Consider the following 102,667-nt stretch of genomic DNA (forward strand, 5'->3'; position numbering starts at 1 on the left):
CGGAGCCACTTCCTCCAGGGATCGAGCGCGTCCCGGCCTGCCTGGAGCCGATCCCCATCTTGGTCGGCCGCCGGCACAGGCTCGCCAGGCGTAGGCGCGTGCCGATGGAAGAACTGTCGGGCCTGACGGCGTGGATGCCAGGCAACGCCCGCGACAGCGAGTGGGCAGATTACTACCGCTTCCTCAGCGCCGAGTTCGGCGTCCAGATCGACAGTTCCGGCCCGTTCTTCGGCCGTGACCACATCACGGAGAGAATCGCAGCCTCACCGGACCTCATCACGTTCGGCAACAAGAGGCAGTACCCGATACCCCCGGACCTGGTCGAGATCTCGGTCACCGACCCCACGCCGGTGTACCCCTGGTCCCTCATGTGGCACGAGGCGAACCGCCACCCGTCGCTGCCGCTGCTCATCGCCCACGTGAAGGACCGCTACCGCCCCTTCGCCACCCGGAGCCAGTGGCTGCCCGCCCCTGACCGCCCCCTCTTCCCAGCAGGTCCCGAACCAGCCCTCTAGGTTCTGTGGCCAGGCCATCGCTCCTTTCCGGGGCCGGATCAGACGTTCAGCACCAGCGTGGGGTCCAGTGTCAGGGTGGCCACAGCCAGTCCGAGGAACACGATGGCCAGGAAGAACTGGGGCGCGAAGTCGTAGACCCGTAGGTGGGTGTAGAGGGCGCAGACGAAGTAGAGGACGAGGCCGGCCGCGGCAGCCGTACCGATCAAGGGCACGCCGAGGAGGCCGAGCGTCAGCCCGAGCGCGCCTGCGGCCTTGAGCGCCCCGATGGGAAAGACCAGCCACGTTTCTGGCACTCCGGCCCTTTGCAGCGCGGGGCCGAGGGTCCGCATGATCGGCTTGAGACGGGTCATGGCGGCGAAGCCGGAGAAGGTGTTCGCGGCGATCGTCAGGAGGGCGGTCACGACGTAAACGGTAGACACGGGAACTCCAAGGAACGTCTGGTGACGGCGCGAGTTGCCGGCACCTGGTCACCCTGAGAGGACCTCCGCAGCGAAAAGTGTGACATGTGCTGGTTTGTCGCCGGCGAGATCCGCCAGGCGTATGAGCATCTGGTCAGCGATGGGCCCACCTTCGCTCCTGGGCGGCAGCAGCCCACGCTGCGCAACGGCGACCTGGCGCTCACCTCGGTGCGCCTGCCTGACGGCGGTGTCACCGTCGAGGTGGCTCGCCGCCAGGACGACGGCACGTGGTTGTGGGTGATCGACCAGCCCAGCCTTCTGGGATAGGTCAGCGCCCTCCGTTGATGACTGCCAGGTGAACGGTCTGCGAGCCGGCGGTCATCGAGCGCGTGGCGGGGTTCTGGCGCCGCTGCGCTACCACGGCCGCCAGTCGCTATGCACCTGGAGATACCCGAAGGAGGCCACGAAATCCACGCCTCCTGGTTGTACGCTCGCCTGCGAACCTGAGCATTCGACCCGAGAGCAGGCCCGGTTGTCCAACAATCGACACACCGATTCACCACATTCAACGGTTGTGGAAGGGGTCGCGGCGGATCTTGACCTTGGCGCGGTTCGCGCCTTCGTCGCCGTCACCGAGGACCTGTACTTCAGCGAGGCCGCGGCCCGGCTGGGAATCAGCCAGCAGGCCGTCTCCAAGCGGATCGCGAAGCTGGAGTCCGACCTTGGCGTCAGGTTGTTCTTCCGATCCCGCAACGGGGCCGACCTCACCGAGGACGGCAGAGTATTCCTGCCGCACGCGCGCGCCCTCGTCGGCATCGCCGACCAGGCACTCGAAGTGCTGCGCGGGCGGCGCCGCTCACTCCGGGTCGATGTGCTCGACACCCGGCTGTCGTCCGTCGATCTGATCCGGGCGTTCCACCAGACCGTCGAGGACGTGGACATCGACGTCACCACTTCGAACGGGCTCAGATCCGCGCGCCGCGCGCTCGTCCACGGGTCCCTCGACGCCGCCTTCGCCCGGGTCAGCGGGACGCTGGAGGAGGAGCTCAGGCACGTGCCGGCGCACCTTGAACCGCTGCATCTCCTGGTCAGCCGCGACCACTCCCTCGCCGGCCGACGGGAGGTGGAGATGGAACAGTTGTCCGGATCGACCGTGTGGATGCCCGGCAACGTCCCGGACAGTGAGTGGGCCGAGTTCTACCGCCTCCTGAGCGAAGCGTTCGACGTCCGGATCGACACTTCGGGGCCGGACTTCGGCTGGGAGTACTACGTGGAGGAGATCGGCGCCGGCGGACGCATCGGGTTCGTGGGGGAGCGGATGCGGGTGCCCTGGCATCCGCGCACCGTCCAGATCCCGGTCGTCGACCCCGCGCCGGCCTACCCGTGCTCGCTGCTCTGCCACCGGCAGAACCATCACCCGGTGCTGGCCCTGCTCATCAGCTTCATCGTGACCAACTTCCAGCCGTTCGACCCGCGCAGCCAGTGGCTGCCGGACCCCGACCGTGCCGCCTTCACCATGGGCCCCAGGCTCCATTAGGAACTGCCTGCGCCGATTGCCAACAGTTCTTCGCGAAGAACTCTTTGCGAAGAACTGTTGGCGGTCTACGCTTCGAGACATGGCGGATTCTCATGAGAGCGCGGTCGTCCTCGACGCCAAGGGCTTGCGGGCGCTGGCCCATCCGGTACGCGTGCAACTGGTGGACCTGCTGCGCAAGCACGGCCCGTCCACCGCCACCCGGCTGGCCGAGCGGCTGGGGGTGAACTCGGGCACGGCCAGCTATCACCTGCGCAGGCTCGGCGCGGCAGGTTTCGTCGAGGAGGACACCGAGCGCGGCAACGCCCGCGAGCGCTGGTGGCGCTCGATCCACCGGATCACCCGGCTCACCGACGACGAGCTGTCCGGACACGAGCCGGAGGCGGTGCTGGCCTACATGCAGTCCGTGGCAGCCCTGTACAACATGCGCACCCAGCAGGCGCTGAACGAACTGCAGACCATGCCGAAAGAGTGGCGGCGCGTACTCGACCTCAGCTCCATCGCGCTGCGCCTTACCCCAGAGGAGGGGCAGCGGCTGCGCGAGGAACTGGAAGAGGTCATCTCCCGCTACCGCCGCGACATGCCCGGCGAGGTGGCGCCTGAGGGCGCGGTACGGGTCTCGCTGATCACGCAGCTCCTGCCCGAGCTGCCGGAGGGGTCGTGACGGGGGCGCGCGGGTCGTTACGCCCGATGGCCGGGGTGCTCGCGGCCATGGCGGTGGCACTGACCGGGACGCGGGTGTCGGCCATCGCGCTGCCCTGGTTCGTGCTGACGAGCACCGGGAGCGCGGCGCAGACCGGGGTGGTGGCGTTCGCGGAGATGGCCCCGTACGTGCTGGTCAAGGCGCTGACCGGGCCGCTGGTCGACCGGGTCGGGCCGCGCCGGATCTCGTGGGTGGCCGACGTGGCCAGCGCTGCGGCGGCCGGGGCCGTGGTCGCGCTGCACGCGCTGGACCTGCTTCCGCTGGGCGCGCTGATCGCCCTGGTCGCGGTGGTCGGTGCAGCCCGCGGGCCCGGTGACCTGGCCAAGGAGATCATGGTTCCTGAGGCGGCCCAGCGCGGGGGCGTGCCGCTGGAGCGCGCGACCGGGCTGATGGGCGTGACCGAGCGGCTGGCCCAGACGGTGGGGCCCGCGGTGGGCGGCGCGATGGTGGTCCTGCTCGGGCCGCTGGCGAGCCTGGGCATCAGCGCCACCTGCTTCGCGCTCGGCTCGGTGGTCGTGGCGTGGGCGCTGCCACGCGACATGGGACACCGCGCTCCCGTTCAGGACGAGGATGAGCGGTACTGGCAGCGGTTCGGCCAGGGCCTGGCATTCCTGCGCGGCGAGCCGCTGCTGCTCGCCGTGGTCGTCATGATCGGTGTCACGAACCTGCTGGATGCGGCCTTCAGCCAGGTGCTCGCGCCGGTATGGGCCAAGGAGTCCGGCCACGGTCCCGCCGTGCTCGGGCTCAACAGCAGCGTGATGGGGCTGACCGCGGTCGGCGGCAGCCTGGTTGCGGCGATGGTGGCGCACCGGATGCGGCGCCGACCGCTGTTCTTCGTGGCCTTCCTGCTGGCCGGGCCGCCGCGGTTCCTCATCCTGGCGGTGGACGCGCCGGTGTGGGCGATAGTGGCGGTGTTCGCGGTGAGCGGGTTCAGCGGCGGGTTCCTCAACCCGATCCTGGGAGCGGTCTCGTTCGAGCGCATCCCACAGCGCCTCCTTGGCCGGGTCAACGCTCTGAAGGACGCGCTGGCCTGGGCCGGGATCCCGCTGGGCGGGCTGCTGGGCGGAGTAGCGGTGGCAGCAGCCGGAGTGGCGCCGGTGCTGCTGGCCTGCGGGGCCGCCTACGCCCTCACCACGAACCTGACCGGGCTGCGGCCGGAGTGGCGGGAGATGGACAGGCTGCGCGGTCGGAGCGCTCCCGTCAGCACCCACAAGCGCTGACACGACGGAACGCGGGCAGCCGCGGCACTGAGGGAGGCGGGGGCTGCGAGCCCCGCGCCAGTGGTAAGGCGCACACGTGGCATGCGTTTTCGCGCGGATTCTCCTGCCTGACGCGACAACATAAGTCAATCCTTTAATTTCGCATGTTTTCGTCCCTATGCTGGGGCCGCCGCCTTGACCTGCGCTCGTGGAGGCGTGCCCCATGCGTAAACGGGCGCTCGTCGTAGCTCCCGTTTACGCCGACCACGCATTCGACAAGAAACAATGAAAGGAGAACTCGGCATGGGTCAGAACATCAGCGAGAAGGCGATTCAGTGCCTGCGGCATCTGGAAGCGTATGACTTCGCCGGCATGCGGTCGATGTGCACCGACACGGCCACCGTGTGGCACAACGACGGTAAGGGGGAGCAGACGATCGACGAGAAACTGGAGCAACTCAAGCCTCTTGTCGCTGCCGTCGATTCGCTGCGGTACGACGTCACCCGCCAGTTCCAGAGTTCGAACGAGGTACTTCAGCAGCAGGTACTTCACCTGGCCATGACCGACGGGTCCCGCGGCGAGGTCCACGCGGCGATGTACTTCCGGTTCAGGGACGGGCTCGTCGACCGGATCGAGGAGTACGCCTACGCCGTGCCAGTCGACGACGACACCACCGGCGACGGCGTCCAGGCGTAGACCGGGCGCCGGCACCACCGCTGAGCCGCCTCTCACCAACTGGTGGCGCCCAATTGCCGGACGAACTCAGCATAAATCGAAGGTAGCGCTGCGGAGTCTTTCCGCCGTGCTGATTCACTTTCCATTCTCGACAGAACAGAACGGCCTGGAGACGGCCGTTCGATATGAGGTCAGCTGATGACGGATTCGCGGATCGACGTGATCGAAGGCGAGATATCGGTGCCGGGAGGCAAGGTCTGGTACCGCAGGATGGGCAACGGCGGCGTGCCGCTTCTGCTTGTTCACGGCGGACCGGGCTATCCGAGTGATGTGTTGTTCGAGGCGTTCGAGCCGCTCGCCCGCGAACGTGAAGTCATCTGGTACGACCAGCTCGGGGTGGGGCGTTCGGATGCGATCGAAGACACCTCTCTGCTGACGGTGGGTCGCTTCCTCGACGAACTCGGTGCGGTAATCGAAGGCCTCGGCCTGGAACGACCGCACGTCTACGGCCACTCCTGGGGAGCCATGCTCGGCCTTCAGTACGCCGCGGAGCGAGCACCCGAGTGGACGAGTCTGATCTGCGCCAACGGGTTGGCAAGCGTACCCCGGTTCGAGGAGGAGGTACGAGCTCTGCTGGCGAAGCTCCCGGGCAATGTACTGGACCGCACCTACGGTCGCGAGCTGCGCGGAGAGACGGATGACCCTGACTACCGGGTCGCCCAAGGGGAGTACATGCGCGCGTGCGTTGTGCGTACCTCGTCGGTGAGCCTCGACCCGGATCTCATGAGCTTGATCACGTTCAGGACGATGATCGGCCAGGCGGACTACCACGTCACGGGAACCCTCAAGGATTGGGACATCTTCGACAAACTCGAACGGATTCGGGTTCCTACGTTGGTCCTCGGCGGCGAGTTCGACGAATGCGTCCCCTCGCACCTCGCGGACATCGCCGGCCGCGTCCCGGACTCCGAGCATGTCACGCAGCCCGGCACCGCCCACATGGGCTATCTCGAGGAGGAGCCGCTTCGTCGCGAATACATCTCCATCATCCAGGACTACATGGTGCGGATCGAAACGCGCTCGCAGCTGTGATCCGCCGTCCAGCCAGGTGATCGTCGGCCGATCGAACAGCGCGGCGGTGAAGCCTCTATTTAGCCATTTAGCTAATGTGCTAACATCCGAAGCATGGTGGATGCCTACGACGAGGCCGGTGTTTTCCGCGCGCTCGCCGATCCCACAAGACGTCAGATCCTCGAAGACCTGCGTGACGGCGAGCTTTCGGCAGGACAGATCGCGAGCCGGTTCTCCATCAGCGCGCCGTCCATCTCCCGTCACCTCGGCGTCCTCAAGGGTGCGGGCCTGGTCACCGAGCGCCGCGACGGCAACCGCATTCTTTACACCCTGGCCGAGGAGCGGCTGGCCACCTGCGTCGGCCGTTTCCTCAGCGCCGTCTGTCCCGAGCAGATCGTCCTGCGCCACACCAAGTGGCGTCGCCTTCCGGAAGGTGAGGGAGCATGAGGCAACCCCGGCTGTCCAGCGTCGTCGAGCGGCGCCTCCTGGTGAATTACCGGCTGACGCCGGAGGTCGCCGCCAGCCTGCTGCCCGACGGGCTCCGCCCGCAGCTCGTGCGCGGCCATGCCGTCGCGGGCATCTGCCTGCTGCGCCTCGGGGACGTACGGCCGAGTTGGGCGCCGAAGGCCGTGGGCTTGCGCAGCGAGAACGCCGCCCACCGCATCGCCGTCGAGTGGGACGGTCCCGGCGGAGTCGAAACCGGCGTCTACATCCCGCGCCGCGACACCGCCTCGCTGCTCAACACCTGGGCCGGCGGGCGTGTCTTCCCCGGCGAACACGGCCGGGCCGACTTCGAGGTCCGCGAGACGCCCGATGAGCTGCGCGTCGCCTACACCACCCGCAGCGGCGACATCCGAGTGGACGTCACCGCCAAGGTGACCCCCGAGCTGCGGGACAGCAAGCTGTTCGACAACCTGCAACAGGCGTCGCTCTTCTTCGAGCGTGGGGCCAAGGGCTACTCTCCAACGTCCACGGGGGCGCTCGAAGGCATGGAGTTGCACACGGGCGCCTGGCAGCTGGACGCCTGCCGGATCGTCTCGGCGCAGTCGTCGTTCTTCGACGGCCTGCCGCAGGGAAGTGCGACGCCGGACTGCGCGCTCGTCATGCGCGAAGTCCCCGTCACCTGGCGTCCCCTGCCGGCCATGCCCCCGGGCCCGTCCACACCTCTCGCGCTTCAGCGCACCTGACGCGGGGGACCTGCACTCCGATCAGCGCACCCAGTCCAGAAATCGCCGCCCGTCCGTCCGAGATGTGATGCCGCAGCTCAGATGAGGGCATCGAGCCGACTTGACGATCGCGTGCGTGGGGGAGCGCGCCACGCAGCCGATCGACGGCACAGGCCGGTGGCGGGTCCAGTGCGCTGGTCATGGGGACGCCCGCGAGGTGGTGTGCTCGTGGATGGCCTGGGCGACGTCCAGCGGGTGCGTGAGCTGGGGATGGTGGCCCGCGCCCGCGATGACGGTGACGGCGGCATGTGGGAGGGCGTCCACCAGCATGCGGCCTTCTGGGGTGAGCGGGTCGTCGGCTCCCACGATGACGTGCACGACCCCTGGGTAGTGCCGCAGTTTGGCCTGAAGGTCGCTTCGCCGCCGCGTTGTTCCGGCGTCGGACAGGAGTCGGGCGACGTTGGCCGCGACGTCGCCTCGGCGCAGGTCTGAGACGCTCGACCGGAGCGCCTCTGCGTGCGCCGCGTCACCGGTGAGCCTTTCTGCCAGCCCCTCGGGGCGGACTCGGCCCAGGTACCACCGGGTCAGCGGCACCCATCGCGAGGCCAGACCGGCTCGCGCCTGGAGGAAGAACGGCGACACCAAGGTGAGTCGATCCACCAGGTCGGGACGGGTTGTCGCGGCCTCCAGAGCAGCCGCCGCACCTACAGAGTGCCCCACCAGATGACGAACGCCGAGCGCGGTCAACCAGTCTGTCCAGTCGTCGCGACGTCCCCCGCTCAGCCCGAGACCGGGAAGGTCTACGACGCGAGCGCGGCCCAAGGTCTCGGCGACCGGCCCCCAGGTGTCGGCGTTCACCGGCAGGCCCGGCAACACCACGGTGGGTGCGTCCGGCTCGCCGAGCTCGAACGTCCGCACACCGGCAGGCGCGGTGAACCGTCGGACGCCGGCCGAGGCGTCCCCGAACCTGTGAGCCGCCAGGTAGTCGGCCCAGCGGAGTATCGACGTGGTGACGTCCGGCATGGCCAGGCCGTGCCGGGCGGCGAAGGCGTTCGCCGGACCCGTGGGGTAGCGGTCGCTGGAGAGGAACGTCAAGGTCTCAGGGTCGGCCTTGGTGAGCCACCGGGGCAGGCGCCTGAGGAGGGGCACCGGGATCCGCGTACGTGGAACCTTGCCTTGGTAGTGCTCTGCGACGAGCGCGAGAAGGTCGGGCAACGCTGGCGTGTCGTCGTCGAGCACCCAGTACGCGGCGCGCTCGGCGTCCTCCTCCAGCGGGAGCAGAGTCATGAACCGGGCGAGATAGTCAGCCGGGACCACGGGGACGAACGTCCCGGCGTTGCCTGGCAGCGCCGCCATGGTGCCCTGCCAGATCTCCTTCACGCTCGACGCGAGGCCCAGTTGCTGGTCGGACTCGCCGGTGGTGCTGTCACCGATCACACTGGCCGGGTTGACGATGGACCACGGGACGCCCAGCTGGTCCGCGGTGGCCTGGAAAACGGCGTCCGCCTCGGCCTTGGACGCTTCGTAGGCTCCCAGGGTTGCGTAGGTCTTCCGCCGTCGCCCGTCACTCCAGGGGACGAGCTCCGGATCCTGCCCTCCGACCCGGTAGCCGGAGACATGGACCAAGCGCCGCAGACGAGGCAACCGCGCCGCGAAGGCGACGATCGCGCGGACGCTGTCGACGTTGGCGCGACGGGCTTCGTCTGCCGACATCCCGAATCGGTAGGTGCCGGCGCAGTTGTAGATCTCGGTGACGTCCTCCCATCGGGTCGCGTCGCCGTGGATCAACGACGGCGCCCCGAAGTCGACGTGGAGATCGGCTGGAGCCTGGTCGTGCCCGTGCTCCGCCAACCACCGGACGAGCCGTCGGTAGGACTCGCGGCTCCGGTTGGCCGCGCTCACCCGTACGCCGGCCTGGCCGAGCGCGAGAATCAGGTGCCGCCCGACGAAGCCGGTCGCTCCGAACACCAGGGCGTGCCGGTCCGCCGGGCTCACGACGACGCCTCCGAGATCAGGGCGTCGGGCTGGTTCACGAGCACGGCGATGGCCTGGGCAGCGCAGCGCAGCGGCTCCACCGACCGCTGGGCACGCGACACGATCATCGCTCCCTCGACCGTGCTGACCGCAGCCGTCGCCAACGTCCGGGCCGCAGGACGAGGATGGCCGTGAGCGGCGAGGAACTCGGCCACGGGCGCGATCCAGGAGTCGAAGGCGTTGGCGCACGCGTCCCGCAGCCGCTCGCTCTGCGCGCCCATCTCCAAGGTGACCACCGACACCGGGCAGCCCAGCTGGAAGTCGCTGTCCGTGAGGATCCCGGCCAGCACGTCGATCACGCGGCGGATGACGTCACCCGGAGTTCCCGGCTCCAGTGCCGCGTCGGCCACGAGGGAGCGAAAGCGAGCGGCCGCGAGCTCGATGGCCTTCTCGCCGAGCGCCTCCTTCCCCTCGGGAAAGTGGAAGTACAACGACCCCTTGGGGGCGTGTGCGTGCTCCACCACGGTGTTGAGGCCCGTGCCGCCGTAGCCACGGGCCTGAATCAGCTCAAGCATCGACTCCACCAGCCGTCCGCTGGTCTTGGCGCCCTTGGTTCCGACCATGGCGACATAATAGACCAGTCTACTTATTTTTCGCCAACGCGGACAGGCAGGGGTGGAAGCGTCGCGCTCTCCGTCCGGCTTCAGCTCTTCAGCAGGTCGGAGAGCGTCCTGTTCAGGCGGGCCGCGCGCCCTGCCGGGGTTCGGGCTTTGAGTAGCGGAAGGATCATGAGGTAACGCGCGGTCTTGTCGAGCGCTTCGAAACGGGCGGCGGCCTGCGGATGCGCCGCGAGCGCGGCGGTCAGGTCGGGCGGGACGGTGGCGTTGCGCTGGGCGGTGTAGGCGGCCGCCCAGCGACCGTCCGCCTGGGCGGCTGCGACCTCCGCCAGGCCGGGCGGACGCATCCGCCCGGCGGCGGCCAACGCCTCCACGCGTTCGACGTTCACCCGCGACCAGGGGCTGCCCTTGCGGCGGCGCGAGTACCGCTGCAGGTAGAAGTGCTCGTCATGGGACTTGCGCCGGCTGTCGATCCAGCCGTAGCACAGCGCGATCTCCAGCGCCTGCACGATCGTGACCGAGTCGGCGGCCGACCCCTTTTTGGCGATCTTCAGCCAGACGCCGTCCTCGCTCTCGTGGTGCCCGGCCAGCCACGCCTCCCACTGGGCGGCGTCCGCGAAGTGCATCACCGGCCCACGACCTCCAGGTAGTGCTGGTTGTACATGACGCCGAGGACGTTGCCGAAGGGGTCGACCACGGAGGCGGTGACGAAGCCGGGACCCCGCTCGACCGGCTCCTCGTATGCCGTGGCGCCCAGGGAGAGCAGCCGTTCGAAGGCGGTCTCGACGTCGTCCACGTGCCAGTAGGTCACCGCGCCGCCGGCCTCCTCGGAGCGGGGGCGGCAGGCGAAACGGCTGTCGATGATGCCGAGCTCGTGCTGGTGGTCGCCGATGCGGAACTCAACGTAGGCGGGCGTCCCCTTGGCGGGGCGCGTGAAGTACGGCTCGATGCCGAGCAGTTCGGTGTACCAGCGGGCGGCAGCGGTGACGTCGTCGGCGAAGAAGCTGACGGTGGTGAGGCCTCGCAGCATCGGGTGGTTCCCTCCTCAGTGGGTGACATCACCCATCCTCCACCTCAAAGTGCTCATCCATTGAGCACTTTGTGGAGGCATGCGGGCCAGCGCTCCGGCCAGCCGTCCCTGGGCCGGGCTCCGGCTCCTTGTGTCGGGATTTGGGCATCAGCAGGTTGGCTCCGAGGCCGCCCCTCCTGCGGGTGATCCGGGCGATACGGTAGAGCGTCATGAGATTGGTCCACGTCATGATCGCGGCATCCCTCGTAGCCGTCCTCACGGGATGTGGCGCCGAGACGGACGGATCGGCGGCACCGGAGCGGCCCGCCCAGGCCACCGCTCCGAACGCCATCCAGACGCCCTCCCCGCAGGCGGGAGCCATGGAGGTGCCCGCGCCTGATGTCCGTATCCCCACCGACCCCGTCAAGCTGGCCGGTGCTCTGAAGAAGACGACCGCCTCGCTGAACGAGGCGATCGACGGCTGGGTCAAGGGGTCGCAGGAGCGGCCGCCGCAGGACGTCGTGCTTCTCTCTCTTCATCAGCAGCGCATCTACCGGGCGATGGCCAGGAGCACGGCGCTGACCCAGGGGGTCGTCAGGCGGTTGCCCAAGGGGCTGGCCGCTGAGGCGCGCGACAACACCACGGCCATCGGGAAGCTGCTGTCCATGGCCCGTCCGATCAGTGCGGCGCAGCGCAAGCGGATGCGCCTGGTGGAGCCGCTGCCCGCCAAGCGCTTGCGCGGCTACATGGTGCGGGCCGAGCAGCGGTTCGGCGTTGAGTGGGAGGTCCTCGCTGCGATCATGCTCGTCGAGACGAAGTTCGGACGGGTCAGGTCGGCGAGCTCCACCGGGGCGCAAGGGCCCATGCAGTTCATGCCGGGCACGTGGCAGCAGTACGGGCTGGGCGGGGACGTCCACGACGCGCGTGACGCAGTACTCGCCGCGGCCAATTACCTCAAGGCGTCGGGGGCGCCGCGAGACTACCGGCGTGCGGTGTTCGCCTACAACCACGACCCCCGGTACGTGGATGCCGTCCTCGCGCACGCCCGCCAGATCAAGCGCGACTCGCGCAGCTTCTACGCGTACTACAACTGGCAGGTCTTCGTCCTATCCGCGCAGGGCGACGTCCGCCTCACCGGCCCCCGCTGACCATGTCGAGCATGCCCGGGCCAAGGCCGAAAGCCTGTCCTCCAGCCGCCCGACCAGTTGGTCCCGCCCGGCTGCGAGGATGGCCCGGCGTCTCCTCATGGCACGGAACATGTCCGTCCTGATAGGTGCGGCGACTACGGAAGCACTGGCGTCTCGGGCCATGGCCGCGTCCCCTCTGATTCGCAGGATGTTTGGCTGATCGCCTTCTCCGTCCGTGTTGCTGGAAACGTTTACACGATTTCCTGCGGGTGCTCCCCGAGTGATCTGTGAGGAATCTGTGAACGGTTGCTGCCAGTTCGGCTCACCCATCTCCCGACGTTCGCTGCTGATCGGAGCCGGCGCAGCGGCCTCGGCGTTCGCCCTGGGCACGCCGGCCTACGCGTCGGAGCGGGCCGCTGGTCAGGTGACGGGCGATCTCATCGACGTCCAGCTGCTGAACATCACCGACTTCCACGGCAACCTGCGCACCCCCACCTCGTCCGCGGACGGCTACCTGCCGGACGCCGACGGAAACCTCACGGTGCACGTCGGCGGCGCCGCCTATCTGGCGACGCACCTGCGACGGTTGCGAGCCGCGCAGAACTCGTTCTTCTTCTCCATCGGGGACAACTACTGCGGCAGCGAACCCCTGGACAACAAGATGCTCTCGGACGAGGGCCCGGTCGAGGTGTTGAACCAGCTCGGCCTGCAGTTTTCCACGCTGGGCAACCACGAGCTGGACTACGGCATCGACTATTTCCAGCGGCACATGGTCAGGGGTGTCCCGATCGGCGTGCCCGGTCGGGACTCCGGTTTCCGTGACTCGACAGGGCGACGGTTCAAGGGGCTTCGCTTTCCGTTCTACTCCGCCAACATGGTGTGGCGGAAGACGGGGCAGCCCGTGCTGCAGCCCTACAACATCGAGTACGTGACAGATCCGGACGGGCGCCGCTACCCCATCGGCTTCATTCACCTCACACTTGCCCACACCCCGACAGGTTCCAGCTCCTACAATCCCGACCTCGATGGGCTGGAGCCGATCGAGACGGCGAACCGGTACGCGCGGATGCTCAAGGAAAGGGGAGTCAACGCCCTGGTCGTGTGCGTGCACGACGGCGCGCAGCAGGTGGACAACTGGCACGCGCCGATCAACGGCTCCAAGATGGCGGCCGGCGGTCCGGCCCTCGAACTGGCGGCCAAGGCCGACCCGGACATCTGCGCGATCATCACCGGCCACTGGCACTGGTGGTTCAACGCGATGCTGCCCGACCCAGAGGGCAATCTCCGGCCCTTCGTGGAGGCGGGCCACGCCGGACAGATCATCAACGAGATCAACCTGAAGCTGGACCCGGCCACCGGCAAAGTGGTGCGTGACCTGACGAAGGCGACCAACCACCCGGTCACTCTCGATGTGCCCCCGGACCCGGAGATGCAGCGGATCGTCGACTACTGGACCGACCTGGGCAACCAACGGTACGCCACCACGGCGGGCCGGCTCACCGGTGACTTCACGCCCACACTGAACGCGAGCGGCGAGTCCACCATGGGCGACCTCGGCGCGGACCTGATGCTCTGGTCGGCGAACCGGAACCGCCAGGGCCGTGCCGACTTCGGCATGGTGGCGGCCAAGCCGATCAGCGGCTCCAACGCGGTGGCGGGAAAGCTGCTGTACGCCAAGGGCGCCAACCCTGCCGACCAGGATGGCCTGATCCTGTATGGGGAGGCGTACTCGCAGCTCGGTTACGAGAACCCGATCCTCACCGTCACGCTCACCGGCGAGCAGCTCCGGCAGGCGTTCGAACAGCAGTGGCAGCAGCGCACCGACGGGAGGGTCGTGTACGGGCCGCTCGCGTTCTCCGCCAACGTGCGCGCCACCTTCGACGCGACCAAGCCGCTCGGCCAGCACGTCGATCCCACCACGTTCCTCATCGACGGCCGCCCCCTCGACTTGACCGGGTCCTACCGCGTCGCCGGGCTGGCCTACTCCCTCATCGGGGCTGACGGCTACAGCGCGCTCGCGTCCTTCACCGACCCGTACCGGAACGGGCGCGATCACGAGGAGTTCATCGCCTACCTGCGCGAGCACAAGGAGATCAGCCCATCGCGCCAGGACCGGGTCACTGTCATCACCTGACCGCCGCCATCGCCGCTTGGGCGGACGGCGGTGCATGGAGCGGCTACGTCGTCGGGAGGCCGACCGCGTTGGACGCGTCGGCCTCGAAGTATTCCGTCGTGGCGAAGGGGCCGGCGTGATCCTCGAAGAAGCTCCTGACGCCGTCGATCGAGTCATGGACGATGACGTTCACTGCCTTGGTCCCGTCGGTGCTCGCCACCGCCAGCGTCCACTTGGCACCCTTGGGAAGCTGGCCGTACGCCTTCTTCAGGGAATCCCAGAAACCGTCGTTGTCGGAAATCGTGGAAACAGTCATGACGTGCACCGTGGCACTCTCCTCATTTACTCTCGGATTTACTCGGCAATTGATGTGAAGATACTGTGCGGCACCATTCTTGAAGTCGTAGATCGCGACGGTCTGAGGGTCCTCGAGCGGATCGTCAGAAGGCATCAAGAAGTGGGTCTCGCTGATCGGGTACAGCTCGTAGTCGAGCTGTTCTGGTTTGTTGAGGAGTTGCGCCTCCATGGGGTTCAGGGTGAATGTGAGGTGGAGTTTTCCGCGGTCGGCCGCCACTTCGTAGCGGGTGCCGGGGCGCTCGTAGGAGCCTTCGTACCTGGACAGGTCGAGAGCCAGGGTCGGGTCGGGCTCCGGCAGGTCGGGGATCGTGACCACGCCGAGGTCGGCCAGGATTTCGTTGAACACCTTCCGGTAGAAGCTGTCGCGCGGCCCGGCGTTCGCCAGCATCGAGACGGCGATGTTCGATTCCGGCAGGATCCGCAGGCGGGCGCTCTGGCTGACCGCACTGCCGTCGTGGGCGTAGACGGTTTGGCCGTGCCAATCGCACACGATGAGGCCGAGCGCCCATTCCGGCCCGAACATGTACGGGTCAGGTATGGGGACCCGCGACTCCGTCATCTCGCGGATGATGCCGGGTGAGACGATTCTGGTCCCGTTCGGCGCCTTTCCTTCGTTGAGGAAGACGTACGCCATCGTGAGCAGTTCCCGGGCTGTCGTGTTGACGTTGCCTCCGGGGCCGAAGGAGCGCGGCAGGTGACCCAGCGGTGAGAGGATGGGCCCCTCTTCGAGGGATCGGATCAGGTATCCGGTCGCGGCCCGGTTCTGGTCCGCGTGCTCACGCCGGCTGCTCGTCGAGGTCAGTCCCAAGGGGTCGAACAGGCGGTCCTTCATGATGTCGTCCCACCGCTTGCCGTCGGTCACCTCCATGATGCGGGCGAGGATCGCGTAGCCCAGGGCCGCGCTGTAGCCGTGAGTGTGGCCCAAGGGGTGGACCTGGCATGCGCCGGCGATGTTCTCCACCATGCGCTTGTACACGTCGTCGTCCTCGCCTGGATCTCCGTAGCTCTCCTCGATGCCGTTGGTGTGGTTGAGGAGATGGCGGGGTGTGACCTTGGCGCTGACGTCGGGGTCGGCGACCCGGAAATCAGGAAGGTAGGTCCGCACCGGCTCGTCCAGGGCGACTTTCCCCTCGTCGACGAGCTGCATGAAGGCGAGGGCGGTCCATGTCTTGGACACGGAGCCGCACTGGTAGATGGTGTCGGTCCTCGCGGGCTCCCGCGTGGAGATGTTCTTGACGCCGACGGCGAAGTCGGTGATCTCTCCGTCGCGGAGGACGCCGATCGCGGCGCTCGGGATCCGGTATTCCGCGAGCAGTTCGGAGACGCGAGCCCGCATCCGGGTCACATCCAATGCTCTTGCCATAAGGGGTTCCTCGTCTCGCCCGTTCCTTTCCAAGCGGGAAAAGGCTACGTTGCATTTCAAGCCTCGTCAACGAAAAGCCCTAACGGAGCCACTGAAATCCTGGGCTTTCTCGTCAATCGTTGCAACAGCATTGTTGATAAATGCAATCCACGCCAACCAGCCGTTGCAATGTACTGTTGGTGAACGCACCCGTGAACCCCGAACCGACAGGAGGGCGAGCCGATGCCCGGAGGCAGGCTGACCCACGAGCATCGCCGGCAGATCGCGATCTGGCTGGCCGAAGGGCTGGGATACGCCGAGATCGCCAGGCGGCTGGGCAGGCCCACGTCCACGATCAGCCGCGAAGTGGCACGCAACAGCGCGCCCGGCGGCTACCTGGCCGACCGCGCCCAGCAGGCCGCCGGGCAGCGCGCCCGCCGCAGACCAGTTCAGGCCACGGAGCCACCGGTCGACGGGCGGCCGGCCGAGTCCGTGCGCGGTTTCGTGGAGCAGTTCGCGACGCTGCTGGTCGGAACCGGCCTTTCCCGGATGCCCGCTCGCGTGTTCGTCTGCCTGCTCACCTCCGACTCCGGGGGCCTGACGTCCGCCGAGCTCGTACGCCAGCTGCAGGTCAGCCCGGCGTCGGTGTCCAAGGCCATCGGCTACCTCGAGGGGATCGAGCTGGTCAGGCGCACACAGGGTTCCGGCCGCCGCGAGCGGTACGTCATCGACGACGACGTCTGGCTCCGGGCGTTCAAAGCCGACACCGGGGCACACGCCGAGGTCGCGGAGGCCGCGCGGCACGGGATCGACATCTTCGGCGTCGGCACGCCCGCCGGCACCCGGCTGGGCCAGATGGCTCGGTTCTTCACCTGGATCAGCGAGCAGATGAACGACAGCGGCCTGACCGACGCCGTCATGCACGACGCGCTGACAGTGCTGGCCGCGCTGGTGTACGCCGCTCGGCCACTCACCATGGACGAACTCGCCACGGCACTGGGCTGGCCCATCCAGCGGGCGGCCGACGCCCTGGACGCGATCGGCCGTCGTCCGATCCTCTCCGACCCGCTCACCGTGGAGCAGGTCGGGCGCGGCGCGTACGCCGTCACCCCGAGGTCTGACCGCCTGAGCTCCGCGCAACGCGACGCACTGATCGTCAGTCCGTGCTCGACCCGAGGGAGTCGAAAATGACGAGGCCGGACAGACGTCGCAACCGCGATCCCTCCGGCCACACCCGCGCGGCGGCCGCGCCTCGTTCGGTGCGAGGGCGGACTTGCTTCACGGTCCTCCACGATTCAGCGCGGAAGGACCACCATCCACTCCCTGGTCGGTATCACGGCGGATCCGCGTCAGCGGAAGTCGTCCGCGTGCTCTTCCGCCCACGAGCGGAACGTCCGCGCCGGGCGGCCGAGCAGCCGTTCCACGGTGTCGGTCACCCGCTCGGGCGAGTCCACGAACCCCGCCCACGCCTTCAGCCTGGCCGCCACGAACTCGGCGTCCCCCCAGGCCGCCGTCAGTTGCTCGCGCGCGGTCTCCGGCGGCAGGTCCTCCCATCGCACCTCGCGCCCGATCGCCTCGCCGATGATCCGCACCTGCTCGGCATGGGTGAGGGACTCGGGGCCTGTGAGCACGTATCCGGCCCTGTCGTGCCCGGCGGAGGTGAGGACGTGGACGGCGACGGCCGCGATGTCGCGCTCGTGGATCAGCGACCTGGACGCCTGCCCGTACGGCCACCGCACGACCCCCTGCCTGACCTGGTCGGCCCAGCCGAGCGTGTTGGTGGCGAAGTCGATGGGCCGCAGGAACGTCCATCTCAATCCGGACTTTCGGATCTGCCGCTCGATCTCCTGGTGGAAGATCGTGGGCTGCTCACCGTCCTCGAGGTCGGGGACGTCGGTCGACAGGTACACGACGCGTCGGGCGTGCCGGGCAATCGCGTCCACCACGCCCGGTTGCACGGGAAGCCGCGGCCACATCAGGTAGACGCTCTCCACGTCGCGCAGCGCGGGCTCCAGCGTCGACGGGGACGACAGGTCGCCACGCGCCACCTCCACCCCTTCGGGAAGCGCGGCCCTGCCGGGGTCGCGCACCAGCGCGCGCACCTCGAGCCCCGCCTCGGCCAGCGAGGAGACGACGTGTCTGCCGACGCTTCCGGTCGCACCGGTCACCAGGATCTTGCTCATCCTGCGACCATAGAACCTCAAGCCGACTTGAGGTCAACCGCGGTCTGCTACTGTCGGTCGCGACGCGGGGTGCCCGGAGAACCGGGCTGAGATCACACCCGTAGAACCTGATCTAGTTCGTACTAGCGAAGGGACGTCGCATGTTCTGCGAGGAGATCTGGGCGCGCACGGCCAAACTGCTCGACGCGATCCACAGCCATCCGTTCAACGCCGCCCTCGGCGACGGCACCCTCGACAGGGACCGTTTCGCGTTCTACATCGTGCAGGACGGCCGCTACCTGGTGGCGTACGCCAAGGTGCTCGCGACGGCCTCGGTGCGCGCCACCGACCCCGCCGACGCTGCGTTCTTCGCCGGCAGCGCGCACACGGCGCTCGCCGTCGAGCGCGCCCTGCACACCGGCTACCTCGAGAAGTTCGGGCTGCAGGCCGACGAGGTGGCGGGCGTCGCCACCTCGCCGACCTGCCTGGCCTACGCGTCGTTCCTCCAGGCCACGGCGCTCGCCGCGCCCCTGCCCGTGCTCGCCGCCGCGGTGCTGCCGTGCTTCTGGGTGTACCAGGACGTCGGCGCGGCGCTGCTGGAACGCACGGCGGGTCGGCGCGACCATCCGTACCAGGCGTGGATCGCCACCTACTCCGACGCGGACTTCGCCGCCTCGGTGCAGCAGGCCAGAGCGATCGTCGACCGGCTGGCCGCCTCCGCCGACCCCGCGACACGCGAGGCGATGGCGGAGGCGTTCTGCCGGGCCACCGAGTACGAGTGGATGTTCTGGGACAGCGCGTGGCGGCTCGAAACCTGGCCCACGGCCCGCTGGCTCGGATAACTGTCGAGACGACGTCAGCCAACTCCTGCCGCTGCGGGACAAGATCCCGCCGATCCGCGGCCTGCGCGGTCACCGCGGCGGCTGTACGCCTTCGGACCTCACTTTGACAACCTCAGCTATTCTGCCAGGCGTTCTGCAAGTCGGTCGCGGATCCTCGTGGCGGCAGCGATGCGCTCGTCGAGGGCGGCCAGCCGGGCGCGAGCCTTCTCCAGCGCGAAGTGGCAGATCGGGCTGCCAGGCTGGGTGAAGTCGGCGGGCACCTCCCGGTCCAGCAGGTCGACGAAGGTCTGCACGTCGGTGAGGGTGAAGCCGAGGTTGAGCAGCTCCCGGATGTGGCGCACACGCTGCACGGCGCGCTCGTCGTAGTCGCGGTACCCGGCCGGGGACCGCCGTGGCTCCAGCAGCCCGTGCTGTTGGTACCAGCGCAGCGCCCGAGGGGTAGTGCCCGCGGCACGGGCGGCTTCTGCGATCCGCATGCCCCCCATGGTCACACACGGACGATGAGACCGCCGACGTAGCGTCCGGCCAGGAGGTCGATGAGCGCCTGCGGCGCGCTGTCCAAGCCTTCGACAACCGTGCACGGCTCGCGTAGCCCCAGCTTGCGCCACTCTTCGCGCAGGTGGGGATGGTCGGCCGCGGTGAACCCACGCAGGGTGATGCGCTTGCCGATCAGCGTCATCACGTCGAGCTCCACGGCGGCCGGGTCACCGCCGAGCTGGTGGGCCAGCGCTCCGCACAGCGCGATCCTGGCCCCTGGCCTGGCCAGCTGGACGGCCTCGCGTAGCTGGTGCCCGCCGACGGTGTCGAGCACCGCGTCCACTCCGTCGGGCGCCACATCGGCCATGCTGCCTGTGTGCCGGTCGTAGACGGCGTCGTAGCCGAGGTGGGCGGCGCGGTCGGGGGAGCCGGTGCTACCCACCACGCGGACCGCGCCCAGCAGGCGGGCGATGGGAGAGGCGATGCTGCCGACCGCGCCTGCCGCCCCCGTCACCAGGACTGTGTCGCCTGGCTGTACCTCTGCCGCGGCGCGCAAGCCCACGTAGGTGGTCAAGCCCTGTCCGAGGTGGCGCATCGCCTCCTCAGCGGAGGAGACCGGCTCGATCCGCTGGTAGGCGTCGACGACGGCGTATTCACGCCAGCCACGGCCGTGCCGCACCCAGTCACCGGGAGCCAGATCGGGATCGGTGGAGGCCACCACCTCGCCCACCGCAGGCCCGTACATGACCTCGCCCACCTGGTAGGCGGGCATCGGCGCCGCGGAACCACTCATGAGCGTGCGCATGGCGGCGGTGACGGCCATCCATCGGTTGCGCACCACCACCGGGCCGCTGATCGGGGACCGGGTCAGCTGGAAGAGGTTGAGCGTGACCGGCCGGCCAGTGGGGACGTGGGTGTCGAGGCGGACCTCGCGCGAGTCGAAAGCCACGCGCCGATCGTCGACCTTGACGCAGGCGTCAAGGTCAAGCCCAGCACTTCCCAAGCGTTGGAAAGCGGATCCGACAGCGCCGTCGCGGGGTGGCCCCCCGCTTATGGAACTCCGGCGTGACAGCGTCCAGGACCGACTCCTCATCGAACTCACGTGGACGTCCTGGGCGCGGAGAGGCGGCCTGTTGAGTTACCAGTTTCTATCGAGAGGTGGCCGCAGTCGTGGAACGGGCCAGGCGGCTGGCGGGCGCGGATCGCCGCGAGCAGGTGCTGAAGATCGCCGCAGCGGAGTTCGCGGCGCACGGGCTGCACGGGGTGTCCGCCGAGGTGATCGCTCGGAAGGCGGGCATCACGCACGCCTATGTCTTCCGCCTCTTCGGTACGAAGAAGCGACTGTTCCTTGAGGTCGTCCGCCGTGCCTTCGCCGCCATGGCCGGCGGCCTCGCCGAGGCCGCCGGTCCGGCCACGGGCCTGGAGGCGCTTGCGGCGATGGGGCGGCGTTACGACGCCGGCCCGGCCGACCGCACCCTGCTGCTGCTTCAGTTGCAGGCGTTCGCCGCGTGCGGCGACGCCGAGGTGCGCGCGGCGGTGCGGGTGAGCTTCGGCGAGTTGAGCCGAGTCCCGGACAACGGTCGCCGGCCGTCTGCTGGTGCCCACGCTGATGTTCATCGCCCTGATCGTCGCGGTGGTGGGCGGCCTCGGGGCGCCGCTGATCACCGCGGTGGCGGGTGAGTTCGGCGTCTCGCTGGCCGCGGCGCAGTGGACGCTCACCGCCCCGCTGCTGGTGGGCGCGATCGCCACCCCGGTCCTCGGGCGTCTTGGCACCGGGCCGCGCCGGCGTCAGGTCATCCTCGCCACCCTCGCCACGGTAGTGGCCGGCAGCCTGCTGACCGTGGTGCCGCCGTCGTTCGGCTGGTTGCCGGCCGGGCGGGTGGCCCAGGGCGCCGGCCTGGGCCTGACCGCGCTGATGATGGGCGTCTGGCGATCAGCCAGACCACCCTGTGGACCGGGAACCCGGCGCTCGCCTGCGTCCTGCCGCCGCCTGGGCCGGGGCGGCCTCGATGGCGGTGACGATGGTGGTCAGCCTGGTGCTGCGGCGTACCACCCAGGCGCGTCCGCGCTGATGGCGGCCTGTTGGCAGTGGTCGCCCTCCGCAGCCGGGTCCGAGCGCCCATCGTCGGATGGCTCGGTCATCAGCGCGAGTCCGCCGCGAGGTAGTCCTCGACGTCCCGCGTGACCTCCTCCTCGACCAGGTCGTTGTTGACGGCGATCGCGGCCGCCGATCCCATGCCGGCCGCGGTGACCACCTGCGCCCGCGGATTGACGACGTTGCCCGCCGCCCACACCCCCGGCACGCTGGTGCGGCCAGAGGGGTCGGTGCGCACCCAGCCGTTCTCGTCCCGCTCGCAGCCGAGGCCGGTCAGCAGGGCGTCGCGGGGGACCATGTGCGGGAAGACGAACACCGCGCTGCGCGGCACCTCCTGGCCGTCGGCCAGTTCCACCCCGCGCAACCGGTCGCCGTCGACCACCAGCCGCTTGACCTCGCCGTCGACGACGCGGACCCCACGGGCGGCCAGCCGCTCGCGTTCGTCGCCGGTCAGGTCGAGGACGTGCGGGAAGAAGACGATGTCGGCCGACCACTGCTGCAGCAGCAGCGCCTGGTGCACCGCGCCCGGGTGGCTGCCGAGCACCCCGATCGGCTCGTCGCGGACCTCGTAGCCGTGGCAGTACGGGCAGTGCAGCAGGTCCCTGCCCCACCGCTCCCGCACGCCGGGGAGCTCCGGCAGCTCGTCGCGCAGCCCGGTGGCCACCAGCACGCGGCGGGCCCCGAGCACCGGGCCCCCGGCCAGGTGCACCTGGAAGCCGTGGTCGATGTGGTCGTCGATGTGATCCACCCGGCCGTCGATCAAGCGCACGCCGTACTTGGCCACCTCCGCCCGGCCCACCTCCAGCAGGGACGCCGGGGGCATCCCGTCGCGGGACAGGAAGCCCTGCATGTGCGCGGCCGGGGCGTTGCGCGGCTCCCCGGTGTCCACCACCGCCACCCGGCGGCGGGCCCTGGCCAGCACCAGGGCGGCGTTCAGCCCGGCCGCGCCGGCACCGGCCACCACCACGTCGTACATCATGTCGTTCGTCGTCTCGCTCATGGCCCCCAGCCTGCGACCTCCGGCCCGCTGACGGCAATCTCTGTTGCCGTTTCCGGGACAAATGCGGTGCAATGGGAGGCGTGGAGCACTCACCAGCCATCGCCCAGGCGCTCGCCGAAGTCGGCCCCCGCCTCAAGCGCCTGCGCACCCGGCGCGGCGTCACCCTGGCCGCCCTGGCCGAGGCCACCGGCATCTCCAAGAGCACGCTGTCGCGGCTGGAGTCCGGCCAGCGCCGCCCCAGCCTGGAACTCCTGCTCCCCATCGCCCAGGCCCACCAGGTTCCCCTGGACGAGCTGGTCGGCGCCCCCGAAGTCGGTGATCCCCGCGTCCGTCTCACGCCCAGGCGGGTGAACGGCAACGTCGTGCTGCCCCTGACGCGGCAGCCCGGCCCGCTACAGACCTTCAAGATGGTCATCCCGGTCGGCCGGAACACCCCCGAGCCCTGCACCCACGAGGGCTACGAATGGCTCTACGTCCTCTCCGGACACCTGCGTCTGATCCTGGCCGACCGCGATCTGGTGCTGGGTCCGGGGGAGGCCGCCGAGTTCGACACCCGCCTGCCGCACTGGTTCGGCAGCACCGGCGACGGCCCCGTCGAAGTTCTCAGCCTCTTCGGGCGGCAGGGCGAGCGCATCCACGTCCGCGCCGCCCCGCGCTCCCGCCGCGACCAGCTCCAGGACGGACCGTAGGGCCGCACACGGGCTGAGGACCTGGCTACCTGCTGCGTGTGCGCGTCAGGGCTGTTCCGGTGTTCGCGGGACGAGCAGCCCTCGGTTGAACGCCTCGGTGACGGCGGCGGCGCGGTCGTTCACACCGAGCTTGGCGTAGATGTTCAGCAGGTGAGACTTGATGGTGGCCTCGGTGATGAACAGCTTGGCCGCCGCCTCGCGGTTCGTGGCCCCGGCCGCCACCAGTTGGAGGACTTCGACCTCCCGCTGGCTGAGCGGCCCCGGGGCAGAGGTGCGTAGGCGGCTCATCAGCAGGGCTGCCACCGAGGGGGCGAGCACCGACTCACCCCGGGCCGCGGCCCGGACCGCCCGCAGCAGCTCGTCGCGGGAGGCGTCCTTGAGGAGGTAGCCGGAGGCGCCGGCCTCGATCGCGGGTAGCACGTGGCTGTCGGTGTCGTAGGTCGTCAGCACCAGCACGCGGGCGTCACTTCCGCGCTCGGTGAGTTCCCTTGTCGCGCGCACCCCGTCCATGCCGGGCATCCGCAGGTCCATCAGGATCACGTCCGGACGCAGGGCCTCGGCCAGCTGAACCGCCTCGGCTCCGTCGGAGGCCTCTCCGAGCACCTCGAACTCCGGGTCGCGCGCGAACATGCTGCTCAAACCGTCCCTGACCACGGGATGGTCGTCCACGATCAGCAGCCTGATCGCGGTGCCGGGGCGGTTCACGCGCACACCTCCGCCCGCTCGGCGGGGACGCGGGCCGAGATCCCCGTACCGGTGCCCGGCTCCGACTCGATCTGCAGAGTCCCCGACAGGCCCTCGATCCGCTGTCGCATCGCGACCAGGCCGAACCCGCCGCGGTCGGCACGCAGCCCACCGGCGGCATCGTCTCCGAGCTGGTCCGGATCGAAGCCGCAGCCGTCATCGCGCACGTCCAGGGCCACCTCGTGGTCCAGGTACGACAGCGTCACCCCCACCCGGGTCGCCCGCGCGTGCTTGGCCACGTTGGCCAGCGCCTCCTGCGCGGTCCTGAGCAGCGTGACCTCAGCCTCCGGCCGCATCGGCCGCGCCGTGCCGGTCGTCGTGACCTGGACCGGGATCTCGTACAGGGCCGACCAACGCTCGGCCACGCCCGCCACCGCCTCGCTCAGCCGTGCCGATTGCAGCGGCTCAGGACGCAGCGCGTGCACCGATCGCCGCGCCTCAGCCAGACTCTCCCTGGCCAGCGTGGTCGCGGCCTCGATGTGCCTGCGCCATCCGGCCGGATCCTCGCCGGTGTGCGCGGCCGCGCGCAGCTGGCTGACAATGCCGGTGAGCCCCTGCGCGAGGGTGTCGTGGATCTCTCGCGCCATGCGCTGCCGCTCGTCATGCACACCGGCCTCCCTCGCCTGCGCCAGCAGCTGCTCGTGCAGGGCCGCGTTCTCTGCCAGCGTCGCCGCCAGCCTGCGGTTCGCCTCGCGCACCTCTTGGAGCGCCCGCTCGCGCTCCTCGTTCTGCAGGGCGCTGCGCCGGGCGAACCAGGCGAAGCCGCACATCGGGACGACGTTCGCGACCACGACGGCGACGTACGTGACCAGGCCGATCCAGGTGGTCTTGTCGATGCCGTACGCCTGCGCCGTGGCCGACACCACCGCCACCGCGGCGACGCCGGCCACCTCCCACGGCCAGCGCAGGACCCTGAAGGCGTAGACGTACCCCGCAGGCGTGAAGAGCCCGAACCACGGGTTCCTGATCACCAGGACAGCCGTGATCACGATCAGCACGGTGAAGAACACCGCCATCACGGGCGGGCGCTCGCGCCAGGCGGGATGCAGCGTGAAGACCCACAACATCCACGCCGCGGCCAGCGCGCACAGGACCAGATCGATGAGCGGGGACTCGCCCTCCGATAGCTTGCCGACCACCGTGACACCGGCCAGGATCGCCAGCAACGCGTACGGCCCGACAGTCACCACCGCAGACCAGCGCGGCACCGGACTGCTCATCCGCGCCCTCCTCCATGGCTCCTGCTCCCGGCTGCCAATCTAGCCGCAGCCAACAGTTCTACCTGGTGGCGAACAGCGAGCGCAGGTACCTGCCGTTCGCGATCATGACGATGCCCACCAGGAGCACCCCGCAGACGCCCTGTTCGATCCGCATCCACATGGGCAGAAATCCCGGGATCGAGATCAGGACCGCGATGGCCACCACCATGAGACCCGAGGCGATCCGCAACCGCAGATACGCGCGGCGGCGGCCACGGGCGGTGCCGACGACGAAGACGAGCATCAGCACGGAGGTGAAGGCGACGATCCCGCCGCGTATCCAGACCGCGTCGTTCACCAGCCCAGGATCACGGCGGAGCAGGTAGACGGCCACGAGCGTGAGCACGCTGAGGGCGACGTAGCCACTCACCAGGAGTTTCATGGCGCGAAACGCCGTCAGGCTGCGCGGCTGGTTCAGCGCTTGGCCGGAGATCACGTCAGGGCGTGAGCTGCGGGTGTTCATGGAGGCCCTCTCTTCTCTGGACGGCCTCCAGCGTCGCAACCCCACGACAGACCGCACATCGACCATTCACCTGGAACCGCGGCTGAACCGGCGGACCAACCGGATGGCTGAGCCGGTCAGCCGATCGGCTGACCGGAGTGGCCGCTGTCTCCCCGGAGCCCTTCCTGCCGCCGCACGCGGCAGTAGCTTGCGATGGCGTCACGCAGGTGAACCAGGGCGTCCGGATCGTTCAGCGCGGAGCCCACGGCGACTCCCCGGCACCCGGCGGCGAGGAACGCGGCCGCGTTGGAGGCGTCGATCCCACCGGTCGCGACGAACCGGACGCCGGGGAACGGCGCGAGCTGCGCGCGGATCCAGCCCGCACCCAGCTGCCTGGCGGGGAAGGCCTTGAGCCAGGTGAAGCCGTGGGCGAGGGCCGTCGCGATCTCCGTGGACGTGGCCACCCCCGGCAGGTGCGGCAGCCCCGCCCGCTGTGACTCCGCGACCACCTCCGGGTGGAAGCCCGGCGCGACCGTGAACCGGACGCCCAGCTCACGGACCGCCTTCAGCTGGGACGCCGTCGTCACCGTCCCAGCTCCGACGCTCTTGCCGCGCCGCTCCGCCACCTCAAGCGCCGCCCGCAGGGACGGCAGCGCGTCCGGCGTCTGCACGGGCACCTCGATCAGCTCGACCCCGAACTCCCACGCGTGCTCGCACATCTCCACGGTCGCCCCGGGATCGAGGTTGCGGAAGATGCCGAGAACCGGGTTGCGGTCGAGGTGGCTGCCGAAGAACTCATCGGCGTCCATGTGCGTCTCCTCCCCAGCCAAGGGCCTTCGAGATCTCGTACGCGGCGTCGCGGAACGCCTCGATGTGCCCGCGCAGCTCCTCCAGCGGCGCGACCGCGCGAAGCGCCGTGACGGAGATGCCGTGCGTGACCTTGCCCCGGGCGTCGAACACCGGCAGCGCCACGCAGGTGATGTAGTCCTCGTGCTCGCCGTCGTCCTCGGCCCACCCGCGCTCCCTGGTACGGGCCAGCTCCGCTTCGAGCGCGTCGCGGTCGGTGATGGTCGTGGGCGTGTAGCGGGTCAGGGTGGTGGCGTCGAGGACGCGCGCCCGGGTGCTGTCGTCCTGGTAGGCGAGGATGACCTTGGCGACGGCCGCGGTGTGCGGCTGGGCGGGCAGCCCGATGCGGGAGCCCATGGCCACGCTGCCGCGTCCGTCGATCTTGCCGACGTAGACCACCTGGTCGCCGACGAGCTCGCCGAGGTGCACGGTGTGCCCGTACCTCTCGCTCAGGTCGTGCAGGATCGGGTGCGCGAGCGAGCGGGCCTCCACCTGGTCGAGGGCCAGCTGGCCGAGCGCGATGAGCTGGAAGCCCATGCCGTACCCGCCACCGGTCACGCGCCGGACGAATCCGCCCTCTTCCAGCGTCTGCAGCAGGCGCAGCGCGGTCGACTTGTGCACGTCGAGGTGGTCGGCGATCTCGCCCAGGGTGCGGTGCCGCACCGAGACGAACCGGACGATGTCAATGGCGCGAGCGACGGTCTGCGACACGGTTGTCCGCCCCTTCGGAAAGCATGCCGGCGATCTCGTCGGCGGTGGGCAGGGCGGCCAGGTCCTCCGGGGACGTCAGGACACGGGACGCCGCGTAGTGGCCGAGGCGCAGCCTCGTGACCTCGTCGCGGTCGTCGAGGAACCCGCTCAGCCAGCCGGCGGCGAAGGCGTCGCCCGCGCCGACGGCGTCGACGACGTCGACCTGCGGGGATGGCACGCGGTGGACGCCTGAGGGCGTGAAGCTCACCGCCTCGACGGCGGCGTCCTTGACGATCAGGTACGCGGGCCGGTCGAGCAGCTCGCGGACGCTCTCGGCGTCGGACGTCCCCCACAGCGCCGCCGCCTCGTCCCTGCCGACGAAGACGACGTCGCTGTGCTGGGCGATCTCCAGCAGGACGGCGGGGGCGTCACCCGACCACAGGGCGGGACGGTGGTTGACGTCGAAGCTCACCAGAGCCGGCCGCAACGGACGTTCGAGCACGACGTGCCTGGTCAGGTCGAGGCACTGCGGGGAGATCGCCGCGGTGACGCCGGAGATGTGCGTCAGCCGCGCCAGCATGGCGGCCCAGCGGACGACGTCGGCGGCGCTCATGGCCGAGGCCGCCGAGCCGCGCCGGTAGTAGTACACGGCGGTGCCGGAGGGAGTCGGGTCCTTGAAGTACACGGCGGTGGGCCGCTGGTCGTCGCGGCGGACCAGGTCGACGTTCACCCCGTGCGCGCGCAGCGAGCCGACGACGATCTCGCCCAGCGGGTCGTTGCCGACCGCGCCGGCCCACGCCGTGCGGTGGCCGAGCATGGCCAGCAGCGCCGCCACGTTCGACTCCGCGCCTCCGGGCCGGAGCATGAAGGCGCTCTCGGCGTCGAGCCGCCCGCCCTGCCGCGGGGTGACCATGACCATGGTCTCCCCGATCGCGAGGACGTCGGCCGCTGTCACGAGGTCGGGCATCTCAGCCTCCTTCGGTGCTGGAGTCGAGTCCTATCCGTTGCACATAGCGCAATGCTTGTGCTCTATGTGCAATATATCGGACGCATGGGCCTGGGGCGTTTGCCGGGGTGCCCTCGCGGGAGGCGTTGGAGCGTCACTTCTTCCTCGACGGCGCTGACCGCGCCAGGCGGGTGACCTCGCGCCCGGGTCACGTCAGCGAAGAGGCCGCCCCCACGCATGACGCAACGCCGAGCCCGGCACATGCGCAGGAGACTGGCGCGTGAACTGAGGCATTGCATCAGCGTGCAAACGTTTTGACCGAGCAGAGCGCATCCAACAGTGTTGGCACCGAAGGCAGCGACACCGGCAGTGAGACGCACCGGTTCCGGCAGCAGCCCAGAACTGGTTCGCCCGTCAGCTCTGATCGGCCACGGCTGCCCATGTCGTCGAGCCGGCTTTCACGCCAGAAGCCAAGGCGCAGCAACCAAGGAGAACACCATGCGTCGTCGCCTCACCGCCCTCGCCCTAGCCATCATGGTCTCGACCGGCATGACCGCCGCATTCGCCGTGACCGCGCCAGCCGCGAACGCCAGCAAGTGCTGCTGACGCGGCCTTTGCGTCACTCGGTCCCGCACGCCACGGGGTGTCGGCACCAGGCCGGGGAGCGGGTCAGCGTGCGTTCCGCAGCGGTTCGGGCGTGTGGGCGTTCTCGGTGGGTTCCTGCGCGCGGGCGCGCGGCAGGGTGGCCAGCAGCAGGAGCAGCGCGCTCTGGGCGAGCATGCCGGGCGCCAGCGGCGGCGCGGCCCCGACCGACTTGCTGACGGCGTACCACCAGCGGGTCAGCGGGGAGAGAGTCTCCCACGTGGCGGCGTAGCGCTGGTCGAGCAGGCCCGCGTCGTAGTTGGCCGACACGTGCGCGTAGACGCCGAACATCGCCACCAGCAGCACGGCCAGCGCGAGCGCCCGCACCATCGTCAGGGGTCCGCCGGCGGCGAACGCCACCAGCGCGAGCGCGAGCAGGGCCAGCGCTCCCCAGGGGATCAACTGCTCCACCGTCTGCCAGTGGCGTTCGGCGGCCAGTTCCACCGCGGCGCCCATGATGCTGAGGAGGACCAGGGCCAGGAGCCCTCGGCGCAGCGTCATGGCGTCAGCGCCGAGACGATCTTGTGCACGGTCTCCTCGCCCGGGTTGTACTTGGCGAGGTTCTGCCTCAGCGACGTCAGGTCGCTGTCGCCGGCGTCGTAGGGCCGGTACTCGACGACCTCCCGGGCCCACCGCTCGGCGTTGGCCACCCCGGCGGCCTGCAGCGCAGCGGCGATCTGACTCTCGTCGGCGGTGTTCGCCGAAACCTTGCCCGCCTGGCCGGACGCGCTCGCGGTCGACGTGCTCGCACCGGTGGCGGCGGCCTGGTCCGTCGCCGAGGTGCAGGCGGTGAGGGAGACAGCGGTGGCGATCGCCGCCAGGGAGAGTTTGCTCTTATTTGGTGTCATGCGGACCATCCGGGACGAGGTTGCTCGGTCGCCTCAACGCTCTCCGCCCCGTCTCAGATGAATCTCGGCAAATCATGAAGATCAGGTGAGAAACACCCCGAACTCCCGGCTGAACCAGGGGTCAGACCCTCTTGGCCTGGTACGTGGTGAGGACGTCGAGCAGGCCGGGGAACGCCTCGTCCATCTCGGCGCGGCGGAGGGCGTTCATCCGCGCGGTCCCGACGTAGTACTGCCGGATCAGGCCCGCCTCGCGCAGCACCTTGAAGTGGTGGGTGGCGGTTGACTTGCTGACGGCGATGTCGAACGACCCGCACTTGAGGTCCTCGCCGGCGGCGTCGAGCTGCGTGACGATGCTCCGCCGTACCGGATCGACGAGGGCCTCCAGTACCTGCTGGAGGTCGACCTGCGACACCTCTGGGTGCATCGGTGTACGTCCCATGGGGCCAATAGTACGACACTCATCAAAGTTTGACGACGGTCGTACTTATGCGCCACAGTGGACCGCGTTCACGGCGAGCGAAGGACGGTGGCCATGTCAAGGACTGTGCGGTTCCACGAGATCGGCGGACCCGAGGTGATGCGGCTGGAGGACCTGGAGGCAGGCGAGCCGGGACCGGGCGAGGTGCGCATCCGGGTGGACGCGATCGGGATCAACCGGGCCGAGGCGCTGTTCCGGCGCGACCAGTACATCGAGCCGGTCAAGCAACTGCCCGCCAGGCTCGGCGCCGAGGCCGCCGGCGTGATCGAGGCGGTCGGCCCGGAGGTGGCCGGGTTCGCGGAGGGGCAGGCGGTCAGTGTCGTGCCGGCCTTCTCGCAGAACGACTACGGCATGTACGCCGAGCGGGCGATCGCGCCGGCGACCGCGCTCCTGCCCCGTCCCGACGGGGTGGACGCGGTGTCCGGCGCGGCGGTGTGGATGCCCTACCTCACGGCCTACGGCGCGCTGGTGGAGGTGGGCGGGATGCGGGCGGGCGACGTGGTGGTGCTGAACGCGGCCTCCAGCAGCGTCGGACTGGCCGCGATCCACACCGCCAACCGCGTGGGCGCCACGCCGATCGCCGTCACCCGCACCCGCGCCAAGAGGCAGCGGCTGATCGAGGAGGGCGCGGCCGAGGTGATCGTCTCGCAGGAGGAGGACGTGGCGGGACGAGTGCTGACGCTGACCGGCGGCAGGGGCGCCGAGTACGTCTTCGACGCCGTCGCGGGACCTGGCGTGATGGAACTGGCCCGAGCCGTGGCCGCCGGCGGGACTCTGTTCCTGTACGGCGCGCTGAGCGGGCAGCCGACGCCCTATCCGGCGTTCGACCTGGGGATGCCCGCGCTGAACATGCGGACGTACACGGTGTTGGAGACCACCAAGGCCCCAGAGCGGATCCGCCGCGCTGCGGAGTTCGTCGCCTCGGGCCTGCGTACCGGGGCCTTCCGCCCGATGGTGGATCGCCTGTTCCCGCTGGAGGAGATCGTGCAGGCACACCGGCACATGGAGTCCAACACCCAGTTCGGCAAGATCGTGGTCACCGTGGCCCACTGACGACGGCGCGGAGACGGTGTCCTCGGAGGAGTCATCGCGGGCCCGGTGACGCGCAGCCGTCCGCGACTGACGCGGTCCGGGCTGATGGTGGCTACAGGGACCGCCCGGTCGCGTACTGATAAGAGGCCGCGACGACGCTCTTGGCCGCCTCAAGCTCCTGCTCCGTCCGCGGCCCGTACAGCATCACCACGTTGATGGTGGGTGAGTACAGGGGATGCCGCTCACCCCAGCCCTTGGCGATGAGCTCTCGCTGGTCCTCCTGAGACAGGGCCAGGTGCAGGCTGCCGTCGATGTGGATGTGCGCGAACTCGGCGACCAGACGGGGCGGCAGGAGCACCGCTCCCTCCGGTGGCTGTGCGTCGTCGTTCAGGAAGAAGGCGACGGAGCGGGGCTCGGCGATCTCGCTGGGCCTGACCTCGGTGGCGGGAAGCTCGCTGCTCATCCACTGCTTCAACTGCTCGCGGAGCTCTCCGGGGCTGTTCTGGCTGAGCTGGACGTGTGGCACGGACGGGCCGGTACGGGGCCGGTCACCGGCACGGGTGGGAAGCGACAGCATGATGGACTCCTCACATACGGTTCGGTGGGGATGTTCAGAAAGCGATGGCCTGACCTCGCGGATGCTCAGCTGATCCACGCGGGCGACAGGAGGGCTCCTCAGAGCGGAAACCGGACTGATGCCAGCTTGCCCGCCGGCGGCCGTCGCCCTCACCGCCCGTTCGGGCGGCATCCACTGCCCGAACGGACAGCGCCCCTGCCCGCCCGGGGCGCCTACCATCTCGCACATGGAGCTTCCGGACCCGCGTACCGTGCTGGCCGCCACCGCGTCCGTGCTGCAAGCGCCGATCGGCGCCATGCTGGAACCCCTGTCACGGGCACTGGCGGAATTCCTGCCCCACCGGGGGGTGGCCATGCTCACCGGCGACTGCGCTCGGCATCCGATGAGGGCCTACGGCGACAGCGCGATCACCGAGAAGATCACCAGCGCGGAGCTGGCCCGCGTGGGTGGCACTGTCGGCGTGGGCAAGCCGTGGTACAGCAGGGCGCGCCTGGCGGGGGAGGACCTGCCGGCGCTCGCCGTGGCCTCCCGCCCGGCCGGGGCGTCCGGCGCCCTGCTCGTGGTGGTGACGTCCGGCGAGCCCACCGACCCGGTATGCGATCTGGTGCAGCGGCTGTGGGACCTCGTCGCGATGCAGCTGACGCAGCGGGCCGGGAACCTGCCGCCCGCCGACCTCAACGGCAACCGGCTGGCCGCCGGAGAACGAGCCCGCGCCATAGCCGAGCTCACCAGCGCCCACGCCGCCACGTTGCAGTCCCTGCTCAGCACGTTGCGCAGCCGCACACTCGACGACGCCGCCGCTCGGCGCACCGCCACCGACCTGGCGGTGTCGGCGCTGATCGAGCTGCGTGCCGCCGCCGACCTCGACTCCTCGCTGAGCGAGGAGCCTGCCGGGACGGCCTTCGACAGCCTGGCCGACAAGCTGGCGCCGCTGACCCGCTACAGCCAGGTATCGCTGGAACTGGCCGGCCCGCCCGACCGCGACCGCGTCCTGCCTGGAGATATCGCCAACACCGCCCAAACCCTGGTGCGGGGCGCCGTGGTGGTCATGCTCGACCATGACGGCCTGACCAGGATCCGCGTGACCTGGGAAACGTCGGAGTCCGAGCTCCGCCTCCTCGTCCGCGACGACGGCCCAGGCACGCTGACCGCCCAGGCCCTGCCCATGCGCCGCCTGGCCGAGCTGGCCGGGGCCGTGGGCGGCAGCCTCTCCCTCGACGCCGTCCCGGGCTGGGGCACCACGGTAGGCGCGGCGCTGCCGCTCGGGCCGCCCGCGCCCGCGGCCCCCGACGCCGCGCTGGCCGGGCTCAAGCCGCGTGAGCTGGAAGTGCTCGAACGGCTGGCGCGCGGCCTGCGCAACCGGCAGATCGCCGAAGACCTGCTGATCAGCGAGCACACGGTGAAGTTCCACGTGGCCAACATCCTGGACAAGCTGGGGGTGGGTACGCGTACCGAGGCCGCGGCCCTCGCGCACGCCTCCGGGCTGGCCACGCTCGCCTGACCGCGGCTCGCCCGCCAGCGCAGGCGGCACGCGTTTGCCGACTGTACCTACTAGTATGTACGATCGTGGTCATGGACACGAGGGAACGACTCATCGAGAGCGCCCGTGAGCTGCTGTGGGAGCGCGGCTACGTGGGCACGAGCCCGAAGGCGATCCAGGAGCGATCCGGAGCAGGCCAAGGCAGCATGTACCACCACTTCCGCGGCAAGCCCGACCTGGCGCTCGCCGCGATCAGTCGCAGCGCCGAAGAGCTGAGAGGCAGGGCGGAGGCCGCGTTCACCCTTCCGGGAACCGTGGTCGAGCGGGTCGCCGCCTACCTGCGCCGGGAACGGGACACCCTGAAGGGCTGCCCGGTCGGCCGGCTCACCCAGGACCCGGACGTGATGGCAGACCCGGAACTACGCAGGCCGGTCGAGGAGACCTTCGCCTGGCTCACCGACCGGCTGGCGGGGCTGCTGGCGGAGGGGCGCGCGAACGGTGAGCTTGACGCCGGGCTCGACCCTGCGGCCACGGCCGCCGCGCTGGTCGCGGTGCTGCAGGGCGGCTACGTGCTGGCCCGCGCCGCCGGCTCGGCCGAGGCGTACGCGCGGGCCGTCGACGGCGCCCTCGGCCTGCTCGCCGGCCACGTCCGCTGAGACATCACCGAGGGCACCGGCCGCGCACGACGCAAGAACGGCGTGGTGAGCCTGCGTCGGCCGACGGACGGCGACCTTCACTACCTGCCATCTGGTCACGAGCCAACTGCTCTGAGAGGAGAACCACTGACATGCCATTTGTTCGTATTGACGCGTTGCGGGCCGACAGCGATCGGCTCGACGCGCTCGGCCGCGCCGTGCACGACGCCTTGGTCGAGACGATCGGCGTTCCGGACGACGACCGGTTCCAGGTACTGGTCAGTCACGACGGCGCCACCAGCACGCTGCGCTACGACGACTTCCTCGGCGTGCACCGCGACGACGGCATCGTGTACATCGCGATCACGATGCGCTCCGGTCGCACGCCCGCGCAGAAGCAGGCGCTGTACCGGCGGATCGCCGAACTCGCCCACGAGTACGCGGGGACCGAGCCACGGAACGTGTTCGTCACCCTGACCGAGAACGAGTCGATCGACTGGTCCTTCGGCAACGGGGTGGCGCAGTACGTCCCTGCGTCCGATGCGGCGGCGGTCGCCAGGAACTAGCGCGACGGACTACCTGGTGCTCGACGCCGTCCGGGCCCGGCGCGACCTGCTCAGCGCGACGGTCGCGCGGCTCCGCACCGGCACTCTCGTCACCCGTTGACCACCGTCACGGGTTCGGGGGCAGCAGGGTTTGGGTGAGGGCGTCCAGGTCGGCGAGGCGGGTCGCGGGGCTGAGGCGGGAGGCGGTGGCGACGAGAACGAGCTCCGTGACGGCGATCTCGTGGGTGAGCGGGGCGATCGGGCCGGCGGCTTCGCGGGGGAGCCGGACCAGGACCTCGGCCTCCTCCGCGAGGGGAGACTGCCAGGCGTCCGTGACCAGGACGAGGCGGGCGCCACGGGAGCGCGCCGCGCGGACGAAACGGGCGGTTCCGGGGGAGTAGCGGCGGAAGTCGTAGGCGACCACCACGTCCGAGGGGCCCAGGTCGAGCAGGGTGCGGGCGCGAGCCGCCGGGGACTCCGGCACGCGGTGGACCCCGGGACGCAGGCCCGCGAGCTGGCGGACCAGGTACTCGGCGGCGAGCTCGCTCAGCGGGCCGCCCAGCGCCCAGACCCCGCCGGCCTCGGCGAGCCGGGTCGCGACCTCCGTGAGCAGCGGCTCGGTCACGGCGGCGAGGGCGCTCTGGAGGCCGGACCGCAGTTCCTCGGCCGCCCGGTGAGGATCGGGCGGCTGGGTGACGAACTCACGGAGCCGTGACCGGTCCTGCTCGCGGGCGGTGGCCCGAACCGCGTCCTGGAAGTCGGCGAAACCGGCGAAGCCCAGCCGATCGACCAGACGTGAAGCGGTCGGCGGGCTGACTCCGGCGCGGTCGGCGAGGGCGCGCAGCGAGCCGAGTGCCGCGAACGGATAGTCGTCCAGCAGCACCCGGACGATCGCCCGCTCGCCTGGCGGCAGCTCGGCGTAGACCTCGCCGAGGCGGGTCTCGAGAGGGTCCATGTTGACGAATGTTACACGAAGCCTCGATTGACGTATTGCGTGAAACGAATGTTATGGTCCGGGATATGAGCACCTGGCATGGTCTGATCAACAGCGGCTACCGGCGCTGGCTCCCGGTCACTGACGACACCCCGGCCGTCTCCCTCCACGAGGGCAACACCCCGCTGCTCCGCTCGGCGCACCTGTCCGCGCTGACCGGCTGCGAGGTCTGGCTGAAAGTGGAGGGCGCCAACCCCACCGGGTCGTTCAAGGACCGCGGGATGACCGTGGCGGTCAGCAGGGCGGCCGAGGCCGGAGCCGAGACCGTCATCTGCGCCTCGACCGGCAACACCAGCGCCTCGGCCGCCGCCTACGCCGCGCGGGCCGGGCTCGCGGCCGCCGTACTGGTGCCGAAGGGCGCCGTCGCGCTCGGCAAGCTCGGCCAGGCCGTACGGTACGGCGCGCAGATCGTCGAGGTGGGCGGAACCTTCGACGACTGCCTGCGGATCGCCCGCGACCTGGCCGCGCACCACCCCGTCGCGCTCGTCAACTCCGTCGGCAACGAGCTGCGGCTCGCCGGGCAGCGGACCGTCGCCTACGAGATCGTGGACGCCCTCGGCGACGCACCGGACATCCACTGCCTGCCCGTGGGCAACGGCGGGAACATCACCGCCACCTGGCGCGGCTACCAGACCTACATCGCCGAGAACCTCGCCACCCACCTGCCGCGCATGTGGGGCTTCCAGGCCGCCGGGGCGGCGCCGCTCGTGCGCGGCGAGCCCGTCGCCGAGCCCGAGACCGCGGCGAGCGCCATCCGCGTCGGCAACCCGGCCACCTGGGACGGCTCCGTCACCGCCCGCGACGAGTCCGGGGGGCTGATCGCCGCGGTGACCGACGAGCAGATCTTCGACGCCTACCGCATGGTCGCCCGCCACGACGGCGTCTTCGCCGAACCCGCCTCGGCCGCCGGCATCGCGGGCTTGCTCGACCGGCACCGCAACGGCCACCTCGCCCCCGGCCAGCAGATCGTCATCACCCTCAGCGGCGACGGCCTGAAGGATCCCGACGCCTCCCTCCGCGACGGCTACACCTCGACACAAACCTCGACCGCCACCGCCGACGTCGCCCGCGCCCTGCGCCTGGCCGCCTAAGCAGCCCTCGAGGGGCATCGGAACGGCCGGTGGCGGTGAGGAGCTGGCGGTTCGGGACGCGGCCGGTGAGCGGCGTCTCCCTGTCAGCCTGCCTGGAACGCCTCGGCGACAGCCAGGCTGTCCTCGTACATGTGATGCCGGGTGAGCATGCCGTCTTCGACGGTGAGGCGCAGCGCGAAGGTCATGGTGAAGCGCTCGCCGGTGGCCTTCACCTGCTGGGAACTCGTCCCGAACAGCACGGCGTCCGGTCCGTCGACCAGGATGTCGTCGATCGAGACGTGGCCCTCGGCGGGCACGCAGTGCCCGCCGAACGCGCGGAAGTGGTCGGCGACGTCGGCGCGGGTGGACCGCGGGCGGATCCACGGCACCGCGGGGTGCTCGTCGACGGGCCAGTCCACTCGCCAGTCGACCTGCGGCGCGTACAGCGCGGCGATCCGCTCGGGGTCGCCCTCGCGGGTCAGGCGCAGGAACTCCTCGACGACGGCCCGCGTCCCCGGACGGCCGCCCTTGGCCACTCCGGGAAGCGGCGGGTCGCCGAACTGGTAGTCCTGCAGGATGCGCCCGTCGTCGTCGAGCCTGGCGAAGACGAAGCCGGTCCAGGCGATGTCACCACCGGCGGCGGGGACCATGTAAGTGGTGAAACGGACGGCGTCATGATGGCCGACGGCGTCGCCGGCGGCGCGGAAGACGAACCCGCCCTGCCTCACCAGCTGCTCGTACGCCTGAGCGATCCGGGCCTCGATGGCCTGGCGCCCGCGGTGCTCGGTGGAGTCGGTGAACTCCACGCCGTCCTCGGACCACAGCTCGGCGATCGTCTCGCGGCGGACCTCGGAGTCCGGCTCGTTCCACACGGCCGTATAGCGGTCAACGAACTTCTCAACATCGAAATCGCGCTTCATGCCCCGGACGCTAACGGCCCTTCACTGCCATCTGATGTCAGTGTTGGGGGAAAGATTCACTCCGCCGCCGTTGCGGGGCATCGACGGCGTCACGGCCTTGATGCCGAGGAACGTGCCGGCTACGGCCCGGCGTCGGTTGCTAACCGGGGACGTCCCCAGTAGTCTCCCGATCTATCCGGGGAGATCCCCGGATAAGCCGCGAGAGGAATCCGATGACACTCAGCGCTGAGGACCGCACGGCCATCACGGAGCTCATCCACATGCACGGGCACCTGTTCGACAGCGGCGCACTCGACCGCCTGGACGAGCTGTTCACCCCCGACGTCGTCTACGACGTCACGGGGCTCGGTGCCGGTTCACTCCAAGGGCTGGCGGCCCTCCGGGACGCCACGCGCGCGCTCGGCGCGGCCAATCCCGTCGGTCACCACGTCACGAACATCGTCCTCACGGAGGTCACCGACCACCAGGTACGCGCCCTTTCCAAGGGCATCGGCGTCAAGGCGGACGGCAGCTGCGGAAGCGTCACCTACGAGGACACGATCGACCGCGGCGACCAGGGCTGGCGCATCAGCCACCGCAGCGTCCTCGCCCCTGGCGCTCCTCTGAACGCCCGCTGGCGCGCGCCTTCCGGCGAGGAAGGCGCGCGTGGCGGCCGTTAACGGAGCGAGGACGGGACTCCGGAGGTGTCGCCGAGCCCGACGAGGTACTTCGCGTACTCCTTGACCGTGTCCATGGTGACCAGCTTGCCTTCGAGCACCTCGTCGGCCTGCACCTTCCTCCCGGCGAGGATGTCACCGGCGAGCGAGACCACCTTCTGGCCCAGCGCGTAGGGCGACTCGGCGTTCGTCGCGTACATCTCCCCGTTCGCGACGGCGGCGAGGGCGTCCGTGATGCCGTCGTTGCCGACCAGCTGCACCTTGCCCACGAGGTTGCGGGCCTTCAGCGCGGACAGCACGCCCATGGCCATCTCGTCGTTGGCGGCGTAGACGCCGTCGATGTCGGGGTTGAGGAGCGTCTGAGTCGTCATGATCTGACGGATGAGGAGTAGGAGCGGCTGGCGCTGCTCTGGACCTGGCCACCCTGTACCGCAACCTGGTCAAGGAACGCATGGCCATGCGCGACCCGGTCACCCGGTCAGTCATGGTCAAGGGCGGCGACTGGGCCTACGGCTGCCAGCTGGTCGACGAGGCCTTCGCGCTGCTGCCCGGCCTGGTCGCCGCCGGCCGCAAGACCATCGAGGTCCGGGTGCAGTATCCGAACCTGCGCAATCTCAAGGCCGGTGATCACATCCGGTTCGTGTGCGGTCGCGACGACACCCTCACCCGGGTCAAGCGGGTGAGCTCGTTCGAGGAGATGCTCGACGCCGAAGGCGCCGCCAACGTCAATCCCGACAGCCCTCGCGAGCAGCGACTGGCCAACATCCGCCGCATCTACGGCCCCCGAGAAGGAAGCGCTCGGTGTGCTGGCCATCGAGATCGAACTCCTCCAGCCCGCCACCGCATAACCCCGGCACACCCCCGGAACGGGTCACGGCCCGCGCACCGCGTGGGCCCTGACCGTGTCCAGAGGGTGTGCCCAGGGGTGGCTGTGGCCTCAGTTGTCACGGACCGGCGGGGAAATGCCGGTCCAGGACGTCGGCCCACTCCGGCAGCGGGACGAACCCGCCGTGACCGTAGAACCGGCGCGTCTGCAGGGCGACCAACTCGGCCAGCGCCGCGGCGAACCGCCGGCCTGTCCGTCGGTCAACGCCTGCACGGCGGCCTGGAAGCGAGCGTGCGCGTCGGGGAACGAGGTGTGGCGTTCGAGCGGATCGGGCGGGTCGGGCATAGTGGCCTCATGAAGTATGTGTTGCTGATCTGTGACGATGAGAAGGTGTCGCCGACCATGGAGGAGATCGCGGCGGACCCGGCGCATCAGGCGTATGGGGCGGAGGTGGATCGGCGGGGAGCCATTCTCGGTGGTGCGCGGTTGCGTCCGGTGGCGGATGCGACGACGGTCCGTGTCCGTGATGGGGAGACGCTGGTGTCCGATGGTCCGTTCGCGGAGACGAAGGACTTCATCGGCGGTATTGACATCATCGAGTGCGTCGATCTGGACGAGGCGATCGCGATCGCGGCACGGCACCCCTACGCGAGCCGGGGTTGTGTCGAGGTCCGCCCCGTCTGGGAATGACCGCGCCGGAGGCGGTTCGTGCCGCGGTCGATGCGGCGTATCGGGACGAGTGGGGCCAAGTGGTCGCCACGCTGATCGGGCTGACCGGGGACTGGGACCTGGCGGAGGACTGCGCGCAGGACGCGTTCGCCGCCGCGTTGGCGACATGGGCGCGCGATGGCGTTCCGGCTCGTCCGGGTGCGTGGCTGACGACGACGGCACGTCACCGGGCGACCGATCGGCTGCGGCGGGACGCAACGGGGGCGGCGAAGTTGCGGCAGCTTGCTGTGCTGGAGCGGGATCCGATCGAGCCGTCGGCTGAGGAGATTCCGGACGACCGGTTGCGGTTGATCTTCACGTGCTGCCATCCCGCGCTGCCGTTCCCTGCCCGGGTCGCCCTGACGCTACGGACGCTGGCGGGGCTGAGCACGGGTGAGATCGCCAAGGCGTTCCTGACCGCCGAACCGACGATGGCGCAACGCCTGGTGCGCGCCAAGCGCAAGATCGTCGAGGCCGGGATACCGTACCGGGTTCCACCGGCGGAGCTCCTGCCGCACCGGCTGACAGCTGTCCTCGCGGTGCTGTACCTGATCTTCAACGAGGGCTACGACGAAGTAGACGGGCGCAGGGCACTGGCCGCTGAGGGGATCCACCTCGCCCGGACGCTGGTCCGTCTGACGCCGACCGAGCCTGAGGCGCGCGGCCTGTTGGCGTTGATGCTGCTGCTCGAGGCCCGCCGCGCGAATCGCACCGACGACGGCGTGCTGGTCACGTTGGAGAACCAGGACCGATCCCAGTGGGATCGCGCGCTGATCGCCGAAGGCCTTACGACGCTTGACCAAGCGTTGGCCGTGCGGCGCTCCGGGCCGTATCAGGTGCAGGCCGCGATTGCCGCCTGTCACGCCACAGCGCCCGACGCCGCGGCTACCGACTGGCCGCAGATCGCCGCCCTCTATGCGGAGCTCATGCGGTTGGCGCCATCTCCTGTGGTGGACCTCAACCGCGCCGTGGCGATCGCGATGGCCGACGGCATCCCCGCCGGACTCGCCCTCGTCGACGATCTCACCGAGTCCGGCGAGCTCGATGGCTACTACCTGCTGCCCGCGACACGGGCCGATCTTCTCCGCCGGAACGGCCGCCTCGCCGAGGCCGCGACGTCCTACGAGGAGGCGCTGAAACTGGCGCCGACCGACGCCGAACGTCGCTATCTGACGGGTCGTCTTTCCGAGCTCTGACCAGCACAAAGGCCATCGCGTCCGAATTTTTCGAAGTTTCTTCCCGGTCGATGTCGATCCCGGGCGGCCTCCTTCGTCGGTGGGGCGAAACCACCCAAGAGAGAGGCAAGGACGATGTCGGACACCGAGTACCTGACCGCCACCATGACCGTCGACCGGACGCCGGAGCAGGTCTTCGAGGCCATTACCCACGTCCGCGGCTGGTGGAGCGAGAACCTCATCGGCCACTCTGCCGCCCTGCACGACGAGTTCGTCTTCACCGACGACAGCGAATACCCCGGTGAGACCGTCCGAGCCAAGAAGGGCCTCCGTTTCGCCCGGTTCCAGATCATCGAGTTCGTGCCCGGCCGACGGGCGGTCTGGCACGTCGTGGACTCCGACTTCATCGACGACCGTGACGAGTGGACCGACACCAACGTCATCTTCGACATCACCACCGACGCGCAGGGCACGACGCTGCATTTCACGCACGAAGGCCTCACCGCGGCGGAATCCGCCTGCTTCGAAGCGTGCTCGCGCGCCTGGACCTTCTTCATCACCAAGAGCCTGCCGCAGCTGCTCACCACCGGCGCCGGCCAGCCCATTGCGAGCTACCGCCGGTGAACCGCCGCGAGCTGAAAGGACACCGAACCCATGTCTGACACGCAAAGCCCCGTGGAAACCGCCGCTAGTCCGCTGACCTCCACGCACCAGCAGAAGCCAGGCCCTCGCCAACGGCTCGTGCTGGTACTGGCGTGCGCCGCCATGGCGATGGTGGGCCTCGACATCGCCATCGTGAACGTGGCCCTGCCCTCGATCCAGCGAGACCTCAGAATCAGCCAAGGCGGTTTGCAGTGGGTTGTCGTCGCCTACGGCCTCCTGCTCGGCGGATTCCTCCTCGTCGGTGGCCGGATGACCGACCGGCTGGGACGACGCAGCATCTTGCTTGCCGGCCTTGGCTTGTTCACCGCCGCGTCGCTGGTGGCGGGCGTGGCACAGCACAGCGGCGTGCTGATCGCGGCCCGTGGGCTCCAGGGGTTGGGCGGTGCACTCATCGCACCGGCAGTCTTGTCGCTGCTGGCTGTCACCTTCCGTGAAGGACGGGAACGCAATCGGGCTCTCGGCATCGTCGGAGCCGTCGGCGGAGTAGCCGGAACGGTGGGCGTTGTCGCAAGCGGTCTCATTGCCGCTGGTCCGGGCTGGCGGTGGGCGTTCTTCATCAACGTTCCCGCCGGCCTCGCGCTCATCGCACTCGCCATCACCTGCCTTGCGGCCGATGAGCCCCGTGGCCGTTCCGGGCGGCTCGACGTCGCAGCGGCCAGCACGGTGACCGGCGGACTGCTGACATTCGTCTACGCACTCCACCATGCCTCCACCCACGGATGGACCTCCGCCGGCACACTGGCGTGGTTCATCGCGGCCGGCGTGCTGATGGCCGTGTTCGTGTGGTCAGAGAAGCGTTCACCAGCCCCGCTCGTGCCGGCCAGGGCGCTGAAGAACCGCACGCTCGTCGCGGCGAACCTCACCGCGCTGCTCGCATTCGGCGCGTTCTTCTCGTTCATCTTCCTCGGATCGCTGCTGATGCAGCAGAAACTCGGCTACTCAGCAGCGCGAACAGGTCTGGCGTGGCTGGCCACGACAACGACCGGGTTCGGGGTCGCGTGGGCCGTCGGCCGCCTCGCAGCCGCCGTGGGCGTCCGGCGCCTCCTGGTAACCGGCCTGACGCTGGTGACCGTCGGAGTGGTGTGGCTTACTCGGGTCCCCGCCGACGCTGTCTACCTCACCGACCTGCTTCCGGCGTTCCTGGTCGCCGGACTCGGCTTCGGGGTCTGCGGGCCCTCGCTCCAGATCGGCGCGCTGTCCGGTGTCACCGAATCGGAATCAGGACTCGCATCGGGCTTGCTCGAGACAATGCGCGAGATCGGCGGCGCGGCAGGCGTCGCCGCCGTATCAACAGTCCTCGTAGCCGGAACCGGCCTCGACGGCTTCCACACCGCATTCGCCGCCATCGGTATCCTCGCCGGTCTCGGAGCCATCGTCGCAGCAACCGGCTTCCGGCGCGGCACCTAACCGGTTGCCGCCCCGGCCTGCGCCCGCACACGCTGGGGACGGGGACGGCCACCGCGTGATCATCATTGTTTATGAAGCGAAGATCGTGCGATGGCCGTGCAGGCCAGCGTAGTCCCTGGCCGGTGGCAGATGATGTTCGAGGACCTGGTCGGCCGGATGGCCTGCAGGTTCGTGCGGGTGGAGCCGCGCCGCCGGATGCGGGCGTTGTTGGAGGGGTTGCTGGCCGAGCTGCCGCGCAAGAACTGCTGGACGCTGGCCGAGCACGTCGGCCAGGCCACTCCGTACGGGATGCAGCATCTGCTGTCACGCGCTGTATGGGACGCCGACCTGTGCAGCGCCAGTACACCGGCACGGCCGGACGCATCGAGAACAGCCAGGTCGCGGTGTTCCTGGCCTACGCCACCGACGCCGGGCACGCGTTCATCGATCGCGAGCTCTATCTGCCCAAGGTCTGGGCTACCGACCCGGGTCGGCGGGCCGCAACCGGGGAAACCCACCGGGAGTAATCACGGCAGGGCGCCCCGGTCCGACCCGACACAGCAGTCACCCGTAAAGGCTGCGTCAGTGCCAAAGCCGCTGACAAGACGTGGCGGTGATTACAGAGAGCTACTTTGGGGCTGGTCGCGCGGACCCGAGTGGGGGCCCTCGTGTGCGGGTGGTACTGAAACCGTTGTCAGTTGCGGCGTGCCATAGCTGCGAGATCAGGGCGGGGCGGCGTGGTCAGCTTCGCGGGCGCAGGGCGTCCAGGAGGATCTCGGTCATCCGGCCCGCGGGGCGGCCGCCCTCGCGGACGCGGCGCTCCATCGTGAGCGCGCCCGACAGCACGGCCCGCAGGTCGAAGAGGTCGATGTCGGCACGGACGGTGCCGGCGCGCTGAGCGGCGGCGAGGACGGCGTCGAAAGCGTCCCAGATGTCGCCTTCGGCGCCGTGCGGCTTGACGGGTGTCCCCGCGGTCTCCAGCGCGTCGCACAGCGCCTTGTTGAGCATCGCCTGCTCGACCACGCGAGCCAGGAACGCGTGGAACGCCTGGCCGGGCTGCTCGGTTTCCGCCAGCGCGCGGGCGTCCTCGGTGAGTCGCCGGATCCGGTCATGGATCACCGCCTCGAACAGCGCCTCCTTGGTCGGGAAATGCCGGTAGACCGTTCCGGCGCCGACGCCTGCCCGGCGGGCGATCTCATCCAGCGGCACCGCCATGCCTTCCGCCGAGAACGCCGCCTCGGCGGCTTCGAGCACGCGGGCACGGTTGCGGCGGGCGTCCGCGCGCAGGGGCTTGTCCGGCGTCGTCGTTTCCGCCATCGAAGGGGTTCCTCTCAACCGGGTAGACAAACGGGGCGCGCGTTCCGTATCGTCTGCTGCGCGCCCCGAAACGGGGCCTGCGTTCCGATTCTATCGCCCTTCTCTTCTGCGGAGTTCGCCATGTCCACCCAGCTCCACCCCGTTATCGCGCGCCTGCGTCAAGCCCTGATGAGCCTGGACGCCGACGCCTTCACCGACGTGTTCGCCGACGACGCCGTCTACGAGCTACGGTTCGGCCTGCCCGGGCGGCGGCGCCGGTTCGAGGGCGCGCAGGCCATCCGCGAGCACATGACGCAGGGCACCTCCGGCGGGATCGCGCAACTGCTGAGCTTCGACGACGTCCGCACCACCGTGTATGCGACCACCGATCCGGAGACGGTCGTCGTCGAGTTCGAGCCCGTGGGAAGCGTGCGCACCAGCGGCGCGCGGTTCCGGTTCGCCTCCTCCCTCGGCGTGATCCGCGTACGCGACGGCGCCGTGGTCTCCTACCTCGACTATCCCAACCCTCTGGACGCCGCCGAAGCCGCCGGCATGCTGCCCGAACTGGGAGCCATGCTCGCCGCCGCCGGCCCCGAGCCGGGCGGCCCCAGCGCCAAGCAGGTCGCCGCGCAACTGATCGAAGCCGGGGCGGCCAACGACCACGACACCCTCGTCGGGCTGTACGCACCGGACGTCGTCATCGAGATCCCGTTCGCCCCGCCGGGGGTGCCCACCCGCGCGACCGGCCGCGATCATCTGCGCGCCAGGCTGGAGGCGGTGGCAGGAGCGTGGCGATTCGACCGCGCAGACGCGATCGACCTACGGGAGACGGCCGACCCGGACGTGGTGGTCGCCGAGTACACCCTGCACGGCTCCGTCACCGCCACCGGAACACGGTTCTCCCTCACCTACGTCGTGATCATCACCGTCCGGGACGGGCTCATCGTGCACTCGCGCGACTACGGCAACCCCCTTGCCGCCGCCGAGTTGCTGCGGGAGGTGCCTGGCCTTCGCCACGGCGAGTGACAACCGCGCCGCTCCGGCACTGGGCCTGCGGCTGTGGGATAATGCCCATGTCAGGTGGTCTTTGGCAGGTTCCCCCGCTGATCGGGTGAGGGAGAGCCGACATGGACATCACGCCGCAGGCAGTGGTCATTCCCAAGGAGACCGACCACCTCGAACAGGGCAAGTACGGCCCCGTCTTTCCCAGGACCCCGGCCTGCTACGGGTTCACCATCATCGCCAAGGTCAAGCCCGGCCGGGCCGAGGCGATCCGCACCTACGGCAACGCGCTGGCCAAGGCGCTGGAAGCCGACCCGCATCTGCTCGCACCGCTGAAACTGCACTACCTGCGCTGGGTGCTCTTCGATGACGACACCCGGTTCATGTACCAGGGGATCTTCGACACCGACTTCGACAAGTACACCGAAGACGCCATCGCCCTGTTCAGCAAGGCGGGGGTGAACACGGCCTTCGAGAACCTCGAAGGGTTCCCCGAGGACTGGAAGACCAACCCCGAGGCGTTCATCAGGTTCGTCCGCGAGCACCACTGCCCGAGCTTCATCGAGTACGGCGAGTATCCGTACGTCACCGCCGACGAGGTCAAGAAGGCGCTGAAGATCAAGAACGCCCTGTCGGAGATGCTCGACCAGATGCAGTGAGTCAACAGGGTGTCCCGCTGTCGATCGGAGGCGAGATGAGCGAGTTCAGGACCGCCCGCACCTACAACCAGAATCACGTGCCGCGCGCGTACACCCCCGGGCGGCGGCGGGTGAGCATCTACGTCTCATGGAGCTTTCCGGCCGAGGCGGGCAGGAACCCGGCCGAGCTCGACAACCGCTTCTCCACGATGACCGAGGTCCGGCGGGTGAACTGGCCCGCCTACGAAGAGCCCCGGTGGTCTGACCCGCTGCAGTTCCAGCAGGGCATCGCCGGATCGCTGGAGTTGTTCTTCTGGGGCTGGGTGCTGTTCCAGCAGTTCGTCGAGGAGACCACCGGCCACCCCGTGCCGGTGTACCAGCGCATCGACCAGGCCGGTTTCCGTACCGTGCTGGACGAGCGGGTGCTGGCCGACACCGACACCCTGCTGGTGTTCGGGCTGGACCACATGGTCACCGGGCAGGAGGCCGAGCCTGAGGAGATCGAGGCGCTGCGGCACTTCCTCACCCGCGAGGAGACCTGCCTGGTGCTGGGGCCGCACCACGACGTGGGGGCGTCGGACGACCTGGCCGTGCGCGAGGCGGAGTATCGCCACCACGGCGACCCGCTGGTGCCTCGCCAGCAACGCTTCGCCCGTTACGTCCGAGGCCTGATGCGCGGGCTGGGCGTGCCGGTCGAGAACCGCTACGGGCTGCGGCCCGCAGTGCGGGAAGCCGGCAAGATCGCGCCGCTGTCCATCACCAAGGATCTGGACACCAAAGGGTGGCTGGACGGCGTGACCAACTTCAACTTCCACATGCACCTGCCGCACTACGCCCTGACGAGCGACCACCCGGACGGCATCCACGTGCTGGGCAGGCAGCCGATCGACCTGTCCAGGCCACCGCACCCCTTCACCGAGGCCGGCAACACGGAGTTCAACATGTTCCTGTGGATGCCCCCCACCGGGGAGCGGGCCGGTGACGTGCTCCTGGCCGACTCGACGATCTTCAGCACGCTGTTCGGCGGCGACGAGAGCCTGCGCGCCTTCTGGAGAAACATCGCCTCGGCGAAGTAGCACCCCGGGGAGGGGAGTCCGTGACCGCACCAACGCACGTCGCGCTCGAACTCGACGACATCCAGCGCGGGGTCCTCAGCCCGCGGCCCACCCCGTACGCGGCGACCTACATCCTGTTCCGGATCGACGACCGCGCGCACGGGCGGGAGCTGATGCGGCGCGTGCGCGCGGCGGTGACCTCGGCCGCCGACACGGTGAACCCTCTGGGCGAGACCTGGGTGAGCGTCGCGCTCACCTTCCACGGCCTCAAGGCGCTGGGGGTACCGCCGCAGGCGCTGGAGACGTTCGCCTGGGAGTTCCGGCAGGGGATGGCCGCCCGGGCGACGGCGCTGGGCGACGTCGGCGAGAGCGGCCCCGAGCACTGGGAGGCGCCGCTGGGCACGTCCGACGTGCACGTGGTGCTGGTGGCGGTCGCACCGGACAGCGCCCGGCTGGAAGCGGCCGTCGACCGTGCCCGCCCGGCCTATCACCGCCTTTCCGGCGTGACCGCGATCTGGCGGCAGAACTGCCACGCGCTGCCCACCGAGGCCGAGCCGTTCGGCTACCGTGACGGCATCAGCCACCCGGCCGTCGAAGGCAGCGGCTTCGCCGGATCCAACCCGCTGGCGCCGCCGCTCAAGGCCGGGGAGTTCGTGCTCGGCTACCCCGACGAGCTCGGCGGCGTCCAGACCCCGCAGCCCGACATTCTCGGGCGCAACGGCACCTACGTGGCCTTCCGCAAACTCCACCAACGTGTCGCCGCCTTCCGGCAGTACCTGAGGGACAACTCCACCGGCCCGGAGGACGAGGAACTGCTGGCCGCGAAGCTCATGGGACGCTGGCGCAGCGGCGCGCCGCTGGCACTCAGCCCGTCGTGCGACGACCCCGGCCTCGGCGCCGACCCTCGCCGCAACAACGCCTTCCTGTACGAGCGCGACGACCCGGCGGGATTCGTCACTCCCGGCGGCTGTCACATCCGCCGAGGCAATCCGCGCGACGCGGCAGTGGCGGGCGAGCCGAGGCTGCACCGGATGATCAGACGCGGCACCGCCTACGGCCCGCCGCTGCCCGAGGGGGTCCTGGAGGACGACGGGGCCGACCGCGGGCTGATGTTCACCTTCATCGGGGCGCATCTGGGGCGGCAGTTCGAGTTCGTCCAGTCCGAATGGATGAACGACGGCGTCTTCTTCGGCGCGGCCGGCACCCGAGACCCCATCGTCGGCGCCAACGACGGCTCCGGCGACTTCACCGTCCCCCGAAGGCCGCTGCGGCGCCGCCTGCGGGCGCTGCCGCGGTTCGTCGTCACCCGCGGCGGAGAGTACTGCTTCATGCCCGGGCTCAACGCCCTGAGCTGGCTGGGCGATCTCAAGGACTGAAACCACCTGAGACCGGGGTGGAGGGGGCATGGCCACGCTGCAGCCGCTGTTCAACGCGATCACCGTGATCTTCATCGCGGCCACCATGTTCACCGCCGGCCTGGGAGCCACGCTGCCCGCGCTGCGCGCGATCTTCGCCAACCCGTTGTTGCCGCTGCTGGCGTTGCTGGCCAACCTGGTGGTCGTCCCGCTGCTGGGCTGGGGCGTCGCCGCGCTGTTCGGCCTGCCCACGGCGGCGTTCATCGCGATGGTGCTGGTGGCCTCGTCGCCGGGCGGGCCGTTCGGGGCGAAGCTCGGCATGGTGCAGAAAGGAGACGTGGTCGCGGGCGCGGCGATGCAGGTGCTGCTCGCCGCCGTCGGCAGCGTCACCTTCGGCCTGACGGCCAACGCCATCCTCGCCGCGGCCAAGGTCGCCGCGGGGATCTCCCTGGACGTCGCCGCGCTGGTGCGGACGGTGGCCGTTCTGCAGCTCATCCCGTTCGCCATCGGGCTGATCGTGCGCCACTTCGCGCCGTCCACGGCCCAGTCCTGGCGACCCGTCGCCGCCGGAGTGTCGAACGTGACGTTCCTGATCGTGCTGGCGGGCATGCTGCTGGGCAACTGGCACGACGTCGTCGCGCTGATCGGCTCACGCACCCTGTTGGCGGGGGTCGTCCTGTCCGTGGCCGCCTTCGCCACCGGCACCGTGCTGGCCACCGGAGCGCTGGTACGCCGCACCACCATGGGGGGCGTCGCCGCGGTGCGCAACGCCGGGCCCGCGCTGGCCGCGGTCGGCATCGCCTTCAGCGACACGCCGGGCGTCCTGGGAGCGCTGGCCGCGGTGCTGCTCAGCGGCCTGGCCGCGGCCGTGACGATCGCCGCGGTGCTCAGCCGCCGACGGGCCGGCGGCACGACCTGAGTCCCAGGCGGGCGACCTGCCAGTTCGCGTCACGAACCAATACGGCTCGCGACGCGAACAGAAGACCGCAGTCGGCGCGGCCCAGCAGCGGATCAGGCGAAGTCGGCGGCGTGGTCCGCGGCCCACTCCGCGAAGGAGCGCGCCGGCCTGCCGGTCACGTCCTGGACGGCGTCCGTGACGAGCGCGGGACTCTCCACGGCCTCGACCATGTGGCGGACGAGGGCGTCGGCGACCTCCGGAGGACCCCACCGGGCCAGCGTCCGGCGGTAGTCCTCCACGTCCAGCTCGGCGAACTCCACCCGCCGCCCGATGGCCGCGCCGATCAGTTCGACCTGCTCCCGCTGGGTCACCGACTGCGGGCCCGTCAGAACGTGCGCGGCCCCTTGGTGGCCGGGATCCAGCAGCGCCCGCACGGCGACCGCCGCGATGTCGGCCTCGTGGACCGCGGCCACCTGCGCGTCCGGGAACGGGTCACGCACCACGCCTTCGGCCCTGATCGACGCGGCCCACTGCAGCGTGTTGGTGGCGAAAGCGCCGGGCCGCAGGAACGTCCACGCGATCTCCGAACCGGCCACGTCCCGCTCCGCCACCCCGTGCATCCGCGCGATCCGATCCTCGGACCCCGCTGACGCCCCCTGCGCCGACAGCAGCACGATGTGCTCGACGCTCGCCTCGCGGGCCTCGGCCACGAAACCGGCGACGCCGTCGTGCGCGGCGTACAGGAACACCTTGGACACACCGGTCAGAGCCGGCCCCAAGGTTTCGGGGCGGGCGAGGTCCGCGCCGACCACCTGGACTCCCGCCGGCAAGGAGACGGTGCCGGGATCGCGTCCAGCGGCGCGGACCTCCTGCCCGGCCTCCAGGAGTTGCATGACAACACTGCGCGCGACACGGCCGCGCGCTCCGGTGACCAGAATCTTCATGCCTGCCATGCTGGTCGCCGCCCCGAGAGGCGGGGTAGGCAGCGTTTGGCCTAGGACCGCCATTACCAGGCGTTCGCGCGGATCGGCCATCCTTAGGGGATGGACAGGGGGGAACTCGCCGATTTCCTGCGCAACCGGCGGTCGCGCACCCGGCCCGCCGACGTAGGGCTCGTCCCTGGCGGCCGCCGGCAGACGCCCGGGCTGCGCCGGGAAGAGCTCGCGCTGCTCGCCGGCATGTCGGTCGACTACTACATCCGGCTCGAGCAGGGACGCGGGCCGCACCCGTCCAGGCAGATGCTCACGGCGCTGGCCCGTGCCCTGCGGCTGTCCGGCGACGAGCACGACTACCTGCTGCGCCTCGCCGGCCAGGCCCCTGTCCCGGCCGAGCCCTCCCAGGAGGTGCCGGCGAACGTGCTGCGGTTGCTGGAGCGGCTCGACGACGTCCCGGCCATGGTGATCAATGCCTGTTACGACATGCTCGCCTGGAACCGGATGGCGGTCGCGCTGATCGGCGACCCGGCCGCGCACCCGCCGCATGCGCGCAACACGCTCCGCTGGCTGTTCGGCGGCGACCCGCGGGCCCAGAGCGACAGCGAGCGGCGGTTCGCGCGCCGGTGTGTCGCCGACCTGCGGGCCACGGGGAGGTATCCCACCGATCCGGCCGTCCGGAAACTGGTCGACGAGCTGTCGGCGAGCAGCGAGGAGTTCGCCGCGGTGTGGGCGGCGCACGAGGTCGAGGTCCACCGGTCCACGACCAAGCGGTCCTGCCACCCGATCGCGGGGGAGCTGGAGCTCGACTGCGAGTTCCTGCCCGTCCCCGGGCTCGACCAGCGGATCATCCTCTTCACCGCCGCACCCGGCACCACCTCCCACGACGCGCTCCAGCTCCTTCGCAGCCTGTAGGCCCTCTCGATTCTGAAGTGCATGCATGGTATACCTATGTATGCAAAAGGAGGGCTGCTGTGGAGACGACCTATGACAGGGTGCGCGAGCTGATCCTGTCCGGGGCCTACCTGCCCGGGCAGCGGGTCACCGAGTTCGACCTGTCCGAGCGGCTGGAGGTCAGCCGCACGCCCGTCCGTGAGGCGCTGCGGAAGCTGGAGAGCGACGGGCTGGTACACGGCGGACGGCGCGGGATGACCGTGGTGGAGCTCGACGGCAAGGCGCTGCGTGACGCCTACCTCGTCCGGGCGTCGCTGGAAGGGCTCGCCGCGGAGCTGGCCGCACGGCGGCAACAGGCGGGGGAGATCTCGCCCGCCGCGCTGAACCGCCTGGTCCAGTACGCCGACCTGGCGGACCGGGCCACCCGGGACGGCGACCTCGCGGCCGGCGTGCTGCACAACCGCGCCTTCCACCGGCACGTCGCCGTCCTCGCCGACAACCCCCTGGCCCTGGACGTCCTCGACCGGGTCTGGGACCAGATCACCGTCTCCACCCGCACCTCGCTGACCACGCCGAGCCGTCCCGCACAGGTGGACGGCGAGCACCGCACGCTGATCGAGGCGATCACCGCGGGGGACCCCGACGCCGCCGTCGCCGCCGCCCGCGCCCACATCATGGCGACGCTGTCCGCCCAGCCCGAGCGACCCGAAGGAGCACAGGCATGAGCAAGGAACACGACTACGAGGTCACCGTACGGTGGACGGGCGACACGGGCGGCGGCTACCGCGCCTACGACCGGGCCCATGACGTCTCGGCCGACGGCAAACCGGTCATCAAGGCCAGTTCTGACCCGGCCTTCCTCGGCGACCCGGCGCGCTGGAACCCGGAGGACTTCCTGGTCGCCTCGCTGTCGCAGTGCCACATGCTCACCTACCTGGCGCTGTGCGCCCGCCACCGCGTGGTCGTCACCGCCTACGAGGACACCGCCCGCGGACGCATGCAGGAGACTCCCGGCAACGGCGGCCGGTTCACCGAGGTCGTCCTGAACCCGGTGGTGACCGTGTCCGACCCGGACATGGCCGACAAGGCCGCCGCGCTGCACCACGACGCGCACGAAGCTTGCTTCGTGGCGAACTCGGTGAACTTCCCGGTCCGGAACGTTCCCAGAATCCGGGTGGCGGGCTGAGCCGGCCCCGGCCCGCCACGCCTGTCAGGCCGACACGGGGAAGTTGCTGCGGATGACCCCGCGGGGGTCGCGCCGCCGCTTGATCTCCCGCAGCCGGGCCAGCGCGTCGGGGGAGAACGCGGTCGCCGCCGTCTCGTCGGACGCCAGATAGGTGAAGGGCTTGCGCCCGCTCACGTACGGGGCCAGGGCCTCGGACAGCTGCCGCCCTCTGCCGCGGATGCCCTCGGCGACGTCCGGAGCGAACGGCACGCCGAACATGTAGAGGGAGTAGCCCTCGGTCAGCGGGCCGTGCGGGCTGTCGGAGGGCCGGGCGAACGCGCCGCCCAGGTGCCGGAGCTGCACGCCCATCAGGGGCGCGATCGGGTCTTCGAGCAGGATCTTGGCGACCCTGTCGTCCAGGTCGGTCAGCAGCTCGGCGCGCGACAAGCCGGGCGAGGGGTCCGTCGGCTCGCCGGCGATGGAGCCCAGCTCGGCGACCGGCATGACCTTCCGGCTGTCCGACAGCGGACCGCCGACCTGGTCGAGCGGACGCAGCAGCGCCTGCGCCTCGGCCGCCTCACCCAGGTAGGTGACGTCCACGGCCACCATCGGGGCCGAGCCGGGGAACTGCATCAGGTCCAGCCACAGGGTCAGCTCCTCGGGCGCGTCCGCGGTGATCTGGCGGAAGGCGTCGAGCACCTGCGGCGCCTGCTGGGCGGGCCAGAGCAGGCGGCCGCCGTACAGGGCGGGCGCGGGGTGCAGGTCGAACTCCATCGCGGTGACCAGCGCGTAGTCGCCACCGCCGCCGCGCAGCGCCCAGAACAGGTCGGCGTCGGAGTCGGCGGTGACCCGGGCCCGGTTCCCGTCGGCGTCGACGATCTCGAAGGCGGTGACGCTGTCGGCGGCCCATCCGTGCCTGCGGCCGAACCAGCTGAGCCCGCCGCCGAGGGTGTAGCCGACCACGCTGACCACCGGCGAGCTGCCCGGCAGCCCGGTCAGGCCCTGCGGGGCGGCCACGGCCTGCACCTGCCCCCAGGCCACGCCCGCGCCGACGCGGGCCGTGCGGGCGTCGGCGTCCACCCGGAGCTCGTCCAGCTTGCGGGTGCGCAGGAGGATCACTCCGGCCACGTCGCCCGTGGCGCCGTGGCCGTTGGGCTGGGCCGACACCGTCAGCCCCGCGTCGCGGGCGTAGCGGACCAGTGCCGCCACGTCGTCGGCGTCGGCGGCCTCGACCACCGCCGCCACCGGCTGCTCGACGGCCAGGTTCCACGGCCTGCGGGCCTGCTCGAAGACGTCGTCCCCGTCCAGCACCACGGAGCCGCGGACACGGGAGCGCAGGTCGTTGAGGTTGCTCATGATTGTTCTCTTTCGTACGTCAGCAGTGGGGTCCGGACGCCTCGGTCCGTCACCACCATGACGGGACAGCGCCCTGGAATGTGACAGCTCCGGCCGCGAAGTCTTTTTCCCGCCAGACACGGCGGCGAGGCGCCCATACGCTCAGGCGGCGCCGACCGGCGCCGCTCCACGAAACAATACGCAAGGAGTCCCGCACCATGCTCCCGCTGTACGGCGAGGCGCCGGCGATCCCGCACCACCCCGACCTGCCCGCGCTCGGCGACCTGGACTGGGGCGACCTCCATCACCAGCTCGACGGCGACGGCGTCGCCGTCACGCCGCCGCTGCTGTCGCCGGCCCAGTGCGCCGGCCTCGCCGCCACCTTCGACCGGCCCGAACTGTTCCGCAGCACCGTCGTGATGCAGCGCCACGCGTTCGGCCGCGGCACCTACCGGTACTACGCCGACCCGCTCCCGGACCTGATCAGGACGTTGCGCGAGTCGCTGTACCCGCCGCTGGCGTGGATCGCCAACCAGTGGGCCGCCCAGCTCGGCGAACGGACCTTCCCGCTCGAGCACGCCGGGCTGGTCGCCGAGTGCGCCGCGAACGGCCAGCTCCGTCCGACGCCGCTGATCCTGCGCTACGGCCCCGGTGACCACGCCTGCCTGCACCAGGACGTCTACGGCGAGGTCGTGTTCCCGTTGCAGCTCGCCGTCATGCTCAACGAGCCGGGCCGGGACTTCACCGGCGGCGAGAACGTCTTCGTGGAGCAGCGGCCCCGTTCCCAGTCACGCGCGATCGTCGTCAAGCCGCGTCTGGGCCAAGGCATGATCTTCCCGGTGCGGCACCGCCCGGTGCGGGGGAGCCACGGCTACCGCCGCCATCCGATGCGTCACGGCACCGGCACCGTCGAATCCGGCCGTCGCAACGTTCTGGGCGTCATCTTCCACAACGCCCGCTGACGTGCCGCCGGGCCTGTCCGGAGCGCATGGGGCTTCGACCACCGAACGCGCCGGCTGCGCTGATCATCCGATCGGTGGGCCGTCTCCCTCGCGTGGGGGATGACCAGGGCCCGGAGTGGCTGCGATCTTCGGATTCAGACCGGGCAGGCCATGCCCGCGGCCTGAAGGATCGTGATGACCACCCTCACCGAAGCGCCACCGTCCGGGAGGCTGCGCGCCGCCTGGACGGCCGCGCACGCCCCCGTGGACGGGGTTCCGCGCTGGGCGCGGATCGCCGCCTACACCATCCCGTTCACCGTGCTGCCGTCCAGCGTCTGGCGGATCGCCGCGGTCACCTTCCACGCGCCGATCGCCCGTGGCGAGCAGGGCCCCGGGGAGATCCCGTCGTGGCTGCCGGTAGAGCTGTACGTGGTGCTGTTGTCGGTCTTCTCCGAGCTGGTGGCGTTCACGGCCGTCGGGCTGATCTCCAGGTGGGGGGAGGTGTTCCCGCGCTGGATCCCGGGCCTGCGCGGGCGGAGGGTGCCGGCGCTCGCCGCCGTCGTCCCCGCCGCCGCGGGTGCCGTCGCGCTGACGTGCATGTGGACGCTGGCGGGGGTCATCGTCGCTCTCGGGCTCGACGTCCACGGCCAGCCGCTTCCGGCGGACTTCCCGCTGAACGTCCACGACTGGCAGGGGCTGCTGGCCGTCGCGGCCTACGCGCCGCTGCTGCTGTGGGGGCCGCTGCTGGGAGCCGTCACCGTCGCGTACTGGCGGCGGCGGCATCACACTTGACTTCCTGTCCCATATACGGGATATCGTCTCCAATATGAGAGAGGTGGAGGAGCGGCTCGCCGCGCGCCTGGCGGAGCTGCGGATGGAGCGCGGCTGGTCGCTGGACGATCTGGCGCGGCGGGCCGACATCAGCCGTTCGACGCTGTCGCGCCTGGAACGCGCCGAGATCAGCCCGACGGCCGCGCTGCTGGGCAGGCTGTGCGCGGTCTACGAGCGGACGATGTCGCGGTTGCTGGCAGAGGTGGAGTCGGAACCTCCGCAGGTGGTGCGCGCGGCGGCGCAACCGGTATGGCGGGACGAGGCGTCGGGGTTCGAGCGCAGGTCGGTATCGCCTCCCCACGCGGGCCTGCGCGGCGAACTCGTCGAGGCGAGGCTGCGTCCAGGCGCGGACATCGCCTACGACACTCCGCCGGTCCCGGGGCTTGAGCAGCACATCTGGGTTCTGGAAGGGGCCGTGGAGATCACCGCCAACGGCCACGCGCACGAGGTGACGGCGGGCGACTGCCTGCGCTTCCGGCTGTGGGGGCCTTCACGGTTCCGCTGCCCCGGCCCCGATCCGGTGCGTTACGCGCTGCTGATCGTCCTGCCGTGACACCGCCGTCCGCCTGCCCTGCCACCGAAGGAAGCGCACCCATGCACACCATCGACCGCCTGTCCGCCGACGCGTTCTCCGACAGCGTCGACGACCTCGCGGACCTCCTGGCCCACACCGTCGAGGGCGGCGCCTCCCTGGGCTTCCTGAGCCCCTTCGACCACGCGTCGGCCGTCACCTGGTGGCACGCGCAGGCTCCGGCCGTGGCCGGCGGCGACCTCGCCGTCTGGGCCTGTCGCGGCACCGCGCGCATCGACGCCACCATCAGCCTCGCCCTGGTCCGCAAGCCCAACGGCCGGCACCGCGCCGAGATCGTCAAGCTGATGGTCCGCCGCGACGCCCGCGGCCAGGGGCTGGCCCGCGCCCTGCTGGCCACCGCCGAGCAGGCCGCGATCGACGCCGGGGTCACCCTCCTGCTCCTCGACACCGAGGCCGGCAGCCCGGCCGAACACCTCTACCTCGCCGACGGCTGGACCCGCTACGGCATCGTCCCCGGCTACGCCGCCGACCCCGGCGGCGCCCTCCAGGACTGCAGCTTCTTCTACAAGCGGCTCGGCGCCTAGAGATCGAGGACGACGTCGCCTCGGGGCCGGGAGCAGCAGATCAGGACGTTCCCGGCGGCGGGCGGCTCCACCGGCTCGGGCGAGTAGGCGACGCCGCCCGACAGCAGGCCGCTCTCACAGGTGTGGCAGACACCGGTACGGCATGACCAGCGGGTGGGCACGTCACACGCCTCCGCGAGCTCCAGCAGGCTCGAGTAGGACGGGTCCCAGCCGACGGTGAGCCCGCTGCGCGCGAACGCGACCGCCGGCCCCGTACCGGGCGGCCCCGCGGGCGGATGCACCGGCCGCGTGGAGACGCCGGTCAGGCCGGGCGTCAGGGGCGGCCCCGCCCCGAAGATCTCCGTGCGGACGCCGGCGGGGGCGAGGTCGGAGGCGGCGAGCGCGGCGGGGAACTCCCGCATGAAGCCGGGAGGGCCGCACAGGTAGGCGTCGGCGCCGCGCGGAACGCCGAAGCGGCCGAGCAGGTCCACCGACAGCCGTCCCGCGGTTCCGTAGTCGACGCCCTCGCGGTCGCCGGGCGCCGGACGGCTGTAGCAGATCCGCTCGTGCGCGTTCGCCAGCCTGGACAGCAGGGCGTGGCTCTCCTGGGCGAAGGGGTGCTCCCTTCCGTCGCGCGCACCGTACAGCCACCACACCTCGCGCGTGGAACGTTCGGCGACGAGCGCGTGCAGCATGGCGAGGACGGGAGTGGCGCCGATGCCCGCCGACACCAGCAGGACCGGGTTGTCGCCGCTCTTCAGGGTGAAGGAGCCCCGCGGCGCGGCGAAGTCCAGGACGTCGCCGACGCGTACGCGCGTGCGGAGGTGGCTGCTGGCGGCGCCGTGCGGTTCCTGCTTGACGCTGATGCGGTACCGCGCGGCTCCCGGCGGGCCGGACATGGAGTAGCTGCGGACGAGCGGGGGAGCGCCACCGTCCGGGCGCAGCTTGACGGTGAGGAACTGCCCGGCGGGCGCGAACGGCAGCGGTGAGCCGTCGGGCGCGGCCAGCGTCAGTGAGAAGACGCTCGTGCTCTCCGCGTCGATGCGGGTGACCTCCAGCGGCCGGAACCCGTCCCAGGCCGGCGGGGGACCTGCGGCGGAGGTGAGCCCCGGGTTGCCGGCCGGCTGCCCGGGTGCGGTGTCCGCCTGGTCGAGCAGCGCCCGCAGGGAGGTCTGCCAGCCAGGGCTGAGCGCGGGGATGCGCAGCGACCTGGCGAGCTGGCCGCGGGGATGTCCCGGCAGGTAGAGCAGGTCGTCGATCTCCGCGACGGTCATCCCCTCCGGGCCCGCGGCGACCTTGACGATCTCGTCACCCGCCTCCACGAGCCCTTCGGTGAGGACGCGGAGGTAGAACCCGGGACGGTGGTGGGAGACGAGCAGGGCGGCCATCCGCGGCTCACCCATCCGCAGGCCCACCCGGTAGCAGGTGACGCGCGGCTGGGTGACCTCGAACAGCGCCTCGCCGATCCGGTAACGGTCGCCGATGCAGACCTCGTCGTCCGGCAGGCCGTCGACGGTGAAGTTCTCGCCGAACTGCCCGTAGCCGAAGTCGTCGCGTCCGAGCTGTCGCTGCCAGTAGCGGTAGGAGTCGATCTGATACACCAGCACGGCGCGCTGCTCGCCGCCGTGCCCGACGAGGTCGCCCTGGCCGTCGCCGTCGATGTTCAGCCGGCGCACCATCCGCGGGCCGGTGACCGGGTGCTTCCACACGCCGGTGTGAACCGTCCTGCCCTGCCAGGGGACGTCCTGGGGCAGGCCCACGTTGACCGCCAGGAGCTTGGCCATCCGTTGTTCCTCCTCAGGCCACGGCTCTGGGGGAATCGACCTATCACCTCATCCTCGCAGGTCAGCGACGTCCCCCGGCAGCTCGGGGGTGCCCGGTGAGGCGTTCGAGGGCCCGGCGGAGGAAGGCGCGTTCCGCCGCGTTCCCGGTGCGGGCGATCGCCGCCTCGTACGCGGACGCGGCCTCGGCGACCCGGCCCAGGCGGCGCAGCAGGTCCGCGCGGACGGCGTGGAAGAGGTGGTAGCCGTCCAGGTCGAGATCGTCCACGAGGGCGAGCGCCGCCTGCGGGCCCTGCACCTCCGCCACCGCGACCGCGCGGTTGAGCGCCACGACCGGGGTCGGCGTGAAGGTCATGAGGTGGTCGTAGAGCAGCAGGATCTGCCACCAGTCGGTGGGCGGCTCGTCACCGTGCACGGCGTTGATCGCCGCCTGGATCTGGTACGGGCCCGGCTGGTCGCGTCGCAGGCACCGCCTGACGATGGCCTGGCCCTCGGTGACCAGGTCGTGGTCCCACAGGCTCCGGTCCTGGTCGGCGAGGAGGACGAGGTCGCCGTCCGGGATGGTGCGGGCGGCCCGGCGCGACTGGAGGAGCAGCATGAGCGCCAGCAGCCCCATGGCCTCCGGCTCGTCCGGCATCAGCTCGGCCAGCAGGCGTCCGAGCCGGATCCCCTCCGCGCAGAGTTCCTCACGGACCAGCGCCCCGCCCGAGCTGGCCGTGTAGCCCTCGTTGAAGATCAGGTAGATCACGGCCAGCACGGCCTGGAGGCGGTCGGGCAGGTCCGCCTCGTTCGGGACGCGATACGGGATGCCCGCGTCGCGGATCTTGCCCTTGGCTCTGACCAGCCGCTGCGCCATGGTCGGCTCGGCCACCAGGAAGGCGTGCGCGATCTCCGCGGTGCTGAGCCCTCCCAGCAGCCGCAGCGTCAAGGCGACCCGGGCGCCGACGGCGAGTGCCGGGTGGCAGCAGGTGAAGATCAGTCGCAGCCGGTCGTCGCGCACGGGGCCCTCCTCGGCCGGTTCGTCACGGGCGTGCACCAGGGCGGACTGGGCGTGCCTCCGCTCACGGGACGCCTCCCGTCGCAGGCGGTCGACCGCCCGGTTGCGGGCGGTCGTGATGATCCATCCGGCGGGGCTCGGCGGCAGCCCGCTGTCCGGCCAGCGCTGCACAGCCACGGTGAACGCGTCCTGGACGGCCTCCTCGGCGACGTCGATGTCGTCGAAGACACGGACCAGGACGGCCACCGCCCGGCCGTACTCCTCGCGGAACACCCGCCCGATCTCCGCCGCGTCGGGCATCAGCCGTCGGCCCCGTCCTGGAAGGGCCGCACCTCGATCGGCAGCGTGGTCGCCGTGGCCATCTTGCGCGCCCAGTCGAGCGCGACGTCGAGGTCGGGCGCCCTGATGACGGTGAACCCGCCGATGTGCTCCTTGCCCTCGGCGTACGGGCCGTCGGTCGTGAGCGTCTCGCCGTCCTTGACCCGCACCACGGTGGACGCGCTGGCGGCGTGCAGCCCCGCGCTGAAGACCCAGGCGCCGGCCTCTCTCAGCTCCCGGTTCAGCACGTCGAGGTCGGCCATCACCTTCTCCAGGAACTCGGGCGGGGGAGTGCCGCCGTCGGGCTGGTAGACGCTCAGCAGGTATCGCTTCATCTCGTCCTCCTTCTCGTGACGTCACCTTCTACACGAACGGCCTGCCACCCTTTCGACACACCACGGCACGATCCTTGTAGGATCTCCCCGTCGCGTGTCGCCGGCCGGGAGGACGTCGGCGGCATGGAGGCACCGATGCAGGGGGATGATGTCGTGACTTCTCAACTCACAGGCCACGCCTGATCTGACCGCGCCCCGCGCGTCGTCCCCGCGCCCCTGCGGTGCCCGGGTCATCTCGTCGTGTTCTCTTCCGACCGCCCCCGGGCCGGCGTGCGGTGGCTGAATGCCGCCCCCAATCCGCCACACCCTGGAGAGTTTGCTCAAGCATGCCCATGGACTTCAACCAGCAGATCATCGACCAGTTCCGCGCCAACAACGGCCAGGTCGGGCCCCCGTTCGACGGAGCCAGGCTGCTCCTGCTGACCACCACCGGCGCCAGGACCGGCGTCCGTCACACCACCCCGCTCGGCTACCTCCACGACGGTGACGGGCGGCTGCTCGTCATCGCCTCCGCGGGCGGCGCCCCGCGCCACCCGGCCTGGTACCACAACATCCGCGCCAACCCCCGGGTCACCGTCGAGGACGGCACCTTCACCTACGAGGCGGACGCCGTGGCCCTGGAAGGCGCGGAGCGTGACCGCGCCTTCGCCAGGGCCGCCGAAGCCGACCCTGGCTGGGCCGACTACCAGGCCGAGGCCGGCCGCGTCATCCCCGTGATCGCGCTGAACCCGCTGAACGCGACCCCGAACGCCACCCGGCCCGGCGACTTCCTCAAGCTGGTGCACGGGGCGTTCCGCAGGGAGCTCGCCCTGATCCGCAAGGAGGTCGCGGAGTCGGGCGCCGGGCTGGGGGCGCAGCTCCGCATCAACTGCCTCACCCTGTGCCAGGGCCTGGAACACCACCACACCATCGAGGACGCCCACATGTTCGGCGCCCTGGGCGAGCAGCACCCCGACCTCGCTCCGGCCCTGGCCAGGCTGCGCGAGGAACACCAGGTCGTCAAGCGACTCCTGGACGACCTGCAGGCGCTGCTCGCCACCGAGGCGCCGGACCCGGCCCAGCTCCTGCAGGAGGTGGAACGGCTCACGGGCGAGCTGGAGGCCCACCTGGACTACGAGGAGGAGCAGCTGGTCCCGATCCTGAACCGCTGACCCGCCTCGGCGGTCAGCCGTGCAGGGCGGCGGCCAGGCGGTCGATCTGGCCGGGGTCGCCGGCCCAGCAGTACAGCATCACCTCGTCGGCGCCGATCTCGGTGAAGCCGGTGACGGCCTCGCGGATGCGGCCCGGCGTGGTGAGCAGTCCGTCGACGAAATGCGCGGCGTTTCCGGTGAAGGCGTAGTAGCGGGCGAGGTTCCGGCGCGCGTCCTCGACCACCGCGTCGGGCCCGAGCACCACGTTCGTCTGGGCCACGAGCCGGGGACGCCCCGGACGCCCGGCCTCCTTCCAGGACGCCTCCACGTCCCGGAACAGCCGGTCCATGAACCGGGGCGGCAGGGCGGCGCCGAGGAACCCGTCGCCCCAGCGCGCGACCCGCCTGATCGCGGCCGGGGCGAACCCGCCGAACAGCACCTCGGGCCCGCCGGGACGGGAGGGCGCCGGGCCGATCGGCCCGGCGCCCTCGCCGTAGGCGTCGCCCGCCCAGACGCGGCGCAGCTGTGACATCTGCTCGTCGAGCCTGCGGCCACGGGTGTGCACGTCGAGCCCGGTGGCCAGGAAGTCGTCCGCGCGCCCGCCGACCCCGATGCCGAGCGTGAACCGGCCGCCGGACAGGCGGTCGAGCGTGGCGGTCTGCTTGGCGAGCAGGGCGGTGCGGTGGACGGGCGCGATGAGCACCTCGGTCTGCAGGCGGATGCGGGAGGTGGCTCCGGCGAGGGCCGCCAGCGTGACGAGCGGTTCGGGGTTGTCGTAGACCAGGCGGTCGAGCAGCCCGAGGGTGCTGAACGGGCCGGCGTCGGCACGCTTCGCCCAGGTCAGCAGCGCGGCGGGGTCGTCGACGGGCAGGCCGAGACCTACGTTCATGGGGAACTCCTTCGGAAGGGCATGCGGATCTGGCACCGCCCCTCCTGGCTGCGCACGCCATGTGCGAGCTTGCTTCCGCTCTGCGGTTCACTTCTGGGAAGCGTGGTTCTCTGGAGTGCGCCCACTCTATCGCGGCCAGAAACCGTTGGACGCCGTCGATAGCGTGGCAGGCATGAAGAGCATCGACGTGGAAGGTTTCGTCGCCGACGGTTTCGCCAAGGTCGAGTCTGTGGTGCCGCGCGAGGTGGGTGACCAGGCCAGGGAGCTGCTGTGGCGGCAGATCGGCCTGTCGCCGGACGAGCCGTCCGCATGGCGGGAGCCCGTGGTGTGGGCCTGCGACAACACCGGCGAGGGCCCGTTCGGTGGGATCATCCGCAGCCCGCGCCTGCACGCGGCGCTCGACGCGGTGGCGGGCGCCGGCCGGTGGCTGCCGAGGCCCACGGCGGGCATGGTGCCGATCCGGTTCCCTAACGTGCCGCCCGCCGACGACCGCGGCTGGCACATCGACTTGAACACCGTCCGGCCCGACGGAAGTTGGGGCGTCAGCGGGCGTCCCGAGACGCTGCTGCTGCTCCTGCTGTTCTCCGAGGTCGGTCAGGACGACGCGCCGACCCGCATCAGGGCGGGCTCGCAGCGCGACGTGGCCGGGCTCCTGGGGGAGCAGGTGGAGGACGTCTTCGCGCTCGGGCCGCAACTCGACGAGGTGAGCCGCGACCGGCCGCTGGCCTGGGCCACCGGCCAGCCGGGCGACGCCTTCGTGGTGCACCCGCTCACCGTGCACGCCGCCGACCAGCACTTCGGCACCCGGCCCCGGTTCATGGCGCAGCTGCCGATCCAGCTGGCCAAGCCGTTCGCTCCGGACGAGGACACCCTGCTGGGCAGGGCCGTCCGGGATCGCTGATGGTTGCGGATGTCGCGCGCCGAATAAAGTAGCCGCATGAGCGACGCGATCGACCTGGTCATGGAGCAGTGGAGGCGGGAGCGGCCGGACCTCGATCTGTCGCCCATGGGGGTCTTCGCGCGGCTGGCCTTGGCGACCCGGGCCGTGGAGTCGGAGGTCGACCGCGTCTTCACCCGGCACGGCCTGCGCCAGGGCGAGTTCGACGTGCTCTCGGCGCTGCGCAGGTCCGGGCCGCCGTACACGCTGATCCCGTCGGAGCTGTCGGCGGTGCTGATGATGTCGCGGGCGGGCATGACCAACCGGCTGGACAGGCTGGAGGCGGCCGGGCTGGTCGAGCGGAGCCTGGACCCCGCCGACCGCCGCAGTTTCCGCGTCTGTCTCACCGCGAAGGGCCGCGAGCTGATCGACATCGTGCTCGCCGAGCACGCCGCGAACCTCCAGCGGCTGGCCTCGCACCTCGACCCGCAGGACACCGTCGTGCTCGACCGCATCCTGCGCGGCATGCTCACCCCCAAGAACCAGGTTTGACTTATATAAGCTCGGCCTGAAATACTCGGGTAGTGCATGCATTCGACGTCCTTGGCGACCCGGTCCGGCGACGCATCCTGGAACTGCTGGCCGACGGCGAGCTGAGCTCGGGCGAGGTCACCGCGGTGATCCAGCGCGAGCACGGGATCTCCCAACCGGCGGTCTCGCAGCATCTGCGGGTGTTGCGTGACAACGGGTTCGCCAGCGTGCGGGCACAGGGCACCCGGCGGCTGTACGCCGTCGAGCCGGGCCCGCTCCGCGAGGTCGACCAGTGGCTGGAGCGTTTCCGCGGCTTCTGGGAACAGCGGCTGGACGCGCTGGCGACAGAGCTCGCGCGCGGCCGGCGCGCCAGGGGCGAGTCATCACCTCCGAGAAACGAGCGCACATGAAAGACATCATCGACGAGATAGCGAAGGCGCGGCGCGAGCTCAGCGAGAGCGGCGATACCAAGTCCGCCTCGGTGCGCCGCCGCTACGACGCCGCGATCGAGGACGTGTGGGACGCCTGCACCGACCCCGAGCGCATCGGCCGCTGGCTGCTCCCCGTGACCGGCGACTTCCGGGTCGGCGGCACGTACCAGCTTGAGGGCAACGCGGGCGGCGAGATCCTGCGCTGCGAGCCGCCCTCCCTGCTGAAGATCACCTGGGTGTACGGCGGCAACGGCTCTGAGGTCGAGGTCCGGCTGGCACAGGACGGCGAAAGCACCGAGTTCGAACTGCAGCACACCGCCACCGTCCCGCCCGAGATGTGGGACAAATACGGGCCGGGAGCGGTCGGCGTCGGCTGGGACCTGGCGCTGCTCGGCCTGTCCCTGCACCTGGCGGGCGGGGCGAAGATCGACGAGAGTGACTTCGCGCTGACCGAGGAGGGCAGGCGCTTCGTCACCGCGAGCAGCCAGGCGTGGGGCGAGGCCCACCAGGCCGCCGGGGCCACCCCCGATCAGGCCGCATCCGCCGTCCGGAACACGACCACCTTCTACGCCCCTGACGAGGCGCCGAAGACGTGACGCAGAAGATCATCACCTTGCTGATGTTCGAGGCAAGGCCGAGATCGAGCGTCTGAACGCCGCCCCGGCGGAGGGGTGAGCCGCGCCCCCTGTCAGGCAAGGCTGGCCCCGCCGTCGACAGTGAGCACCGTGCCGGTGACGTAGTTGTTCGACATGAGGAACAGTGAGGCCGACGCCGCCTCCCGCGCGGTGCCGAACCGGCCGAGCAGCGACGCCTGCCCGGCCGTGGCGACGTCCTCGTCGCCGGTGAGGCCCATCGCGGCGCGGGAGAGCGGCGTGTCGAAGACGCCGTACCGGATCGTGTTGACCCGCACCCGCCGGGGCGCCAGCTCGACGGCCAGGGCGCGGGTCAGCCCCTCGACCGCGCCGAGGCCGGCGATCGCCGCCGCCACGCCGGGGATGGGCCGAGCCAGGTAGGTGCCGGAGCTGAGCGTGATCGAGCCACCGGCGGGCAGCCGGGTGGCCGCAGCGCGGGCGGCGGCGTAGGCGCCCCAGACACGGCTGTCGACCGCCTGCTGCACCTGCTCGCGGGGCGTGTCGACGAGCAGTCCGCCCCCCAGCGCGCCCGCCGTCACCAGGACGTGGCCGATCGGCCCCGCCTGGTCGAAGACCCGCTCCAGCGCCTGCTCGTCGCCGCCGTCGGCGGGCAGGCCCAGCACCTCTCCCGCGCCGGACGCGCGCACCCGGGCCACGGCGGCCTCCAGCCGGGCGGCGTCGCGGGCCACCAGCACCACGCGGGCGCCGGCCGCCGACAGCAGCTCTCCTGCGGCCAGGCCGATGCCGGAGCTGCCGCCGATGACGACCACGGTGCTGCCTTTCAGGGCGTGCGGCGCGGGCAGGCTGACCGGCACGGGGGCGACGGTGGTGACAGACATGACTGCTCTCCTGGTAAATAAACCATCTGGTTGGTTTATGCACCATGGCGCGATGCGGAGAAAAAGTCAACTAGATGGTTTACTTTGGCCATGACGTACGACTCGGAGGCGACCAGGCAGCGGATCTTCACGGCCGCCACCGCGGAGTTCGCCGAGCACGGCCTGTCCGGGGCCAGGATCGACCGCATCGCCGCCAACGCCCGCGCCAACAAGCAGGCGATCTACCTCTACTACGGCGGCAAGGAGAAGCTGTTCGGAGCGGTGGTCCGGACCAAGCTGGAAGAGATCTGCCACTCCGTGCACCTCGACCCGGGTTCGCTGCCCGAGTCGGTCGGCCTGCTGTTCGACTGGTACCAGGAGCATCCCGAGCTGATCCGGCTGCTCATGTGGGAGGCCCTGGAATCGGGCGACAGCCTGGTGCAGGGCGAGGAGGAGCGCGGTGCGTCCTACCAGGGCAACGTGCGCGACCTGCTCGACAACGGGCTGAGCGACGCGCCGACCGCCCAGGACTACCTCTTCACCGTCCTCGGCCTGGTGGCGTGGAACTTTGCGGTCCCGCAGCTCCGCCGCCTGATCCTCGACGAGCCGGACGCCAAGCAGGCGCTGGCCCGCCGCCGCGCGGTCGTCGTGGACCTCGCCCGGACGCTCACGGAGCGCACCTGACTCTACGCCCCGAAGCTCTCGGCTCTTCGCAAGAACTCGACGGTTGCCCCGACGATCGACACCGAGGCGCACCCACCCAAGATCTTGCTCATCCACGCTCGAGGAGCTGGCCCGGCAGCGGGAGGGGCGTCAGCGCGGCTGAGCGGCGCGAGGTCGCTCGCCTGGGGTGGATTCAACCCACCGCGGTACGCGGAGTCTGTGAAGTCCGCCAAGAAATGTCGCGGTGGGATGTCGAGAACTCGCGCGCGGCTTCGTCCCCGGAGTGAACACGGCCACAATGGCCGTATCGCACTAAGGAGAAACACGATGGCCAAATACCTGCTGCTCAAGCACTACCGGGGCGCGCCGGCAGCGGTCAACGACGTGCCGATGGAGCAGTGGACGCCGGAGGAGCTCTCGGCCCACGTGCAGTACATGCGTGACTTCGCCGCTCGGCTCGAGGGCACCGGCGAGTTCGTCGACGCTCAGGCGCTCTCCCCGGAGGGCACGTTCGTCCGCTACGACGGCGAAGGGCGGCCGCCGGTCACCGACGGCCCGTTCGCGGAGACCAAGGACCTGATCGCCGGCTGGATGGTGATCGACGTCGAGACCCACGAGCGGGCGCTCGAGCTGGCCGGCGAACTGTCCGCGGCTCCGGGTGCGGGTGGCAAGCCGATCCACGAGTGGCTCGAGGTGCGCCCGTTCCTGGGCGAGCACTCCACGGTGACCGAGTGAAGGAGTCGCTGCTGCGGGAGCTGGTGCCCACGGTGATCGGTGTCCTCGTCCGTCGCGGAGCTGACTTCGCGGCGGCCGAGGACGCCGTGCAGGACGCCCTGGTCGAGGCCGTGCGCGTGTGGCCGGACGACCCGCCGCGGGACCCCAAGAGCTGGCTGGTCACCGTGGCCTGGCGTAAGTTCCTCGACGCCGCCCGCGCCGATACCTCCCGACGGCACCGCGAGGTACGCGTCGAGACCGAGCCCGTGCCCGGCCCGGGCGAGGCGGCTGACGACACGCTCCGGCTGTACTTTCTGTGCGCGCACCCGTCCCTGACACCGGCCTCGGCCGTCGCGCTCACGCTGCGCGCGGTCGGCGGCCTGACCACGCGTCAGATCGCGCAGGCCTACCTCGTGCCGGAGGCGACCATGGCTCAGCGGATCAGCAGGGCCAAGCGGACCGTCGCGGGCGTCCGGTTCAACCAGCCCGGGGACGTCGCCACCGTGCTGCGCGTGCTCTACCTGGTCTTCAACGAGGGCTACTCCGGCGACGTCGACCTCGCCGCCGAGGCGATCCGGCTCACCCGCCAGCTGGCCGTCATGACCAAGCATGAGGAGGTCGCGGGCCTGCTCGCGCTCATGCTGCTGCACCACGCCCGGCGCCCGGCACGGACCGGCCCCGACGGCCGGCTCGTCCCCCTTGCCGAGCAGGACCGCGGCCTGTGGAACACCCGCCTGATCGCCGAGGGCGTCGACGTGCTCCAGACGGCCCTCGCCCGCGACCGCCTGGGCGAGTTCCAGGCCCAAGCCGCCATCGCCGCGCTGCACGCCGACGCCCAGACGGCCGAGGAGACCGACTGGGTGCAGATCGTCGAGTGGTACGACGAACTGGTGCGCCTCACCGACAGCCCGGTGGCCCGCCTCAACCGGGCCGTCGCGGTCGGCGAGGCCGACGGCCCGCGGGCCGGCCTGGCCGCCCTGGCGGAACTCGACCCCGCCCTGCCCCGTCACACGGCCGCCGCGGCGTACCTGCACGAGCGTGACGGTGACCCGGTGACCGCGGCACGGCTCTACGCCGAAGCCGCCCGATCGGCGTCCAGCCTCCCCGAACGCGACCACCTCACGCGACAGGCCGCACGACTCAACGCGCAACTGCGCAGTTGAGCGGCGGGCGGCAGGCATTCCGACGCCAGCGCCTGGCCGAGCGCGGCAATCTCGCCGACCTGTTCTCCGTCGGCAGGGCCACCGTCTACCGGACCCTGCCGCACAATGGCGGCCGGTGACACGTTCCCTGCCGACTCCCCGAGTCGTCCGGTCGGCCCCCATGCGCTGCAGCGCTGACGAACTGCAAGCTATGCCAAGTGGTTCGAGTGAGTGCTACATCGGTGGTCGTGACGGCGCGGGCGTGGCCTGCAGATAGGCCAGGACCGCCATGACGCGGCGGTTGTGGTCGTCGGAGGGCGGAAGGCCGAGTTTGCCGAAGATGTTGTTGGTGTGCTTGCCGACGGCCTTGTCGGTGACCTGGAAACGGGCGGCGATGGCCAGGTTGGACATGCCTTCCGCCATCAGCGCGAGCACCTCGTGCTCCCGTGGCGTCAGCGCGGACAGCGGCTCGTCCCGGCTGCGGCGGGTCAGCAGCTGGGAGACGACCTCCGGGTCCATCGCGGTGCCGCCTCCGGCGACCTGGCGTACCGCCTGGACGAACCTGTCGATGTCGCCCACCCGGTCCTTGAGCAGGTACCCGACCCCGCCGGAGCGGTCGGACAGCAACTCCCTGGCGTACAGCTGCTCCACGTACTGCGACAGGATCAGCACGGGCAGCCCCGGGACCCGGCTGCGCGCCTCCAGCGCGGCGCGCAGCCCCTCGTCGGCGAAGCCGGGCGGCAGCCGCACGTCGACCACGGACACGTCCGGGCGGTGCCGGACCAGCGCCGCCAGCAGCATGGGGCCGTTGTCCACCGCCTCCACCACGGTGAAGCCGTTCGCCGACAGCAGGCGGACCAGCCCGTCCCTCAGGAGTGCGAGATCTTCGGCTATGACAACGCGCACGGGAGCTCCATGGTCAGTTCGGTGGGGCCGCCCGGAGGGCTGCTCACGGTGAGCGATCCGTCGAAGGCGGACAGACGGTTCTCGATGCCGCGCACGCCGGTGCCCGCGTCGGGGCGGACCGCGCCGCGCCCGTCGTCGCCCACGGTCAGGCGCAGCACGCCGGAGGCGTGCCGGAGCCGCACCCACGCGCGGGAGGCGCCGCTGTGCTTGGCCGCGTTGGTCAGCGCCTCGGCGGCGGCGAAGTACACGGCGGACTCGACGGGCGGCTGCGGGCGGCCGGGCAGGTCGATGTCGACCTCGACCGGCATCGGGCAGAGCAGCGCGGACGCCTCGATAGCGCCGGCCAGGCCGCGGTCGGCCAGCACCGGGGGATGGATGCCGCGCACCAGGTCCCGCAGGTCCGTCAGGGCTTGGCCGGCGACCTCGCGCGCCTCGTCGATCATCCGCAGCACCTCACCTGGGTCCCGGCAGCCCCGGGCCAGCCCCAGGTGCATGCGGATGGCGATCAGCTTGGCCTGCGCGCCATCGTGCAGGTCGCGTTCGATGCGGCGCAGCTCGGCCGCGCGCTCGTCGACCACCGCGGCCCGTGACGCGGTCAGCTCCCGGATCCGCGCGTCCGGTGCGGGGCCGCCGTCCAGCAGCAGCCACGCCAGCCGCGCCTGGCCGGTATGGAACAGGGGGATGGCCATGAGGACGACCACCGCGATGGCCACGGTGGACAGGCTGAGGGCGAACGTGTTCAGCCTGCTGTGCTCCGCCGGGTGCAGCCGGAAGAAGACGTAGTCCAGGGCGGACAGCATCGCCCACACGGCCAGCACGGGGGCGGGGCCCGTGACACCGTGCACGGCCAGCCAGGCCAGCTCGCGCCGGGTGTCAGGATGGCACAGCGCCGACGCCGGAGCGGCCCGCCGCCGCGCTCCGGTCTCGTCCTGGTAGGCGGGGACGCTCCCCACGTCGCCGTCCATGCCGAGCACCCGGCCCGCCCAGCGGCGCTGGAACCCGGCCAGGCGGCGGACGAGCCGGAGCCCGCGGCCGAGCGGCGCCAGCCCGAGACCGGCCACCGGCACGAGGGCGCCGCTCGCCAGCACCAGTCCGAGCAGCGCCGGCGCCGCCAGGCCGGTGACGGCGTTCAGCGCCAGCGCCGCCAGCCCGCTCACCGCGTCCAGCGCGTACGCCGCCACCCCTGTGGCGGCCTTCCGCGCCGGCCCGCCGGGCTCGGGTCGTATCCCCATCACAGATGCAGTCTGCCCTGCCGGCGAGGAGAAGACGGTGGGGCCAGCCCCACTCTGGGCTCGAGATTTCCCACCCCGGCTGGTGGGTCGACGCCCATGGAGGCCGGGTCTTCAGCCCGCGAGGCTGGCCCAGCGGATCGCACCGAGCCGATCGAGCCTGGCCGAGCGAATGAGGGAAAGACGTGATCGAAGTGAGGGGACTGAGCATGCGGTACGGCCGCACGCTCGCCGTGAACGACCTGACGTTCACCGTGCAACCGGGACTGGTGACCGGATTCCTGGGTCCGAACGGCGCAGGGAAGTCCACGACCATGCGAGCTGTGCTCGGCCTGGAGATCCCCGCCGCGGGCGAGGCGCTCGTGGACGGGCGTGCGTACGCGTCGCTGCGCAGGCCCATGCGCACGATGGGGGCGCTGCTGGACGCCGGGGCGGTGCACGGCGGCCGCACCGCCCGCGCCCATCTCGGCTGCCTGGCGCGCAGCAACGGCATCGGCCCCCGGCGGGTGGCCACGGTGCTCGACCAGGTCGGCCTGGCGGACGTCTCGGAGCGGCGGATCGGCGGGTTCTCCCTGGGCATGAAGCAGCGGCTGGGCATCGCGGCGGCGCTGCTCGGCGACCCGGCGGTGCTGATGTTCGACGAGCCGCTGAACGGGCTGGACCCCGAAGGCATCCGCTGGATCCGCTGCCTGCTGCGATCGCTCGCGGCCGAGGGCCGCACCGTCCTGCTGTCCAGCCATCTGATGAACGAGCTGGCGCTCACCGCCGACCATGTCGTCGTCATCGGACGCGGCCGACTGATCGCCGACACCACGACGGACGCGCTCGCCGCCCGCTTCCAGCGCGACGTGCTGGTACGCGCTGCCCGCCCGGAACGGCTGACGGAGATCCTGCGCGCACACGGCGCGACCGTGACCACCGAGGACGCGGACCCGCCACCGTCCGCCGCGACCGGGACGGGCAACTCGTCCGTACCGGCCGGGATCGGCGGGTTGTCCGTGCGTGGAATGGACGCGGCCGGGATCGGGGAGCTGGCGCTGCGGGCGGGGATCGCGTTGCGGGAGCTGACGCCGCGTAGTGCCTCGCTGGAGGAGGCGTTCATGGAGCTCACCGAGGACAGCCTGGAGTACGGCACCCGCCTCGTCACCGCCACGGAGGCGGCCCGATGATGGACGTGATCGCCTCCGAATGGCACAAGCTCCGCTCACTCCGCTCAAACGCCTACCTGCTGGCCGTCTCCCTCCTCGCCGTGGTGGCCTGCGCCGGTGTGGCGTACCTGATGGGCCGAGGGTTCGACGTCCAGACGGCGGAGGAGCGGCTGCGCTTCACCAGCAACGGGAACGGGCTGGGCACCGGGCTGCCGGTCGCCTACTTCGTGTTCGGCACGCTGGGCGCACTCACGATCACCTCCGAGCACGCCACCGGCATGATCCGCACGAGCCTGACGGCGGTGCCGCAGCGGCACATGTTCCTGTTCGCCAAGGTCCCGGGCCTGGCCGTCGTCGCCCTGGTCGCCGGGCAGGTCATCGCGTTCGGAATGCACCTGGCCGCCCAGGCCGTCCTCGGCGAGCGCGCCGGGCAGATCCTGCTCGACGGGAGCACCCTGGGCACCCCGCTCTCCGATTCGGGCGTGCTCGCCTCGGTGGTCGTCGCCGGGCTGTCCATGGCGGCGGTGGCGCTGATCGGGCTCGGCGTGGGCGCGGCGATCCGCTCCACTCCCGGCAGCCTCGTCGCCTTGGTCATGCTCTTCCTGGTGCTTCCGGTCGCCGCCCGGGCGCTGCCGGCGCCGCTGCGGTCGCAGGTCGGCTCGTACATGATCGAGAACCTGCCGGCGCAGATGGCCGGGGTGGGCGGCGGCCTGCTGGCTCCGCCGGCGGCGGCCGCGCTGCTCGTCGCCTACGTCGCCGCCGCGCTGACGGCGGGCGCGGCGGTGACCGCGCTGAAGGGACGCAAGGTCAAGACCGTGGTCGTCGGCGCCGCTGCGACGCTCCTGGCGGGCCTGGTGGCGGTGCCCACCGCCGGCGGCTCGGCGGGCACTGGCCCGTCCTCCCTGACCTGGCGGCCGTGCGCCGACATGGACGCACCGAAGGACATGCGGTGCGCCTCCGTCCAGGTGCCCCTCGACTGGAAGCAGCCCGGAGGACGGAAGATCACCATCCCCATCGGCCTGCTCCCCGCCTCTGGCTCGGAACGCCGGATCGGCACGGTCTTCTCCATCCCCGGCGGCCCCGGCGCGTCGGGCGTCGACGACTTGAAGCAGTTCCACGGGAAATTCGCGCAGCTGCGTAACCGCTTCGACGTGATCAGCTTCGACCCGCGCAACACCGTCAAGCCCGGCGGCGTGCTGCCCTACGAGTGCCTCGCCACCGGCCCGTGGATCACCCTGCCGGCCGGCCGCGCTGAATACGCCGCGCTCGGACGGGCGAACCGTGAACACGCGCAGCGGTGCCGCGCCGCCGACCCGGAGTTCTTCGACCACATGGACTCGGCCTCCGTCGCCCGGGACATCGAGGTCGTCCGCGCCGCCCTTGGCGAGGAACAGCTGAGCTTCCTCGCCAACTCCTACGGCGGAACGCCCGCCACAGCCTACGCCCGCCTGTTCCCCACCCACATCCGCGCCATGGTCATGGACGGCACCGTCGGCCATGTCGAGGAGACCGCCGCCGGCGAGCCCCGCATGTACGCGAGGATGGAGCGGCAGATGGAGCGGTTCGCCGCCTGGTGCCGGTCCGCCACGGCCTGCGCCCTGCATGGCCAGGACGCCGGCGCGGTATGGCGCCGACTGGTGACCGCCGCGGACCGGTCACCGGTGCCGGTGCAGAACGATCCGGCCGGGGCCGGCTACACCGGGTTCGACCTGAAGGTCGCCGCCGCTCCCAACTTCGTGTCGCCCGGCCAGGAGCCCGACGTCCCGCGCTGGGTCCAACTGGCCGACGCGATCAAGAAAGCCGCCGCCGGCGACGCCTCCGGGTTCGCCGACTACGTCAGGCAGGCCTCGGGCAGTCCCAAGGTCCCCTCGTTCGCCGGGCAGGCCATGACCCGCTGCCAGGACGGCAAGGAGTACAGGAGCTACGCGGCCTATCGGAAGGCGCTGCGGAGGGCGGAAGAGCTGTCGCCTGACTTCGCGGGGCAGCAGTCATGGTGGCCGCTCGCCTGCGTCGGCTGGCCGGCCCCTGTCACCAACCCGCCTGCGCCGCTGCCCGCCCAAGGGCTGCCGCCGTTCCTGGGTGTCGGGAGCTGGACGGACCATGACGTGGTCGCCGACATCATCCGCCACGTGCCGGGCTCGTCGAGCGTCCGATACGAGGGCCACGGCCACATGCTCTACATCTACGGCAACAGCGGCTGTGCCACCGCCCACGTCAACCGCTACCTGACGAGCCTGAGGCTCCCTCCGCCGGGCACCACCTGCCAGGCAACACGGTGAGGACCGGCCATCGCGGCCCGTCTCGCCGGTGCCGCTTGGGTTGGTAGTCGCGGTCGGGGTCGTGCATCAGCTCTGGACGGATCTCCAGGATTCCACTGTCGCTTCGGCGATGATTTCGATGCGGCGTCCGTATGCCGGATGCCCATCAGAGACGAAGCTGCCATCCTTGAATGGCAACCCGCAGAACGTAGCGCGGAAGTGCCCGGGAGATCCGCCCTGCGGCAGCGGCGCGTACGCCGCCAATGGTGCCATGTCGTAGCTCGACTGTGCCCTGTGCTTGTTCCGCGCCACCTGATGAGCCGCCACGCGAAGCAGGGCGTCAAGGCCTTTGTCCACGTAGAGCTGCAGCTGGCGAAACTGGCTGTCAAGGTACTTCTCATGGGCTCTGGAAGGATGCTGCAGGAGATACGCGCAGACCACAGGCGCGTGCCACCTGTACATCTGAGGATCAGCCTGCTCTGCAGCCAGGATTCCGTGGTAGTAGTCGACGCACAGACCCAGCGGGCCAGCAATTGCACCGCAGTCGCACTGACCCGGTGTGGGGCTATCTGCCATGGCCCGCAACATAGGTGGACGGCAACGGCCTTGTCGACATTCAGCGCAGTCTCCTGTTCTATGGGCTACACCGGCCTGGTCGTACTTTAGCGATCTTTGAGCTCTCATCCGCTAACGCTATGAGCATCTCCATTCCATGCTGGGTTGCGGACTTCCTCCCGGCCTAGCTGGGGGCTTTATCTTTATAGGTAACTTTTGCGGTTGGTAACATCAGAGGAAGGGAGATATAAACGTCGATGCACTCCTGGCCCATTTGTGAACGGAAGGTAACTTTCCGCGCCTCCAAGGAGGGGTTATGCCGGAGAAGCGTAGGCCATCTGAACACTCGAAGCCAGGGGGTTTTACCCCCGGCTCTGACCAAGCTCCTGTGATGGGCGCGGATGGTCAGCCCCTTCTGGACGAAGACGGCAACCCCATCATGCGTGCCGTCCGGCCTCACGAACATGGCGCCCATAGCGAGCATCTCGAAAGGAGCTTCGAGATACTCGCTGACGGCGGCATCGAGGAGAGGGCAGAGGATAGGCAATGCCCGAAGGAGGGTTAACGCAAGTCTCGCCTCGAGATGAATCGAGTGCGACGGTGACCAGCCGCTCCATCCGCTTCGGCTGTGACGAAACTTGGGCCTCAGCCATGGCGCGGCAGCGGACGGTACAAGAGAATGAAAAGTTGCGGTTACTCGGCGTGGTTGCGCGACTTCGGGGTGGCGCTCGACCGTGGTCCCGCCGCGCACGGCTGAATCGAGGACCAGCGGTGGACCCTGGACCGGGGTTTCGAGTCTCCTACGCACCGCGGGCCGTCTGGTATCTGCTGCATCGATCGGTGCTGGAGCCCCCCGATGCCCCGGCACCGGTCCGCAGGGCGTGACGAGGAAGCCGCCGCCCGGGTGAAGGAGACCTGACCCATGCGTGGAATGACGGCGCGGGACCAGGACGCGTGGATCTGCTTCATGGACGAAGCCGGCCAGTCACTGAAGCCTCCCAAGGCTCGCACCTGGTCCCGGCCGGGCCACACACCGACCGTCACCGTCGCCGGCAAGGGCACCGGACGCATCTCCCTGGCCGGGCTGGTCTGCATCAAGCCTGGTCAACGGACTCGCCTCATCTTCCGCATGGTGTGCCGATGGGCGACGTCTTCGGTGTCGGGCGTCCCGTGACGGGGAATTTCGCTGGGGCTGTCACAGGCCGCGGGGCTGTCCTGTCTTAGCTGGCGACCGGGCGGCAAGCGATGCCCGGCGTACAGGAAGGCATGTCATGAAGATTGTGGTTATCGGCGGCACTGGCCTCATCGGATCCAAGCTCGTGACGCAGCTGCGCGAGCACGGCCACGAGGCGGTGGCAGCGGCGCCGAGCACCGGCGTCAACACCCTCACCGGCGAAGGGCTCGCCGACGTCCTGGTCGGCGCGTCCGTGGTGATCGACGTGTCGAACGCCCCGTCGTTCGAGGACGCTGCGGTGCTGGAGTTCTTCGAGACCTCCACGCGCAATCTGCTGGTCGCCGAGGCGGCGGCGGGCGTCGGGCATCACGTCGCGCTGTCCGTCGTAGGGACCGAGCGGCTGCCCGACAACGGCTACTTCCGGGCGAAGATCGCGCAGGAGAGTCTGATCAAGGGCTCGTCGATCCCGTTCTCGATCGTCCACGCGACGCAGTTCTTCGAGTTCGTCCGCGGAATCGCCGACGACGCCACGGAGGGCGGGACGGTCCGGATGGCGCCCGTCCTCTTCCAGCCCATCGCGGGCGAGGATGTCGCCCAGGCGGTCGGCAGGATCGCGGTGGGGTCGCCGGTGAACGGCATGGTGGAGGTCGGCGGGCCAGAGCAGTTCCGCATGGACGAGTTCTTCCGCGACGCCCTGGCTGCTTGGGGTGATCCGCGTGAGGTGGTCACCGATCCGCACGCGCGTTACTTCGGGGCCGAACTGGGCAAGCGGACCCTGGTGCCAGGTGATGGCGCGGTTCTGGGCCAGATCAGGTACGCCGACTGGCCCGGCCGGGCCACGCCTGGCAAATAGCGCACCAGCGCCCCGTCCCGCTCTCGTTCGAGGAGGTACGTCATGTCTGGCAGCAATCCGGGGCTCCGATCGACCGCGTGGCAGACGGCGCTCACCGTGGTGCAGGAGGCCGCACCGCCCTTCATCCCTGCCGGAGCGCACGCGATGACCGTGGTCATCGAGTTCCCGCCCGGCGATCCCGGCACGCCGCCGCACCGCCACTCCGGCCCGGCCTTCGGGTACGTACTGGAGGGCGAGATGCTGCTGGAGCTCGAAGGCGAGCCGGAGCGGGTCGTACGCGCGGGCGAGGCGTTCTGGGAGCCGGGTGGCGACGTCATCCACTACCAGGACGGCAACAACCGCGACGACATCCCGCTCCGCTTCACCGTCACGATGCTGTGCGAACCCGGCAAGCCGATGCTCACCCTGGTGGACGACGAGGAACTCGCCCAGCGCGCGGACCGCCGCGCCCCTCGACCGGGAGGACGTCCATGAGCACCCCGATCGGCGGGAGACGCCTCCCGCCCCGGGGGAGGAGGTGATCCGGTGGGATCGACTCGCCCAAGCCGTCTCCAGGAACGTCCTCCCAGGTCGTGGCGCATGATCAGGACTCGTGCCGGAGGTCAGGTCGGTTGGGTCGTCCAGCCGCGCAGCGTAGCGAGGATTGTCGATCGGAATGTGGTCTCGGCCGTGGCGGCGTCGAGCGCCCCGGCCAGTTCGAGGGTCACGAGTCCGTGCAGGGTCACCCAGAGCGAGAGGGCGATGGACGTCGCGTCGCCGGCGAGCAGGGACGTCGACAAGGCGCGATGTATCGCGTCCATAAGTGGTCGGACGGGGTCGTCGGTACCCACCTTGCCCGACGGGTCGAAGGACTGCACGCCACCGAACAGCACCGTGTAGAGGTGGCGGTGCTCGCGTCCCCATCGCCGGTACGCGACGGCGAGCGCGTAGAGGTCGGCGAGGGGGTCGGGGGAGGTCGGCACCGCCGACAGGTCCTGGGACAGCCCGGCGACTGCTCTGTTGCGTACTTCGTCGATCAGCCCGTCCTTGCCGTCGAACAGCGAGTAGACCGCGGCGGTCGCGGTCCCGGCGGCGGCGGCCAGGGCGCGGACGGTGATCGACTCCCGTGGACGGGTCGCGAACATCTCGGTCGCGGACTCGATGAGGCGGTCCTTCACGGTGTCGTCGTTGGTTCTCGGCCTTCCCACGTCGACCAGCCTAGCCGAGCTGGTAGCGTTTCCGAACGTCGTTTTAAAACAGCGTTTGGAAACTCTCGATGCCTCTCACCGCTTCCCTTCGCCTCATCGGCCGCCTGATCCTCGCCTTGCTCGCCGTCGTGGGGCTGGCCGGGTTGTTCCTCGCCCTCATCGTTCTGACGGACGGCGTCCGCTCGGGGATCGCCGCCTGGCTGACCACCCTCGGCACCGGAGTCATCGCCGCACTGTGGCGAGGCCGTGGCCGCACCTGGCCGGGCCGCCTGTGGCCCTTCGCGCCGGTGATCATCGCCGCTGCGCTCACGGCGTCGGTGTGCGTCCCCACCGCCCCCACGACCCGGCAGTATCCGCCCGACCTGCCATTCGTCGCGACGCAGCATTGGAGTCTGGCCACAGGAAGCCGGGTCGCGGTGTACCACTACCCGCCCGCCTCCGACGGCACCCGGCACCCCAAACCGCTCGTGTACCTCCACGGCGGACCCGTCCGCTCCATCTCCGTGCTCGACCACCGATTCCTGCGGCTCCTGGCCGGACAGGGCTACGACGTGTACGCCTACGAGCAGCCCGGCGGCGGACGCAGCGACCTGCTGCCCATGGAGCAGTACACGATCTCCCGGTCCGTACGCGACCTCGCCGCCTTCATCGATCGCCTGGACAAGGGCTCGGTCGACGTCCTCGGATTCTCCGCGGGCGCGGTCGTGCTCACCCGGGCCCTGGCCACCCCGGACGTCGCCGTCCACGTGCACCGGGCGATCATCGCCGAGCCCGGCCCCATGGACGGCCCCACCGCGCTGACCAGCGGACAGCAGGGACGACCGTCCGCGCGCGGCCTCGTACCGGCCCCGACCGGACCGCGGGCGACCCGCGTCCCCCGGTACGCCGTCGCGCTCGGCCTCATCCAACTCGGGCTCCTCACGCCCGACACCGGCCTGATCACGCAGGCCGAAGGCGTCAACGCCTTCAAGGCCGCCGACCTCGGCAGCGACACCGCATCCGTCTACTGCGCGCGGGACGCGCACCGCATCCCCACCGAGGACACGGCGGAGAACTTCTCCTTCAGCGAGGCCGCGAGCCTCCGCATCATGCAGACGATCAAGGACTCACCCTCCATCGCCCCACAGCTGAGGCGCTCCCGCACCCCCGCGATGCTGATGATCGCCGAGTGCTCATCGCAGGTCCGTCAATGGGCGACCGACATCCTTGCCAACGACCCCGCCATCCAGCGGACGCAGTACATGCCCGGTGTCGGACATCGCATGTGGAACGGCCTCGACGACAACAGCGAACGAGCCTCCGCCGTCATCACCGCATTCCTTCAGGACAAACCGGCACCCCTGCGGAACTACCCGGCCCGCGCCGACATCCCCACATTCCTTCGTGAGCACAAATAGCGGCTGACGTAGATGCACCAGGAGGGTCACACCCGGGACGGTGTGGTCCGGGCACCGCGGTGGCCGGGGCGCAGGCCGGGAGCCAGGATCAGGGTGACCGCGACGGAGGCCGCCGCCATCACGGCCATCGCCGTCGAGGCCGTGGTGTACTGGGCGAGGGCACCCGCGAGGGCGGAGCTCACGCCCTGCATGGTGATCATCCCGGACGAATGCAGGCCGAGGGCGTGTCCGCTCAGCTCGTCCGGCGTCAGCTCCATCAGCCGCTCCTGCAGCAGGAGGCCGGCCGCGTAGCCGACGGCGGCGACCGTGACGGCGGCCAGGGCGAGCGGCAGCGGCGGGTCCAGCGCGAAGATCAGGTAGGGGAGGGCCAGCAGCAGGCACAGCGGAACTCCGAGCCGCCCCCGCCGGCGTCGAGAGACGAACCGGCCCGCCCAGACGTCCCCGATCAGCATGCCGACCGCGCCGCAGGCGAACAGGAGGCCGGCATACCGAGGGGCGTAGGGGATGAAGAGGGATTCGCAGCCGACGATCAGCCCGTTGGGAACCCAGAGAGCCAGGTAGACGTGGCGGCGCGGCTTGGAGGACCAGAGCCGGGCGTTGTCGCGCCAGGTGGCGATCGCGGACGGCCGCCCCGTCGCGCGGGGCGGGCGGTGACTGAGACCGAACCGGGCACTGGCCGCGGAGACCAGGTACAACACGGCGCCTGCGAGCAGCGCGCCGCGCGGCGACAGGGCGGTGACGAGCACGCCACCGCCCGCGAACCCGCAGATCTGCACGATGCCGGCCGAGACGTTGAGGACGGAGCGACCGAGCAGGTACCCGTCGCGCTCGAGGATCTCGTTGAGCAAGCCGTAGCGCACCCCGCCACCTAGCGCGGCGAGCGTTCCGAGGACCAGGACGATGCCGAAGATCGCCCAGCCGGGCAGGCCGGGGACGGCCTGGGCGGCGGTGCCGAGGCCGGAGACCGCTGTCAGGCCGGTCAGTGCGACGCGCGGTGGCAGCCGGTCGGCGGCCGACAACAGCGTGGTCGCGCCGATCACCTGGGCGAGAGCGGGCCCGAACATGGCCAGGGAGGAGAGCAGGGGCGAGCCGGTGGCCGTGTAGACCAGCGTGCCCAGAGCCAGCCCGCTGACCGTTTGAGCCGCCGTCTGCCCGGCGGAGCTCAGAAAGAGCGGTGTGAACTCCGGCGCGCGAAAGAGCCCGCGGTAGGTGCGCATGGAGGGAGTCTCAATGATCATTTTGTCGGACCGGTACCGTTTCGCCGGGAGGCGAAACGATGGGCTGGTGGCAGGTCAACGCGGACACACTCGCGGGGGTCCGGTTCGTCGTCTCTCCGCTGGCCGAGGCCACCGCCAGCCTCAAGACCCTGGAACGAGCGACGGCGGCGCATCCGGGCGAGCGCGCGTGGCTCGACGCCCACCTGCCCGCCTACCGCAAGCGGCTGTCCGGCGACCCGATCACCGCGCTGCTCATCCGGGCCGCCCTGGGCCGCACCTGGAACGCGACCTTTCTCACCCCCACCCCCACCTCCACCGGCGACGGCGAACCCGCCTTCGAACAGGAGTTGGCGCGTATCCGGCAGACACCACCCGAGACCGCCCGCGCCGACCTCACCGAGTCCCTTGGCGGCCCGCTCCCCACGCGGTTGCACCGTTCAGACCTGCCCGAACGCACCGCCGACCTCCTGCAATGGGTGTGGGGAGAAGCGGTGCTCCCGTACTGGCCGGGGCGTCGTGAAATCATCAAGGCCGACATCATCACGCGTACGGCGAAGCTGAGCCGCGGCGGCTGGGCGGCGGCTCTTGATGACATGCGCCCCGGAATGCGCTGGCTCGGGGGGAGCCGACTGCAGATCACCATGCATGACCACGCCCCGCGAGAACTGTCCGGCGCACAGCTGATGTTCGTCCCCGTGACGCCACGCCAAAGCTGGCTCTCCTGGGATCTCTCGCACCGGCACGCGGTGGTGTACCCCTGCTCGGGCATCCTGGCCGAGGCGGGCCGGGCGTCGGTGCCCGAGAGCCTGGGCAAGTTGCTCGGGCCGGCCCGAGCGGGTGTCCTCGTCCTCCTCGAAACCCCGAAGACCACGACACAACTGGTGGCCTTGACCGGGCAGGGCCTGGGATCGGTGGGCCGACACCTGAAGATCATGCTCGACGCCGGCCTGATCCGGCGACGTCGCGCCGGGCGAGCCGTGTTCTACTACCGGACGGACGCCGGGGAGGTTCTCATGGAGGCGCAGCAGACCGGAACATAGTGCCGTAAGCCAGCAAGGCGACACGGCATCAGGTCTGTCCGCGGATCGTGGCGTGGACTGCCTCGAGGTCCACCGCCTCGGGAGCGACCCGCCACTGGGCGTGAACGCCGATGACGGCCCCCACCAGCAGGACCGTGAACGCCTCCGGGGTCGCGCCCTGGCCAGTGGCGAGCGCCTTGTCGGCGATGTCGATGAAGCTCGTCTGCCGGTAACCCTTCTCGACGAAGAGCTCGGCGGCGGCCGTCACCAACAGCCGGCGGCTCTGCTGAGCCCTCTCGATACGTCACGTGGCCACGCGGAACATCGAACCACGCATGCCAGAAGGCAGAGCAAATGCTGGTCGGTATAGCCTATGTCAGTCAACATAGAACCAAGGAGGTTCTCTATGCGTTGGGCGACTTACGCGACGGACACCGGAGACCGCGTCGGAGTGATCAGCGAGGACCGGATCCACCCTGTCGCGCCGGGCGTGAGCCTGATCGAGCTCATCGGCCGGGGCGCGGAGGAACTCCGGGCGACCGGGGAGGCGGCCCTGACGTCGGCGACGTCGACGGTTCCGCTGGCCGAGGCCAGGCTGCGCCCGCCGATTCCGCGCCCGCCCTCGGTCCGCGACTGCCTGTGCTTCCTGGACCACATGCGCAACTGCCAGCAGGCCGCCGGTCAGCCGCGCACGCTCAAGGACGCCTGGTACCAGATCCCGGCCTTCTACTTCGCCTGCCCCTCGACGATCGTCGGCCCGCACGACGACGTGGCGATCTCGCCCGGCAGCGCCTGGTTCGACTTCGAGCTGGAGATCGCCGCGGTCATCGGCCCAGGCGGCCGAGACCTCACCCCGGAGCAGGCCGAGGCGCACATCATCGGCTACACCATCTACAACGACTGGTCGGCCCGAGACCTGCAGATGCGCGAGACGCCGCTGGCGATCGGCCAGGCCAAGGGCAAGGACGGCGCAACCACGCTCGGCCCGTTCCTGGTCACCCCGGACGAGCTCCACCCCTACCGCCGCGACGGCAGGTTCGCCCTGCGGGCCGAGGCGAAGGTCAACGGCGCGACCATCGGCTCGGGCCGTACCGACGCGATGGACTGGAGCTTCGGAGAGGTGATCTCCTACGCCTCGCGCGGCGTGGACCTGCTGCCCGGTGACGTGTTCGGCTCGGGCACGGTTCCCGGTTGCTGCCTCATCGAGCATCTGTCCCTCGCCGATCCGACCGCCTTCCCCGGCTGGTTGCGGGACGGCGACGTCGTCGAGCTGACAGTCGAGGGGCTGGGCCGTACCCGCCAGACCGTCCGCGCGTCCGCCGCGCCGTACCCGCTGACGCCCCGGCACAACCCCGACCGGCGGCCGCCGCGCCCGCGGGTGAACCGCGCCCCGTCGAAACTGCCCTACACCCGCGGCCTGCACGAGGTCGCCGCGGGCGTGTGGGCCTGGCTGCTGCCCGACGGCGGGTACGGCTGGAGCAACGCGGGACTGGTCGCTGGCGAGGGCGCCTCCCTCCTGGTCGACACCCTGTTCGACCTGCCGCTGACCGCCGAGATGCTCGACGCCATGCGTCCGATCACCGATCGGCACCCGCTCACCCACGCCGCCATCACCCACTCCAACGGCGACCACACCCACGGCAACCAGCTGCTGGGCGAGCACGTCCAGATCATCGCCGCGGAGGCCACCTGCACGGAGATGCGGCACGAGATGCCCCCTGAGATGCTGACCGCCGCCCAGGTCATGGACGTCGGCCCGGCGACCTCCTACTTCCGTGAACGCTTCGCCGCCTTCGACTTCAGCGGCATCCGCCTGCGACTGCCCGACCTGACCTATGACGGGGAGCTCACCCTGGACATCGGCGGCCGCGAGGTGCGCGTGCTGAACCTCGGCCCCGCCCACACCGCCGCCGACTCCGTCGTGCACGTGCCGGACGCGGGCGTGCTCTTCGCGGGCGACCTGCTGTTCGTCGGCTGCACCCCGATCGTGTGGAGCGGCCCGATCGCCAACTGGATCACCGCCTGCGACAAGATGATCGCCACCGGCGCCGACACGATCGTCCCCGGCCACGGCCCGGTCACCGACCCCGACGGGATCCGCGCGGTGCGCGACTACCTCACCCACGTGGTCGAGCAGGCGGACGCCGCCCACGCCCGCGGCCTGTCGTTCTTCGAGGCGGTCGCGGCGGTGGACCTCGACGAGTACGCCACCTGGCTGGACGCCGAGCGGATCGTGGTCAACCTCCACCGCCGCTACCGCGAACTCGACCCCGCCGCCACACCCCAGCTGGACCAGATGACGCTGATGGCCATGATGGCCGAAAGGGCGCTCTCGTGAGGCTGCCGAAGAGCGCGTACACCTCCCACCCGTGGCGCATCCATGAAGTCACGAAGGACTTCTCGGTCGAGGATGTGTGGTCGTTCCGCACTCCCGGAGCCGGGCCTGACGACTTTCCGACGATGGTCGCAGCGTTGCAAGCCCGCGCCGGACTCGCGCAGCAGTCCTGGCTGTCGAGGTTGCTGTTCGACATCCGATGGAAGCTCGGCGCGCTCCTCGGCTGGGACGAACCATCAGCGGGCGTCGGCGCGCGGGTCACCTCGCTCCGCGACCGCCTGCCCAGCGACGTCCGTGACGCTCCCCGCGGCCTGGACAACGAGAACATGCCCCTCAAAGCGGTCTACGAGCTCGACATGGAGGCCGCTCGCGAGCTGGCGAACAAGACCGTGCACACCGTGATGCATCTCGGCTGGGTTCAAGGCGCGAACAGCGACTACGAGCTGCGGATGACCGTCCTCGTCAAGCCCAACGGATGGTTCGGGCGGCTCTACATGGCCGCCATCGCGCCTTTCCGGTACCTCATCGTCTACCCAGCCCTGACCCGGCAATGGGAACGAGCCTGGCTCGACCGCGACCATGTGGAAGGGATGTCACGATGAACTCCAGAAAGCGGCTGCTCCGCTGGGCGAGCGGGATCATGCTCGTGCTGGGAGCAGGGCACCTGTCCATACTGGCGTTCACCGCCTGGGACGACGTCACCGGCTGGGTGGATCGGGGGCTGTGGGCGGCCGTCCCGCTCGAACTCGCGGACGGGGGCGCCGCTCAGACGGTGGAGTCCCTTCAGAACAAGGTCACCTTCTGGGCCGGTCCGGGAAGCTTCGCCGTGCCGCTGATTCTCTTGGGGTGCCTGACATGGCACCTGGCTGGACGCGGGGTGGCCGTGCCCGCCGGAATCGGCTGGGGCCTCGCGGCGTGGTGCGTGGTGGGCGGCGTCCTTCTGGTTCCATCACCGTACTTCGCCGGGACCATCGCCGGGGCACTCATCGTCCTGGCGGCGCGGAAGGGCGATCGGTCGCAAGCAGCCCGGGACCGGGAGACGGACCTGGCGGTGTAGCGTCTCGCGATGAAGGACATGAGCCAGGTGCTTGTGATCGTGGGCATCGCGACTTCGGCGCGGTCGCCGAAGGGGAGCGACCGTTACCCGCCCTGGCCGAGAAGTCGTCCTCACACATCGGCCATCCAGCCTGTCATCGCTGCTCGACGGCTGAGAGATGCGGGCCGGACAGGGCAGCCGACCAGGCGGAACAGGGGGCATTCCGCATGACGGATACCGGGCCGGCGAACCCGTCCGGTGGCTCGGAGGATCTCGAACAGGCCGCAGCGATCTTCGCGGACCTGCGACCGCGCCTGTTCGGGATCGCCTACCGGATGCTGGGCAGTTCCGCCGAGGCCGAAGACCTGGTGCAGGACGTCTGGCTGCGCTGGCAGACCAGTGACCGCGGCACGGTGGTCAACCCGGCCGCGTTCCTGGCGACGGCGACCACCCGGCTGGCCATCAACGCGGCGCAGTCCGCGCGCGTGCGCCGCGAGACCTACATCGGCCCGTGGCTTCCGAACCCGTGGACACCAGCGCGGATCCGCACCTCGGAGCCGAGCGGGGCGAGGCTCTCGGGTTCGCGGTCCTGCTCCTCTTGGAGCGGCTGTCGCCCAACGAACGTGCCGCGTACGTGCTGCGGGAGGCCTTCGACTACCCGTATCGGCAGATCGCCGACATTCTCCGGCTCAGCGAGCCGGGGGTCCGCCAGTTGGTCAGCCGGGCTCGCAAGCACGTCCTCACCGGGCGACGGGCCCCGGTGAGCGGGGCCGAGCAGCGGCGGCTGCTGGAGGCGTTCGTCGCCGCCGCCCGCTCCGGCGACCTGGCCGCGCTGGAAGAGCTCTTCGCGCAGGACGTCACCAGCTACTCCGACGGCGGCGGTGTCGTCCGGGCCTCGCGCGTCCCCGTGGTGGGGGTGTCGCGGGTGGCCAAGTACGTCAGGGCGTTCGCGGACCGGTTCTGGGACGGGGTCGAGGTGGCGTGGGGGAGCGCGAACGGGCAGGCAGCCGCTCTGCTGCACCGCGACGGCGCGGTGTTCACGGTGCTCACGGTCAACGCCTCGGCCCAGGGCATCGACCAGGTGCTGTGGATGATGAACCCGGCCAAGATCACCGCGGTGTCGGCCGCGGCCTGACCCGCCGCGAGAGGCCGCCCGGCCTGCGCATACACGATTTGCACCAAACGCGAGCATCGGAACGTGACGGCAAGCTGACCACCGAACAAGAGGCGAAGTGTCGGTCATCGGTCGCTTGGCATGATCATCAGTGGCAGCACGATCGTGCTGGCCGGGCGGTTCAGCCGCCTTTCGAAGGATGAGGCCAAGCACGGCCTGGAGGCGCTGGGCGCGAAGGTGACCGCGTCGGTCTCGGCGAAGACGGACCTGGTCTTCGCCGGGGCGAAGTCGGGGGCCAAGGCGGGTCCGGCGGCGGTGCGCGGCGTTCCGATCTACGACGAGGACGCGCTGGCGAACGTGCTCGCAGGTCGGGAGCCCGGCACGCCGCCGCCGTCCCCGCCGTTCACCGGTGTCCCGGACGAGCGGATGGGCCCCGACGAAGCCCTCGACACTCTCAAGAACGCCGACTGGTCCACGTTCTCCCCGGGGCGCGACACCGTGCCGTTGCGGGACGCCCTCCAGGCTCTGGAACGCGTCCACGGCGTCACCGACGCGCATCGCCTCGCGACCACCCGCCTCCGCGACGCGGGCGCGCAGCTGCGCCACTCCGACGTGCACCACGGCCGGCTCAACGGCCACGCGCTCAGCCCGGACGGCCGCCACCTGGCGGTCGGAAGCCATACCGGCGACGACTACGACCGGGGCGGGGTTCTGCAGGTCTTCGAGGTCGCCACCGGCCGCTGCGTCCACGCGATCGACGGCATCATGGGCGGCGTCGGCTTCCCGGACCACATGCGCAGCCTCCAGTGGTCGGCGGACGGCACGCGAATCGCACTGGAGTACGACACCAACGCGACCGGCGTGTGGGACCCGTTCGGCACCGCCCGCGAGCCGATCGCCGACGCGTTCTTCCTCGCCTCCGGCAGGCCGCCGGGCATGGCCTTCGCCCCGGAGGGGAGGCGCGCGTTCGTCTACGGAGGCGAGTCGCACTTCCTGCGCAACGTCATCGTGGCGATGCACGAGGGCTCGGTCGCCGGGCCGCCGGACGCCTGCCCGGAGGGAACGGAGCCGATCGAGTTCGGCGGACCCTTGCCGGACGAACTCCGGGAAGCCAGGGGTGACGAGCCCGAGCTCATCCTCGGCCGGGCGTTCTGGTCGCGCGACGGCTCCCGTGTCTACGGAGAGGCGACGGACGAGTACGCGGCGATCTCGCTCGACGTGGACAAACGGCAGGTCTCCTGGATTCTGGGCCTGGAAGAGGAGCAGGATGCGGCTCCGCCCGAGTGGAGCCTGGACGAACGGCTCCTGGCCTACCAGCGCGACGGAAAGCTCATCATCGCCGACGCGCTGACGGGTGAGACGACGGCGGAGCTTCCGGGCTACCCGGGCGCCGACGTCGTGTGCTGGGGGCCGGGCGGGCGGCTGGCGGTAGTGGACCCGGCGGGCGGGACCGTCGGGATCATCGAAGGGACGACCGGCGCGCACCTCCACGACCTGACCGTTCAGGCGGCCACCTCCAACCCGCGCGGCTGGGACGCCCGGTCGTGGGTCTGGTCACCGAACGGCGAGCGGGCCGCCTGTGTCACCGCCGAGGGACGGATCGAGATCTGGTCGCTCGATGCACGCCCCGAACGGCTGCGCGTCCTGGACGGCATCCGGCGCACCATCGGCCAGTGGGATCACGGCTTCGGCCTGGAATGGCCCGCCGACGACGTGCTGATCGCCATCGGCCCGCACGCGGTGCGCTTCCTACGCCCCGACACCGGCGAGATCGTGGCCGACCACCCCTTCCACCACGCCCCGGCCGCCCGTCGCCCGCTCTTCTTCACCGGCCGTGACCTCGGCGACCGGCTCCGGCTCGACCCGACGTTCGCGCTGGACCAGGACACCTGGGCGGTGGCGTTCGAGGACGGCACGGTCATCGCGCAGCCCGGCCGGAAAGACGAGCTCGCGGAGCTCGCGGAGCTCGACGGCCGGCTCTCCTGGTCCATCGCCCGCCGCTTCGCCTGGCCGTTCCGCTGGGGCGACCAGGAAACCTTCCCCGACCCCGCCCACGCGGGAGTGGGGGCGGCCGCACCTGAGACCGAGCGGCTGCTGGCACCCTTCCGGGGACGTGGCAGCACGGCAGAGGCGACGGGGACGTGGCCACCACCCGACACCGCCACCGTCACCGATCTGATCACGGTGGTCCGGGGAACGCTCGTCGACCTGACCCGTCCGGACTCGGTCGTCCAGGGCGAGTGGACCGTCAACACGCTCCAGCAGCTCGCGATGGTCTGCGCCCGGCGGGGCGAGGCCGCCGAAGCCCGCGAGCTGGCCCTCGCGATGCCAGAACACCGGCGACGTCTCGGACACCTCGCGCGGATCGCGCTCGCGCTCGGCGCGGCCGGTTTCGACGCCGAAGCCGCCGCCGTCTTCCCCTGCGCCGACAGCGATCTCGCGGACGTGAGCAACGCGGCGGACATGGCGGCGGTCGCCGGGGCCTGCGCGGTCCTGGGGCAGCATGAACGCTCCGAGCAGTGGTTCGCCTCCGCGCGCGAGGCCGCCGACGCCCATCGTTCGAACTGGGAGGTCCGTCTGCCGCTGGTCTGGGCGCTCACCGAGTGCGGCCGGGAGCAGGAGGCCCGCGTCGTGCTGGACGAGGGCGTGGGCACGCCAGGGGACCGGCACCACGGCGTGCCCTGGCTGGTCTGCCTGCTGCGGCGGGGCGAGATCGAGCTGGTGCGCGAGCTGATCGGGGAGCGCAGCGAGCCGAACGACCCGGACAAACCGCACGCCTACGGCGTGCGCTGGTTCGACGACTGGGCGGCAGCCCGCGCGCTCACCGTCTACGGGCAGCCGGATCTGCTCCGGCTGTGGGGCGACGTCAACCGGGCCTGGGTGCGGGACGACCTGCCGACGGCCGAACGGATCGCGGCCACCGGCAGACCCACCGGCCCGACCGACGACCAGCTGACCGATCTCGCCGCCCAGCACGCCGGGCTAGCGAAACTCCCCAAGGCGACGAAGCGCCGCGAGTCCGCGCAGGTGGCACGGAACGCGGCGGAGTGCGGCCATGTCACCGCCGTGCTCGACCTGCTGCCCGGGACGGGCGACCCCGGTGACTACGGGCTGGACAGCAACACGCGCACCTGGGTCGCGCTCAGCGCCCTGCGGACCGTCGCGATCGGCGTGGACGTCGACGTGTGGTGACCGGGTGCCCCGGCAGGCGCCTCAGCCGCTCTCCGTAGGCTGCCTGGCCGGTTCTTCAGCTCGGGCCGGTGGCTCCCGACGGCGTGACGGCGATGGGCGGCGCAGCCATCAAGGGGTCGCCGGTCGCGGGCGGCCCCTCACGTCTCCAGGGTGAAGAGCATCCAGGACTGGTCCGGAGCCAGGCCGGCGAGTTCGCGGCCGCACTCCCGAAGCACCTGCGGGCCCGAGGTGATGTGCGCGGTGCCGGCGTGGACGTCCCTGAACAGCCGTTGGATCAGCCCGTCGCGCAGCGCCGAGGTGCCGCCCGAGGCGTAGACGAATCGGGCCACCTCGGCGACCGTCGACGTGACGTGGTTGAGCGCCAGCCGCACCATCGTCTCCTGGCGGACGTCGAGCGTCCGGCCCGAGTCCAGGATGCGTTCCGTGTCGTCCCACGTCTCGTGCACCAGGGCCTTCGCCGCGCGGAACGTCGCCTCGGCACGGGCGAAGTCGGCGTGGAAGGCGTCGCTGTCGGCGATCTGGCCGGGACGCCCGGTCCGCGCCCCGGCGTAGCGGATCAGCTCGTCGAGCAGTCGGCGGCCGACACCGAGTGCCCAGGCGGAGTGGCAGATCAGCGCCTGGCCGAGCACGCCGAGCCGGTAGATCGCGCCGCCGCGCAGCGGCTCGTTCTGCGTGAAGATGTGCGTCTGCGACTCCGGTACGAAGACGCCGTCGATGGCGTAGTCGATGCTGCCTGTCGCGCGCAGGCCCAGGACGTCCCAGTTGCCGAGCATCTTGACGTCTTCGATCGGGGTGATGAAGATCCGGGTCTCGTCGGTGCCCTCGATGGCGCCCAGGCTGTGGACGTACTGGGCGTGCGGCATGCCCGAGGCGAAGCCCCACTGCCCGCTGAGGCGGAAACCTCCGTCTTCGCGTACGGCGGTGCCCGGCCGGGTGCCCTGGCCCGCGAAGAGCGGCGTCCGCGGGCCCTTGAAGATCCGCTCGACGGCCTCGTCGCCCAGGTAGGCGCCGGCCGTACCGTTCTCCAGTGTGGTGGCCATGACCACCCAGCCCGTCGAGGGGTCGGCGTACGAGAGCTCTTCGAAGACGGCGATCAGTTCTCTGGGGGACAGCTCGGCGCCACCGAGTGGCGCGGGCACCCATATGCCGAAAAGTCCTGCTTCGTGGAGGGCGTCCACGACGGAGGTGGTGAGCCTGCCCTGCGCCTCGGCCGTGGCCGCGTCGCGCTCGATCAGCGGACGCAGGTCGCGGGCTCGGTCCAGCAGGGTGGTCCCGGCGGTGTGCAGTCGCGGCGTGTCGCTCATGTCCAGGTGCTCCTGTTCGTGATCGTCGGCGCTCTTACTCCGTCAGATCACGTAAGTGGCACGTTGTCCAGAGCCAGCATGATCTCGTCGGCCGTCCGCAACCTGTTCACCAGTCCCCGGGCGCACGAACCGGCCGCCTCGTCGAACAGCCCCCGGAACAGCTCAGAGTAGAGCTGTCGCGGGAACGGGATCCCGCCCGATCACCTTGATCGGGCGGGACCCGTCAACTGCGCCTTCCGCACGGGCGAGAGCGCGCCGGGCGAACGGGACGCCGAGGCTCGCTAGCGCACGACCAAGGAGTCGTGCTCTGACGGCAGTGGTGTGGGGCGGGCTTGGCGGTACCAGTCGAGAATCTGCTCACCGGTCCAGAACTCGACGTCCTGATGGGCACGGATGTGCTGCAGGGCCTGCTCGAAGTACCTCAGGCGGTGCGGTGCGCCCATGATGTAGGGGTGAACGACCAGCGCCATGACCCGGGCAGACTCGGCAGAGTCCCTATAGAGCTGGTCGAACTGGTCGACAGCCCGCTGGAAGTACTCGCGAGCCGGATGATGCTGGATCAGCATCATCGCGACGTCGTTGCACTCCTGGGTGTAGGGAATGTTGACGATGGGCGAGGTCCGGGTGGCGAGCTCCACAGGTTGGTCATCCAGCACCCAGTCGCACACGTACTCGTAACCCTCCTCGACGAGGATGTCCGGCGTCTCCCAGGTCTCGGTCAGTCCGGGGCCCAGCCAGCCCCGCGGCCGGACACCGATCGCGGACTCGATCGCCCGGGTGGTGGCCCGGATGTCGGCTCGCTCGTCCTCGACCTTCTGCATGTTCTTCTGGGTGAACCCGTGACCGATGAACTCCCATCCGCGATCTTGCGCCGCCCGCGCGATCTGCGGATAGTGCTCGACGGCCTGCCCGTTGATCGCCAAGGAGGCTCGCACACCCTGGCGGTCCAGTGACCGGAGCATGCGCCAGAAGCCGACCCGGTTGCCGTACTCGTGCCAGGCCCAGTTGGGGACGTCGGGTGCGGGGATGCCACCAGCCGGAGGGGTCAGGACGGTCCGGGGCATGGGATCGGTGTCGGACCAGGTCTCCACGTTGACGATGACCCAGACCACCATGCGCCCGCCATCGGGCAAGGTGAGCGCGGCGCGGCCCTCGATGGGGTCGTACTCGAGCCGTTCACTGGGACGCATGGGTGTCTCCTTCACTGATGGTCACGGTCAGGGCGGGCAGGCCGGTGATCTCGACGCGAATCCGGTCACCGGGGTGCACGGCGGCGACGCCGGCCGGAGTTCCGGTGTAGATCAGATCGCCGGGCATCAGCCGGTAGGAGCGGGACAGGTGACTGATGATCTCCGGAACGTTCCAGATCATCAGGCCCAGGCTGGTGTGCTGCCGTTGGCGGCCGTTGACACTCAGCCGCAGTTCCCCGGACAGGGTCGAGGTGGCCTTCTCGACGGGCAGGATGGAGCCGCAGGGCGCGGAGTGATCGAAGGACTTGCCGGCCTCCCAGGGGTGCGCCATGTCGCGGCAGTCTCGCTGCCGGTCGCGCCGGGTCAGGTCGATGCCGGCGGCGAGCCCGAAGATGTGCCCTGGCGCGTCCTGCGAACTGATGTCGGACCCGGCCGCGCCGATGGCGACGACGAGTTCCCCCTCGAACTGCAGATCTCCGGTTTGGGGCGGATAGGGGATGGTGGAGCCGTCGGGGACGACGGCGTCCGTCGGCTTCTGGAAGAAGAAGGGGTCGTCGCGTTCGTCGCCCTCCCGCATCTCCCGGATGTGGTCGAGATAGTTGCGCCCGACACAGTAGACGCGGCGGACGGGGAAGGCCTCCGGCCTTCCGGTAACGGGCAGGGCAGTCTGGGCGAGTTGCCAGAGCACGGGTTCGGTCATGGGTCAGTGATCCTGGGTCGTAGTGGTCTTGCTGAACAGGTGCGGGCGCAGGGTGAGAGCGAGGACGGCACCGACCAACGAGAAGCCGACGATCTGCACCATGCCCGCCGTGATCCAGTCGGTGGCCGACACCAGGCGGCTGAACAGCAGCCCGGCGACGCCCGCGGCGACATAGATGCAGGTGACGAACAGTCCGGCCGCGCGGCTGACGATCGCGCTGTTGACGGACTTGACGAGGTAGCTGGCAGCGGCGACGTACACGCCGCTGCTCGCGAAGAGTCCGAACAGGAACGAGAAGGTCGCCTGCCAGGCCGTTGAGCCGGGGCCGAGGAACAGGGCGCACCCGGACGCCGCGACACCGAGGTTGAGAGCCGGCAGCACGATCCGCGGACTCCACCGGTCGACCAGGTAGCCGCCGAGCGGGGAGGCGAACGCCGCCAGCCCGGACAACCCGATGACGAATCCGGCCCCGCCAGGGGTGAAGTCCAGCTGCTCACGGAGATAGCTGGCGTACAGGCCGATGAAGGCGAAGTCGGCAAGGCCGAAGAGCGCGACGATGACGGCGAGCACGAGTGGGTTGCGGGACAGGAGCGTGTCCGCGCCACCGATGTGCAGCGGCGAGTCCGCCGACGAGTCGGCCTCCGTGAATCGCGGCGACACCAGCACCACGATGGCCAGCGCGAGGGCGACGCCGATGGCGGCGAACACCAGCATCGGCGCCCGCCACGTGCCGTGACTCTCGAGCAGGCTGCTGCCGAGCGACGGGCCGATGACCGCCCCGGCGGCGAAGGCCACGTTGACGCTGCCGATGGCCACGCCGCGACGGGCCGGGAACGCGCTCGAGGCCACGGCGATGATCATCGCGAGTTGCAGCGCCTCACCGACTCCGGAGAGCACCCGCCACAGCACCATGTCGGTGAACCCGATCGAGGCGGTGGTCAGGGCGGTCGCGATCGAGAACACCACGGTGCCGGCGACGATCGTCCGTTTGCGCCCAAGCGTTCGCTGGAGCCGTCCGGCGGGCAGGCCCGCCAACCCCATTCCGATGGCGAACACGGTGGCCTGCAGTCCGGCCGCCTCGAGACTGAAGCCGTACTCGCCGCGTACCTCGACGAGCAGGATCGGAAAGACCATGCGGTCCATGGCGTTGACGGCGTAGGCCAGCAGCAGCAGGCCGAACATCGCGACCGCGGCTCTGGGGGCCAGGGCTTCCCTTGGGGAGGGCAGGGTGGGGTGGGGGGTGGTGCTCATCATGGACTTCCTTCATCTGCGGTCGTCGGTGGATCCGAGATGGTCTGGGACGGGGGGTTGGTGGCGCGGGCGGGCCAGTCTCCAGCCGCCGCGGCTCTGCGCAGCAGCGCGTCGCGGCGGGCCGCGGACACGGTGACGGGATCCGCCGCGCCGTCGGCTTGCTCAAGCCGTCCGTGTCGCTTGAGAATCCGGCCGTCGGCGATGACGGTGTCGATGTTGTCGATCTGGCCGGTGTAGACCAGCGCCTCGACCGGGTCGCCGGAAGGGACCAGGTTGATGTCGGACGAGCGCAGGATCACGAGGTCCGCGCGCTTGCCGGGGGTAACCGAACCTACGCGCTCCTGCAGTCCGAGATCCTTGGCGCCGTCGATCGTCGCGAACTGGAGCAGCCTGCGCGGTGTGACCGTGCCGGAGCCGGTGCGGGCGGCCTCGACCGAAATGATCGTGCGCAGGTGCCCGAGTATGTCCGCACTGGTCGGCATGGCGAGCGTGTCCAGGGAGAGCGACACCTGCACGCCGGCTTCGAGGAGCTCCGTGAGCAACGGGAAGCCCATGGTCCGCATCTCCGTGATCGGGCTCAGCGACACCCGGGTCCGGGTGCGGGCCAGGGCCTGGATGTCCTGCTCGCCGGCGTGGACGGCGTGGACGATCTGCACGTCCTCGCCCAGCAGTCCGAGCTCTTCGAGGCGGACCAGGCCGCAGCTGCGGCAGCCTTCCTCGCGCAGGCATCGGTCGCAGTGCATGGTGATCGGCAGGCCGAGCGACCGCGCCGCCGCCCACTCGCGCTCGTACACCTCCGGAGGGGTGCGGTAAGGGCCGCGCAGGGCGACGCCGAAGTCCAGCCGGCCGTCGAGACGGTCACCGGGCCAGCGCGCCCGCAGCGCCGCCAGGTCGTCGAGGTCGTTCGTGCTGCCTGGGGCGGCCGAGTCGGGGGGACCGTAGGAGAAGCGTCCGCGCAGGCCGGAGTCCAGATGTGCCTGGATGTTGGCGTCAGCGTCCTGAGGCCCGCGGACGTTGTGGTCGAAATTGTGCACCGTGGTGATGCCACCGCTGATCGCCTCGGCCAGCCCGAGGCGGGCCGCCCAGTAGAAGTCCTCCAGCTCGAAATGCGGCGCGAGCGCGCGCTTGACCGTGAAGTAGTCCGTTCCGGGCCGGTCGCCGACCGTGCCGCGCAGGAGCGAGTTCCACAGGTGCCAGTGCGTGTCCACGAACCCGGGAAGGGTCACCGTTCCGACCGCGTCGATGATCTGCACGTCCCCGGCCTCGCGGTCCGCGTCGTGCGGGCCGACGGCGATGATCTGACCGGCGCGGATGAGGATGTCGGCGGATGGAAGGTCCCCGATGGCAGAGTCCATCGAGATCACGTGCGTGCCCACGATGAGCAGGTCGTGTCGTTGGCGCATTGGTTACCTTACGAAGAGTGCGACGGACAGGACGAGACCGACGCCGACGATGAGCCAGCGAAGGTATCGGGGTGGCACGCGCCGGGCGAGGACCACTCCGCTTCGGCCACCCGCAAGACCGGTGAGCGACATCACGGCCACAGGAATCCATTCCACCGGCCCGAACATGGTGAAGCACAGCGCGGAGACCGCGCCGACGAGTAGTGACAGGGCGCCCTTGAGGGCGTTGAGCCGGTGCAGGTCCGCGGCCACGAAGGTGCCGAGGACGGCGAGCATCATCACGCCGAGTCCCGCGGCGAAGTAACCGCCGTACATCGAGACCGCGAACTGGCCGATCAGCAGCCCGGGGCCGCCGCCGGCGGCCTTCGCCTTGTCGAGACGTCCCGCCACCATGCCCTGCAGGGCCAGGGCGATGACGGACACGAGGACCAGAATCGGGACGACGGATCGGAACTGCTCCGCCGGCGCGCCGAGCAGGATCGCCGACCCGCACGCCGCGCCGGCGACGCTGACCGCGGCGAGTTGCCGGACCTTCGGGCCGACCATGGCCAGTTCGTCTCGGTACCCGACCAGCCCGCCCACATAGCCGGGCAGGGTGGCCAGCGCGCTGGTGACATTGGCCGCCACGGGCGAGTAGCCCATGGCCAGCAGTGTGGGAAACGAGATCAACGAGCCGCCGCCGGCGACCCCGTTCACGGCACCGGCCAGGAAGCCCGCAACGGCGAGGGCGGTCAATCGCAGGGGGTCCAGCACGGCTCTCCTTGCCTCGCGCTCACATCTGGGTACCAAGTATCCACTGCATGCAATGCATGTCAAGGGTTCACTCGACGTTCGCAGGCGCTTCACCGGCCACAACTGCCATGGGAAGCCGCCGCACCCGAGAGCGCCCCGGCCTCGGCGCCTCCAGGCCGGCCGACTTGCATGCAGCGTATACTGATCAAATGGCGATCTCATCGGACTCACAGCCCGGCAGCGCCCACGCGGTGTATGTCGCCCTGCGCCACAGGTTCTCAGATGGCGAATACGCGCCCGGCCAGCGGCTCACCGAGACCGCCCTGGCCGCGGACCTGGGAGTCAGCCGGACTCCGGTACGCGAGGCGATCGGAAGACTGCTGGCCGAAGGGCTGGTCATCCCGGCGGCCCGAGGGGTCGCCGTCGCGGCGCTGACCTCGAAAGAGGCGGAACAGCTGTTCGTGCTGCGCGCCGACCTCGAGGCGCTGGCCGCGGAGTTGGCGGCCAAGCGGCAGGCGCAGGGCCAGCTTGCACCCGTCGAGGTCGACGCGCTCGACCGAGCCGTGGACCAGATCGAGATCGCCGTGAAGGCACACGACCCCCGCGCATCCGCGCAAGCGAATCTGGCCCTGCACCGCGCCATCGGAGCAGCGGCCGGCAACGCCTTCCTCGAGGATGCCCTGCACCGGGTGTGGGACCGAATCGCGGTCACGACCGTCGCGAACCTGGACGACCCGCACTGGGCGGGCGCGATCACCGAACAGCACCGTGCCATCGTCGCCGGAATCCGCGCCGGAGACCCGGAGACCGCCCGGCGCGCGGCCAAGACGCACATCGAGGCGGCCGGTCGCGCCTATCGGCCGGCCACCTGAGAATCGGTCCTGTCGGTCCCGGGGTGCACGGCTGCTCCGGCCGTCCCCGTCAGGCGGGCAACAGCGCCGACGGGTCCCTGTCGGGCGGGCCTGCCGGCCACCACTCGCCCTCGCGCAGGGTGAACGGGTACCAACGGCCGTCGCGGCCGTAGCGGAGCTGCAGGGTGCCGAGGGTCCACCGGTTGCGCCAGGTTTCCAGCCGTGGCGGCTGCTCGCCCTCCCAGGCGGACTCCAGCAGCGCCTGGGCTCTGGCCAGGTCCTGCTTGGGCGGCGTCCAGGAGGTCTCCAGCGCGTCGAGGCCGTCAGCGCCGCCGTACCGCCAGGCCCGGACGGCCGCCTCCAAGCCGAGGTCGAGGTCGTGCGCGGCGGCCAGCCGGACGCGGTCCTGGTACTCGGTCAGGACGGGCAGCCGCCCCGACACCAGCACCTCGCGAGCCCGGGACGCGGCCGAGGCGGCGAGCACCTTCAGGGCGGCCACGTCCACGCCCGGAGCGGGCTCCAGCGGCAGCGGCGAGAAAGGGACGTCGAGCGGCGGAGGCGCCGGCAGCGGCGGCACGCCCAGCGCGAACACCTCCGCCGCCGGAACGCCCGGTGCGGCGCGGACGGGCAGGTCGCGCCGCTGGAGCGCCTCGACGAGGTCCTGCTCGCCGCGCCCGCGCACCAGCAGCAGCACGAACGGGTCGGCGTCCAGCAGCCAGGACGTCTGATAGCACAGGGCGGCGGCGTGCTTGCACGGGTGGCCCCAGTCGGGGCAGGAGCACTCCGGCTCCAGGTCGCCGACCGCGGGCAGCAGGGGGACGGCGGCGTCCTCGGCCGCCTCGACCAGCTCGTGCGGCATGTCGCGATCGAGCAGCGCGGCGATGTGCCCGGCCTTGGCGGCCACCTGGTCGAGGAAGCGTTCCCACTCGGCGTCGGTCAGCTGCTCGACCCGGACGACGGTGTCGTACTCGGTCTCGGTGACGGCGGCGATCCGGCCGGGGCTGACGGCGATGGGTCCGACCTGCCCGGTCTTGGCGTAGGCGCGGCCCTTGCGGAGCAGGCCCTGGTCGAGACTGGTGTCCTCCAGGGCCTTCACCCAGGCGCGGCCCCACCAGGAGGTGGCGAACCGGGCTCCGGCGCGCTGCGGAGGGAAGGCGGGAAATCCTCTGACGGCGTTCATCTCAGCTCCACCAGCGCGGCGAGTTCGGCGTCGGTCAGTTCGGTGAAGGCGGCCTCTCCGGCGGCCAGGACGGCTTCGGCCAGCGAGCGCTTGGCGGCGAGCATCGCGGCGACGCGGTCCTCGATCGTGCCCTCGGCGATCAGCCGGTGCACCTGGACCGGCCTGGTCTGGCCGATGCGGTAGGCGCGGTCGGTGGCCTGGTCCTCCACGGCCGGGTTCCACCAGCGGTCGTAGTGGATGACGTGGTCGGCCCGGGTGAGGTTGAGCCCGGTGCCCGCCGCCTTGAGCGACAGCAGGAAGACGGGGGCGTGCCCGTCCTGGAAGCGGCGGACCATCTCCTCGCGGCGGGGCACGGGCGTGCCGCCGTGCAGGAACTGGGTGGCGACGCCCCTGGCGCCGAGGTGCCTTTCCAGCAGCCGGGCCATGGCGACGTACTGGGTGAACACGAGCACCGCGCCGTCCTCGGCGACGATGGTGTCGACCAGCTCGTCGAGCAGTTCCAGCTTGCCGGACCGGCCGGCCAGCCGGGGTTCGGCCTCGTGCAGGTAGTGCGCCGGGTGGTTGCAGATCTGCTTGAGCGCGGTCAGCAGCTTGACGATCAGGCCGCGCCTGGCCATGCCGCTCGACTCGGCGATCTGCGTCATGATCTCCCGCACGACCGCCTCGTACAGCCCCGCCTGCTCGGTGGTCAGGGCCACCGGGCGGTCGGTCTCGGTCTTGGGCGGCAGCTCGGGGGCGATGCCGGGGTCGGACTTGCGGCGGCGCAGCAGGAACGGCCCCACCAGCCGGGCCAGCCGCTCGGCCGCCTGGCTGTCGCCGCCCTCGACGGGTCTGGCCCACCGGGAGCGGAAGCGGGCGAGCGGGCCGAGCAGGCCGGGGGTGGTCCAGTCGAGGATGGCCCACAGCTCCGACAGGTTGTTCTCCACGGGAGTGCCGGTCAGCGCGACGCGGGCGCCGGCGGGGATCTCGCGCAGCGCCTTGGCGGTGCCGGACGACGGGTTCTTGACGTGCTGGGCCTCGTCGGCCACCAGCAGGCCCCACGGGTGCGCGCCCAGCTTGGCCGCGTCCAGCCGCATGGTGCCGTAGGTCGTCAGGACGAACCCGTCGTCGGCCAGGGCGCGGTTGGACCCGTGGAAGCGCCGGACGGGCACGCCGGGCGCGAAGCGGGAGATCTCCCGCTCCCAGTTGCCCAGCAGCGACGCCGGGCAGACCACCAGCGTGGGCCCGGTGCCGCGGCGGTGCAGGTGCAGCGCGATCAGGGTGATCGTCTTGCCCAGGCCCATGTCGTCGGCCAGGCAGCCGCCGAGGCCGAGCGAGGTCATCCTGGCCAGCCAGCGCAGCCCCTCGAGCTGGTAGTCGCGCAGCCGCGCGGCCAGCCCGTCGGGCGCGTCGATCCGCTCCGGCTCGGCCAGCCGGTCGCGCAGTTCCTCCAGCCAGGCGGTGGGGTGGACGTCCACCTGCTCGCCGTCGATCTCGACGGTTCCGGTCAGCGCGGCGGCCAGCGCGTCGAGGCCGGTCAGCGGCTTCAGGTCGCGCTGGCGGGCCTTGCGGGCGAGGTCGGGGTCGATGAGGACCCACTGGTCGCGCAGCCGCACCACCGGGCGGTGGGCCTCGGCCAGGGCGTCCATCTCGGCGGCGGTCAGGCGCTCGCCGCCAAGCGCGAGCTGCCAGTCGAAGCTGGTCAGGTGCTCGCCGCCGAGGAACGACGGCAGGTCGGACGGTGCCAGGTCACGCTCGCCGACGACGGCCCGCGCGCTCAGCCCGCGCACCATGGACCTGGGCCAGTGCACCTCGACCCCGGCCGCGGACAGCCGCTCGGCGGCCCCGGCGAGCAGTTCCTCCACCTCGCCGTCGGACAGCACCAGCTCGTCGGGCACCGCGCTGTCGAGCAGCCGCCCCAGCGGGGCCCACACGCCGGCCGCGCGCCGGATGGCGAGGGTGGCGTCGATCCTGGCCCGGCCGCCGAGCCCGGGGTCGCGCCCGTCCCACAGGTCGGCGGCGTCCACCACCAGGGACGGGTCGGCGAGGCTGTGCAGCTGCGCCACCGCGCGGAAGTCGGCGGTGGCCGGGTCGGCGGACTCCAGCCGCAGCGACAGCCGCACTCCCGAGTCGAGCCCGGCCGACACCTCCTCCGCCCAGCCGCGCAGGTGGGGCACCTTCACCGGCTTGACGGCCGCGAACGCCTGGCCGCCCGTGGCGCGCACCGCTCCAGGCGAGCGCGGCATCGCGTCGGCCACCGCGTCCAGGAAGGCCCGCACGCAGGTCTCCGCGTCGGGCAGCAGCACCGCGTCGTGACGCTCGGGTTCCGTGTCGAGCGGGACGGCCCGCGCCGAGGCGGGCATGGCGTCGGCCAGCTCGCGGATGCGCTGGACGTCGGCCGCGTCGAACGGCCCCGCGCGCCAGGCGTCGAAGTCGCCCGCCGTCACCCCGGGCAGGATGCGGCCCCGGGTGACGAGCTGGAGGGCGACCAGCGCCGCGGCGCCCCAGAAGCGGGCCGCCGGGTGCGCGTCCGCGTCGGCGCGAGCCCTGGCGAGGACCGCGACCGCCTCGGCGACGGGTACGGTCGTCGCCGCGGCCGCGCGCAGGCGCACCTGCCCGTCGTGCGGTTCGGCGACGTTCACCGTGGCCTCGCCGTCGGGGTCGAGGAAGGCCAGGTGGCCGCTCCTGGGCGGGTCGCCGGGTTGGAAGACGACCGGCAGCCGGGTCAGGTCCGTCAGTGAGCTCACGGCCGTACAGTGTACGGTACGGCGGGGGTGTGGTTTACCACAGGCGCGATCCGGACGCCCGCCTCATTCACGCCCGACTCCGATCATTCATAGCCTCTGGGACATGACTGATTGGGTTGTTGACCTGATGGACACCCTCGGCGCGCCGGGTGCCGGCATCGCGATCGCGCTGGAGAACCTGTTCCCGCCGCTGCCGAGCGAGGTGATCCTGCCGCTGTCGGGCTTCACCGCGAGCCGCGGCCAGATGGACCTGCTGGACGCGCTGCTGTGGACCACGATCGGCTCCGTGGTGGGCGCGCTCGCCCTGTACTGGGTGGGCGCCCTGCTCGGACGCGACAGGGTGCTCGCGATCGCCGCCAAGCTGCCGCTGGTCAAGACGTCCGACATCGAGAAGACCGAGGCGTGGTTCCTGCGGCACGGCAGGAAGACCGTGTTCTTCGGCCGGATGATCCCCATCTTCCGCAGCCTGATCTCCATTCCGGCGGGTGTGGAACGCATGCCGCTGCTCACCTTCACCCTGCTGACGACCGCGGGCAGCGCCCTGTGGAACAGTGTCTTCGTGCTCGCGGGATACTTCCTGGGCGAGAACTGGTCGCTGGTGGAGTCCTACGTGGGCATCGGCACGAACGTGGTGATCGGGGTGGTCGTGCTCGCGGTGCTGACCTTCGTCGGCGTCCGGCTGTCGGAGCGGCGCAAGGGGCGTCATGCGAACCGCCACTGAAGGGCTCAGACAGCTCGCCGCGGTGACGCTCGGCTCGCTCAGCGCCCTGGTCGAGCTGGCGTTCCTGCTGGTGACGCTGCCGCTGGCGGGCCGGCCGAACGTGCGGGCGGCGGCCGGGCGGCTGGCCCTGCTCGAAGCCCGCCGCCTGCGCCTGGACCTCGTCAGGCTCGACACCGGCCGGGCGGTGCCCTACCTGGCGTCGCGGGCGGCCGTCGGCGTGCTGGGCGGGCTGGTCGTGGCGCTGCTGGTGATCGGCCTGGTGGTGGGCGCGCGGATCGCGTGGGCGTGGGGCACCGGCGAGACCTTCGACGGGATGTCGGCCTCCCCGGCGCTCCTGCTCTACGCGGCCGTCGGCGGGGGCGTACTGCTGTTCCTCGACCTGTCCGGCGTGGCGGGGGTGCACGCGCTGGAGCGGCGGCTGGCACTGCGGATGCTCGGGCCCGATCCGACCGCGGCACTGGAACGCAGGATCGCCGAGCTGGCCGAGAGCCGCGCCGGGATCGTCGCCGCCGTCGACTCCGAGCGCCGCAGGATCGAACGGGACCTGCACGACGGGCTGCAGCAGCGGCTGGTGGCCCTGTCCATGCTGATCGGACGGTCCCGGCGGGGCCGCCCCGAACTGCTGGAACAGGCCCACGAGGAGGCCCAGCAGGCGCTGGCCGAGCTGCGGGAGGTGGCCTGGCGGGTGTACCCGAGCGGGCTGGACTCCTTCGGGCTGGGGGAGGCGCTGGCCGGGCTGGCCGAGCGAGCCGGGGTGCCGGTCAAGGTACGCTGCGACCTCGCCGCCCGCCCGCCGATGGAGGTGGAGACGGCCGCGTACTTCGTGGTCAGCGAGGCGGTGACGAACGCCGCGAAGCACGCCCAGGCCACGCTGGTGACCGTGGACGTCCACCGGGAGGAGATGATGATCGTCGTACGGGTGCGTGACGACGGCACAGGCGGGGCGATCGCGTCCGGGGGCGGCCTGTCGGGGCTGGCCCGCCGGGTGGCGGCGCTCGACGGCCGGTTCGAGGTCGACAGCCCGCCGGGCGGTCCGACGACGATCGGGGCGGAGCTGCCGTGCGGGTGATCCTGGCGGAGGACTCGACGCTGCTGCGCGAGGGCCTGGTGCGGCTGCTGGCCGAGGAGGGGCACGAGGTGCCCGCCGCCGTGGGCGACGCCACGGCGCTGGTGGAGGCGGTGGCCGCGCACGTCCCGGACGTCGTGGTGGTGGACGTTCGGATGCCGCCCACCCACACCGACGAGGGCCTGCGCGCCGCGCTGGAGATCAGGCGGCGCTGGCCCGGAGTCAGGGTGCTGGTGCTGTCGCAGTACGTGGAGAAGAAGTACGCCACCGAGCTGATGAGCGGGGACGTGGACGGCGTCGGCTACCTGCTGAAAGACCGGGTCGCGCAGGTGGCGGACTTCCTCGACGCGCTCGACCGGGTGGCGGCCGGGGGCGCGGCGTTCGATCCGGAGGTGGTGCGCCAGCTGCTGGCCCGTACCTCGCACACCGACCCGCTGGCCACGCTGACGCCGCGCGAGCGCGACGTGCTGGAGCGCATGGCGCAGGGGCTGACCAACGCCTCGATCGCCCAGGAGCTGCACGTGTCGCAGAGCGCGGTGGAGAAGCACGTCAACTCGCTGTTCGACAAGCTGAGCCTGTCGCACACCACCGGTTACAGCCGCCGCGTGCTGGCCGTCCTCCGCTTCCTGGAGTCGTGACCTCTGCTTCACCTCCGACAGCTGCGACTGTCTTGACAATTTTATTTTTCGGTGCGACGCTGAGGGCACCTCGCAAGACGATGCACGCAGGAGAGAGACCGATGAGGAAGATCGTCGCAGGGCTGTTCATCTCGCTGGACGGCGTCGTGGAGTCCCCGGAGAAGTGGCACTTCCCGTACTTCAACGACGAGATGGGCCAGTCGGTCGGCGCGCTCATGGAGAGCTCCGACGCGATGCTGCTCGGACGCCAGACCTACCTGGAGTTCGCCGCCCACTGGCCCAACCAGGACCCGGCCACCGACCCGTTGGCCGACATCATGAACAACAAGCCCAAGTACGTCGCCACCACCACCCTGGAGACGGCCGACTGGCAGAACACCACCCTGCTCAAGGGCGATCTCGCCGACGAGCTCGACGCGCTCAGGCGGCAGCCCGGCAAGGACATCGGCATCACCGGCAGCGCCACCCTGGTCACCTCGCTGCTGCGCGACGACCTGCTCGACGAGCTGCACATGCTCGTCCACCCGATCGTCATCGGCAGCGGCAAGCGACTGTTCGACAGCGCCTACGGCCAGATCCCGCTCAAGCTCACCACGTCCAAGACCTTCAGCACCGGCGTGCTCGACCTGACCTACGAAAGGGCCTGACCGTGACTCCTCCCCCTCGTAAACGAGGGGGCTTCTCGCTACGCCGCGCTGGCGTCTCGGAGGACCAGCCCGGCCCTCTTGATGTTGCTCGCCCCGACCACGTCCGCGTTGGCGGTATACCCGCATGCCACGCAGGCGAAGTCGGCTTGGACCTTGCGGTTGTCTCCGCTGGCGTGCCCGCACTGCGGGCAGGTGCGGGAGGTGTTGGCGGGGTTCACCGGGATCAGCTCTCGACCGGCGCTTTCAGCCTTGTGCGCGAGGATGCCCAGGAACACCCCCCAACCCGCGTCCAGAATGCTCTTGTTCAGCCCGGCCT

110 protein-coding genes, 2 pseudogenes and 1 riboswitch (1 of these 113 cut by a window edge) are annotated in these 102,667 nt (G+C 70.6%); of the genes and pseudogenes, 65 read left to right on the forward strand and 47 right to left on the reverse strand.

Annotated features, from left to right (window positions below; all coding sequences use genetic code 11):
• On the forward strand, positions 1-515 hold the 3' portion of the coding sequence (locus tag ABT294_RS26140) for a LysR family transcriptional regulator (protein ID WP_350808884.1). It extends 433 nt beyond the left edge of the window; the window shows 515 of its 948 coding nt (coding positions 434-948); its start codon lies beyond the left edge, outside the window; its stop codon occupies positions 513-515.
• Positions 516-553: 38 nt separating this feature from the next.
• On the opposite strand, the gene ABT294_RS26145 is transcribed toward ABT294_RS26140, so the two are convergent.
• Positions 554-916 carry a DoxX family protein gene (locus ABT294_RS26145; protein ID WP_350808885.1) on the reverse strand — a complete coding sequence of 121 codons (363 nt, stop codon included), beginning with the start codon at positions 914-916 and terminating at the stop codon, positions 554-556.
• A 102-nt stretch (positions 917-1,018) separates the two neighbouring features.
• Here ABT294_RS26145 and ABT294_RS26150 point away from each other — a divergent pair, with 102 nt between their 5' ends.
• The 8 genes from ABT294_RS26150 (at position 1,019) to ABT294_RS26185 (ending at position 7,282) form a co-directional block, all read left to right on the forward strand.
• A complete protein-coding gene (locus ABT294_RS26150) occupies positions 1,019-1,240 on the forward strand; it encodes a Cif family virulence factor (protein WP_350808886.1) in 222 nt (73 codons plus the stop codon).
• Between the two features lie 247 nt (positions 1,241-1,487).
• Positions 1,488-2,450 carry a LysR family transcriptional regulator gene (locus ABT294_RS26155; protein ID WP_350808887.1) on the forward strand — a complete coding sequence of 321 codons (963 nt, stop codon included), beginning with the start codon at positions 1,488-1,490 and terminating at the stop codon, positions 2,448-2,450.
• Between the two features lie 79 nt (positions 2,451-2,529).
• Complete coding sequence (locus tag ABT294_RS26160; protein ID WP_350808888.1) at positions 2,530-3,111, forward strand: ArsR/SmtB family transcription factor; 582 nt, start codon at positions 2,530-2,532, stop codon at positions 3,109-3,111.
• Positions 3,108-4,370, forward strand: coding sequence for an MFS transporter (locus tag ABT294_RS26165; protein ID WP_350808889.1), 1,263 nt, complete (start codon positions 3,108-3,110; stop codon positions 4,368-4,370). Before ABT294_RS26160 ends, ABT294_RS26165 begins: the two co-directional genes overlap by 4 nt.
• Before the next feature lie 282 nt (positions 4,371-4,652).
• The gene (locus ABT294_RS26170; RefSeq protein ID WP_350808890.1) at positions 4,653-5,045 is read left to right on the forward strand and encodes a nuclear transport factor 2 family protein; all 393 of its coding nucleotides are present in this window, start codon (positions 4,653-4,655) and stop codon (positions 5,043-5,045) included.
• 177 nt (positions 5,046-5,222) lie between these two features.
• On the forward strand, positions 5,223-6,116 hold the full coding sequence (locus tag ABT294_RS26175; protein ID WP_350808891.1) for a proline iminopeptidase-family hydrolase: 894 nt from the start codon (positions 5,223-5,225) through the stop codon (positions 6,114-6,116).
• A 93-nt stretch (positions 6,117-6,209) separates the two neighbouring features.
• Positions 6,210-6,542 (forward strand): metalloregulator ArsR/SmtB family transcription factor, encoded by a 333-nt coding sequence (locus ABT294_RS26180; protein ID WP_350808892.1) that lies wholly within the window; start codon positions 6,210-6,212, stop codon positions 6,540-6,542.
• Positions 6,539-7,282 (forward strand): DUF2071 domain-containing protein, encoded by a 744-nt coding sequence (locus tag ABT294_RS26185; protein WP_350808893.1) that lies wholly within the window; start codon positions 6,539-6,541, stop codon positions 7,280-7,282. Before ABT294_RS26180 ends, ABT294_RS26185 begins: the two co-directional genes overlap by 4 nt.
• Before the next feature lie 177 nt (positions 7,283-7,459).
• On the opposite strand, the gene ABT294_RS26190 is transcribed toward ABT294_RS26185, so the two are convergent.
• From ABT294_RS26190 to ABT294_RS26205, 4 genes are all read right to left on the reverse strand, one after another.
• Entirely contained in the window at positions 7,460-9,256 is a 1,797-nt protein-coding gene (locus ABT294_RS26190; RefSeq protein WP_350808894.1) for an alpha/beta fold hydrolase, read from the reverse strand.
• Complete coding sequence (locus ABT294_RS26195) at positions 9,253-9,858, reverse strand: TetR/AcrR family transcriptional regulator (RefSeq protein ID WP_350808895.1); 606 nt, start codon at positions 9,856-9,858, stop codon at positions 9,253-9,255. Before ABT294_RS26195 ends, ABT294_RS26190 begins: the two co-directional genes overlap by 4 nt.
• Positions 9,859-9,938: 80 nt before the next feature.
• Positions 9,939-10,478 (reverse strand): YdeI/OmpD-associated family protein, encoded by a 540-nt coding sequence (locus tag ABT294_RS26200; protein WP_350808999.1) that lies wholly within the window; start codon positions 10,476-10,478, stop codon positions 9,939-9,941.
• Positions 10,478-10,882 carry a VOC family protein gene (locus ABT294_RS26205; protein WP_350808896.1) on the reverse strand — a complete coding sequence of 135 codons (405 nt, stop codon included), beginning with the start codon at positions 10,880-10,882 and terminating at the stop codon, positions 10,478-10,480. Before ABT294_RS26205 ends, ABT294_RS26200 begins: the two co-directional genes overlap by 1 nt.
• Before the next feature lie 209 nt (positions 10,883-11,091).
• Between ABT294_RS26205 and ABT294_RS26210 the strand changes: the two genes are divergently transcribed.
• Positions 11,092-12,009, forward strand: coding sequence for a transglycosylase SLT domain-containing protein (locus tag ABT294_RS26210; protein WP_350808897.1), 918 nt, complete (start codon positions 11,092-11,094; stop codon positions 12,007-12,009).
• Between the two features lie 277 nt (positions 12,010-12,286).
• On the forward strand, positions 12,287-14,122 hold the full coding sequence (locus ABT294_RS26215; protein ID WP_350808898.1) for a bifunctional metallophosphatase/5'-nucleotidase: 1,836 nt from the start codon (positions 12,287-12,289) through the stop codon (positions 14,120-14,122).
• A gap of 43 nt (positions 14,123-14,165) precedes the next feature.
• On the opposite strand, the gene ABT294_RS26220 is transcribed toward ABT294_RS26215, so the two are convergent.
• On the reverse strand, positions 14,166-15,821 hold the full coding sequence (locus tag ABT294_RS26220) for a serine hydrolase (protein ID WP_350808899.1): 1,656 nt from the start codon (positions 15,819-15,821) through the stop codon (positions 14,166-14,168).
• A gap of 222 nt (positions 15,822-16,043) precedes the next feature.
• Between ABT294_RS26220 and ABT294_RS26225 the strand changes: the two genes are divergently transcribed.
• The gene (locus tag ABT294_RS26225; RefSeq protein WP_350808900.1) at positions 16,044-16,991 is read left to right on the forward strand and encodes a GbsR/MarR family transcriptional regulator; all 948 of its coding nucleotides are present in this window, start codon (positions 16,044-16,046) and stop codon (positions 16,989-16,991) included.
• A gap of 158 nt (positions 16,992-17,149) precedes the next feature.
• Here ABT294_RS26225 and ABT294_RS26230 read toward each other — a convergent pair whose 3' ends face one another.
• Positions 17,150-17,983 carry an NmrA family NAD(P)-binding protein gene (locus ABT294_RS26230; protein WP_350808901.1) on the reverse strand — a complete coding sequence of 278 codons (834 nt, stop codon included), beginning with the start codon at positions 17,981-17,983 and terminating at the stop codon, positions 17,150-17,152.
• A gap of 55 nt (positions 17,984-18,038) precedes the next feature.
• A riboswitch (TPP riboswitch) is annotated at positions 18,039-18,134 on the forward strand.
• Here ABT294_RS26230 and tenA point away from each other — a divergent pair.
• Positions 18,124-18,804 (forward strand): thiaminase II, encoded by a 681-nt coding sequence (gene tenA / locus ABT294_RS26235; protein ID WP_350808902.1) that lies wholly within the window; start codon positions 18,124-18,126, stop codon positions 18,802-18,804. (Overlaps the previous riboswitch by 11 nt.)
• Before the next feature lie 116 nt (positions 18,805-18,920).
• Here the strand turns inward: tenA and ABT294_RS26240 are convergent, their stop codons facing one another.
• Together ABT294_RS26240 and ABT294_RS26245 are read right to left on the reverse strand one after the other, a co-directional pair.
• Positions 18,921-19,280: a MerR family transcriptional regulator gene (locus ABT294_RS26240; RefSeq protein WP_350808903.1), complete on the reverse strand. Its 360-nt coding sequence runs from the start codon at positions 19,278-19,280 to the stop codon at positions 18,921-18,923.
• 11 nt (positions 19,281-19,291) lie between these two features.
• Positions 19,292-20,230, reverse strand: a complete 939-nt coding sequence (locus tag ABT294_RS26245; protein WP_350808904.1) for a zinc-binding dehydrogenase — start codon at positions 20,228-20,230, stop codon at positions 19,292-19,294.
• A gap of 209 nt (positions 20,231-20,439) precedes the next feature.
• Between ABT294_RS26245 and ABT294_RS26250 the strand changes: the two genes are divergently transcribed.
• Both ABT294_RS26250 and ABT294_RS26255 read left to right on the forward strand, forming a co-directional pair.
• A complete protein-coding gene (locus tag ABT294_RS26250; RefSeq protein ID WP_350808905.1) occupies positions 20,440-20,961 on the forward strand; it encodes a TetR/AcrR family transcriptional regulator in 522 nt (173 codons plus the stop codon).
• Complete coding sequence (locus ABT294_RS26255; RefSeq protein ID WP_350808906.1) at positions 20,891-21,466, forward strand: MFS transporter; 576 nt, start codon at positions 20,891-20,893, stop codon at positions 21,464-21,466. The genes ABT294_RS26250 and ABT294_RS26255 overlap by 71 nt, the downstream gene beginning before the upstream one ends.
• Here ABT294_RS26255 and ABT294_RS26260 read toward each other — a convergent pair.
• A complete protein-coding gene (locus ABT294_RS26260; RefSeq protein WP_350808907.1) occupies positions 21,423-22,376 on the reverse strand; it encodes an NAD(P)/FAD-dependent oxidoreductase in 954 nt (317 codons plus the stop codon). The genes ABT294_RS26255 and ABT294_RS26260 overlap by 44 nt on opposite strands.
• Before the next feature lie 71 nt (positions 22,377-22,447).
• Here ABT294_RS26260 and ABT294_RS26265 point away from each other — a divergent pair, with 71 nt between their 5' ends.
• Positions 22,448-23,065 (forward strand): helix-turn-helix domain-containing protein, encoded by a 618-nt coding sequence (locus ABT294_RS26265; protein WP_350808908.1) that lies wholly within the window; start codon positions 22,448-22,450, stop codon positions 23,063-23,065.
• A 45-nt stretch (positions 23,066-23,110) separates the two neighbouring features.
• On the opposite strand, the gene ABT294_RS26270 is transcribed toward ABT294_RS26265, so the two are convergent.
• From ABT294_RS26270 to ABT294_RS26310, 9 genes are all read right to left on the reverse strand, one after another.
• Complete coding sequence (locus tag ABT294_RS26270; RefSeq protein WP_350808909.1) at positions 23,111-23,770, reverse strand: response regulator; 660 nt, start codon at positions 23,768-23,770, stop codon at positions 23,111-23,113.
• Entirely contained in the window at positions 23,767-25,029 is a 1,263-nt protein-coding gene (locus tag ABT294_RS26275) for a sensor histidine kinase (RefSeq protein WP_350808910.1), read from the reverse strand. The genes ABT294_RS26270 and ABT294_RS26275 overlap by 4 nt, the downstream gene beginning before the upstream one ends.
• 58 nt (positions 25,030-25,087) lie before the next feature.
• A complete protein-coding gene (locus tag ABT294_RS26280) occupies positions 25,088-25,531 on the reverse strand; it encodes a hypothetical protein (RefSeq protein ID WP_350808911.1) in 444 nt (147 codons plus the stop codon).
• Between the two features lie 116 nt (positions 25,532-25,647).
• On the reverse strand, positions 25,648-26,319 hold the full coding sequence (locus ABT294_RS26285; RefSeq protein WP_350808912.1) for a bifunctional 4-hydroxy-2-oxoglutarate aldolase/2-dehydro-3-deoxy-phosphogluconate aldolase: 672 nt from the start codon (positions 26,317-26,319) through the stop codon (positions 25,648-25,650).
• Positions 26,306-27,067: an IclR family transcriptional regulator gene (locus ABT294_RS26290; RefSeq protein ID WP_350808913.1), complete on the reverse strand. Its 762-nt coding sequence runs from the start codon at positions 27,065-27,067 to the stop codon at positions 26,306-26,308. The genes ABT294_RS26285 and ABT294_RS26290 overlap by 14 nt, the downstream gene beginning before the upstream one ends.
• Positions 27,039-28,013, reverse strand: coding sequence for a sugar kinase (locus ABT294_RS26295; RefSeq protein WP_350808914.1), 975 nt, complete (start codon positions 28,011-28,013; stop codon positions 27,039-27,041). Before ABT294_RS26295 ends, ABT294_RS26290 begins: the two co-directional genes overlap by 29 nt.
• Before the next feature lie 648 nt (positions 28,014-28,661).
• Positions 28,662-29,135, reverse strand: coding sequence for a hypothetical protein (locus ABT294_RS26300; protein ID WP_350808915.1), 474 nt, complete (start codon positions 29,133-29,135; stop codon positions 28,662-28,664).
• A complete protein-coding gene (locus ABT294_RS26305; RefSeq protein WP_350808916.1) occupies positions 29,132-29,482 on the reverse strand; it encodes a hypothetical protein in 351 nt (116 codons plus the stop codon). Before ABT294_RS26305 ends, ABT294_RS26300 begins: the two co-directional genes overlap by 4 nt.
• A 121-nt stretch (positions 29,483-29,603) precedes the next feature.
• Positions 29,604-29,921 (reverse strand): ArsR/SmtB family transcription factor, encoded by a 318-nt coding sequence (locus ABT294_RS26310; RefSeq protein WP_350808917.1) that lies wholly within the window; start codon positions 29,919-29,921, stop codon positions 29,604-29,606.
• A 93-nt stretch (positions 29,922-30,014) separates the two neighbouring features.
• On the opposite strand from ABT294_RS26310, the gene ABT294_RS26315 reads away from it, so the two are divergent.
• Positions 30,015-31,013 carry a zinc-dependent alcohol dehydrogenase family protein gene (locus ABT294_RS26315; protein ID WP_350808918.1) on the forward strand — a complete coding sequence of 333 codons (999 nt, stop codon included), beginning with the start codon at positions 30,015-30,017 and terminating at the stop codon, positions 31,011-31,013.
• 91 nt (positions 31,014-31,104) lie between these two features.
• On the opposite strand, the gene ABT294_RS26320 is transcribed toward ABT294_RS26315, so the two are convergent.
• A complete protein-coding gene (locus tag ABT294_RS26320) occupies positions 31,105-31,569 on the reverse strand; it encodes a luciferase domain-containing protein (protein ID WP_350808919.1) in 465 nt (154 codons plus the stop codon).
• Between the two features lie 226 nt (positions 31,570-31,795).
• On the opposite strand from ABT294_RS26320, the gene ABT294_RS26325 reads away from it, so the two are divergent.
• The 3 genes from ABT294_RS26325 to ABT294_RS26335 all read left to right on the forward strand — a co-directional run bounded on the left by ABT294_RS26325 (position 31,796) and on the right by ABT294_RS26335 (position 34,250).
• Positions 31,796-33,070, forward strand: a complete 1,275-nt coding sequence (locus tag ABT294_RS26325; RefSeq protein ID WP_350808920.1) for a helix-turn-helix transcriptional regulator — start codon at positions 31,796-31,798, stop codon at positions 33,068-33,070.
• Positions 33,071-33,141: 71 nt separating this feature from the next.
• Entirely contained in the window at positions 33,142-33,705 is a 564-nt protein-coding gene (locus tag ABT294_RS26330; protein WP_350808921.1) for a TetR/AcrR family transcriptional regulator, read from the forward strand.
• Positions 33,706-33,836: 131 nt separating this feature from the next.
• Positions 33,837-34,250, forward strand: coding sequence for a tautomerase family protein (locus ABT294_RS26335; protein ID WP_350808922.1), 414 nt, complete (start codon positions 33,837-33,839; stop codon positions 34,248-34,250).
• 106 nt (positions 34,251-34,356) lie between these two features.
• On the opposite strand, the gene ABT294_RS26340 is transcribed toward ABT294_RS26335, so the two are convergent.
• Positions 34,357-35,184, reverse strand: a complete 828-nt coding sequence (locus tag ABT294_RS26340; RefSeq protein WP_350808923.1) for a MurR/RpiR family transcriptional regulator — start codon at positions 35,182-35,184, stop codon at positions 34,357-34,359.
• Positions 35,185-35,249: 65 nt separating this feature from the next.
• On the opposite strand from ABT294_RS26340, the gene thrC reads away from it, so the two are divergent.
• On the forward strand, positions 35,250-36,314 hold the full coding sequence (thrC, locus tag ABT294_RS26345; RefSeq protein ID WP_350808924.1) for a threonine synthase: 1,065 nt from the start codon (positions 35,250-35,252) through the stop codon (positions 36,312-36,314).
• Positions 36,315-36,397: 83 nt separating this feature from the next.
• On the opposite strand, the gene ABT294_RS26350 is transcribed toward thrC, so the two are convergent.
• Entirely contained in the window at positions 36,398-37,213 is an 816-nt protein-coding gene (locus ABT294_RS26350; protein WP_350808925.1) for a nuclear transport factor 2 family protein, read from the reverse strand.
• A gap of 212 nt (positions 37,214-37,425) precedes the next feature.
• Between ABT294_RS26350 and ABT294_RS26355 the strand changes: the two genes are divergently transcribed.
• Positions 37,426-37,872 carry a nuclear transport factor 2 family protein gene (locus tag ABT294_RS26355; RefSeq protein WP_350808926.1) on the forward strand — a complete coding sequence of 149 codons (447 nt, stop codon included), beginning with the start codon at positions 37,426-37,428 and terminating at the stop codon, positions 37,870-37,872.
• Here ABT294_RS26355 and ABT294_RS26360 read toward each other — a convergent pair.
• Together ABT294_RS26360 and ABT294_RS26365 are read right to left on the reverse strand one after the other, a co-directional pair.
• On the reverse strand, positions 37,869-38,240 hold the full coding sequence (locus ABT294_RS26360) for a sugar ABC transporter substrate-binding protein (protein WP_350808927.1): 372 nt from the start codon (positions 38,238-38,240) through the stop codon (positions 37,869-37,871). The genes ABT294_RS26355 and ABT294_RS26360 overlap by 4 nt on opposite strands.
• 107 nt (positions 38,241-38,347) lie before the next feature.
• Positions 38,348-38,683: a hypothetical protein gene (locus tag ABT294_RS26365; protein WP_350808928.1), complete on the reverse strand. Its 336-nt coding sequence runs from the start codon at positions 38,681-38,683 to the stop codon at positions 38,348-38,350.
• Between the two features lie 366 nt (positions 38,684-39,049).
• On the opposite strand from ABT294_RS26365, the gene ABT294_RS26370 reads away from it, so the two are divergent.
• The 5 genes and pseudogenes from ABT294_RS26370 to ABT294_RS26390 form a co-directional block, all read left to right on the forward strand.
• Entirely contained in the window at positions 39,050-39,385 is a 336-nt protein-coding gene (locus ABT294_RS26370) for a YciI family protein (RefSeq protein WP_350808929.1), read from the forward strand.
• Entirely contained in the window at positions 39,382-40,599 is a 1,218-nt protein-coding gene (locus ABT294_RS26375; protein WP_350808930.1) for an RNA polymerase sigma factor, read from the forward strand. The genes ABT294_RS26370 and ABT294_RS26375 overlap by 4 nt, the downstream gene beginning before the upstream one ends.
• 114 nt (positions 40,600-40,713) lie before the next feature.
• Positions 40,714-41,202, forward strand: a complete 489-nt coding sequence (locus ABT294_RS26380) for an SRPBCC family protein (protein ID WP_350808931.1) — start codon at positions 40,714-40,716, stop codon at positions 41,200-41,202.
• A 30-nt stretch (positions 41,203-41,232) separates the two neighbouring features.
• Positions 41,233-42,648 (forward strand): MFS transporter, encoded by a 1,416-nt coding sequence (locus ABT294_RS26385; RefSeq protein WP_350808932.1) that lies wholly within the window; start codon positions 41,233-41,235, stop codon positions 42,646-42,648.
• Positions 42,649-42,738: 90 nt separating this feature from the next.
• Positions 42,739-43,136, forward strand: a pseudogene (locus tag ABT294_RS26390) (transposase); the annotation flags it as partial.
• A gap of 232 nt (positions 43,137-43,368) precedes the next feature.
• Here the strand turns inward: ABT294_RS26390 and ABT294_RS26395 are convergent.
• Positions 43,369-43,944: a TetR/AcrR family transcriptional regulator gene (locus tag ABT294_RS26395; protein ID WP_350808933.1), complete on the reverse strand. Its 576-nt coding sequence runs from the start codon at positions 43,942-43,944 to the stop codon at positions 43,369-43,371.
• A 120-nt stretch (positions 43,945-44,064) separates the two neighbouring features.
• On the opposite strand from ABT294_RS26395, the gene ABT294_RS26400 reads away from it, so the two are divergent.
• From ABT294_RS26400 to ABT294_RS26420, 5 genes are all read left to right on the forward strand, one after another.
• Entirely contained in the window at positions 44,065-44,949 is an 885-nt protein-coding gene (locus tag ABT294_RS26400; RefSeq protein WP_350808934.1) for a nuclear transport factor 2 family protein, read from the forward strand.
• Between the two features lie 101 nt (positions 44,950-45,050).
• Positions 45,051-45,584 (forward strand): hypothetical protein, encoded by a 534-nt coding sequence (locus ABT294_RS26405; RefSeq protein ID WP_350808935.1) that lies wholly within the window; start codon positions 45,051-45,053, stop codon positions 45,582-45,584.
• Between the two features lie 35 nt (positions 45,585-45,619).
• Positions 45,620-46,639 carry a hypothetical protein gene (locus tag ABT294_RS26410; RefSeq protein WP_350808936.1) on the forward strand — a complete coding sequence of 340 codons (1,020 nt, stop codon included), beginning with the start codon at positions 45,620-45,622 and terminating at the stop codon, positions 46,637-46,639.
• Between the two features lie 20 nt (positions 46,640-46,659).
• Positions 46,660-47,994 (forward strand): Dyp-type peroxidase, encoded by a 1,335-nt coding sequence (locus tag ABT294_RS26415; RefSeq protein WP_350808937.1) that lies wholly within the window; start codon positions 46,660-46,662, stop codon positions 47,992-47,994.
• Between the two features lie 28 nt (positions 47,995-48,022).
• Positions 48,023-48,892: a bile acid:sodium symporter gene (locus ABT294_RS26420; protein ID WP_350808938.1), complete on the forward strand. Its 870-nt coding sequence runs from the start codon at positions 48,023-48,025 to the stop codon at positions 48,890-48,892.
• Between the two features lie 92 nt (positions 48,893-48,984).
• Here ABT294_RS26420 and ABT294_RS26425 read toward each other — a convergent pair whose 3' ends face one another.
• A complete protein-coding gene (locus ABT294_RS26425) occupies positions 48,985-49,815 on the reverse strand; it encodes an NAD(P)H-binding protein (protein ID WP_350808939.1) in 831 nt (276 codons plus the stop codon).
• Between the two features lie 99 nt (positions 49,816-49,914).
• Here ABT294_RS26425 and ABT294_RS26430 point away from each other — a divergent pair, with 99 nt between their 5' ends.
• From ABT294_RS26430 to ABT294_RS26440, 3 genes are read left to right on the forward strand one after another with little or no spacing between them, the layout of a single operon-like run.
• A complete protein-coding gene (locus tag ABT294_RS26430) occupies positions 49,915-50,718 on the forward strand; it encodes a helix-turn-helix transcriptional regulator (protein WP_350808940.1) in 804 nt (267 codons plus the stop codon).
• A gap of 59 nt (positions 50,719-50,777) precedes the next feature.
• Positions 50,778-51,422 carry a GntR family transcriptional regulator gene (locus tag ABT294_RS26435; RefSeq protein ID WP_350808941.1) on the forward strand — a complete coding sequence of 215 codons (645 nt, stop codon included), beginning with the start codon at positions 50,778-50,780 and terminating at the stop codon, positions 51,420-51,422.
• Entirely contained in the window at positions 51,419-51,883 is a 465-nt protein-coding gene (locus tag ABT294_RS26440) for an OsmC family protein (RefSeq protein ID WP_350808942.1), read from the forward strand. Before ABT294_RS26435 ends, ABT294_RS26440 begins: the two co-directional genes overlap by 4 nt.
• 24 nt (positions 51,884-51,907) lie before the next feature.
• On the opposite strand, the gene ABT294_RS26445 is transcribed toward ABT294_RS26440, so the two are convergent.
• On the reverse strand, positions 51,908-53,218 hold the full coding sequence (locus tag ABT294_RS26445) for an FAD-binding oxidoreductase (RefSeq protein WP_350808943.1): 1,311 nt from the start codon (positions 53,216-53,218) through the stop codon (positions 51,908-51,910).
• 197 nt (positions 53,219-53,415) lie between these two features.
• Here ABT294_RS26445 and ABT294_RS26450 point away from each other — a divergent pair, with 197 nt between their 5' ends.
• From ABT294_RS26450 to ABT294_RS26465, 4 genes are all read left to right on the forward strand, one after another.
• On the forward strand, positions 53,416-54,159 hold the full coding sequence (locus ABT294_RS26450; protein ID WP_350808944.1) for a 2OG-Fe(II) oxygenase: 744 nt from the start codon (positions 53,416-53,418) through the stop codon (positions 54,157-54,159).
• A gap of 174 nt (positions 54,160-54,333) precedes the next feature.
• Positions 54,334-54,930: a hypothetical protein gene (locus tag ABT294_RS26455; RefSeq protein WP_350808945.1), complete on the forward strand. Its 597-nt coding sequence runs from the start codon at positions 54,334-54,336 to the stop codon at positions 54,928-54,930.
• Positions 54,931-54,964: 34 nt separating this feature from the next.
• Positions 54,965-55,522 (forward strand): helix-turn-helix domain-containing protein, encoded by a 558-nt coding sequence (locus tag ABT294_RS26460; protein ID WP_350808946.1) that lies wholly within the window; start codon positions 54,965-54,967, stop codon positions 55,520-55,522.
• A gap of 41 nt (positions 55,523-55,563) precedes the next feature.
• Positions 55,564-56,085: a GNAT family N-acetyltransferase gene (locus ABT294_RS26465; RefSeq protein WP_350808947.1), complete on the forward strand. Its 522-nt coding sequence runs from the start codon at positions 55,564-55,566 to the stop codon at positions 56,083-56,085.
• Here ABT294_RS26465 and ABT294_RS26470 read toward each other — a convergent pair.
• The 3 genes from ABT294_RS26470 to ABT294_RS26480 form a co-directional block, all read right to left on the reverse strand.
• On the reverse strand, positions 56,082-57,848 hold the full coding sequence (locus tag ABT294_RS26470; protein ID WP_350808948.1) for an MOSC domain-containing protein: 1,767 nt from the start codon (positions 57,846-57,848) through the stop codon (positions 56,082-56,084). The two genes, ABT294_RS26465 and ABT294_RS26470, sit on opposite strands and share 4 nt — an antisense overlap.
• Before the next feature lie 61 nt (positions 57,849-57,909).
• Positions 57,910-59,142, reverse strand: coding sequence for an RNA polymerase sigma factor (locus tag ABT294_RS26475; RefSeq protein ID WP_350808949.1), 1,233 nt, complete (start codon positions 59,140-59,142; stop codon positions 57,910-57,912).
• A complete protein-coding gene (locus tag ABT294_RS26480) occupies positions 59,142-59,495 on the reverse strand; it encodes a YciI family protein (RefSeq protein ID WP_350808950.1) in 354 nt (117 codons plus the stop codon). Before ABT294_RS26480 ends, ABT294_RS26475 begins: the two co-directional genes overlap by 1 nt.
• A gap of 332 nt (positions 59,496-59,827) precedes the next feature.
• Between ABT294_RS26480 and ABT294_RS26485 the strand changes: the two genes are divergently transcribed.
• Positions 59,828-60,646 (forward strand): nitroreductase/quinone reductase family protein, encoded by an 819-nt coding sequence (locus tag ABT294_RS26485; protein WP_350808951.1) that lies wholly within the window; start codon positions 59,828-59,830, stop codon positions 60,644-60,646.
• A 13-nt stretch (positions 60,647-60,659) separates the two neighbouring features.
• Here ABT294_RS26485 and ABT294_RS26490 read toward each other — a convergent pair whose 3' ends face one another.
• Complete coding sequence (locus tag ABT294_RS26490; protein WP_350808952.1) at positions 60,660-61,514, reverse strand: LLM class flavin-dependent oxidoreductase; 855 nt, start codon at positions 61,512-61,514, stop codon at positions 60,660-60,662.
• 172 nt (positions 61,515-61,686) lie between these two features.
• Between ABT294_RS26490 and ABT294_RS26495 the strand changes: the two genes are divergently transcribed.
• The 4 genes from ABT294_RS26495 to ABT294_RS26510 are packed head-to-tail and all read left to right on the forward strand — an operon-like array spanning position 61,687 to position 63,949.
• The gene (locus tag ABT294_RS26495) at positions 61,687-62,415 is read left to right on the forward strand and encodes a phytanoyl-CoA dioxygenase family protein (RefSeq protein WP_350808953.1); all 729 of its coding nucleotides are present in this window, start codon (positions 61,687-61,689) and stop codon (positions 62,413-62,415) included.
• A 36-nt stretch (positions 62,416-62,451) separates the two neighbouring features.
• Positions 62,452-62,943: a MarR family winged helix-turn-helix transcriptional regulator gene (locus tag ABT294_RS26500; RefSeq protein WP_350808954.1), complete on the forward strand. Its 492-nt coding sequence runs from the start codon at positions 62,452-62,454 to the stop codon at positions 62,941-62,943.
• A gap of 32 nt (positions 62,944-62,975) precedes the next feature.
• Positions 62,976-63,332: an ArsR/SmtB family transcription factor gene (locus ABT294_RS26505; protein ID WP_350808955.1), complete on the forward strand. Its 357-nt coding sequence runs from the start codon at positions 62,976-62,978 to the stop codon at positions 63,330-63,332.
• Entirely contained in the window at positions 63,329-63,949 is a 621-nt protein-coding gene (locus ABT294_RS26510; RefSeq protein WP_350808956.1) for an SRPBCC family protein, read from the forward strand. Before ABT294_RS26505 ends, ABT294_RS26510 begins: the two co-directional genes overlap by 4 nt.
• A 92-nt stretch (positions 63,950-64,041) precedes the next feature.
• Here ABT294_RS26510 and ABT294_RS26515 read toward each other — a convergent pair whose 3' ends face one another.
• Positions 64,042-64,824 carry an SDR family NAD(P)-dependent oxidoreductase gene (locus tag ABT294_RS26515; protein ID WP_350808957.1) on the reverse strand — a complete coding sequence of 261 codons (783 nt, stop codon included), beginning with the start codon at positions 64,822-64,824 and terminating at the stop codon, positions 64,042-64,044.
• Positions 64,825-64,914: 90 nt separating this feature from the next.
• Here ABT294_RS26515 and ABT294_RS26520 point away from each other — a divergent pair, with 90 nt between their 5' ends.
• The 3 genes from ABT294_RS26520 (at position 64,915) to ABT294_RS26530 (ending at position 67,343) form a co-directional block, all read left to right on the forward strand.
• Entirely contained in the window at positions 64,915-65,487 is a 573-nt protein-coding gene (locus ABT294_RS26520; RefSeq protein WP_350808958.1) for a TetR/AcrR family transcriptional regulator, read from the forward strand.
• 306 nt (positions 65,488-65,793) lie between these two features.
• On the forward strand, positions 65,794-66,201 hold the full coding sequence (locus ABT294_RS26525) for a YciI family protein (protein ID WP_350808959.1): 408 nt from the start codon (positions 65,794-65,796) through the stop codon (positions 66,199-66,201).
• Positions 66,198-67,343, forward strand: coding sequence for an RNA polymerase sigma factor (locus ABT294_RS26530; protein WP_350808960.1), 1,146 nt, complete (start codon positions 66,198-66,200; stop codon positions 67,341-67,343). Before ABT294_RS26525 ends, ABT294_RS26530 begins: the two co-directional genes overlap by 4 nt.
• A 213-nt stretch (positions 67,344-67,556) precedes the next feature.
• Here ABT294_RS26530 and ABT294_RS26535 read toward each other — a convergent pair whose 3' ends face one another.
• Both ABT294_RS26535 and ABT294_RS26540 read right to left on the reverse strand, forming a co-directional pair.
• Positions 67,557-68,228: a response regulator gene (locus ABT294_RS26535; RefSeq protein WP_350808961.1), complete on the reverse strand. Its 672-nt coding sequence runs from the start codon at positions 68,226-68,228 to the stop codon at positions 67,557-67,559.
• Positions 68,213-69,460 (reverse strand): sensor histidine kinase, encoded by a 1,248-nt coding sequence (locus ABT294_RS26540; RefSeq protein ID WP_350809000.1) that lies wholly within the window; start codon positions 69,458-69,460, stop codon positions 68,213-68,215. Before ABT294_RS26540 ends, ABT294_RS26535 begins: the two co-directional genes overlap by 16 nt.
• A 182-nt stretch (positions 69,461-69,642) precedes the next feature.
• Between ABT294_RS26540 and ABT294_RS26545 the strand changes: the two genes are divergently transcribed.
• Entirely contained in the window at positions 69,643-70,626 is a 984-nt protein-coding gene (locus ABT294_RS26545; RefSeq protein WP_350808962.1) for an ABC transporter ATP-binding protein, read from the forward strand.
• A complete protein-coding gene (locus tag ABT294_RS26550; protein ID WP_350808963.1) occupies positions 70,623-72,884 on the forward strand; it encodes an alpha/beta fold hydrolase in 2,262 nt (753 codons plus the stop codon). Before ABT294_RS26545 ends, ABT294_RS26550 begins: the two co-directional genes overlap by 4 nt.
• A 66-nt stretch (positions 72,885-72,950) precedes the next feature.
• Here ABT294_RS26550 and ABT294_RS26555 read toward each other — a convergent pair whose 3' ends face one another.
• Positions 72,951-73,439, reverse strand: a complete 489-nt coding sequence (locus ABT294_RS26555; RefSeq protein ID WP_350808964.1) for a DUF5946 family protein — start codon at positions 73,437-73,439, stop codon at positions 72,951-72,953.
• A gap of 901 nt (positions 73,440-74,340) precedes the next feature.
• Between ABT294_RS26555 and ABT294_RS26560 the strand changes: the two genes are divergently transcribed.
• The 3 genes from ABT294_RS26560 to ABT294_RS26570 all read left to right on the forward strand — a co-directional run bounded on the left by ABT294_RS26560 (position 74,341) and on the right by ABT294_RS26570 (position 75,919).
• The gene (locus ABT294_RS26560; RefSeq protein WP_350808965.1) at positions 74,341-74,592 is read left to right on the forward strand and encodes a hypothetical protein; all 252 of its coding nucleotides are present in this window, start codon (positions 74,341-74,343) and stop codon (positions 74,590-74,592) included.
• Between the two features lie 97 nt (positions 74,593-74,689).
• Positions 74,690-75,445 carry an SDR family oxidoreductase gene (locus ABT294_RS26565; RefSeq protein WP_350808966.1) on the forward strand — a complete coding sequence of 252 codons (756 nt, stop codon included), beginning with the start codon at positions 74,690-74,692 and terminating at the stop codon, positions 75,443-75,445.
• Between the two features lie 42 nt (positions 75,446-75,487).
• Positions 75,488-75,919: a cupin domain-containing protein gene (locus ABT294_RS26570; protein ID WP_350808967.1), complete on the forward strand. Its 432-nt coding sequence runs from the start codon at positions 75,488-75,490 to the stop codon at positions 75,917-75,919.
• A gap of 128 nt (positions 75,920-76,047) precedes the next feature.
• Here ABT294_RS26570 and ABT294_RS26575 read toward each other — a convergent pair whose 3' ends face one another.
• Positions 76,048-76,632: a TetR-like C-terminal domain-containing protein gene (locus ABT294_RS26575; protein ID WP_350808968.1), complete on the reverse strand. Its 585-nt coding sequence runs from the start codon at positions 76,630-76,632 to the stop codon at positions 76,048-76,050.
• Positions 76,633-76,700: 68 nt separating this feature from the next.
• On the opposite strand from ABT294_RS26575, the gene ABT294_RS26580 reads away from it, so the two are divergent.
• Positions 76,701-78,029, forward strand: a complete 1,329-nt coding sequence (locus ABT294_RS26580) for an alpha/beta hydrolase (protein ID WP_350808969.1) — start codon at positions 76,701-76,703, stop codon at positions 78,027-78,029.
• Positions 78,030-78,055: 26 nt separating this feature from the next.
• Here the strand turns inward: ABT294_RS26580 and ABT294_RS26585 are convergent, their stop codons facing one another.
• Positions 78,056-79,246 (reverse strand): MFS transporter, encoded by a 1,191-nt coding sequence (locus tag ABT294_RS26585; protein ID WP_350808970.1) that lies wholly within the window; start codon positions 79,244-79,246, stop codon positions 78,056-78,058.
• Between the two features lie 59 nt (positions 79,247-79,305).
• Between ABT294_RS26585 and ABT294_RS26590 the strand changes: the two genes are divergently transcribed.
• Positions 79,306-80,286, forward strand: coding sequence for an ArsR/SmtB family transcription factor (locus tag ABT294_RS26590; RefSeq protein WP_350808971.1), 981 nt, complete (start codon positions 79,306-79,308; stop codon positions 80,284-80,286).
• 28 nt (positions 80,287-80,314) lie between these two features.
• Here the strand turns inward: ABT294_RS26590 and ABT294_RS26595 are convergent, their stop codons facing one another.
• Positions 80,315-80,533, reverse strand: coding sequence for a TetR family transcriptional regulator (locus ABT294_RS26595; RefSeq protein ID WP_350809001.1), 219 nt, complete (start codon positions 80,531-80,533; stop codon positions 80,315-80,317).
• Positions 80,534-80,671: 138 nt separating this feature from the next.
• On the opposite strand from ABT294_RS26595, the gene ABT294_RS26600 reads away from it, so the two are divergent.
• The 6 genes and pseudogenes from ABT294_RS26600 (at position 80,672) to ABT294_RS26625 (ending at position 87,942) form a co-directional block, all read left to right on the forward strand.
• Positions 80,672-82,603, forward strand: coding sequence for a fumarylacetoacetate hydrolase family protein (locus ABT294_RS26600; RefSeq protein WP_350808972.1), 1,932 nt, complete (start codon positions 80,672-80,674; stop codon positions 82,601-82,603).
• Positions 82,600-83,202, forward strand: a complete 603-nt coding sequence (locus ABT294_RS26605; protein ID WP_350808973.1) for a DUF2867 domain-containing protein — start codon at positions 82,600-82,602, stop codon at positions 83,200-83,202. Before ABT294_RS26600 ends, ABT294_RS26605 begins: the two co-directional genes overlap by 4 nt.
• Positions 83,199-83,657, forward strand: coding sequence for a DUF6463 family protein (locus ABT294_RS26610; protein WP_350808974.1), 459 nt, complete (start codon positions 83,199-83,201; stop codon positions 83,655-83,657). The genes ABT294_RS26605 and ABT294_RS26610 overlap by 4 nt, the downstream gene beginning before the upstream one ends.
• A 314-nt stretch (positions 83,658-83,971) precedes the next feature.
• A pseudogene (locus ABT294_RS26615) lies at positions 83,972-84,058 on the forward strand (sigma factor); the annotation flags it as partial.
• A gap of 89 nt (positions 84,059-84,147) precedes the next feature.
• Complete coding sequence (locus ABT294_RS26620) at positions 84,148-84,771, forward strand: sigma factor-like helix-turn-helix DNA-binding protein (RefSeq protein WP_350808975.1); 624 nt, start codon at positions 84,148-84,150, stop codon at positions 84,769-84,771.
• Positions 84,772-84,891: 120 nt separating this feature from the next.
• Complete coding sequence (locus tag ABT294_RS26625; protein WP_350808976.1) at positions 84,892-87,942, forward strand: WD40 repeat domain-containing protein; 3,051 nt, start codon at positions 84,892-84,894, stop codon at positions 87,940-87,942.
• Between the two features lie 137 nt (positions 87,943-88,079).
• Here ABT294_RS26625 and ABT294_RS26630 read toward each other — a convergent pair whose 3' ends face one another.
• The 6 genes from ABT294_RS26630 to ABT294_RS26655 form a co-directional block, all read right to left on the reverse strand.
• Positions 88,080-89,246, reverse strand: a complete 1,167-nt coding sequence (locus ABT294_RS26630) for an acyl-CoA dehydrogenase family protein (protein ID WP_350808977.1) — start codon at positions 89,244-89,246, stop codon at positions 88,080-88,082.
• A 281-nt stretch (positions 89,247-89,527) separates the two neighbouring features.
• A complete protein-coding gene (locus ABT294_RS26635; protein ID WP_350808978.1) occupies positions 89,528-90,436 on the reverse strand; it encodes a polysaccharide deacetylase family protein in 909 nt (302 codons plus the stop codon).
• A complete protein-coding gene (locus ABT294_RS26640; protein ID WP_350808979.1) occupies positions 90,423-91,136 on the reverse strand; it encodes a fumarylacetoacetate hydrolase family protein in 714 nt (237 codons plus the stop codon). Before ABT294_RS26640 ends, ABT294_RS26635 begins: the two co-directional genes overlap by 14 nt.
• Positions 91,137-91,139: 3 nt before the next feature.
• Entirely contained in the window at positions 91,140-92,387 is a 1,248-nt protein-coding gene (locus tag ABT294_RS26645; protein WP_350808980.1) for an MFS transporter, read from the reverse strand.
• Positions 92,387-93,790 carry an amidohydrolase family protein gene (locus tag ABT294_RS26650; protein WP_350808981.1) on the reverse strand — a complete coding sequence of 468 codons (1,404 nt, stop codon included), beginning with the start codon at positions 93,788-93,790 and terminating at the stop codon, positions 92,387-92,389. Before ABT294_RS26650 ends, ABT294_RS26645 begins: the two co-directional genes overlap by 1 nt.
• Before the next feature lie 3 nt (positions 93,791-93,793).
• Entirely contained in the window at positions 93,794-94,543 is a 750-nt protein-coding gene (locus ABT294_RS26655; protein WP_350808982.1) for a sulfite exporter TauE/SafE family protein, read from the reverse strand.
• 188 nt (positions 94,544-94,731) lie between these two features.
• Between ABT294_RS26655 and ABT294_RS26660 the strand changes: the two genes are divergently transcribed.
• On the forward strand, positions 94,732-95,394 hold the full coding sequence (locus ABT294_RS26660; protein WP_350808983.1) for a GntR family transcriptional regulator: 663 nt from the start codon (positions 94,732-94,734) through the stop codon (positions 95,392-95,394).
• Between the two features lie 49 nt (positions 95,395-95,443).
• Here ABT294_RS26660 and ABT294_RS26665 read toward each other — a convergent pair whose 3' ends face one another.
• Together ABT294_RS26665 and ABT294_RS26670 are read right to left on the reverse strand one after the other, a co-directional pair.
• Positions 95,444-96,553, reverse strand: a complete 1,110-nt coding sequence (locus ABT294_RS26665) for an SWIM zinc finger family protein (protein WP_350808984.1) — start codon at positions 96,551-96,553, stop codon at positions 95,444-95,446.
• Complete coding sequence (locus ABT294_RS26670) at positions 96,550-99,279, reverse strand: SCO1167/SCO6262 family helicase (protein WP_350808985.1); 2,730 nt, start codon at positions 99,277-99,279, stop codon at positions 96,550-96,552. Before ABT294_RS26670 ends, ABT294_RS26665 begins: the two co-directional genes overlap by 4 nt.
• 103 nt (positions 99,280-99,382) lie before the next feature.
• Here ABT294_RS26670 and ABT294_RS26675 point away from each other — a divergent pair, with 103 nt between their 5' ends.
• The 4 genes from ABT294_RS26675 to ABT294_RS26690 all read left to right on the forward strand — a co-directional run bounded on the left by ABT294_RS26675 (position 99,383) and on the right by ABT294_RS26690 (position 102,351).
• Positions 99,383-100,000: a DedA family protein gene (locus tag ABT294_RS26675; protein ID WP_350808986.1), complete on the forward strand. Its 618-nt coding sequence runs from the start codon at positions 99,383-99,385 to the stop codon at positions 99,998-100,000.
• The gene (locus ABT294_RS26680) at positions 99,984-101,069 is read left to right on the forward strand and encodes a sensor histidine kinase (protein WP_350808987.1); all 1,086 of its coding nucleotides are present in this window, start codon (positions 99,984-99,986) and stop codon (positions 101,067-101,069) included. Before ABT294_RS26675 ends, ABT294_RS26680 begins: the two co-directional genes overlap by 17 nt.
• Positions 101,060-101,704: a response regulator gene (locus ABT294_RS26685; RefSeq protein WP_350808988.1), complete on the forward strand. Its 645-nt coding sequence runs from the start codon at positions 101,060-101,062 to the stop codon at positions 101,702-101,704. The genes ABT294_RS26680 and ABT294_RS26685 overlap by 10 nt, the downstream gene beginning before the upstream one ends.
• Before the next feature lie 101 nt (positions 101,705-101,805).
• Positions 101,806-102,351: a dihydrofolate reductase family protein gene (locus tag ABT294_RS26690; RefSeq protein WP_350808989.1), complete on the forward strand. Its 546-nt coding sequence runs from the start codon at positions 101,806-101,808 to the stop codon at positions 102,349-102,351.
• Positions 102,352-102,389: 38 nt separating this feature from the next.
• Here ABT294_RS26690 and ABT294_RS26695 read toward each other — a convergent pair.
• On the reverse strand, positions 102,390-102,667 hold a 278-nt coding region (locus tag ABT294_RS26695), incomplete at its 5' end, for an RNA-guided endonuclease InsQ/TnpB family protein (protein WP_350808990.1).

It is taken from the genome of Nonomuraea sp. NPDC000554, assembly GCF_040300065.1.
Lineage (GTDB): Bacteria > Actinomycetota > Actinomycetes > Streptosporangiales > Streptosporangiaceae > Nonomuraea.

Bases quoted from the DNA above. Each gene is read 5' to 3' on its own strand.
- ABT294_RS26150 (WP_350808886.1), top strand. From the start codon at position 1,019: ATGTGCTGGTTTGTCGCCGGCGAGATCCGCCAGGCGTATGAGCATCTG.
- ABT294_RS26160 (WP_350808888.1), top strand. From the start codon at position 2,530: ATGGCGGATTCTCATGAGAGCGCGGTCGTCCTCGACGCCAAGGGCTTG.
- ABT294_RS26170 (WP_350808890.1), top strand. From the start codon at position 4,653: ATGGGTCAGAACATCAGCGAGAAGGCGATTCAGTGCCTGCGGCATCTG.
- ABT294_RS26175 (WP_350808891.1), top strand. From the start codon at position 5,223: ATGACGGATTCGCGGATCGACGTGATCGAAGGCGAGATATCGGTGCCG.
- ABT294_RS26180 (WP_350808892.1), top strand. From the start codon at position 6,210: ATGGTGGATGCCTACGACGAGGCCGGTGTTTTCCGCGCGCTCGCCGAT.
- ABT294_RS26185 (WP_350808893.1), top strand. From the start codon at position 6,539: ATGAGGCAACCCCGGCTGTCCAGCGTCGTCGAGCGGCGCCTCCTGGTG.
- ABT294_RS26195 (WP_350808895.1), bottom strand. From the start codon at position 9,858: ATGGTCGGAACCAAGGGCGCCAAGACCAGCGGACGGCTGGTGGAGTCG.
- ABT294_RS26200 (WP_350808999.1), bottom strand. From the start codon at position 10,478: ATGCACTTCGCGGACGCCGCCCAGTGGGAGGCGTGGCTGGCCGGGCAC.
- ABT294_RS26205 (WP_350808896.1), bottom strand. From the start codon at position 10,882: ATGCTGCGAGGCCTCACCACCGTCAGCTTCTTCGCCGACGACGTCACC.
- ABT294_RS26210 (WP_350808897.1), top strand. From the start codon at position 11,092: ATGAGATTGGTCCACGTCATGATCGCGGCATCCCTCGTAGCCGTCCTC.
- ABT294_RS26220 (WP_350808899.1), bottom strand. From the start codon at position 15,821: ATGGCAAGAGCATTGGATGTGACCCGGATGCGGGCTCGCGTCTCCGAA.
- ABT294_RS26225 (WP_350808900.1), top strand. From the start codon at position 16,044: ATGCCCGGAGGCAGGCTGACCCACGAGCATCGCCGGCAGATCGCGATC.
- ABT294_RS26230 (WP_350808901.1), bottom strand. From the start codon at position 17,983: ATGAGCAAGATCCTGGTGACCGGTGCGACCGGAAGCGTCGGCAGACAC.
- tenA (WP_350808902.1), top strand. From the start codon at position 18,124: ATGTTCTGCGAGGAGATCTGGGCGCGCACGGCCAAACTGCTCGACGCG.
- ABT294_RS26240 (WP_350808903.1), bottom strand. From the start codon at position 19,280: ATGCGGATCGCAGAAGCCGCCCGTGCCGCGGGCACTACCCCTCGGGCG.
- ABT294_RS26255 (WP_350808906.1), top strand. From the start codon at position 20,891: ATGTTCATCGCCCTGATCGTCGCGGTGGTGGGCGGCCTCGGGGCGCCG.
- ABT294_RS26260 (WP_350808907.1), bottom strand. From the start codon at position 22,376: ATGAGCGAGACGACGAACGACATGATGTACGACGTGGTGGTGGCCGGT.
- ABT294_RS26265 (WP_350808908.1), top strand. From the start codon at position 22,448: ATGGGAGGCGTGGAGCACTCACCAGCCATCGCCCAGGCGCTCGCCGAA.
- ABT294_RS26275 (WP_350808910.1), bottom strand. From the start codon at position 25,029: ATGAGCAGTCCGGTGCCGCGCTGGTCTGCGGTGGTGACTGTCGGGCCG.
- ABT294_RS26280 (WP_350808911.1), bottom strand. From the start codon at position 25,531: ATGAACACCCGCAGCTCACGCCCTGACGTGATCTCCGGCCAAGCGCTG.
- ABT294_RS26285 (WP_350808912.1), bottom strand. From the start codon at position 26,319: ATGGACGCCGATGAGTTCTTCGGCAGCCACCTCGACCGCAACCCGGTT.
- ABT294_RS26295 (WP_350808914.1), bottom strand. From the start codon at position 28,013: ATGCCCGACCTCGTGACAGCGGCCGACGTCCTCGCGATCGGGGAGACC.
- ABT294_RS26300 (WP_350808915.1), bottom strand. From the start codon at position 29,135: ATGACGCTGCGCCGAGGGCTCCTGGCCCTGGTCCTCCTCAGCATCATG.
- ABT294_RS26305 (WP_350808916.1), bottom strand. From the start codon at position 29,482: ATGACACCAAATAAGAGCAAACTCTCCCTGGCGGCGATCGCCACCGCT.
- ABT294_RS26310 (WP_350808917.1), bottom strand. From the start codon at position 29,921: ATGGGACGTACACCGATGCACCCAGAGGTGTCGCAGGTCGACCTCCAG.
- ABT294_RS26315 (WP_350808918.1), top strand. From the start codon at position 30,015: ATGTCAAGGACTGTGCGGTTCCACGAGATCGGCGGACCCGAGGTGATG.
- ABT294_RS26320 (WP_350808919.1), bottom strand. From the start codon at position 31,569: ATGCTGTCGCTTCCCACCCGTGCCGGTGACCGGCCCCGTACCGGCCCG.
- ABT294_RS26325 (WP_350808920.1), top strand. From the start codon at position 31,796: ATGGAGCTTCCGGACCCGCGTACCGTGCTGGCCGCCACCGCGTCCGTG.
- ABT294_RS26330 (WP_350808921.1), top strand. From the start codon at position 33,142: ATGGACACGAGGGAACGACTCATCGAGAGCGCCCGTGAGCTGCTGTGG.
- ABT294_RS26335 (WP_350808922.1), top strand. From the start codon at position 33,837: ATGCCATTTGTTCGTATTGACGCGTTGCGGGCCGACAGCGATCGGCTC.
- ABT294_RS26340 (WP_350808923.1), bottom strand. From the start codon at position 35,184: ATGGACCCTCTCGAGACCCGCCTCGGCGAGGTCTACGCCGAGCTGCCG.
- thrC (WP_350808924.1), top strand. From the start codon at position 35,250: ATGAGCACCTGGCATGGTCTGATCAACAGCGGCTACCGGCGCTGGCTC.
- ABT294_RS26350 (WP_350808925.1), bottom strand. From the start codon at position 37,213: ATGAAGCGCGATTTCGATGTTGAGAAGTTCGTTGACCGCTATACGGCC.
- ABT294_RS26355 (WP_350808926.1), top strand. From the start codon at position 37,426: ATGACACTCAGCGCTGAGGACCGCACGGCCATCACGGAGCTCATCCAC.
- ABT294_RS26360 (WP_350808927.1), bottom strand. From the start codon at position 38,240: ATGACGACTCAGACGCTCCTCAACCCCGACATCGACGGCGTCTACGCC.
- ABT294_RS26365 (WP_350808928.1), bottom strand. From the start codon at position 38,683: ATGGCCAGCACACCGAGCGCTTCCTTCTCGGGGGCCGTAGATGCGGCG.
- ABT294_RS26370 (WP_350808929.1), top strand. From the start codon at position 39,050: ATGAAGTATGTGTTGCTGATCTGTGACGATGAGAAGGTGTCGCCGACC.
- ABT294_RS26375 (WP_350808930.1), top strand. From the start codon at position 39,382: ATGACCGCGCCGGAGGCGGTTCGTGCCGCGGTCGATGCGGCGTATCGG.
- ABT294_RS26380 (WP_350808931.1), top strand. From the start codon at position 40,714: ATGTCGGACACCGAGTACCTGACCGCCACCATGACCGTCGACCGGACG.
- ABT294_RS26385 (WP_350808932.1), top strand. From the start codon at position 41,233: ATGTCTGACACGCAAAGCCCCGTGGAAACCGCCGCTAGTCCGCTGACC.
- ABT294_RS26395 (WP_350808933.1), bottom strand. From the start codon at position 43,944: ATGGCGGAAACGACGACGCCGGACAAGCCCCTGCGCGCGGACGCCCGC.
- ABT294_RS26400 (WP_350808934.1), top strand. From the start codon at position 44,065: ATGTCCACCCAGCTCCACCCCGTTATCGCGCGCCTGCGTCAAGCCCTG.
- ABT294_RS26405 (WP_350808935.1), top strand. From the start codon at position 45,051: ATGGACATCACGCCGCAGGCAGTGGTCATTCCCAAGGAGACCGACCAC.
- ABT294_RS26410 (WP_350808936.1), top strand. From the start codon at position 45,620: ATGAGCGAGTTCAGGACCGCCCGCACCTACAACCAGAATCACGTGCCG.
- ABT294_RS26420 (WP_350808938.1), top strand. From the start codon at position 48,023: ATGGCCACGCTGCAGCCGCTGTTCAACGCGATCACCGTGATCTTCATC.
- ABT294_RS26425 (WP_350808939.1), bottom strand. From the start codon at position 49,815: ATGAAGATTCTGGTCACCGGAGCGCGCGGCCGTGTCGCGCGCAGTGTT.
- ABT294_RS26430 (WP_350808940.1), top strand. From the start codon at position 49,915: ATGGACAGGGGGGAACTCGCCGATTTCCTGCGCAACCGGCGGTCGCGC.
- ABT294_RS26440 (WP_350808942.1), top strand. From the start codon at position 51,419: ATGAGCAAGGAACACGACTACGAGGTCACCGTACGGTGGACGGGCGAC.
- ABT294_RS26445 (WP_350808943.1), bottom strand. From the start codon at position 53,218: ATGAGCAACCTCAACGACCTGCGCTCCCGTGTCCGCGGCTCCGTGGTG.
- ABT294_RS26450 (WP_350808944.1), top strand. From the start codon at position 53,416: ATGCTCCCGCTGTACGGCGAGGCGCCGGCGATCCCGCACCACCCCGAC.
- ABT294_RS26455 (WP_350808945.1), top strand. From the start codon at position 54,334: ATGACCACCCTCACCGAAGCGCCACCGTCCGGGAGGCTGCGCGCCGCC.
- ABT294_RS26460 (WP_350808946.1), top strand. From the start codon at position 54,965: ATGAGAGAGGTGGAGGAGCGGCTCGCCGCGCGCCTGGCGGAGCTGCGG.
- ABT294_RS26465 (WP_350808947.1), top strand. From the start codon at position 55,564: ATGCACACCATCGACCGCCTGTCCGCCGACGCGTTCTCCGACAGCGTC.
- ABT294_RS26470 (WP_350808948.1), bottom strand. From the start codon at position 57,848: ATGGCCAAGCTCCTGGCGGTCAACGTGGGCCTGCCCCAGGACGTCCCC.
- ABT294_RS26475 (WP_350808949.1), bottom strand. From the start codon at position 59,142: ATGCCCGACGCGGCGGAGATCGGGCGGGTGTTCCGCGAGGAGTACGGC.
- ABT294_RS26480 (WP_350808950.1), bottom strand. From the start codon at position 59,495: ATGAAGCGATACCTGCTGAGCGTCTACCAGCCCGACGGCGGCACTCCC.
- ABT294_RS26485 (WP_350808951.1), top strand. From the start codon at position 59,828: ATGGACTTCAACCAGCAGATCATCGACCAGTTCCGCGCCAACAACGGC.
- ABT294_RS26490 (WP_350808952.1), bottom strand. From the start codon at position 61,514: ATGAACGTAGGTCTCGGCCTGCCCGTCGACGACCCCGCCGCGCTGCTG.
- ABT294_RS26495 (WP_350808953.1), top strand. From the start codon at position 61,687: ATGAAGAGCATCGACGTGGAAGGTTTCGTCGCCGACGGTTTCGCCAAG.
- ABT294_RS26500 (WP_350808954.1), top strand. From the start codon at position 62,452: ATGAGCGACGCGATCGACCTGGTCATGGAGCAGTGGAGGCGGGAGCGG.
- ABT294_RS26510 (WP_350808956.1), top strand. From the start codon at position 63,329: ATGAAAGACATCATCGACGAGATAGCGAAGGCGCGGCGCGAGCTCAGC.
- ABT294_RS26515 (WP_350808957.1), bottom strand. From the start codon at position 64,824: ATGTCTGTCACCACCGTCGCCCCCGTGCCGGTCAGCCTGCCCGCGCCG.
- ABT294_RS26520 (WP_350808958.1), top strand. From the start codon at position 64,915: ATGACGTACGACTCGGAGGCGACCAGGCAGCGGATCTTCACGGCCGCC.
- ABT294_RS26525 (WP_350808959.1), top strand. From the start codon at position 65,794: ATGGCCAAATACCTGCTGCTCAAGCACTACCGGGGCGCGCCGGCAGCG.
- ABT294_RS26540 (WP_350809000.1), bottom strand. From the start codon at position 69,460: ATGGGGATACGACCCGAGCCCGGCGGGCCGGCGCGGAAGGCCGCCACA.
- ABT294_RS26550 (WP_350808963.1), top strand. From the start codon at position 70,623: ATGATGGACGTGATCGCCTCCGAATGGCACAAGCTCCGCTCACTCCGC.
- ABT294_RS26555 (WP_350808964.1), bottom strand. From the start codon at position 73,439: ATGGCAGATAGCCCCACACCGGGTCAGTGCGACTGCGGTGCAATTGCT.
- ABT294_RS26560 (WP_350808965.1), top strand. From the start codon at position 74,341: ATGCGTGGAATGACGGCGCGGGACCAGGACGCGTGGATCTGCTTCATG.
- ABT294_RS26565 (WP_350808966.1), top strand. From the start codon at position 74,690: ATGAAGATTGTGGTTATCGGCGGCACTGGCCTCATCGGATCCAAGCTC.
- ABT294_RS26570 (WP_350808967.1), top strand. From the start codon at position 75,488: ATGTCTGGCAGCAATCCGGGGCTCCGATCGACCGCGTGGCAGACGGCG.
- ABT294_RS26580 (WP_350808969.1), top strand. From the start codon at position 76,701: ATGCCTCTCACCGCTTCCCTTCGCCTCATCGGCCGCCTGATCCTCGCC.
- ABT294_RS26585 (WP_350808970.1), bottom strand. From the start codon at position 79,246: ATGCGCACCTACCGCGGGCTCTTTCGCGCGCCGGAGTTCACACCGCTC.
- ABT294_RS26590 (WP_350808971.1), top strand. From the start codon at position 79,306: ATGGGCTGGTGGCAGGTCAACGCGGACACACTCGCGGGGGTCCGGTTC.
- ABT294_RS26600 (WP_350808972.1), top strand. From the start codon at position 80,672: ATGCGTTGGGCGACTTACGCGACGGACACCGGAGACCGCGTCGGAGTG.
- ABT294_RS26610 (WP_350808974.1), top strand. From the start codon at position 83,199: ATGAACTCCAGAAAGCGGCTGCTCCGCTGGGCGAGCGGGATCATGCTC.
- ABT294_RS26625 (WP_350808976.1), top strand. From the start codon at position 84,892: ATGATCATCAGTGGCAGCACGATCGTGCTGGCCGGGCGGTTCAGCCGC.
- ABT294_RS26630 (WP_350808977.1), bottom strand. From the start codon at position 89,246: ATGAGCGACACGCCGCGACTGCACACCGCCGGGACCACCCTGCTGGAC.
- ABT294_RS26635 (WP_350808978.1), bottom strand. From the start codon at position 90,436: ATGCGTCCCAGTGAACGGCTCGAGTACGACCCCATCGAGGGCCGCGCC.
- ABT294_RS26640 (WP_350808979.1), bottom strand. From the start codon at position 91,136: ATGACCGAACCCGTGCTCTGGCAACTCGCCCAGACTGCCCTGCCCGTT.
- ABT294_RS26645 (WP_350808980.1), bottom strand. From the start codon at position 92,387: ATGAGCACCACCCCCCACCCCACCCTGCCCTCCCCAAGGGAAGCCCTG.
- ABT294_RS26650 (WP_350808981.1), bottom strand. From the start codon at position 93,790: ATGCGCCAACGACACGACCTGCTCATCGTGGGCACGCACGTGATCTCG.
- ABT294_RS26660 (WP_350808983.1), top strand. From the start codon at position 94,732: ATGGCGATCTCATCGGACTCACAGCCCGGCAGCGCCCACGCGGTGTAT.
- ABT294_RS26665 (WP_350808984.1), bottom strand. From the start codon at position 96,553: ATGAACGCCGTCAGAGGATTTCCCGCCTTCCCTCCGCAGCGCGCCGGA.
- ABT294_RS26675 (WP_350808986.1), top strand. From the start codon at position 99,383: ATGACTGATTGGGTTGTTGACCTGATGGACACCCTCGGCGCGCCGGGT.
- ABT294_RS26680 (WP_350808987.1), top strand. From the start codon at position 99,984: ATGCGAACCGCCACTGAAGGGCTCAGACAGCTCGCCGCGGTGACGCTC.
- ABT294_RS26690 (WP_350808989.1), top strand. From the start codon at position 101,806: ATGAGGAAGATCGTCGCAGGGCTGTTCATCTCGCTGGACGGCGTCGTG.